Here is a 115343-nt window from a genome sequence, read left to right as displayed (position 1 = left end):
AATAAGTTAACTTTTAGCTCAGACTTATAACAATACTTAGGCTATTTAAAATCACTTATTCAACAATGATTTCAGCTTGCATAAACAGTTTGGCGTAGCCTGAAATTTCAACTCGCTCATTCTCTTTCATCACGCAATGTAATTCACCACCACGCGCTGAAGCTTGGAATGCCACCAACTGATTTTTCCCTAATTTCTCCGCCCAAAGCGGTGCTAAGCCCGTATGTAATGAACCCGTTACTGGGTCTTCATCGATACCAATATGTGGCGCAAAATAACGTGAGACAAAATCATAGTCTGCGGCATTCGCTGTAATCGCAACATCTAAACTTGGCTCACTCTCCTTGATCGTCGCAGCAGTAATCGCGGTGCGTAATAAATCTGGCCCTGCCAAGCTGCGAATCACATCAAAGTTTGGCTGTGCTTCCCTGACATCTGCTTCAGTGGCACAGACCAAAATATATGCCTGTGCATTGAGATAGACCTCAACAATGGGACGATCAATCGCTTGATGAATCAGTTCAGGATATTCAATAAGGCGCTGAGGACGGCGAATTGGAAAATTCATATGAATTTTGCCATCTTCAGCTTGATGAACAATGAATATACCTAAGTCTTTCACATGGAAATTGATGCATTTGGCTGAGGTAAAATCTCGAAATAAGACAAAGGCACTGGCCAAGGTCGCATGTCCGCAGAAAGCCACTTCAACTTCAGGACTAAACCAACGGATTGCATAATTCTGATCATCCATCTTTTTCACAAAAGCCGTTTCAGCCAAATTGTTTTCAGCTGCAATATTTTGCATCAGACTAACATCGAGCCATTGGTCTAACACCAATACCGCTGCAGGGTTGCCTTGAAACAGCACTTTGCTAAAAGCATCAACTTGGTACATCTTCATATTCATCTCCTTGATCATGGCGCTATTGTGCCGAACCCCACTCGGCAAATATAGATACAGATGAAAACAGAAATTGTGTACAGATCGAAAATGCGTTTAAAAATAAATCGAGTTCAATTAAAAACGATCACCAAAAACACCACTGATAACAAGCTAATATAGCCCCATTCATGCCATCGATTAGACAAACGCCCCACCCACGGCATTGCACAGCGCATCCCAATAAAGCCACCCACCACGAGGCACAGCATCGCAGGCAAGTAAAACAAACCTATAAAATGTGTTCCTAAATCAATCGGATTAAATAAATAAACCACCACATAACTGAAGCAACCCGCCACTGCCACAGGCAAACTCAAGGGATTGGCCAGAGCCACCGCACCACGCATATCTAAACCACAACGACGAAATAACGGCACCGTCATCACACTGCCCCCCACCCCAAGGGCTGCAGCGATATTACCTATCAGTAATCCCCCAACCGTTTTTTCAGCACCAGTTAAAGCACGTACTTGGCCTGTAGCAGCACTGTGATGGCGCTGCTGTGCTTTGCGATAAATACATTCCGCAATGGTGATCAATAAATAAATCGCAAAGCACCACTTTAATAGGTCGGCATGACTATAGAGCGCGAGTACTGTTCCAGAAATCGCCCCAAGCGCGATCCAATAAGCCAAAGGAAAAATATAACCCTGTGGAATATTGCCCTTTTTATGCTGTTGATAGCTCGCCATACCTGCGTTAACGATCATCAATAATAATGAAGTTGCGACTGCACTCTTAAATGCCAGTACATAAGCCATTGAATCAATTGAGGTCGAAAAGCGAATGGTGCTATAAACCAACGGGACGATGATAAATCCCCCACCAAAGCCAAACAATAAAGTTAAAATACCGCTGCAAATTCCAACCAATAACATTAATAAATACAGTTCCATTGATACGCCCAAGTAAAATAATGCGTGGAAATAAATGCAGTTTAATCAGCGCTACTGACTTAAAACTTGCTATATTCCGCATTTAGCTACTTCAATCGGACATGCTTATGCAACAGGTATCGATTCACAGCGTTGAGCATCTTGAGCATCGTATTATTGCGATTGAAAATAACTATTCGGCCTATCAAGTCCTTGAAACCCATCAGCATCAACGAGCGCAGCTGCTCTATGGCGCAGAAGGGATTATTCAAATTGAAACACCGCATGGTAATTGGATTATTCCGCCGGAACGTGCGGTCTGGATTCCCCCCAATGTGCCACATAAACTCACGATGTTTAAGGTACGCACCTGTAGCCTTTATATTTGTCCAACACAGCTGCCACGGACGTCAACCCAATGTGAGGTCTTGTCGATTTCAGCATTACTGCGTCAGTTATTGCTTAAAGCACCGCAACTAACTGCGCCATTTTCCATGCATGATCAATTGATTTTTGATTTAATTTTTTGTGAGTTGGCGCAAGCCGAAACCATTCAATTGCATTTGCCCTTACCGCAACAGCCTGCACTCTTGGCGCTTTGTCAGAACTTTCTCGCAGCACCTAACATCCATGTTTCCCCCTTACAACTGGCTGAGCAGCTGCATCTGAGTGAACGTCATTTTAGTCGCTTATTTAAACAAGAGCTTGGCATGCCTTTTTCGACTTGGCGTCAACATGCCTGTGTGCTACTGAGCCTTGAAAAACTCATCAAACAACAGCCGATTCATCATATTGCTTATAGCTTGGGTTTTAAAAACCCCGCAGCCTTCAGCAACATGTTCCAACGAATCTTTGGCATTAGTCCTTCACGTTACTTTTCCAGCACACAAGCCATCGATTCGTCTGTTCACGCCAACAGCAACATTTAACGATGATTCAGCAGCTCTTCACGATCTGACAGTAAAATATCTTTATCTGTCTGCTGCATCCATTGACTGGTCGCCATGCCTGCGGTCATTGAACCGCTGACATTCAACGCGGTACGTCCCATATCAATCAAAGGCTCGATTGAAATCAATAGCGCCACCAAAGTGACTGGCAAGCCCATAATCGGCAAGACAATCAATGCCGCAAAGGTCGCACCACCGCCCACACCAGCAACACCAATCGAACTCAAGGTCACCACAGCCACTAAGGTTGCAATCCACACTGGATCGAATGGGTTAATCCCAACCGTTGGTGCCACCATTACCGCAAGCATGGCTGGATATAAACCTGCGCAACCATTTTGACCAATCGTGGTTCCAAAGGAAGCTGCAAAACTAGCAATTGATTCTGGAATACCCAAACGACGGGTTTGTGCTTCAATGCTGAGTGGAATACTGGCTGCACTTGAACGACTGGTAAATGCAAAGGTTAGTACAGGCATTACTTTTTTAAAGAATCGTAATGGATTAACCCCACTCAATCTAAGCACCAAGGCATGTACTGCGAACATAATTGCAATGCCTAAATAGGATGCAACCAGAAAGCCTGCTAAATTAATGATATCGGTAATATTTGAACTCGCCACCACCTTGGTCATTAAGGCAAATACACCGTATGGTGTTAAGGTCATAACTAACCGCACCAATTTCATTACCCATGCTTGTAAGGTATCAATGGCGAGGATAATCCGCTGTCCTTTTTCGGCATTGTCTTTAATTAATTGAATGCCAGCAATGCCTAAAAATGTCGCAAAAATCACGACACTAATAATCGAGGTCGGATGTGCCCCTGTCAGTTCAGCAAAAGGATTGGTCGGAATAAACGAAAGAAAAATATCTGGAACACTTAGATCGGTTACTTTTCCAATATAATCTGCATTAATTTTATCTAAGCGTGCCGATTCTTGCGTCCCTTGCACCAAGCCTGCTGCACTTAAACCAAATAACTGGGTTACCCCAACACCAACCAAGGCCGCAATTGCCGTGGTCACCAATAAGGTCCCAATGCTAAAAACACTTATTTTTCCAAGAGAAGAAGCATTGTGTAGCTTAATCACCGCACTGAGTATTGATACCAATACTAAAGGCATGACCACCATTTGCAGCAGCTTGACATAACCATTCCCAACAATGTTAAACCATGAAATTGAGTCTTTTAATACTGTTGATGTTTCACCATAGACTGCTTGTAAAATAAAGCCGAACACAACGCCAAGACATAAACCAGCAAAAACTTTTTGTGCGAGACTCCAATGACTTTTACTGCTTTTTTTCAAAAATATAATTAATAATATGAATATGACAATATTCAAAATTAGGCTAATGCTCATCTAGATTCCATGGATAACAACTGGCTAAAGTATAAGGCAAGTAAAACTGATGCAAAAGGCTAGCTTCATCTGAAAAACAGCAATCTAATTCGTTTTTACTTGAAATAGACACGAACGAAGCATCTCTAGATGCTTCGTAGCTCACAACTAATCGTTTGAATTGAGCCTTGGCCCTATTGTTTTAAGCCATTTTGCTTTATCGCCCTACGCTTGCTCAATCTTAATTGCTCAATCTTAATATAGTGACTGAAGCTCATTAGCATCAGAGCTGGCATTGGTTATACGGAAAGATAAATTTTACAGCATGGTAAATACTGTTGATATTAGCCAACCGATTCAGCTTACTGACAAGGAACTAGCAAGTATTCATCCTATGTTCAAAATAAAATTGAAGAGCATAAAACGGAATCTGATATAGTAGCCCCCATATAGTGGGCTTTATTTTTACTCACCCGAACCAAAACGGGTATCTTTACGGGTAACCTACCCAGTCTGAATTTTAAAACTCTTATTTATTAGGTGTTTATCGTGAAAGTTGTTATCCTCAACAAGCCTTTTAATGTGCTCTCTCAATTTCGAGAAGATGAGACGCACTTAACTGTGACTCATTTCATCAATGATCCCAGTCTTAGAATTGCAGGTCGTTTAGATCTTGATTCTGAAGGTTTGATGTTTCTTACTGACCATGGCGGTCTAAATCAATTCATTACCAATCCAGCTAACAAAAAGTTTAAAACATATTTAGTCCAACTTGATGGTGATATTACCGAAGAAGCTTTAGCCAAGTTACGTAGTGGTATAGAACTCAATGATGGCATCACCCTCCCTGCCAAAGCCGACAAAGTTAGTGAACCTGAGTGGTTGTGGGAACGTAACCCTCCAGTCCGTTTTCGTGCAAACATTCCTACCTCTTGGGTTGAAATTCAAATTTGTGAAGGACGTAACCGCCAAGTCCGTCGTATGACGTCTGCTGTAGGTTTCCCAACCTTACGTCTAATCCGGACCAAAATCGGTTCGATTGACTTGGTTCGCCTGAATTTACAACCTGGTGAGCAAACAGAAATTGAACCGTTGCTCTACCCAGACTTCAAAGATGTGCCTGCAGATAAACCATATACAGGTCGTTCATTTGAGAAGAAAAATTCGCCTAAAGCTAAACCACACTTCTCAAGAGCAAAAGATGAAGAGCGTGGTGAAAAACCAGCGAAAAAGAGATCAGGTGGCGGTACACCACGTATTTGGCAAATGGACGATGCAGACAAACCACGTCGTAAAACCAATGGTACAACACGCACCAACACCAAGAGTCGCGGACGTCGCCCAAGATAATTACTCAAAGATCTTGCGTGTCTTTAATTGTTAAAAGCACACTCATCACTTGAAATGATTTAATTTTCACATAGATCCTAACAAAAAACCCGAAGATTCAATCTTCGGGTTTTTAACAGCAGTCAGCAGTATCATTCAACTGATATTAGCAATAACCATCTAAACGCGTCAGTGGTAATTTTTGCCCAATTGCTTTTTCAATTTCAGGCAAATAAAACGCATCATCCTCTGACAGGAAGCTTATGCTCACTCCTTGTGTACCAGCACGACCTGTACGACCAATTCGATGCACATAATCATCTGATTGCTCAGGTAGAGTAAAGTTAATCACGTGTGAAACGCCATCAACATGAATCCCACGTCCTGCCACATCTGTTGCAATCATTAAATTGTGATTACCATTCTTGAATTGATCTAGCATTTTCAAGCGACGGTCTTGTGCAATTTCACCCGAAAGCATGACCACACGATAACCATCTCTTTTTAAATTCTCATAAAGTTTGCGCACTTGATCACGACGATTGGCGAATATCATCACTTTTTCAATCGGCTCATCTTTTAAGATTTCACGCAACAACTTATATTTGTCTTGTTTTGCAACGACATAAACACGTTGTTCTACATCTTCATTGGTTTTCTTTTCTGGCTCAATTTCAACAGTCACTGGCTCACATAACCATTGTTGTGCCAAGTTAAGTACGTCATAGCTAAACGTTGCAGAGAACATCAGCGTTTGGCGCTGCTCTTTTCTTGGTGAATAACGCACAATACGTTTTACTGAAGGAATAAATCCCATATCCAGTAAACGGTCAGCTTCATCAATAACCAGAAATTCAATCTGATCTAACCAAATTTCTTTCTGTTCAGTAAAATCAATTAAACGTCCTGGTGTCGCGACCAAGATATCGACAAAATTTTCATTTAATTGTTTTTTTTGCTTATCAAAATCAACGCCACCCACCAAGGTCACGACATTGAGATTGGTAAATTTAACAAAATCTTTAGCATCATTTTCAATCTGAATTGCCAACTCACGTGTTGGTGCCAAAATTAAGGCACGTGGCTCACCACGATAACGTTGTTCTGTAATCGGATTAAGTAACAAATCATTGATAATACTAATTAAAAATGCAGCAGTTTTACCAGTTCCGGTTTGAGCACGCCCGATTGCATCGTGGCCCGCAAGTGTATATGTAAGCACTTTCTGCTGGATTGGGGTCATTTGTTTAAACCCTAGAGCATCAATCGCTTGCTTTAGTTGCGGATGTAAATTCAGGGTTTGGAAACCAGACATAAATGGACGCTCTACACAGTCAGTCACGTAAAATATACGCTATTATAAACAAAAACGCCCCAATTCATCGAAATTGGAGCGCAACCCTTGTAATTAAACGAGGGAATTAGTCTAGAGGTTGAACTTCTTCAGCCTGAAAACCTTTTTGACCTTGCACAACACTGAATTCAACGCGTTGACCATCACGTAGTGAACGATGGCCATCACCTTGGATCGCACGGAAGTGAACAAATACATCATCACCACCGCTACGTTGAATAAAGCCGAAGCCTTTAGTGTCGTTAAACCATTTCACTACGCCTTGTTCGCGAGCTGTCATAAGTTAATCCTCTGTAATTAAGATAGAAGGACCACCCGGTGTTGCAAACAGCAGAGCAAACAAGTGTTTAAAATATTTATTAATTTCAAAGCTTGTAATCATTCTGTAAAACTATTAACAAAATCCCGGTTACATCCATTAGTAGTAGGGTTTAAAACAATTTTTGTATTATCGTAAAGCCCAAGTACTAGCCGAGCTTATCATGGGTCAATACTAATTAATAGATTTTTTTATAGAATTCTTTCATAAAAATTATTTAGTGATTTTAGTCTTTCAGCCATCCTAATATAATAAGTCGTAAAGTGAAGGAGTTAAGTTAAAATTTAAGCGCAATGGCTGCTTATTTTGACCTAACTCAGCTATACTAAAACCCATTTTTAAACAGGTCGAGTTCTCACTGGTAATGACTCAGCTCATTGATATCAACGCATTAGGTAAACCTTGCCCAATGCCATTGCTCATGTTGAAACGTGAACTTAAAAACGCACAACCTCAGCAACAATTCTTGCTACGCTCGTCTGATCCACATAGTGAGATTGATATTTTGCGCTACTGTCAAATCAATCAGATCAGCTGCCATTTAAGTAAGACTTCAACACACGAATTTCATTACCTCATTGAATCTTAATTATTTCCACTTAAACTAAATACATCCATATTTGTAGATTGTTTTACATTTCTCTACCCTAAATTGCTTACCAATCGCAATTAATCTAATTAAGATGATCTCATTGGTATCAATACAAAGCTCATCCGATAAGGAGAATACATGCGTGACAGCAGCAATCAATTGATGCCCCTGTCCTTATCTGCGCCAGGCGTCAATCTTGGTGCTTATATTAGCACTGTCAATCAAATCCCTATTTTAACGCCCGAGCAAGAGAAAGAATTAGCCGAGCGTTATTTTTATGATCAAGATTTAGATGCGGCAAAGATGCTGGTAATGTCCCATCTCCGATTTGTGGTTCATATTGCGCGTAGTTATGCGGGTTATGGATTACCTCAAGGAGACCTCATTCAGGAAGGCAATCTAGGCTTAATGAAAGCCGTTAAACGCTTTGACCCAAGTATGGGAGTCAGATTGGTCTCATTTGCGGTGCATTGGATTAAAGCTGAAATTCATGAGTACGTCATTCGAAATTGGCGAATCGTTAAAATTGCAACCACCAAAGCACAGCGTAAATTATTTTTTAATTTACGTAGCCTAAAAAAATCGAGTAAAAAACTTACCCTTGCTGAAGCACAACTCATTGCAGATGAATTAAACGTAACAGCAGAGCAAGTACTCGAAATGGAGGGACGCCTGACGGCTTATGATGCTGCATTTGAAGCACAAGGTGAGGACGATGATGATGGTCCAAGTTATGTTGCTCCAGCGCTTTACCTCGAAGACAATCGCTATGACCCTGCGCGATTGGTTGAAAACGAGGATTATGAGACACAAAGCAACACAGCATTACATGAAGCGATGGATCAACTCGATGATCGCTCACGTACGATTTTACAACGTCGCTGGTTAGATGATGATAAATCGACGCTGCACGAACTTGCCGCAGAATATAATGTTTCAGCTGAACGCATCCGTCAGTTAGAAAAAAATGCGATGGAAAAAATTAAAGTCGCCATGTCCTCAAATTAATTTAAAGCTACACCAGGTTGTTATGCATTCGGAATATTTCATCATACATTCGTCTGCATGACGGCCTTTTTATTTTCTCCTTCGATTTCAACATAGCTTAGATTGTTTTTCTTTATTCATCTGAAGAATATATGCTAAAGTTGGGCACAATTTGATGAAGACAATACTTGCTTATGTGGATTGCTATCGCTGCACTCAATTTAACATTTGCTGTAATTTTAGGTGCCTTCGGTGCACATGGATTGAAATCATTTGCCACACCTGAGCAACTTGCATGGTGGCATACAGCAACTGACTACTTTTTCTATCATGCACTTGGGCTACTTGCCTTAGGTATCATGGCCAAAACCCTCCCGCGCCTCCCTATAAAATTCAGTTTTATTTGTCTACAAATTGGAATATTTTTATTCTGCGGCTCGCTCTACTTAATGAGTATAGGCATTCCTCGAATCTTTGGTGCAATTACCCCAATTGGAGGTGCATTTATGATTTTAGGCTGGCTGGTTTTAGCTTGGAATGCATTCCGATACCCTAAATAGTTTTTCGTTGTTAAATAGGTCTGTAATGCAAATTTATTTAAATGGTCTGGTTCAAGACACCTCTTGCACGAACTTACTGCAATTGATTCAAACACTTTCCTTAGATGGCAAACGGTTTGCTGTTGAAGCCAATGAAATGATCATTGCAAAAAGCAAACTTGAGACCACCCCTATTTCTGATCAAGATCGAATTGAAATTATTCAAGCCGTCGGTGGCGGCTAATATGGAGCTTTGCATGGAAGATACACCACTTATTATCGGTAGCCGTCGTTTTAACTCTCGTTTACTGGTCGGTACTGGGAAATATAAGGATTTGACTGAAACTGGTTTGGCAATCCAAGCCAGTGCGGCAGAAATTGTCACAGTCGCCATTCGCAGAGTAAACATCGGTCAGCACCCAGATCAACCTAATTTACTGTCTGTGATTCCCCCAGAAAAATACACCATTCTGCCTAACACGGCAGGCTGTTTTGATGCGAATAGTGCGGTGCGTACTTGCATGTTGGCGCGTGAACTGCTTGATGGTCACAATCTGGTCAAGCTTGAAGTATTGGGTGATGAAAAAACGCTATACCCCAATGTCACCGAAACGCTAAAAGCAGCCAAAGTCTTGGTTGATGATGGCTTTGAAGTGATGGTTTACACCTCAGATGACCCAATCGTGGCACAAGAACTTGAAAGTATGGGCTGTGTTGCAGTTATGCCTTTAGGCAGTCTGATTGGTTCAGGTTTGGGTATTTTAAACCCACATACCTTATCGATTATTAAAGAAAATGCCAAGGTTCCGATCCTGGTTGATGCTGGTGTTGGTACCGCAAGTGATGCTGCGATTGCGATGGAGCTCGGTTGTGATGGCGTGCTCATGAATACTGCGATTGCTGCTGCACAAAACCCAATCTTAATGGCGTCTGCGATGAGAAAAGCAGTTGAAGCAGGCCGCGAAGCCTATTTGGCGGGCCGTATGCCGATCAAACGTATGGCTGCCAATGCAAGCTCACCAGAAACTGGCTATTTCTTTAAATAACATGATTTAAAGAAATAGCGCTAAATAGGCTTGTTCAATAAAAATGAGGCAGATATAAATGCCTCATTTTTATTGAAAATTTAGACTAACTTTAACCGCTTAAGGAATTAAGCCCTCATCGCGCATCGCAATTTGCACAGATTGACGAACTGCCACTTTTTTACGTAATGCCAAAATATTTTTAAATGCAGAAAGGTCATGCTGAACGACTTTCGACCAATTGGTGAGCACAAATAAATAGGCATCTGCAGGGCCAAAATTATCATTTACCAAATAATCGAAATCTGACTCACCCAGATAGTTTTCAATATAGGTTAAGACCTTATCAAGGGTTGCATAGCCACGTTGTTTTTCTTCTTCATTCAGCTGTAACTTCGCAGCAAAAAACACTGCGTAAGCATCATGCAATTCAGAGTTCAAATAACCAAGCCATTCAAGCACTTTGGCACGCCCTAGGCCTGAAGGTGGAATCAAATCTTGCTTAGGATCGTGTTGCGCCAAGAAGGGTAAAATAGCGACATTTTCTGTCAGAATTAGCCCCGGATTGATCTCCAATGCTGGCACATACCCTTTCGCATTAATACTATAAAAGTCTTTTCCTTTTTCTGTGATATGTGTAGATAGATCAACACGCTCCAAATCAAAATCTACGTTAATTTCATTTAAAATAATATGAGAAGCCAAAGAACATGCGCCCGGTGAATAATACAACTTCATAATCAATCCTTTTTTATAGAGCTCATTTAGTTTTAATGGGCTTTCAGCAAACATGCAAGTTTTTCAAATTATAATTTCATAAAAAATGAGTCTCCGTAACAAAAGAAGCATGATTAACCATCTGACCAAGCAATACTGGGTCGGTTTAACCTAAAAACTCCCCCCTCTAAGCCCACCAATTAAGTTGCATAAAAAATGCCCCCATATTGGGAGCAGTTTTTAATCAACAATGGTACTTTTTAAATAGTTTTATTTAAGTCACCCATTTTTCTAATAACACCTTGTTTAAGCAACACGTTTTTGTACCAAAATCGAACCAACCGAATAGCCAGCACCGAATGAACAAAGTACCCCATATTCGCCATCATTGACCTGATCAGCACTACGATGAAGCGCAATAATCACCCCCGCAGAAGACGTATTGGCAAATTCGTCGAGAATAATTGGCACCAATTCTGGATGAGCTTCTGCTGCTGGCTTACCCACAACCAGTTTGAGAATCAATTCATTCATGGTGGCATTGGCTTGATGCAACCAGAAACGTTTAACTTGTGAAGGTAAGATTTGATTCTTTTCTAACTGCGCTGTGATCATTTTAGCGACCAGTGGACAGACCTCTTTAAACACTTTGCGCCCATCTTGACGGAACTGTTTATCATCTTTAACTGCATCTTCACTGCTGTTTAAGAAGCCAAAGTTATTCCGAATATTATTTGAGAACTGGGTAAATAAGTTGGTGTCTAAGATTTCAAAACCTGTCTTGGTTTCTGTATTTTCAATAACCGATGCGGTCGCAACATCACCAAAAATAAAATGACAGTCACGTGAACGATAATCCGTATGCCCAGAGGTAATCTCAACATTAACTAAAAGGACACGACGCGCTCCAGACTGAATCGCATCATAGGCTTGCTTTAAACCAAAAGTGGCCGCAGAACAAGCCACATTCATATCATAAGCATAGCCTTGAATCCCCAAAGCAGTCTGAATCTCAACTGCGACAGCAGGATAAGGACGTTGTAAATTTGAACATGCCAAAATAACCACATCAATATCTTCAGCAGTCACACCCGCATTTTGCATCGCTTGCTTAGCAGCAGTCACCCCCCACTCAGCTTGAATTGAAAGTTCATCATCACTGCGTTCAGTCAAATAAGGACGCAAGCGCTTTGGATCTAAAATACCTGTTTTTTCAATAACATATCGGCATTTCACCCCAGAAGCTTTTTCAATGAACTCTGCGCTTGAGCCACGTAAGGCGGTCTTTTCACCTGCTTCAATTTGGTCAGCATGATCGTGGTTATATTGATCCACATATGCATTTAAACTTGTAACCAACTCTTCATTACTAATGACATGTTCAGGGTGAAATAAACCAGTACCTGTAATACGAATGCCCATGCAATACTCCTTGCCCTATAAAACTTATTCTATATTAACTGATTCCCACATCATCCCATAACTTTTGAAGACGTGTGCTCGAAACTGGCATTTTGGTTTTCATTGGTTGGGAAAATAGTGAAATGCGTAATTCTTCAGTCATGAAATATAAAGCTGTTAAACGTAGATCATGTTTAAACTTAAATAATTTATCCATCCAAGGATCAATATCTTTAATTGCAGCAAGATCACGATTTAAATTATTGGGTAAACGGTCTAATCGAAGAATTAATGCTTTTAAATAACGTGGATATTCCAACCAGATTTCATGCGGTTTGCTATAAATAAAATCAGATAGGCTCATTAAGTCCAATTGATCTTCAATATCATCAATACTCTTGGCAAAAATATCTTGATCTAGCATTAACAACTTGTGTCGAATCGATTGCCATTGAATATAAATCTCCGACATCATTTGTAATGCTGTTTGACCATGACTCAGAAATTCTTTTTTTACCTGCACCAGCAAAGTTTGATAATCCGCTTGCTGCAACGGTAATCTCTGAATCGACATCTGCAATGTCGCATAAATCAGCATTTGTTCTAATTGCGCGCGATCACCTAAAGGTGAATAAGCCAAAGCCAGTTGTTTGGAAATTTGCTTTTTCAATTGGCGAATCAAATCACCCAACTGCATATAAACCAAACCAATAATCCCTTCACGGTGTTGCTGTGTCGCCTCAACAGGATCATTAAATGTTTGAATGACTACAGATGAAATACTCTTTGCACTCAGTAGGTTAAATGGCTTAGATGGCACCAGTGCTTGATATTGCTTGAGTACCACGCCAGTGACCTTTTGGGCACTTTCAAAGATAAAGTTGTCTGGAAAAGTACTGAACTCACCACTAAGTTGTTTGACTGCTCGATGGGTTTCAGTACGACATCTGGCTTTTAACTCACTTAAATCACGACCTTTTTCAATGATTCGCCCTTTTTCATCAATCACCTTAATCAGCGGAATCAAAAAAGGTTCAATACGTTCTAAAGAGAAGTCTTGTGCCGTAATCTGATGACCACGCAATTGAAAAGCCAAATAACGAAATAAATGTTCTGATGGCTGCACAGACTGAATCCCTTGCATCAGCTTTCGTGCAGTATCTGGGATTGGCACCAAATTACGGCGTTTATCCTTAGGTAGCGATTTGAGCAAGGCTTCAATTAAATCTTGTCGCCATCCCGGAATACCCCATGACCAAATATCCTCATCGACCTGTGCCAAAGCTTGCAGCGGAATTCTAACGCTTGCACCATCTTCTTCATGACTTGGGTCAAACAAATAACTCGCTGCCAGTCGCAGCTCACCATTGTGCAAATAATCAGGGAACTGCCCAGTAGTTGGACGATCATTTAGCCAAAGTGCATCATTTTCCACATATAAAAAACGCGGCTGCTCAGCTTCAACCGTCGTACGCCAATCCTCAAAACTACGACGACTGGCAATTTCAGTTGGCACCTTACTCAGATAAAACTGGTAAATCGTTTCTTCATCCACCACCAAATCACGACGACGCAACTTATCTTCAACCCGTTCAACTTCTTCAAGTTTTAATAAGTTATATTTTAAAAATGGTGGCGTAATCCCAAGATTCCCAGTGGTTAAAGCATCTCTTAAGAATATTTCATGTGCTGCAGGCTGATCTATTTTTTCATAATTGGTTGGGCGTTTTGGTTCAATAATCAAACCAAATAAAGAAATTTGATCGTAGCAATTGACCATCCCACTTTTTTTCGACCAATGTGGCTCAAAATAATGATGTTTTAATAAGTCAGGTGCCGCCAATAAAATCCATTCAGGTTCAATCTTGGCCAAACCACGCAAATAAACCTGTGAAGTCTCAACCATTTCAAAAGCCATCACCCAAGCTGTATTACTTTTATGCAAGGTTGACGCTGGAAAAACTCGTGCTTTTTGCTGACGTACCGCCATATACACATTTTTATCATCGGTTTTATTGGCAATAAAAGACAGCAAGCCAGTCAGTAAAGCACGGTGTAAGTTTTCATAATTGGCTGGTTTATCGTTTAAAGTGAACTTTAAAGATTGCGCCAAATCCATTAATTGCTCATGGGTTTTTTTCCACTCACGCAAACGCAACCAACTTAGAAAATGCTGCCTTGCAAACTGCCGACGTTTATTTTCGGTTGAATTTTCAGTGCCAGTGGTCAAAGCTTCCCACAACTTAATATAAAACAAGAAGTCCGAATCAGCTTGTTTGAATAAAGCATGTTTTTGATCCGCTTGGGTTTGCTTGTCTGCTGGGCGCTCTCTTGGGTCTTGTACAGCTAAGGCCGCAACAATAATCAAGATTTCATTCAACACCCCAAAATGTGCCCCAGCCACGATCATGCGTGACAAGCGCGGATCAATTGGCATCCGTGCCATCATTTGACCGATTTTGGTGAGCTCATCTTTTTTCTCGTTATAAGCACTTAATTCAATTAACAGTTTACGCCCATCATTAACCAAACGATGATCGGGTGGCTCAATAAAATCAAAGGACTCAACTGCACCCAAACCCAAACTTTGCATTTGCAAAATAACAGAAGCCAAATTGGTCCGTTTAATTTCAGGTTCGGTAAATTCTGGGCGACCTTGGAAATCATCTTCGCTATACAGTCGAATACACACCCCAGGTGCAATACGGCCACAACGCCCCTTACGTTGATTTGCGGCAGCCTGTGATACTGCTTCAATCGGTAAACGTTGCACCCGAGAACGATAGTTATAACGTGACATTCGTGCAAAACCGCTATCGATGACATAGCGAATATTCGGAACGGTTAACGCTGTTTCTGCGACGTTGGTTGCAATAATAATGCGGCGTCCACCACCAGATGGATTAAAAATCTTTTGCTGTTCACTCAATGCCAAACGCGCATATAGGGTTAAGATTTGTGTGTGTTTCGGGCCGAACTTTTTCAGGGTTTCTTCAAGTTCACGAATCTCTTGCTCGGTACTGGAAAAAATTAGAATATCTGCATGTTCTGGATGGCCTTTTTCCGCAGCATCTTTAAAACATTCTTCAACTGCTTGCACGACAGCCCGTGGTAGATTTTCTTCAAATTGATCAAAGTCATCATCATCACTCCCCACAATACTCAGCTCAGAGATAGGACGATAACGTACTTCCACAGGGAAGCTACGACCTTCGACTTCAAAAATTGGGGCGCCATTAAAATACTGACTGAATCGATTTACATCGAGTGTTGCAGAAGTGATAATCACTTTTAAATCTGGGCGTTTAGCAACAAGTCGCTTTAAATAGCCCATGATGAAATCGATATTCAGTGAACGCTCATGCGCTTCATCAATAATAATGGTGTCGTATTTATTTAAATATCGATCATGTGAAAGCTCTGCTAAAAGAATACCATCCGTCATTAAGCGAAGTATCGACTCTTGCGATCCCTCTTCATTAAAACGAACTTTAAATGCAACGGTCTTGCCAAGCTTTTCACCCAACTCTTCTGCAATACGTTGCGACACACTACGTGCAGCCAAACGTCTTGGCTGAGTATGGCCAATCAGGCCAGTCAACCCACGACCAGCTAACATTGCAATCTGGGGTAACTGTGTCGTTTTACCCGACCCTGTTTCACCCGCTACAATAATAATCTGGTGTTTTTGAATTGCGGCAATCAACTTCTCAGCATATTGTGAAACAGGTAAATCTTGATTGAGCTTAATGGTGGGCAGACGAGATTGTCTTTCACGCACTTTATGATTTGATTGATCAAAAAGTTTTTGATATTGCTCACTATTGGCGTCTTTGCCTTTACGCAATCGATTTAAACGCTGACGGTCACGTACCATGACTAATTGATCGACATTTAAATGACTATGCACAGAGAGCTAACCCTAAAATGATAAAAGAGCTGCGTATTTTACGCTTTAATGAATCGAAACGGTAGTCATACGTTTTCACCCATTAAGATTGGAAGTTTACGCATAAAAATTTGCCACTGGCTTAATTTACAAGCTCTGACACATAGCACCTACAGCGCATGACGACGACATAAATGGTATATTTCGCAAAGGTTTATTCGCTGTTGTTATTTTTTATTTTGCCTATTTTTATAAAGATCATTTTCCTAAAATTCTATTTAAAGTTAATCATCGCCTAATACTTGTAGCGAAAAGATCATATTAAAATAAAAATGAAAGCCGAAACTTTCATTTGATTGCTTTACTGACGATCCATCAATATTTTAGCTTAGATACATTTAAATGTAATTTTGGCTACACCATTTTGCAGGTGTGAGCTTAATTTAGTATCTAAAACTTTCGCATTTTTATCCTGCTCAGCACAAAACTTTGTTGCATTGACTAAGGCATAACCTTCTGCACCGCTTTTACGCCCAGCTCCTGGAGCAGCCTCTACAGCAGCAAGATAATTTCCATCACCTAAATCTTGAATATTTGCACTAAAAGTTAAGCCTACACCTTTCCACTTGGTGTGGTCATTTGTTACCGCACAGCCAGTAAACAATATTGTCGTCATTAAAGATAAAAATAATATTTTATTTTTCATTTAAGCATCCATTAAATTAATTAGCATTATCAATATACCTTGGTTTAATTTTTTTTGAATGTATTAAGTGTGTAATATTTAAAAGGTGTTTATAAAATACTTTTAAGTAAAATCAATTATAACCTTATTATTTGTTCGCAAAGATGGAGTGATTAATGATTTCAAGCATAGCTTTTTAGACCGTTCATTCTATTAAAAAAATCACTTCGTCACGAATGCGGCTTAAAGAGAAAAGGTTATTCACCACTTCACAATAGTTATAATGACTGGGCGCTTTTAAACCATATTTTTAGATAGTATTCCCATTGCACGCTTTAATTAAGCTTTAGAAAAAATTAGCTTTAATCCGCGTATGGCTGCACACATAAAAAAACCCTGCACGGAGCAGGGTCTTTTGTATTGATCGATTACAGGCTGTAATACATATCAAATTCAACAGGATGTGTCGTAGTATTTAAACGACGTACTTCTTCTTGTTTCAATTCAATATATGCATTCAGCATATCTTTAGTGAATACACCACCTTTAAGCAAGAATTCATGATCCACTTCAAGCGCTTCCAAAGCCATTTCTAGGCTGTGTGCAACGGTTGGGATTTTTGCTTCTTCTTCTGGTGGTAAATCATATAAGTTTTTATCTGCTGCTTCACCAGGATGCAGTTTGTTTTGAATACCGTCTAGGCCGGCCATCAACAATGCTGCAAATGACAAGTATGGGTTTGCCATTGGATCTGGGAAACGTGCTTCAATACGCTTGCCTTTAGGGCTAGAAACGTAAGGAATACGAATTGATGCAGAGCGGTTACGCGCAGAATAAGCCAACATAATTGGTGCTTCAAAATGCGGTACTAAACGCTTATACGAGTTAGTCGATGGGTTGGTGATTGCATTCAATGCACGTGCGTGTTTGATCACACCGCCAATGAAATACAATGCCATTTCAGAAAGACCCGCGTATTCATCGCCTGCAAACAAGTTTTTGCCATCTTTAGCAATCGAAATGTGTACATGCATACCAGAACCGTTGTCGCCAACCATTGGTTTAGGCATAAACGTAGCTGTTTTCGCATATTGATGAGCAACGTTCCAAACGGCATATTTGAATTGTTGAACTTCATCTGCTTTACGTACTAAGGTATTGAAACTAACACCAATTTCAAGTTGGCAAGATGCAACTTCATGGTGATGAACTTCAACACGACCAGGCCCCATGATTTCTTCAATTTTGGCACACATTTCTGCACGCATATCTTGTGAAGAATCAACGGGTGGAACTGGGAAGTAACCACCTTTAACACGTGGACGGTGACCTGAGTTACCTGCTTCGTAGTCCTTACCCGTTGACCATGCTGCTTCTTCAGCAATAATAGTCGAACGAGCGCCAGACATATCGATGTCCCATTTCACTTCGTCAAATACAAAAAATTCTGGTTCTGGACCAAAGAAAGCAGTATCACCAATGCCAGTTGATTTTAAATACTCTTCTGCACGGCGTGCGATTGAACGTGGGTCACGCTCATAACCTTGACCTGTAGAAGGCTCGATTACATCACAAGTAACAACGATAGTTGCTTCTGCAAAGAACGGGTCAAGGAAACAGCTTTCAGCATCTGGACGTAAGATCATGTCCGATGCTTCGATACCCTTCCAACCAGCAATTGAAGAACCGTCAAACATTTTACCGTCTTCAAAAGTGTCTTCATCGATAGAGTCAGCAGGATATGTGACGTGCTGCTCTTTACCTTTGGTATCAGTAAAGCGAAAATCGACCCATTTTGCGCCACTTTCTTGTATGAGTTGAAGGACTTTGTTCGCCATGCTCATTTTGCTCCAGTGAATTTATGTGCACTTTTCAAGTGCGTTTGAGTTGTTGGCCGTTATTAAGCAATTCTCATACCAATATATTTAAAAGTGATAGAATTCATAAATCGCTTAGTTGATCATTCTTCGATAACGGTTTCAATATGCGCTATTATACTGAGTGCTACCATAAATGCACCATATTCACCCAACCTAGTTCAGTTTTGATCACAATCTCAGGTTAAGTGTTCTAAAATAGTGCAACAGCGTTATGACTGATTTATGCATGGTTCTCTTACCCATCGATTAAGCATTAAGAAACACACACTCTTCCATTTAAACAGATAATAAATTCACTGATTCAGTTTGGACATCACTCATAATCTTGCCCCGTTCCAGCAGTTGATTAAAGTAGCTTTCAACGACTTGCGCTTGTGCTGCGGTTGATTCGACCTGATACATACGTTGACGAAACTCATTACTGGCATGTAAACCTTTGGTGTACCAAGCAATATGTTTACGCGCAATACGACAGCCCGAATATTCACCATAGAATTGATAAAGCTCACTTAAATGCCCCAGTAAAACCTGTTGCACCTCTGCAATATCGGGTGCAGCCAAGTGAGTACCTGTTTTCAAATAATGTGCGATCTCTCTAAAAATCCACGGTCGCCCCTGTGCCGCACGACCAATCATAATGGCATCAGCACCGGTATAATCCAGCACATACTTCGCTTTCTCTGGACTATCAATGTCACCGTTGGCAATTAGCGGAATATTGATCTCTGCTTTCACTTGTTTTATTAATTCATAACGTGCTGTATTTAAATACATATCCTCACGCGTACGACCGTGCAGAGCCAAGGCCGCAATACCTGATTGTTCTGCTTGTTTTGCAACACGTAAAATATTTTCGGTGCCATTTAAAAAACCTAATCGGGTTTTTAAAGTTATTGGCACATCAACAGCGTCAACCACGGCATCCAAAATACGTGCGACCAAATCTTCATCTTGCAACAAGGCTGAACCTGCAAGTTTATTGCAGACCTTTTTAGCTGGACAGCCCATATTAATATCGACGATTTGCGCACCATTAGCGACTTGATAACGTGCAGCTTCAGCCAAGTCGATAGGATCTGAACCTGCAATCTGTGCCGAAATAGGTGCAATTTCACCATCAAAATTGGCACGATACAAACTCTTTTTAGACATGCGCAGCGTCTGATCTGAGGTCATCATTTCGCTGACTGCATGCCCTGCACCGAAATATTTGCACAACGTTCTAAATGGGCGATCTGTGACACCCGCCATCGGGGCGACCCAAATCTTCCTATCTATTGTTTTATCAAACAATTCAGCAATCACCTTGTTTTGACTCAATTTTCTTAACCTCGTTTAACTTCGTTTAGTTTACTCTTATTGACTTTTTATGCCTATCAGTTGCACCATATTTGCACCTCAGAAAACAAATGGTGCAAATCGATGGGCACAGTCACAAAACGTCAGTTAAAAGACGGCACAATTAAGTATAGAGCTCAGATTCGCGTCCAGCGTACTAACTACCCAGATTTTGCGTTATCTAAAACATTCAGCAAAAAATCTTTGGCTGATGAATGGATCAAGCGTACTGAAGCAGAAATTGAGCGAAATCCTGAAAAAATGCTAAATCCCGAGGTGCAATTAAAACAAAAGACACTTAGGGAATTTATTCTTCAGTATTTAGATGAAGCGGATAATTTTGCAAGGACAAAATCGGGAGCACTAAAACATATCGCTAGTTTAAGTATTTCCGAGAAAAATATCTATTCTTTAACTCGACAAGACTTTTCTGAGCACGCTTTATCACGGCGCAAGGGTGATCCAGTAAAAGGTACTGATGGTGTGTCCCCTTCTACAGTCCTAAAAGATATGAGCCATATAAAAGCAGTCTTGGTCCATGCTGAATTTGTTTGGGGTGAACCACTTGAGCATGTTTTAATTGAGTATGAGAAAGCATTAATCGGTCTGCAGAAATCTCGCATTGTGACGAGATCCAAACAGCGCGACAGATTACCCTCTGCAGAAGAACTCCAAATCCTTACCAATCATTTCTATAAAAGTTGGCGTAGGGTTAAAAACTCAACACCGATGCACTTGATTATGTGGTTTGCCATCTATACTGCCCGCCGTGAAGATGAAATTTGCACCTTGCAGCTAAATGATTACGACGACATAAACACGCAGTGGCTTGTACGTGATGCTAAAAATCCAAAAGGATCTCTAGGTAATCATAAGTATGCCCACATGGAACCAAGGGCTGTTAGTATGATCGATGAATTCATGAAACCAAATATACGCACAAGAATGCTTGATCTTGGTTATGATAAAAACTATCTAATTCCTGTAAATCCCTCGACCGTATCAACCTACTTCACACGTGCATGTGGTGCATGCGGAATTAATGACCTTCGTTTTCATGACCTAAGGCATGAAGCTGCAACTCGCTATGCTGAAGATGGACTCACTATTCCACAGCTACAAACCATAACATTGCATGAGTCATGGAATACGCTCAAACGCTATGTAAATCTTAAAAAACGTGGTGTGCGTTTAGAGTTTGAGGATGCAATGCGTGTTGCTGAGGAAAGTTACGACAACTTCTATAAAGAATGGAGCAAGACTCAGCGCTATATCGCCTCATCGGATCAAAGTGACGCATTCGATAATGATTCTGAGATAGATGTACCTTTCACTTTTATTAAACAACACTTGGACCTATTTATTGAGATCCATCAAAATAATAAGTACTTTAAGCGGATCCATGCGAAAAAATTGCAAAGTAGAAATCCATTTGCCTTCAGTAATGCCGATAGCCGTTTTCATGCTCATGATATTCAATTATCTTGGGAGGACTGGTTTATAGGTAATGCTAAAATTGATTGGTCTGAGCTGCCTGAAGGCACTACGCATTTTGGTATTAAAGATTTGAGCGCCGTGAAGAAATTAAAAACACGCACTTATATTTTTGACACTGATCTGAGTGTTTGGGTTGATAGTTTTGGTAGCTACCATTTTGATGAAGGGAAGCATTTGGTGAAAACGGAGAGATTTGAGAGATAAAATTGATAGCTGGAAACCCTAGGACTGTTGCAAGCTTAATTTATGATTAGCGTGTGATAATTTGATGCCTCAATGCTCCCAATCAAATGCTAAATAATTAATATTCATTTGCTTTAGCCTTTACAATAATAATATTGTACGTAGATAAAGATTATTATGTATTATAGATATTTACATAAACTCCATATTTATAAATATATGTCTAAAACAGATGAGTTTTTAATTACAAACTTGACTAACATGCTCGAGGATCACCTTGAATCATTGGGTACTAAACATAAATTTTGGTATATATCCCAAAAGAAGCGCTATCTGTATAAATCGATCAAAGTAACTCGGAATGGAAGCGATCATTATAGATATGGTGAAGACTGTTCAGAAAAGATCGCTTGTGAAATAGCTAAAATACTTTCCATACCACACCTTCATTATGAACTTGCAATTTTTAATGGGCTTAGAGGTGTTATGTCTGAAAATTTCATTTCTGATGATGGCGGCGAAAGTTTAGTTTTAGGGAATTCATTATTGGAGAGCTTTAACTCCGATGACTCTGAAGTCCAAGTCCATCAAACAATAGATCAAGTTTACGATGTTCTTGAAAATATCATATGTAAGAAGCCATTAGATTTTGACTCTTTGCCAAATATAAAAACAGCAAGCGAGTTTTTTATCGGTTATTTGATGCTTGATGCACTAATATCCAATCAAGATAGGCACAATGAAAACTGGGGAGCAATTCAAAAAATTGATGGAACATTTCATTTAGCTTTAACATTCGATCATGGGGCAAGTTTAGGAAAAAATATTACAGATAAAGAGAAAGAGGAAAGGTTAAATACACATGACCACCAATATTCTGTAAAAGCCTACTCCGCAAAAGCAAGATCATGGTTTTTCCTGAACACTCAAAAAAAGTCGAGATTAAAGGTAATGCAAGCATTGTCTGAAATGGGTAGGTATCACCCTTTAGCATATCGCGAGTGGGTAAAAAGACTTGAATTAGTAGATGATATCCTCTTTTTGGGTGTAATCGAAAGAATACCAGCAAGTCTAATGAGTCAAATCTCAAAAAAATTTGCATTTGAGATGATAAAATCTAACAAGCGTACTATCATAGAGAACTTCTATCAAAATCACTAATTAGATACTTCAAGTTTGGATTACCTTCATGAACACAGTTTTTATTCTTTGGCAAGATAAATCTCATAGCGGAAGAATGTGGCATGCTGTTGCTAAAATTATTTATGATTTATCAAGCGGTTATATTTTAAGCTACACAAAAGGAGCTAGTAATTCGAGATTTCATGGCTTCCCCAATATGGTTGATAAAACTCAATCCTACTCTTCCAGGGAACTATTTAGTTTTCTTAAAAATAGGATTCCACCCTCTAGTAGACCAGAGCACGAAGCTTTATATGAATGGTGCAATCTTGAAACATCAGCCAACTATCTAGAATTATTGGCTGCTTCGGGTGGAGAAAAAGCCACTGATAGTTATCGTGTAATAAGTCTTCCTCAAAATGAAAATGGTAGTTATCTCAACACTTTCTTTGTCAGTGGAATTAGATATCTCGATGAAAGTCAAAAACTTTATATCTCTAGTTTAAAAGCAGGCCATCTAATTGATTATGTGTTTGAAGATAATAATATCAACGACCCTCTTGCAGTGCTATTACTAGATCATGTTCAGAAAACTAATCTCGGGTATTACCCACGCTATCTAACAGATGACTTAAGAAATCTCAATGATTTAAAAGCTAATGTACAGATTCAAGTTGTTAAGGTTAACCAAGATGCACCAGAGCAATTTAGAATGTTGTGTAAGACAACATCTTCTTGGCCTACTGACTTTAAATCATGTGATAACGATGAGTTTAGGGATTACATTGATTAAGTGTGCTTCATAGCTCTTAATCGAGAGTCTTGATAACAGCATCGTGTTTAACTCTGCAATCCTGATACTTTCCAATAAACTCAACAACCCAAAGAGTAATATCTTTACCCTGCCCCGACTCAATTTCTCGAAGTTCTGGGCACGGCGTTTTTAGATTAGCTGGTATTGTTGGTGATGAGGCTATTAATTTTGTACAGCCTTTTGTTATCGTACTATTTTAAAAACATATGAATCTAATGAGTGAGTTTAATTTCTAAAGATATTAGAATTGCGCCTAATTTCAAAAATGTATTTTTACTTAAGAGAACTGGATGTCATTTAGATACGATATTAATGGACTACGCGCAATTGCTGTTCTTGCGGTTGTACTATTCCACTTTAATCCGACATGGCTGCCTGGTGGCTTTGCTGGTGTTGATGTCTTCTTTGTCATTTCCGGTTTCTTAATGACTTCCATTATTTTTAAGGGTGTCGAAAAAAATACGTTTAACTTATTCAAATTTTATAATGCACGTGCCAATCGTATTATTCCCGTATTAGCTGCACTCTCAATTGTTCTTGTAATGTTTGGAATATTTTATCTTCTACCAACCGATCTTGAGCAACTTGGTAAGCAGATTCAAAAAAGTACAACCTTTACATCAAATTTATTGTTTGCAAAAGGAGGTGGTTATTTTGATACCGGTGAAAAAACAAAATGGCTACTACACACATGGTCTCTTTCAGTTGAATGGCAATTCTACATATTCTTTCCCATAATCATTCTACTGCTAAAAAGATTTCTAAATATTGAAAATATTAAGAAGGTTGTCTTAGTATTATGTATCTTAAGTTTTTGTTACTGCGTTTATGCAACATTAAAAGACAGTAAAACTGCCTACTTTCTACTGACCAGTCGTGCATGGGAAATGCTTATTGGTGGTTTGGCATTCTTGTATCCAATTACAATACAGAGCGTTAAAAAGAAAGCCCTGCTACAACTTACAGGGATCTCTTTAATTATGGTTTCCTACATCATTATTTCAGAACATACGCCTTGGCCAGGCTACATGGCATTACTACCTGTATTTGGCACATATCTTATTATTTTATGTAATTTTCAGAATAACCCGATCATCAATAATCCATTTTTCAATCATATTGGTAAATGGTCGTATTCTATCTATGTATGGCATTGGCCTATTGTTGTAGCGGGTGTATATTTTTCAATACAACACTGGTGGCTATGTGGTATTCCGCTCTCCATACTCCTAGGATACTTGAGTTATCAATTCATTGAGAAGATAAAATTCCAAAGCTTTAGCTCATGGAAAGATATATATAAAGTGAAACCACTTTATATGTTTCTATTTATACTTGCTTTGGGGCTTTTTATAAAAAAAACCAATGGCATGGAATTTCTTTACTCAAATAGTATTAAGGAAATTCTTAATGCTGTAGATGATTCTAATCCTTATGAGTGTGATTCGAGACTAAAAAACAATACACTATATGAATGTGTGATCGGTAATCCCGAAAACATTAAAGCAATCATTGTTGGCGACAGTCATGCTGATGCCATCACGACAGCTGTAGCAGCTTCATTTAACTTAAAAAAAGAAGGTATTATTGCAATAGTCACGGCTGGCTGCCCTTTTGTGATTGATGCTAAAATAAACTATCATGATAAGGTGTTTTGTCATGATTTAAATATACAAAGAATGCAATGGCTCGTAGAGAATAAGAATAAATATATCAATACCCCACTTATAGTCTCCGGAAGATGGGTCGCTTATTTAAAAAATGAAAATGACCCTGAAAAAATTGAAAACAACAATCTCCCTCCCCTGTACTTTGGCTCGATTAAATTTAGGTCTCAGAAAGATTTATTTGCATTATTCTCCGATAAGCTAGAAAAAACACTATGCCCTCTAACTTCAAGCTATCAAGTTTATGCACTACTACCTATTCCTGAAATGGGCAAAAATGTCCCTAAAACCCTAGCTAAAAATATTCTAATGAATCAGTCAGACGACTCTTCAATTACCTTATCTGATTATCAGCAGAGATCTAGTGGTGTACATAATATTTTTCAAGAGATAACCAGATCTTGTAACGTGAAGATATTAGATCCAGCAGCCATCTTATGTAAAACAGGCCGATGTATTGCTGAATTCAAAGGAAGGCCCATTTATCGTGATGGTGATCATCTGAGTGAATATGGTAATAAATTACTAACACCAATGTTCAAACAAGCATTGCTGTAATAAAATAACCCTCAATCCGAGGGCCACGCCCCACTCAATCGCTCTTTATCAATTCGCTCTGCATCACACGATTTCGCCATGTTTCGATATTCTGCAACGCAATGCTTGAGTACGTCTGAGCCTGTGTCGATGTACTCAATGATGGTTTTTGTGGAAGCACTGGGCAAATTGCGCTTTGCTTTATCGAGTTGCTTTGACAGGCTGTCAGCAGCAAGATCAGCGGAACGAGCATCAGCATTCGCAGCTTTGATTTTTTCGATAGCATTTTGTTCTGCCTTTAATAAGTTTTCTGAGTATTGCTTTTCAAGTCGAGCCTTTTCGGTTTGAGCTTTCGCAATTGCAGTTTCATAAGGTTTGATTGCTTTGGCTACAGCATTGGTTTGAGCAGTTGCAGCCTTATTGAGTTGCCCTTTCAAGAGATTCGCATAACAAAGGCTGATCAGCAGACATAAAAAAAGCGCAATAATCAGAGATATGCGCTTGTTGAGCAGAATCCAAGTCATTGAGCACCTACACATTTTTGATGACGATCAAGTTGTCGCTGCCACACACCCCAACAATTATTGGAGCGAACTGAGCAATCTTTTTTAGCCACGTATTTCCATTTCAGTAATGCATCACATGCCTGTCGATGTTGCCCTTGCAGCAGTCGTCGACGCATAGATGACTGGTTCCAGTTTGCTTGCCCGAAGTTGTAATTAAAGTCTAAATACACGTCATATTCAGCTTGAGATAATTTCACGCCATCGAGTGACTTTTTAAACGACACTTCATCTTTAGAGATATGGGCTTTTGAAATTTCAATTGCACGCTCTTTGGTGATTGGCTTATCCGTCATTTTGACTTTAGTTTTGTCTTCGTAGACAGTAGAGCCAATACCGATTGTTGGCACCTTGCCGCTATCTAGATATGGCTTTGAGCTAAAGCCCTCATAACCAATTAATGAGCCAAAAAAAAGAGCCGAAGCTCCAAGAAAACCAACAATAACCTTATTTTTTGACATCGCATTGCTCCCGTCGTTTTTTCACTTCAAGTTCATGTATTTCTTGCTCACGACGATTCTTCTTGTGCTGAAAAAATAGATTTACAAAGAAATTGCAAACACTAATAATCAAGCCGATTACAGCAACACATATACTGATTACAGCGATAAAATCTAACTGTGCGAACCAAGCCGCAAAGCCGAAGCTGCTGAAACCCACAGTTGTTTTTGTTGCAGTGCTTGCAGCAGATGCAGTTTCAGCAAGTGCTGCACTTTTTTCAGACATATATTTCCCCAAATTTTTGACGTAAAAAAACCGCTTTCGCGGCTGTGTTTTTAAAAAATTAAACTCCAGACACCCGTGGGCCTTCTCGATATGGGCAGTAAATTACATTCTCGTAGTAGTTGGAGTACGACTTTGCGCTATTACTGCCGTCTACATTATATTGTTGTACAAGCTCCACAACCATTGTTTGTGATCCCTCCATTCTTATACGTGGGTAGAAGTAAGTTTCTCCATAACCCACACCATTAGACCCGATTTTGTACGCTGAGTAAAAAGGCAAGGTTGATCTGTGTGAGATAAATAGATTTTTAGCATCAAGCCCCATAGGGACTGAAAATCTATATGTGGCCGCTGGATTGGCTTTTACATTTACCCCGCCATACATGCTTCCCACAACTTGCATGTAGCCGCGCATCGCATCAAATACAAGCTCACCTGAGGCATTAAATGCTTGCGCACCAAACTTGCATGGAATCATCGGCAAGCTCGTATAAATGCAGTACTCGATTTCCACACTAGGAATATCCGTGCCGCAACTCATATTTAGATAGTAAAGCGGATCACCATCGTATTTCGCATATGAAATACTTGCGAAGTATGGTATTTCAGATGATGTACGAGTAAACAACATTAAGTTGTAAATTACGTAATCTACATTGATTGCGTTAGTGTCGAGATCGAATCCCAGCTCTCTGAGCGTTGTGAAGCTCATTACAGGCCTGAGTTTAGAATACTTAAACGTATTTCCGTCGATCAGATATATGCGTTTGCCAACAGAATCTGTTGTTATGAGTTTACCCCTCATCAGAAACTTGGGTATTGCATACTCATCATCAATAATAACATTGCCGTTTGCGTTCCGTATTTCAACATACTTAGCCACGAAAACCCCCAACAACTACAAACATATCATTTTTCATTAATGGCTCTGTCCATGCGGCATCCGTTGAGTACACTCTACCATTTGAATCCAGGTAATATCTAACCCTACCCCATAGCGTTACCCGCCAGTTGAGTCCACCCAGTGGTGTAAAGTAATAAAAATACCCAGCGTTGGAGGTTTTGCCACTCTCCACCCAAAAGTAAGGATTAACTAAGTCGGAAGGCACAGAGAAGTCAAAACTCGCTTCATAGTTGCTGTTTGAGTTTTGCTGGGGTAAGGCTATTCTGCTGCGAACATAAGTAACTGGAAGGTAGGGGTTAAATACATCCATAACCCCACTTCCGTCAATATCAATTTGCATGCCTGCTCTATCCAAATCAGCCATTACCACAACCCATCTCTGTATCGTAAAACGTTATTGTCGTCATAAACCTCAACAACAAGCCCTTTTTGCACTCGTCTTGCACCAGTCTTATTGTTCGGGTTTTTGTACGTCACAAACTCCCCGAACTCAGCAGTAATCGCATTCAAGTTTTCAGCATAAATCTTACCCGCGTCAATCCGACCAATTGCTGCGCTATCTAAATAAAGACCAGGAGGGACTACAGTGCCATTCGGCAGGGTTTGAGATGTTGACTGATACACAAATGCATATTTTGGCTTAGCATTGGGATTTGTAATATCTGTCGGTGCAGCAATAGCAAAGCGATCAGCATGAATAATAAAGTCTGAGGTTTTGCCATTTGTGCCCAAGCCGTAGCCCGACAAGTATTTACCCGACTGCATTCGCAAATAGTATTGCGCCTCCAAGTCATCAACTTTTTGCTGAATATCAATAAAAGCTTCATTGTCAGAAATATCAGCAATCTTATCTCTCAAGCCTTGGCTTAGCTGGGTTTCAGAGATTTGACCATCGAGTAAATCAAGAACATCTGTTGCGTCAACGACAGTTGTACCAGTTGCCCATTCCGACCAATCACCCTTATTTCCGATGCGATCAATCAGGCGCCCACGATATTTTTGCGTTAAATTTGGCTGCATGCCTTGGATTGTGTTGGTTGTGGTTGGATAAGCAAAAAGCCCTAGTTGGGCAATATTTGATTTACCATCCGGGCTTACTTCGATCTCTGTATAAGCGGTATCAAGCGCCCCGGTTGCTGGAAAGCCCCAATTCAACTGCATGCCGAATAAGATACCAGTAGCTTTAATGAATGCGAGCTTTGGCGGCCTACCCTGTTTGCCTTTGAGCTCGGTTAGTTTTGAATATGTTGGTAAAGATGAAATCTCAAATGCCGAAATAGCAATCACGCGTGCTTCATACTTACCCGCATAAATACCGGATACTTCAGCAGAGTTGCTTCCAGTAATCGGCAATTTAATCCAGTTTCCATCGTCCTTACGCCATTCAACCTGATACTTAGTTGCATTCTTCGCTTGCAACCAACTAATCACCATCGTTTCAACCGCTAGGCCCTGTTGCACCATTTGCTCACTTGAAATCGTAACCGATTCAACTGGCACCTGAATAGTTGGGTTAATGATTGAGATCGGACGATCATCAATAAATGCACCGCGATCAATTGCATCAAACTTAGACTCGTTATATTGCAGCGCTGTGATCGTAAATTGATGTTGTTCGTTCTGCGCAATTGAAATAACACGGAACTTCATGGTTGCAAGGTCTTTCGCATCTACTGCCCATATATTTTGAGCTGCAACAGAATCAAAAGCAGCAACAACAGAGATAGTTCGACCTTTAATGCTAGACACAATTCGTGCTTGAGCTTTACCATCTTCACCATTTACAACCAATCGATCACCAGCACGGCACACCACATCATCGCGATCAAGCGTAATACTTTTACGATCTTTTGATACTGCTGCAATACGACCACCATTAGCACGACCTGCAAGCAAGGGATCTGCTATTTCAATTACTTTACCTGGTAGGGGGATATGACCATCTAAACCAACTTTAAATGTAGCAGTTCGAGTTTCAAGTTGTTCAGACTTTAAGGCCCATTGGCCAGTCCGTTGTGCTTGGCCTTCCGATGTGCAACCCCATGCTTCAAGCTCCAGCATTTTTACTGTTTTATCTTCTGAAATTGCTCTCTCATCACGCACAAATACATATTCAGTTTTATATCGATTTTGTGGGTTATCCCAAGCAACCTTAACTACATTATGCCGATCGCGTGATCGTGTCCCTGTGTAGTCAATCGACTCAGTGCCACCAATAATATTTGCCGATGTGTACGTAAAATAGGTATCTTGCGGTAGATCTGCCTCGCAGACAATCGAGGTGCCATCCCAATAACTAATCGCACGAAAGAGCCCTGCTAGTTTTCCTAAAATATCAAAAGCAGCTTCAGCACTTTGAATATAAACATTACAAGTAAAGCGGGGTTCTTCTCCACCCTTACCATCTGGTACTTTTTGGTCGCAGTACTGAGCAAGTCGATAGAGAGACCACTTATCAACCATTTGCTCGGTTAAGCGATTGCCTAATGCATAGCGTTTGGCAGTACAGAGGTCGTAATAGATCCATGCTGGATTATTAGTATAAGCACGTTTAAATAAGCCATTCCACATCCCGACATAAGTACGAGATACAGGATCATAATTAGTCGGCACCTTGATTTTGATACCTTTTAATTCTACTGCAAGTTTGGCGGTATTTGAGAATAGCTCGGCATCGTATTGCACACCAATTAATGCGGTATTTGGGTAGGCCATTCTCATATAAACGATTTCAGTAATCGCCTGTACATACATCTTGTCACTGACGTATTCGGAGGTTGAGTTTGGTGTTTTACGTGTGACACGAACCAACCAGCTCTTGTTTGCCTTAGGTAATACTATCTCGTGCGTACGCTCGTAATTTGGTGCGGTCTTACCTGACATTTGTGCATCAAGTGCCAGTTCCCAGGCACCTCCATCGGTTTGCACCTCAATTGAGTAGTCAATCTTTACACCCGTCACATCACCATTACTTGGATCCTGTTGTTTGAGTGCCCCAAAACGCACACGCACAATCACCGCATCAAGATTTAGATTCGTGAGGCCTTTCACCCACGGTGTACCACTCTTAAGTTCAACACCGACCGCAGACTCAGACGCAATATTTTCAAAACCTTCCATATAGGTTTGGTCATTGGTACCAGTGCGGAAATTAAGTATAAGGTCTTCGAAATTTCTTGCCCCACTGTCACTTTCAACAGGCGTATCATCGAGATAAACAGACTTAAGACCCTTCGCTAACCCCTCAACCTCACCCTCCCCCATGCCGTATTGCAAACGCGCATACGTTTTTGAGGCAGTAGTATCATTAGCGACCTTAGGCTGTCTTTGACCTTTGCTGCCACCTTTGGCACCCATTACAACTTCATGCATACTTTTCACCACGCATTAAAAAAGGCGCTTATTGCGCCTCGATATTCCCCAATATTATTTCTTTCCACCACCTCCGCCTCCACCGGTATGACCTGCGTCAGCAGAACTAAACGTATCGACAGCATATTGGCCCGCATTGACGATAAAGCCACCAACTTCACGTTGACCATAGAGGATTGGTACTGGGTTACCTTGCGCAATAGTGGTGACTGCACCTCCAAAACCAAAGTTTGATTTATTACCATCTTGGTTTTGATCCTGCTCATTCACTTTGGGCATGAGCATCATTGCCACACCACCTACCAGCATCCCTGCACCTGCAGCCATTACCCCATACCCAGAACCAGGCGCATACACGTTCATCACCGCACCCACAACGACCATCACAACACCAAGAATAGTTTGTAATACCCCATTACCACCCGCGCCAATCACACGCGGTACAATCTTGATAATCTCGGCACCCGTATCAAAATCAATCTGATCTTCACCAATGTTCTTTTCATCCTGAAAGATAGCAAAAGTTAGGCCCTGCTCATGCGCTGTCAGCATGAATTGCTCAAAGCCTAGCACTTGAACCGATAATGCCTTTACAGCCTCACGTGTACTTTCCACAGCAAGTTTAAATTCTTTGCCAAACTTCTTGCCAAGGACGCCGTACAACTTAATTGTTTTGAGCATTTTTATGTCTCACTATTTTAACAATACGTTCTTGCCATTGCTGACCAAAGATTTCACGTACTGATTTACGCCCATAGGGGTGATGTAAAATGAGTGGTCCACCAAAACACGAGGTACTTTCTTCTGACTTCAATTGCCACTGATCGCCGAGCCAGATTACTGCATGATTCGGATGCTCAGTTCGTCCAACATTGCACACCAGCATGTCGCCATACTGTGGTTCATTCACTTCATAAAATCCCGCTGCATTCAAGTTTTCAAGATAAAGTGACTCATGATTCTTATCACTCCACCAATCATCCTGGCGTTCGAAATCCATAAGCTGAATACCCAACTCACGCTGATGGAAATCGCGAACAATCGAATAGCAATCTTGATAACCATGATGATAATCACGGCCAATCAATGGTGCTTGATAGCCGCAAGGCTCATGAATTTGAAACTCCACCTCTGGCCATGCACAAATTACCCATGGCTTTTGATGTAATTCAATTTGCAGCAAATCCAGATCGGAAGCACGTGCAGTCGCATTAGGGTGGGAATGCACAAAGGCCTCAATCTCTCCATGATCTTCCGCCTTCGCTAAATCTTCATGATTAATCTCAAACTGCCCTTGTTCAGCCACGTTTCGACATGCGATGTATTGCCCTAAAATGATGACCCCACAACATTCTGCGGGGTAACACTGTTCGGTATGCGCCAAGATATCTGCTTTAAGTTTCTTTGTAAGTTTCATATTTACACCATGCTTGAGGCCGGAAACCCGCCAAAGTGCACCTCATTGTTACGACAACGGCATCCTGAGGTTCTAAAGCTACAACCCTCTAAAGCAGGGTTGTCTGTGGGTTCATCTTTATTTGTGAACATTGCTGCACCGATATAGCCACATTCTTCACTGCGATATTCCCAACCACAGTAATTAGAGATTTGACGGGTTGGAATTTTTAAGCCCTCAAAGTCAACGGGATTTGATAATTCAAAAGTGACAGCAGTAGCATTTTCGGAAGTCTTTTGCTCAATGAACCAAAGTTGTGTTTTTGACTCATTGGAATTAGCTGAAGCATTGCCACCGCTAAAATTGGCCGCATCCAGATACTTGGCCAAGGTCGCAATGACTTTAAGTTTAGCCCCTGCAAAATCACCAAATCGTAAACAGTAAGCAGATACGGCACCTTGGATACCATTGATATTATTAGCCATGCTTAAAGTGGGCGCAGAGGCTTTGCCATCACTCCGCATTTCAAGACCTGAGACATCTAGCGCCATTGGCTCGAATGTCTGACCTTGCCAAATTATATCTCTGCGCCAATTAACCTTATCTCCGATCTTTAAAACTTTGCCTGAGTAGCTACTCATATCCCCCGACAATCTTTCCGTATTACCTGAGAAATAATAAATACGCTCCCAGTCTTCAAATGAAATATGACTATGAAAACGGAGGATGCCTGCCCCTAATTTACTTGCATCTAGTTCGTAAAGCATTACGAGACCATCAACATACAGCTTTTGAAAATCGCTATTTAATCCCATGCTTCACCTTTTTTTGGGCGTAAAAAAACCGCTAATCGCGGCGCCGTGTGCATTTGTGTTTAGTCTGGAATTGCTAATGCTTGTTCCCATAATTTATTTAACTCGTCATCCGACATGCCTAGCTCTTTCTGCATAAATAAAACTGACGTACCCATGCGTCTGTAACCATTTGCTTTATTGAACTCGATATTAACGATTGCGCGTTGCATCGGATCTTCAATTGCATTGATTGCAGCTTGAATACTATCTTCAAGACTGTTCATTACAAGTGTCATGTGAAATTGACGCCCCGTAAGCATTGGATAGTTTTCTATTTTAATTTGTGCGAGCTTTTCTTGATTAACGGTAATTACACCGCTATCTGAGAGTTCCCAAGCTTCTGTTGGTGCATCGGGAAAAGTGGTGCTATCTACGATGAAATATTTAACATCTTTTGGAATTGCTTGTGCTGCAATTTCTTCAAGTGCCATTGTTTCAAGCGCTTCACTTGATGCAGTTATGATGCAAATAGAGCCATTATTTTTGAATATAATTTTCATTTACTAAATACTCCGAAAGATGCCATATACGGATCACTTGGATTCCACGTATTATTCCAAATATTTACATCGAAACCTGAGCTAGTCATATTTGAAATTGAAAGCGCCCCACCCGCTTTACCTGACGAACTCACATTTAACCCGTGGACTACGCTGTAATCCGAATAAATGGGTGTCAAGAAGCGCACAGTGTATACTCCAGTTGACGCGCGAGATACACTAAGAATATTGCCGTTGGCTCTCATTATCGGTGTTGTGCCACCTTCAAAATTCACCCATGCTCGACAAGCAAACGTTGGTGCTGATCCAGTTGCATTCAATTGATTCTTAACAGCTTCATTCATCTTTTTAGATGTAATTGCTTTTGCGTCATCAATCCCTGCATTCGCTTCCGTTTGCGATGCGAACTGAATGGATAGAGCTTCAGCGGCAATCGATAAGCCAGTACCAACTTTTACACCTCCTTTAGTAGTTGTTGAGGCTGTTGGTAGTGTGTATGTTTGTGGTTTAGGGATTGCTGCAATTGCTTGTGTTAAATCAGTATTACTCGGCACATCAAGATTTGTGCGGGCTTTTTCTGCTGTATCTGCACCTGTACCGCCCTTGTTAATTGGGGTGGTTCCAGTATCAGGCGGCTTTGCATTTGAAATTGCCTGAGTTACCTCTGTCTTACTATAAACATCAAGATTTGTTCGTGCAGATGTAGCGTTAGTCGCTCCAGTCCCCCCTTTATTGATCGGAGTTGTCCCAATATTCCCAATCTGCTGATCTGTATATGATTTTGAGCTGGAGAGCGCACTATTCGCCTTGCCTGATGCATCTTGTGCTGCTGCAGTTTTAGCATTGCTCTCAGCAGTCGAGGCAGCAGTATCTACATACTCTTTTGTGATATCGCTTGTTGGGATTGTAATATTTGCAGAGCCATCAACTTCAACACCGTTGAGCAAAAATGGAGTTTCTAACTTTTTAGCACTTCCAGCCGCTTCGTTTTTTCCTAGCTTGTTTTCATCAAGATATTTAAAATTAGCACTAGCCTTCTCCCACGATACTCGGTCAACATCGCCACCTTCACCCGTTGGCTCGGCACCTAGATTAAATTTTTGAATAGCCATATTTTTCTCACGGATTAAATGATTGAAAGAAGGTGGTTGAAATGCGCCAAACGTCGCCACCTAGGTTAACTTTCTGATATTGAACATCGGTCTTAACCCGAACTTCGCCATCGGTCGGATGGTTCCAAAGAAACGAGTCAGCGCCTTTGTGGTCATCGAAGAATGTTTCGATCGCTTCAATCTCAGCTAAATAGGCTGTGCGTTGATATGCCCATTGGCCCTTTTTGTTGTTGATTCCGACACTGGTATTTTGCTCGTAACCATCACCGAACTTTGAAGTCAGCACGCTAAATTGGTTCGTTGCGCTATTACCCTCTAGGTCGGATTCATAATTAAATAGTCTGTCGCTCATGTGATTAACCTATTTATGGCGTAGTGATCCACCTTGCCTCTGTTCTTGTGCAATGATTCTTTTAACCGCATCACCAATCTCTCTTCCTTTCGATTGACGTTTAAAACCTCGTCCCATCAATAATGAAAGACTCAAGCCAAGCACAAACGCCGTGGCAAAACCCAATTGATATTGATCTTCAATGAGCAGTATCGGAATTAAAAAGGCCACCGCAATTAAAACTGCGATGGCCACGGCGATAAGTTTTGATTTCAATTATTTTCTCCAATAAAAAACCCACTCTGGTGAGTGGGCTTGAATATCATTTAAGGTGTGATTAGTTACTTGGTATCACTACCATTAACCTTTGATCCGTCAGCACTCTCATGCCCAAATGGTTTTTGTAAAAACATTACCACAGCCATTGCAACAATAATCCCTATGCATGAACCAGCAAGAATTATGTGCCCTAGATAGGCAAAGCCAAATGCAGCTAACAGCAAGATCACTGTAATTGTAAAGGCAAACAACTGACCTCGCGCCTTAATATCTATTTCCCTATTTCTTGCGCTATTTAGGGAATCTTGCTCTCTAATATTTGCTGCATCAATGGTTTCACCACGAACAAGACTCCTTTCAGTAAACTCCATTTCTTTACGCTTTATTTCCATCTGAAACTTTTGTTCTTCATGGATTAAATCAAAAATCTCACGGGATGCACCAGGTAAGACCTTGTCATAAGCCTCTAGAAATTCAGGAGGAAGGTATGGAGTTTTTATAGACTGAAAAGAAGCCTGCATCATTTGATACTGAGGGTGGTCGCCTGTATTGACTGAGGTGACTTTAGGATTTGTATTTATTTCTATATCAAGATTTACTTTAGGTGATTTCTTATTGCTGTCTGGCACTTAATGTCGCCTTTTCTTGTGCTGGGTGCTTCGATACATATGAATCTCCAGCTTTCCGCATGTGTGAGCCGACAGAAATCCAAGCACCAGCCACAGTACTCGATACCTCAACATCAACCTGCAAGGTGTTGGCTTGTGTAATAAAATTGGCTTTATGGTTCTTCTGTTTCGGTGCAAAATCAAAAGCTGAGCGCATACCCTCAATAAAAGCACTTGCATAACTCATGAGATATCTCCTTAGACAAAAACACCCTCTGATCTTTTGATAACAGGGTTATCCACACAATATAACCACTAACGACTGTGACGTCAATTTTGATTTATTTGTAAAAGTCAAGAAGTCAACCAATCAAGTGCGCCAATTATTGTCGTGAGAGCTTACTTGCTGTGCAAAACCGCTTCACGGCGCAGACAACAAAAAAGCACCCCAGGGTGCTTTGGTTTAAAATAATGTGATTATTATTTAGCTAATCCTGAAGGCCGTAAAATCATGGCCTACTGATTGCCCTATTAGGTATAAAATAGTTGTGGCTAATAAAAAGAACAACAATAATACGAGTACATCTATAGTTTTATCTATCATGGCTCACTCCTTGAAGTTGCTCTTTTTTTATACAACACTATTAAACATTAAGCAAACACTAAGATACTTGCGGTGACGAAAAATGCTAAAAGGTGCAGGTAATAAAAAACCGCCGTGATGGCGGTTTAGTGTTGCACCCCAGGGTGCTTTTTACTTAAGCTGCCTATATGGCAGTGAACCACCAAAGATTTCCATCTTTCGCCCAAAGGCTTTTCTAAGCTGCCTACGTGGCAGTGAACTCCGCCTAAAGCCTAAAACTATTTTGCTGAATTTTCTAAGCTGCCTACGTGGCAGTAAACATGTTCGCGTTCGCTGCTCTGAAAGGTCTAGTTTTCTAAGCTGCCTACGTGGCAGTAAACAGTAAAATATAAGCAACTATTTTAATGTATTCAACAACGTACCACAACATTATTAAAAATACCCAAGTTTTCACACCAAATAATAATACATTTAAAATCAAACAATTATATTCAATATAAAAACTTGGGGCAAAGCGGAGTTACTAAAAAGCCACCGAGGTGGCTTATCCATCAAGTTTATTTACCAACCTTGACGCCCAGACATCCTAAAGCGTTTTTCAATCTTCTGATCAACCATAGCCTCATTCTGTTTTTGCATTTCAGTCAGAATCACTTTCAACTCATTCCCATCCCATTCACTTTCAGCTTGAACTGGTTGAGAAGTCTGGTTGATGATTGTGATTTTGGGCTGCACAAGAGTTGCGGCACCAATCGCCTGCGCCTGCCGTCTTTCGCGCTGAACTTGTGGCAGTTGCCCCGTCTGATTCATTGCATTGAGATTATCAACACCAATACTTTGGACCGATGAAGCCTTTACAACAAACTCTTTGTCAGAAAGAAAAGTGGGGATTGAATCGCTTGTGCTTGTACCGGGACCACGAACGTAGCCGCCTGTTGCGAAGCCTCGGGGGGTTGCAGCCTGAATCATCGCAATGAATGTGCCTTGGTCGAGCATCGCTTTACCAGCATCAGCCATTCTCCCCCATACAGTTGGACTTAGAGAGTCATTGTATGCCTTGGATGCAGATGACCACATATTCATCCCTGCCTGAGCAAGCGCGAATGCTTGTTGTGTCGCATACATAGCTCGATAAGCGCTAGATGACTCACCCAAAATCCCCTTAAACATCCCAGCAAATGAACCAGTCAACTGCTGCGCTTGAGTCATTTGAAGGTTGATAGAGTCAAGCTGATAGGCGTTTTCAATTTCAATTTGTCGATTAGAAAACCCATCATAAATAGCCTGACGTGTCTCCATGGCAGTCTGAATAATTGCTGTCTTCTGATCTTCAAATTGCTGCTGAGTGATAAGGTCTTGCGATCTTTGTTCTTGAATGCGGTCCATTGCATCCTGTTCACCCATATTCACGCCATTCATTTGTGCGTCAAACACTTGCTGTGATGCATCTGTACGACTAAAGCGGTCTTGTTCGACTTGCGCCCTGCCTGTTGACCCTCCCATTTGAGATTCAATGTTGGCCCATGCGATTGCAGTTGATTGCAGTTGCTTTCTGGCCTCAACCTCTTTTTCAAGCCGATTCATTTGACGCTTAAAGTTGCGCTCTTGAACATCATTTATTTTTCCAAGCTCCAATTCTTCAAGCCTGTAACGCTCTTGCATTGCTTGCGATTCAGTCAAGAATTGTTGACGCATTTGAAATAAGCGCTGTTCTTTCGCTAACTCTAAATAGCCTTTTTCAATCTGCAATTGTGTTTCAAGTAAAGCTACAGCCTCCTTGCGCTCATTAGCATTCAGCTCTAAATCCTGCATTGCATAGACTTTCTTCTGTGCATAGCTTTTTTCAAGCATTTGCATTTCTGTTTTCTGAAAGTCAGAGAAGTCGTCAATTTTGGTTTTTAGAGCAAACTTTGCAAGCTCAATTTCACTGTCGGCTTGAGCTTGGTACTTAGCCCTAAGCGCCTTGGCTTGATCATCACTAAATCCAGCTTTGTCGACTTCTTTTAAGTCTTCAGCGAGTTTCATTTTGATTTTAGTGACCTGATCAGCAACATTCATTTCAAGCTGAACACGGTTTTTAGCAGCTTGTTCGGCTTCGCGCTCTGCGTCTTTTTGGTCTTTGATGTCGGCCTTTTGCTGTTTGAGATAATCAGAGGCGGAGCTACTGCCGCCTTTGCGACCAGTTACGCTGACATGCATGTGCCCGCCAGTTGCATTTTTGGATGGGTTTTTATACTCATCCAAGGTCTTCACTACATAGCCATATTTATCAGCTAAAGCTTTGATTTGTGCATCAACATTGGCGCTATTTGCGCCATTATTTAGGCGCAGATCGAACGCCTGACCTTGGGGGTGCTTACCACCTTTACCTTGGTGGTATTTATCATTAAAGCCAGTGAAGGCACCTATTGAGCTTTTTAACTCCTTGCCAAGAATCTGAGCAAATTCCGCCGTGTAACCACGGACTTTACCACCAGATGTTGACTCACCGCTTTTAATCGGTAAGCCCTTTAAGTGGGAGTTGCTAACCATGCCGTTGCCGAGGCCTTTGGATATTTTGGCTTGCTCTTTGAGTTCTTTGGTTGTGGCTTGGGCTGCTTGAGTGATTTTATCCTGTAGTTTTGCGCGATCTTGAGCAACTAAGAATTCTTTTTGTGCAATTTTAAGCTGACCTTCATCCAAAGCCTTGTCAAGCGGAAGTTTGTTTTTGTCTTTCCATGACTCGATAAAGTTCGCCCATTCGGTAGCATACTTATTGCCTCCTGCTGCCTTGACATTGCGCATCCATAGTTCATTTTTAGCATTCTGTTCCTCGCTAACACCATTTAATGCATCAAGTGCAGCCTTCTTGCGCTTAATTGCCTCAGATTCATTATCGTGGGCTGTTACAGTTTCTTTTGATTTTCCAAGAAAAGCATCTCGAATGTTGATTGCAAGCTGCATGGCTGTGTTGGAGTCAATAGTTGCTGATGCCTGTTTATCAATGCGCTCTTTTAGCTCCTTATTAACCGAACTTAGGTTATTTAGGCTTGTTGCAAACTGCTCTGCACTTATTTCCCCCTTTATGTATTGCTCATAAAGAGACTTGGCTGCTTCTCTATCTTTTAACGTTAAATCTGTGTTGTTCATAACAACACGACCAAGCCCCGTCATTGCAATGACTTGTTTGTCGTATGTTTTCGTTAATCCATCTATCTCATTAATTTGATCGCGGGTAGCTTGCCGTTGAGCCGCTTCGTCCAACTTCACATATTCTTCAGTGAGATCTTTAACTGACTTGTTTTGCTTATCAAGAACAGGGGTTGTTTCTTTTGCTGAGTCTCTAAGCATATACATCGAAGCAACTGTGCCTGCAACACCAACAATCACCCCAACCGGCCCACCAAGAGCCCAATACAGGTTTTTTGCTGCGGTAGCTGCTGTGGTCATTGCGCCAGCTTGTGTCACCATTGCAACAGTATTCCATGCTGCTTTTTGCGCTGAGATTACAAATGCCTGAGCCAGTCGCCCCGCATAAATAGATGCAGCGATACCACCTAAAATAGCAATCTTATCTACATTCTCACCAAGAATACCAAGGCCTGCTGCAAGAGTGTTCGTCCCTTTGGTTGCCATATTTAGTTCGCCAAGAAACTTAGTAACACTATTGGTTAGAGTTGTTAGGCCATCCTTAAAACTATTGTCCATGCTATCAGCAAGGTCTTTGTATTTTCCTTTATTTGCCTCCAGTGCATCAGTCATCAAGCCCACGCTTACTTTGCCTGATATACCCATCTCCCTAACTTTCTGCTCAGTTGCTAAGGCATCTTGTCCACTTTCTTTTAGGTACTTAGAGATATCGGATGCAATGCCTGGAATTGCCTGCATAATGCTAATCCATTGATCATTACCAACTTTACCTTGATCAAGTGATTTGCTGTAAGCATTTAGGGCGCTTTGAGCCTTGTCGGCTGCGGTGGCGTTTGCCGTAAATGCGAATGACATTGCATCAGTTACATCTAGTGCTTGTATTGTGGTCTTCCCCATGAGCTTAATTGATGACTCAATACCTAGATAAACCTCTTGCGCCTCTGCTAGCGATCGATATGTTGTGTTAGCGGTCTCAAATAGTCGCTTTTGTACGAGATTGTATTCTTCTGTACTCGATGTTGCGATACGAATACGTGCAGCCATTTGCGTGTAGCCGTCAGCCATCGCAATACCCTTATCTATTGCAATAAACCCCGCAACAACTTTAGCCATCTCCTTAATAGCATTGGTGTTTTCACTAGCTTTTTTTGCCTGCTCATCAAGCGCCCTTGTTGATGTGCCAACACTTGCAGCCATACCTTGAGCTGAGTTGCCGGCAGACTTGGCGGAAGCCCCAAAATGCTCGGTGGAGCCGCTAGCCTTATTGCCCTCATTGAAAATTTTTGTTAATTCTTCACGCAAAGCTACTGTATTTTTTTCAGCATTCTTTGAGTCAATAACGATGACGAGTCTTGATTCTTGAGTCATTCTAGTTTCCTGTAGACGTAAAAAAGCCCACAGGAAGTGGGCTGAAAATTAAGTAATAAAAAACCCACCGAAGTGGGTCTGGCTAGTTATTTATTAGCACTACGGGGATACTTTTAGTTTGCTTAAGCCGTCTGTATTAAAGGTTGCGCTAGGCATCTCCACCATAAAGAATCCGCCACTAACAGTTAATTTTTTGGACTTTTTCAACATATCGATAAATTGCGGGACCTCAGAATCCAACAACTTTAAAATAACCTGCCTGTTTGGCGATGATGTTGACGCATCAAAAGTATATGTTTGTTCTGTATCATCAAATTTTGCCACAAAAGAGCAGTACTCCTGCTTACACCCAAATTCAGTGTGCTCAGCTATTATTGATACCTTATCTATGCCGCTAGATAGTTTTTGCACAATCAATCTTGCGTATGGAGATTTATATACAGCGCCCTCGTCAATTAAAGCCCAAGTTTGAATAGTCAATCCGCTACTATTGGTTGTTGAGTAGTAGTCCCATGTTTTTCCTTCACGAATTTCTTTTGTCATCGACTGTGTTACCTGTGCTTCCATTTCTTCCATCTCTTTCTCTTTTTGAGACTTACCACACCCAACCAACCCAACCACCAAAGCCATCAAAAGTATTTTTTTCATGTCATCACAATATTTCTTAAGTGACAACATTATGATTTATTGGATATAAAAAAACCACCCTGAGGTGGTTCATCTTATTTACATTGCACATTAAGGCGCTTTGACTACCAATAAAAATTACTTGGCATTCCACCTATTGTTTAGGGCTGTAAGGTGTTCATATAGTGACGGGGACTTGGCCTGCTTCTCTTTAATAATTTGCTCAAAGAAAGTGTAATTTGCACCTATTATTGACTTCATCGTATTCTTCATAAGTTTTTCATCTAAGTCGCCAAAACGTATGCCAACAGAAATAAACTCCAGATAATTTAACAAGTAAAGAATCGCCGCAATCTTTTCACCCGTTAGTTCATTGAATTCAGCGTGACTAATTTGATTTAAATTATTATTTTTATAATTATTATATACTTCTGTCGCGAACCTCACCTGCTCCATGTATTCATTAGATAACCTTGAAGCCATCAAGGTTTGAATGGAGTGACTTCTTGTTGCTGTCAGCACTTGCCCCCTATATGTAAATAACCAACCAAAAACAGCAGCCAATATACCCAATGAAATCAATATTATATTAGAGCCATCGCTCGCGCTCGAACTATTTAGGTCGTATCCAAAAAACTCGTAATTCTTTAATTCAATATTCCAATAAACTGTTTCTATAAAAACTATAGCTAGGCAGATCATAATAATATTTATTTGAATATCAGTTCTCGGTTTTAGAAAAAAAGTATCTCGAACTCTTGAATAGAAAAAACCAAATAAAATCAAAAATGGAATTACCAAAATCAAAGTTCTTAACAATATAATATTATCAATTTCCATAACTTAGACACAAAAAAAGCACCCGTACAGGATGCTTGATTTTATCTAATTTGTAAACTACCCAATACCGTAGCCATCAGCTAAGCATGAAGCCAGTAAGTTGTAATTCATATTCTCTACTCCTAGTCGCTCTATTAATGCAAACTAACATTAATATGGGTTAATGTTTATTAAAATATCACACAAGCGATATTAGTCAACCTATAATTGTTCATAAACAAGAACTAATCTAAATCCTATCTAACTGATTTTAAAAAGGTTACAGCTCCTGAGAATAGTGAAAAATCTCGGTCAATGTTTTAATTATCAATAAGTTAAAACTATCCTATAGGTTTAAAAATCCAGTAAGCTGAATACCTTTAAACCCTTTAAGATACCGTTAAAGGGTTTAAAGGTATTTATAATTTTTTCACTAAACCCTATTCGAATATCAAAAACCGCTTCACGGCGCCTTCTTATAAACCTCATCCAAAAATGCATCATCAATTGCTAGAATTGCTTTCACAAAGATATGCACATCAATCGGAATATCATACATATCGCAGTAAGATTCAATATCAGCAAGACTTAGCGCAAGCGGTGTGCTTTGCTCATAGCGCCTTGATCGAGCAATTGTGTTGTAAGCGGAGAGGATTGCGTTTGCTACGTATGAATATTCAGGTGGCTCAATAAAATCAGGTGGCTTTACACCTGTCCTTTTGTAGATTTCACGCGCTTTTTCAGTGTCCCATTCAGAGCTGTGGTATCTATAGAGGTGGTCGACTTTCCCAGGATATCGGCCTCATGAGTATCGGCTTCTTGTTGAATAGTTTGGGCTTGGGTTTTCACAAATACCCACACAGCTATGCCGATGTCGCCCATGCTCAGAAGTTTTGTTGCGGTTTCTTTGCCACAAGTTGGCTCAATGATTGCGCCATCCTCTTCGAACTCAATGCCTTTCCAGTCAGCGATTAAGTGACATGCCGCTGCTTCAATCAACAACTCATGAAACAGCTTATCATCACCAGCACCAGCAACATCAAAGCCTTTTGCACTAATCTGATTATTCGCACGCTCTAACGCAACACGATACGGTTTATAGCCATCGCCACGAATCTTAAATTCAGCAAGTACATTGCCATCATCATCTTTATATTCACGCCACAATGCGACTTCTTTACTTTTTTGAATTGCTACTTTTAAAGCCATTTTGTTATTCCAAATTTAGAGCCAAGCCCATGCTAATGCAGTGGGCTTATATTTGATTCATTACGGAGTTACAGGTACACGCGTCAATGTTGGTGCCGCATCTTTAACGGTGAAACTAAATTGAGTTGTAAGCAGATCACCACCGCCACCGCTTGGCAATGGGGCTGATAGCAACACTTGAGGTAGTGCCAGCACATATTTATTACCGGCCGAATCAGCCAGTGAGTACGACAGCCCGATCGGAATATTCAAAAACTGCTTTTCATAAAGTTCAGCAGTATTCTTGGACCATGAAATTGTCACACTTCCCGAGCCTTTCATAAGTGTTTCAAGAATTGCACCGATGCCGTTATTGTCTTTTTTACCTAAGCATTTTTGGATCTGCATTGAGTTGTCGATAGTCAAATCAAGCTGCGATACGCACATACCATCCTTTACGGCGCCATCAATTAAGATATCGCCCACAGATACGCTTGTGAATTGAACCGCATCTACTGCCGCCGTGACCGTTCCAGTTGGTACTACTGCTGACGCTTTACGACCCATTCCCATGATTGAGAATTTCGACGTTACGATGCCTGAATCTGGAATCGATAGTGTCCATGTATTGATGTGACAACCAGTGAATAGGTGATAGTTGTCTACGTCAGTAAAGCCACGTACCACAGAAATGGTTTTTCGAGTGGTGCCACCGAAAGCGAGTACATTTGCAGCCCATTTATTAAAGGCCGCACACTCCAATAATTCATCCTGAATGCCGTAAGCGAACTCAGTTTCGATATCACCAGTAACTTCTACACCAGTAACCAGTGTGCCCGCTGCAATTCGGGTATCTTTGATTGTTTGTGATTCGGTTGTTTGTGGTGCAGCATCAAGACTATTTGACGTAAATCCAAGTGTCTGCCATTTTGCTGCTGCCGTTCCAACTGTTGTTTCCACACCATATCGTGTGACCTGCTTTGCTCCAGATGACATAATGTCTCCTTAATTTTTGGCATAAAAAAACACCCGATTGGGTGCTCTGATTTAAATAGCTCTTATCGTAAATTTAGACGTTTTTCTGTGTACTTAAAGCCAAGGTTGATTGCTCTTATTGCCGCATAAATGCATACCAAGCACACAAAGAAATAAACAAAACTTTCAGGACTTAAGTTAATTACACTCATCTTGACTCCTAGCATACTGAATGAAAAACTGGTATCTTTGATCACAGATTACTTTCCTCTTGTTCTTGCACGTTCAACTGGAAATCGAAACCCTGATAGTTGTAGCTATCGGGGTTTTTCTTTGGGTATAAAAAACCGCCCAGTAAGGGCGGTTTGATTGGAGGATAAGTTATTTTGTAATTATGGCTTGTAGTCTAAATCCACACTTACGCCAGTAACAATATTCGTTTTTGCAGAGCCAAGTGAGTGATTCGAAGCAAGTCGAACATTCACATCCTGCACACATAGACAATTCTTTCGTTGCCACTCAGTGAGCTCTCGACTCATCACCTCAGCTAAATGCTGTTCTAATTCTTGTCGTTTAAACTCAATTTCTTCAAGTGTAAGATTAAATGCCATTAGTTCACCCTAAATTCTGCTCTCACTATCTTAGCGTAAAAGTCTTTATCTTCAATGCTTCGCGGTGCATGGACCTTATATATCTCAAGATGGGATACGGTGTATGACTGCAGTAATTCACGCCACTCATCGCACATGGCTGCGACTACAATCGTACCGGTGTTAAGTGGTGCAAAGCACTGGATTGAGATAAACCCATAATCCCGAATATCAGGACTATTACCAATGCTTGCAATCCCACTATCGCCGTAATTCACATGAACTCTACACCATGGTTTATTGCTTGGTGGTTTGAATGGCATACCATCACGGGTTGGCTGATTTTCAATGCGTAAATTATCTTTATCCACGGCGGTAAACTGGCCGATGCGTTTGAATATTTCAAGCTCGGCTTGCTGCTGTTTCATCATTTGAATTTATTCACCGTATTCATATAAGCGATTGAGTAGATGCCGAGAGGTGTCTGTTGTGAGTGCCCATCTTCCAAGGCCACGGCGTACGGCAAATTGTTCTGAAGATAAATTGTGTCGCCAATTTTTGCTTGCAGTATCTTCTGCGCACCATCATCAAATGTTTTCTGATCTAGACTGCCTTTGGGTTTTGTATTTCCAGTACCAGCAATCGCACTATTATCTGGTGCATTAATTGAAATTATATTGTTTGAGCGAAAAGCCCCGTCCATAACAGGACTACCCATAATCACTTGCTGCAGCATTTCCGCAGCTACTTTCCGTAAATGCTCATCGCCATCTTTCAAGACTTGCAACGCAAAATTCGTCGGCGGATTTGTCCAAGACATAATTTTTACTCGTAAAAAAACCCACTGGTGTGGGTTGTGATTAATTTCGTATTTTCAGGCCTGTGCTCAATGAAAATAGCTTTTCCTTGTTCCTGTAAACATCCATAAAACCTTTCATCATCTGATCTTGCATCCCCTGGTAATTTAATTCCATTCGAGATGAGAATTGGCTGTCTAATTCATCAGTGTATTCAAAATTATACTTTTGTGGATTAAATTGTTTTTCCTTAAATCCGCCTAAAATGTCTAGCTCGAAAATTATGTTTCTAATATCCTTAAAGCTCTTTAGAGCCAATTCGGTGAATTCTTTCGTCTTAATATCCCTACTTTGAAGTTGCTCAGTTTTTTGAATTGCCTTTTCAACCCGATCAATTAGTCCAAAGTGCTTTATTTCTCTAGATTCTATTGTGCTTTGGGTAAAAAGCTCATCATTCTCAACACCAAATCTATATTGCTCCCAAGTATCTATTATGGCGATGTACAGTGCGTATATCTCAGAGCTTTCCTGTTCGAGAAGTTTTTCTATATGCTGCTCCCTCCAGTCACTAAACAAAACAAATGCAGCAACAGGAGCAAGAAAAGCTGCTGTAACCAGCAAAGCATCCTTGATTAAACTAAAAGCACACTTGAGCGAGTATGGCTTAGATAGCCAAGCGGTCTCAAATAAGAACCCGATAACAAGATATATAACACAGGCGTAACTCAACCAAAACACAGTATTCTTTATCTTTTCCTCTAAGCTCTTCTTATCCATAAATCCCCCTAAATTTAGAGAAATACTATAACAACCGGTAAAACTTTACACCTTTCTAATCTGACAAATCCAAGTCACATCGGCAGCATCAGCGTCAACATCAATCACCTTAAATTTACCCTTCACCGTGTCCCAAACATCACCAATCTGCGGTACAGCCATAACTTCATTTTGCAACACAATGGCTTTAGCATCCTCCGCCTGATAGTCACTCGGCTTGACCAGTTGCTTTGCAAAGCTACCAAACAGCACACCGCGCCCCTGATATGTTTCTATAGTCGTTACTGGATAAGTCTGTGTCACAAAATCAAAGTCGCCGCTATTGATCGCTTTGGAGCATGTAAAGCTATGCACGGCGTCAGCTAGATCTTCATTAAAGGCTTCTGCAATATCGGCTTGGATTTCATCACGTAAGCCCACTAGATTCTCCTTAACATACGTACAGATGATTTCTTCGTATAAGGCGCAATCAGATCAATGATGTATTGTTCTAATCCACTAATGGCCACAGAGCCTTCTTGAAACTCTTTTTCAGATTCAACCGTATCGGCTTTAACCTTTTTGCGTTTAAGTACTTGGTCTTTATCTGTATACAGCACACCAGCCATAATCCCTTTGATGATTTCATATGAAGCATCTTTGAGTGGCTCAGGTGCATCGTTTGGATCGTCGCAAGGCTTAACCTTACGTGCAATTAAATACGCTTCACTTTTCTTAATATATTGAGCCTTATCACGCTCAGATAAAGCGGTAAAGCCATCGACGTTTTGTTCTGCTTCGGATTGGGTGATAAAGCTCATGAGGTTATTCCTGCGGTTGTTGTTCTGCTGCTTTTGCTTCTTCAGCAGCTTTAGCCGCTTTTAACTCTGCAGCAGTTGGTTTTTTAACAACAGCTTTTTCAAACTCTGTAACTTTGGCTTTCAGTTCAGTGTTTTCAGCTTGCACTACACTTAACTGACCTTCTGTTTCTGTTAGTTTGGCTTGAAACTGATCTTTTGCATCTAAAGCAGCTTTCAGATCAGAGATTAAATCAGCATTTTCAGCCTGAATTTTCTCACATTCAGCTTTTGCTTCATCGAGGACGGCTTGAAGCTCTGGCGTAAGACCTACCGACACAGTGGCAGTTAATGGCTGTGCGCCTAAGAAAGCATAAGCCTGATCAACCAAATCCGCATCGGGGAAATCGTCATCAATTTCAATTGAGGTGGCACCCGAGATAACACCTAAAAAGGAATCGCGATAACAAGCATCTTGTTTACGTACTTCAGGAATATTCGCTGTATATATAATTTTCATATGTATTTACTCCAAACTAAAGCGGCCGTAACCGCTTAGTTTTTTTATTAAGCCCCAGAAATCACTGCTGCGAAAGGCACTAACTTACGGTCGAATTCACGCTTCCAGTTTGCTGAATCTGAAAACTGGGCAATCGTTGGGGTTTTATTGGGATCATCTTCACCAACCCATGAGAAGCCAGCAGGCTGCAAGATGTAAGTCTTACGCTCAACAATGATTTCAGAACCACCACCGTTACCACCCAACAAATCACGCCCTACTTCCACAGGATTGGTTGGATTGCCTTCGCCATAACCAAATGCACCAGAGCCAAAGAACATAGACAAGTATTTACCTGCTCCGTAGGTTAGGCCATCATCCATAAAGATTGGCTTGCCGAGGTAGGTAGTAAGAATCACATTACCTTGCGAGTCCTTGATATATTCAATCAAGTCCTTTTGGACCATCTGCTTCATTACAACAGAGTGCACACCAATCGCAGCGAATTGATCTGCCGCATCGCCTGCAGTAAATGCAGCATCTTGCATCGCCGTGGCTGTCATGGTTGCACCCGCGTCAATTACCATATCGCCACCATTGTTGGTGATATTCGATGCAATAACGCCACGTGCTGCACCAAGTAAATAACGCTGCCATTGGCGTTCCCAGTACTTCCCATAGCGGTTACGGATATGCTGCATTGGCGCACTGTTTGCCAATTCAGTGGTTAAATCCGCGGTTCCATAGGGCTTATTCAGGTAAAGGGTACGTGCACGCATGGTGCCTTGAGTGGCCTTGCCAACTTTGCCTTTTTGATCCGGATCATCAGTTGAAATATTCGCTTCTTCATTGGCATCTAAATCCTGCCAATAAGAAATCGTTGAAGTACCTTGACCATTACTAGCCACACTATCTAAAGCATCATTTTTAGCAATAATGCCTGATTGATACACGGCGGTTTTTTCTGGTGAATTGACTGGCTGTAGCGCCTGGTAGTAATCACCAACGAAAATATCAGCTAAACGGGTTGCTGGCATATTAATTGTCCTTTGTCTTTAATAACTGTTGAAATTGATTTGGGTTTTCACGAGCAATTGCAGCCCGTTCTGATTCTGAATAGTCAGACCATTTTTTAACTGCGGTACCGGAACCAGGTGCACTTGTTCCATTTGCACGCGGGAAGAAATAAGGTTTGTTTTCCTTGAGGTTTTCTACCCACTCTTTCGGACTTAATGGATTGGTTCCATCTTTACCAATGATTGGCTCACCATCGGCACCGATCATGACTGCATTGCCATGCTCATTGATGGCAAATTGAGATAGAGCTAACGCCGTGACATCGTCAGTAGCCTCGGCTAAACCACCAATTCCACTAAATGCTTGGGCAATCTGACCTTTAACAACAGATTGCTTAAACTGATTTGCATAGGCTTCAGCCTTAACCGCTTTTTCAGTTACAGCAGCCATTTGCTTTTCATGATCTTGGCGCATCTTCTCGGTACGCTTCTGAATAACTTCATCAATCTTGCCTTCGGCAATTAATTTGGTTTCTTCGTCTTGACCTGCTTTGCTAAGTAAATCCTTGACCGCATTAAGATCCACACCTTCAAGCTGAGACTTAATCCCCCCCAATTCGGCTTTAAGGTCCTTATTGGCCTGAATAAGCTCATTGTTTTTAGCCTTTAGGCCTTGAACCTGTTCGTCTGCTGCTTTTTGAATGGCTGCCTGTACTTCCGGATTGTTTAAATCAATTTGGTCTGGCATTTTATATTCCTTGAATAACCGCCTAGCGGATTTGGTTGCGCCCTTAGCTTTGCTTCAGGCAATAAAAAAGCACCCGAAGGTGCTTAAGTTGAATTTGGTTCATTTTGATGCTTGGTACATCGCATCTCGCGCATCATCCCACCCTTTATTTGGATCAGATTTCAGCTCTATAAGTTTTAGCTTCAAGGCGTGTGATGCAATCCAAATGTCATTGCGGCACACTGGGCAATTCACCACATATATAGTTTCATTTCGATCACTAGTAACTCGCGCTTCATTCTTTTGAAACTCAAGCACAGAATCGCATTTACCACATGATGCCGTATAGGTTTGTAACTCAGATTGGATACCGCGGCTTATTACTTTCATAATCCTAAATCCTTAAATGTTGCTTCATCCAAAACTCGGAGTTCTTTAAGTGTGAATTTCTCACCACTTAGCGGATCAATAAACTTATCCATTGAATAACCACCACTCTTATAGAGTTCATAGCGTTTATTACCCAACCATTCGCGCTGAAAGCTTTCATTTTGACGACTAAACCACTGTGTATAGGTTTCATTGGCATTGACCTGACCGATCTTGCCTTCGCGTTCATCATTAGGGATATTCTTCACGGCGCGATGATCAGCGACATAAGGGCGTAGACCAAGCATTTCACCATCAGCATCACAACCAACCTGCACGGTTCGACATCGGTAGTGATATGGGACACGCTGATAACCTTCACCCAGTTTTTGTACTCGACCATCACGACTGGCACATAACATTGTGACACGCCCATCCAGTGTGGCCACATCACGAGTGTGTTCAAACCCTAACGCTTTCCAAGTTTCTAGATATGCATCTGAACTTACATGCGCTCTGGCTGTTCTCACCTCAGCATCAATGGTATTGCGCGTCTGATCCAAGAGACCATCTTTATAATTTAACTTCTTGGTTCCTTTAATTCGCCGAATGATTTCCTGATTCGTTTGGCCTTCATCAATACCGCTTCGAATAACTCGTTCAGCTTTCTGCCTTAAGTTTTCCGCAACACTGGGGAAAATATGATTTAGGAGTTGGCCGCCTGCATAGGGCTTTTTCTTCGCCTTATTTAAAAGCGTGGTGCCGCTGACTGCCGGTGCCTTCTTGTTGGCCAGCTTATAAATATATGATGACTCATATGCTGCCAAGGCCACCGATGAATCCAACAGTATTGCGGGCAACTCTGTCGCTATACCTTGTCCCCACGACCTAATTATCTCTCGAACCTCAACTAATTGTGGGGTTGTATAAGTTGCTGCAGCTAATGCTCTTAATTCAGCTTCACTTAGCTCATCCAAAGCATCTCGCAAACTGTTTAACGCCGTGATCGAAAGCTTGTCGAACTTTCGTAAAATCTCATTTACGGATTGAGTTGATAATCGTTGCAAATAACTATTGTGCTGCGTCATTGCATCGAGGATTGATTGCAACAACGCCTGATTATTCATCACCTACACCTTGATACGGGACGTAGTTACCATTAGGTCGGTTATTTGTTTCTTGCTCAATCAGATCCAACTCAGCCTTATAGTCCCGTTCAGGCATCTTGCCAGTGGCCAAGTATTCCCAGTAGGTTTGGAATGAGTTGCGACCCGCTAATGCTCCTTCAAACAGCTGCTTAGCAAGCTCAATGTCATAAGATTTATTTGAGAACTCAGGCTTAACCGTAAATACGCAATCATCGGGATTAAGCCCAAGCCACTGAGCCGCATACTTAAGGGCCTGCTCGATTGCTTCAGCAGCACAGGTCACAATACTATGCAGACTTGCATGCTGATCGTCCTGACGCGCACGGCGGGCTTCACCCGACTCTTGCGAGTTAGTATCAATAACCTTGGCACCCGCTTCTAATGCAGCGTTTTTCTGAGCATCCATCTCACCTTTAGTTTTATCGATGCCCACCCCATTGATCTCAAGATAACCACATGACGAGTCTTTTGGTAATAGCCAGGCTGCCATTGGACCAGTAACACTTAGATCATCTTCATCGTCCATATTGCTAATCCATGGCTGCGGGTGCGCCGTGTGATGCAATGATTGGAAGTAATCTGCCGATAGCTGATAGTACTTTAATGCAGCCTTTGCCATGGTTAGTAATGGGATGGTACCTACATCGGGCGAGTTATCGGTGGCACCAGCAAATACAAACAACGTGAAGTTAAGTTTTTTATCTCCAATGGACGGGGTTTTATCTTCAATATTATTCCCATCGTATAGCTGGACAATCAACTCCCCTTCAACAAGCCTTAATACACGGCGAACTGTTCTTGTGTTGTGCCCAAACTCATCCTCACCATTGTTGTACTGCTCTTCAAGGACCACTAGGTTTAGATCACGACGACCACCTACGCTGTTTTCCTTCCAGTTGATGATTGATAAGGCATCGTAAAGTGCAAAGTAAGGTTTTCCCTCACTATCGACATCAATATAAATCCCACAGCGACCAGATTGAAGTATCTGATCCACCACTCGTATAAGTAGCTGCTTAAGGCCAAAACCATCACTTGTGGCATTCTGCTCTAAATGTGCCAGCAGTGAGCTTTTGATCTGGATATCGGGTGTAAGTTTTGATACTAACCCAATCATCGTACGTAATGAATCTTGCACCCATAACGGATATTGAGCACGCATCAAATAACCATCATATATGCTCCGATTTAAGCCATCTTGCTTCTCAGCTTCTATCATCCCTGCGGACTTAGGTAGATATGTGGTTGTAGCTAATTTAATTGTATCTTCGCCAGCCACAGAACTCGCATCCTGCATCGTTTGCCAGCTTTTCTTTGCCGCAGCATACTGCGGATGTTGATCTGTAACTGCCATATAAATACCCATAAAAAAGCACCCAATTGGGTGCAGTGTTTAAGACATACCTCGAATACGCCGAACTCCAACCATCTTCTTCTCCACTGGGAAGAGGTAAGCAATTGGATATGTACCCGCATCATTCATGTGATCAAAGCCCGCCTTTTTATCGGGCTGTCCATGATCATCATAGATTTGACGCTCTAAGCACTTCGTAAAATTCGGACACGCCGTGACATTCACAAATAATCTGCGCTCATTCACAGTATTGCAGAGCATTCCATTCATTGAGTTAATCCGATCTTTTACTGCTGGGTTTCTAGCGTTCACGTGAACCTTAAAGCCCGCCTTCCTTAGCAAAGCTAAATCCGTTTCACTCGCATTACTTGACTTACGGTTTTCTCCAGAAGCATCTGGGTAAATGCCAATACTGTGATCAGGATACTTTTTCTGTATAGCCTCAATCATGGCTGGTGTATCAAACAGATTAACGAACTCATCTACAGCATGCATGGTCTCACCACGGCGGACATATACCACGGCTGCCATTTTGGTAACGTTAAAGTCCATTCCAATATGCAGCACATCATTAGATTTGACCGTCTCACTTGATGCATTCGTTATTCGATTAAAGCAATAATAAATAACACCTTGATAGCTTTCGAAACCTGCTTCATATTCCTGATTAAACGTCTTAGGATCCATCTTGCGTTTAGCAACTTCGATCTCAGATGCAGGAATATTTCCACCTTGCAATGATGTGTAGGAAAAACTACGACAATCTGGCTCATGCCCAGGCTGCCCATCCATGAACGTGTCATAACAGTGATTAAAGCCTTTAGGCGTTCCTATCCTTAGAACATGACCGCCAACACGGTACACACCATTCACGATGTACTTACATGTAGATAGCATTGGTCTTAAAACTTCTTCCCAAGCTGCCCACTTACAGTCAGCCCACTCATCAATAATCAGAAAAAATAAGCCTGATCCACGTAAGTCATCATAATTATCAAGACCAACAACACGAATAACATGACCACTTTTAAGCGTGATACTACATTCAGTCTCATTGGGCTTACCTGCACGCCAAGACGGTGGAATGGCTTGCTTTAGCCGTTTCCAAAATACCCGCTTAGCTTGCTTAAATGTAGGGGCACCGTACCAAATTTCATCTTCTACCGACACGTTCCACTTCGCAGCTAAACGAGCTGCACGGCGCATCTCTGCTTTAGCTAAAAATGTTTTACCAAAACGCCGACCACAGACCGCATCTCGAAAACGTGCCTCAGGCTGCCAACCCCATAAATAGATATTCGCCTGTTTTGGTGTTAACTCTACTGCGCCGTCTGGAGGATTAAAGAATTGGCTCATTTGGAATTTCCTCGTCAGGTCGCAATACCACCTTATAATCCTCGTCAGGTGGTCGAACCTCTGGGGGATTTACCTCACGCTTGAGTTTTTCTAGTTCGAGCTTTTTAATCTCAAGCTCAATTTCTTCTTTGGCGGATAGCCCGCCTTTCGCTATTGAGCCACTCATTTGAATTAAACTTTGGGCCTGCTTTAAAACCTTGGCTTTCATGACCTTGTTTTTCTCAAAGTCGCTATACATCTGCTGAAGCTCTTTAAAATGAAAAGCCTTGTTAGCAATCGGGATATCTTCAATATTCTCATTGAAATCTTTACGAGTTTTATAAAATAACTCTTTAAGTTTTTTGCTTAAATTCTTTCCAGTTATCTTGGTTGGATCATAAGCGGCAACCTGCTGACGCTCAATTTCTATATTATAGTTTTGTTTTACAGACTCTGCTACTTGTTGGGGGGTATCAAAGCAAGCAAGAGACTGAACTATAAAGACTTTTACAGGCTCTCTTAGTATTGCCATAAACCCACCTTCGTAAAACTACGTAAAACAAAGCAGGCAAAAAAAAGAGCCTATTGGCTCAATTGATTACGCAGTTGCCGCAGCACTTCGCTATATCTAAATCGGGTACAAACGGCGGATTCTGTGCGACTTCAACAAGACGCTTAACGCTTTCGCTTGCTCCCCAACGTTTGACCACACCAATAAATTCTTCAACGTCATGACCGGCCAAATAATGCTTAGGTAGGCCGGTATGATCGCTATAAATAATGTCGCCGTCTTCATCACGCTCAACGCCAATGTGATATAGCTCATGTTCAATCAAAGCGCAGAAGTCACGGTCAGAAGCTTGCTCACAGAATGATGCGTCGATAGTAATTAAATAGATCGGTACGAATCCAAACCAGTCACGCATCTGTTGTTCTTGACGAGCCTTTTTCCATCCACCTTGATTAAACATCACCTTTTCGCACTGGCCTAACACCATGCGTTTTTTGGCCACGGCGGCCGATGATGCCCATGCGAATGCTAAGAATTGCTCACTGTCATGTAGCAGCTCGGCAATATGGTCGTGATCAGGATTATGTAAGGTGCCTTCAAGCGTCAAGAAGTTCTCAACCACCCACTCCTTTAGATCCACGGCGGGCACAAGTCGAATTGCTTCTTCTTCCTCAGCCTGATCAATAAAGTCAGTCGGTGGAAATGGTCTGATCTGCTCCATGAGCCTTCAATCCTCTTAACCAAGCAGTTGCGCGGCCAATATCAATATCAGCAGGCATGAACTGCATAAACCTGTATCCCATTTCTTCAGCCACATCGTAACGATCCATACTCCAAGCCTTGGTAGCAAGTTTTCCACCGCGGCCGCCTGACCATGGACCACCCGCAATTTCGATCAGCATTCGATATTCAACAAGGTGTAAATCAAAACGCCAATGTTTTGTGCTTTTGAAGTGAAAGTATTCTTCATACTTGATTTCCATACGGTCAAGAATTTCCTTGAGTCGTTCAAATGCATCCAGATATTTCTGTGTTGCCTTAGGCAGTGGCCTAGTTCTTGGTTTTGTTTTGATGGGCTTCTTGTTGGTTAGGGCTTTGTATTTTTGAATGTTCATGATTGTCCACGGCGTTTAATTCCGTCGAATTCGGGGGAATTAAAATTTAGGCATTAAAAAACCACCCTAAGGTGGTGGTGTGAAAGTTTACAATCAGCATTGTATTCTTTTCTACTTATGCCTTGCTGACAGTTAGAAATTTATGCTTTTTACACCCCAAATAAAACATCATAAAATACCAATTAATAGATACTAAATGTATGTTTTAATTAGCAAATAATACCAACATGTTTAAAACATAAATTAATGCATAAGTAATGCCTACTAAAGCAGCAGAAATCTGATGATCTATAGACTACTGAACCTTCAGATCAATATCAGGAATAATAGACTGTGGCTTAAATGCAACCTTGTAGTGATAGGCGCTCACACCTTTGCTAGTCAACTGCTCAGAAAAATAAGTAACATTGTCAGAAATACCAAGGGAGTGTTTTTTATATTCAGAACCACTTGTTTTGCAAGTCACATCGACCTTGCGTTCACTCACGGCATCAAATGAACATTTCCCCTCAATCGTTAAAATGTACTCACCAGTAATGCCATTATAAAAAACAATACGGCGATCTAATTCAAAGTTATCTGCTGCATAAGAAAGGTTTTTCGATGCAACTGCTGCGTCACGCGCACACCCTACAACTGACACTGCACAAATCAAGCCGATTGCCAGCATTTTTATTTTCATCATTTTTTCCTTGGGCGTAAAAAAAGACCCTTTTGGGTCGGTAAAAATATTAGGGGTTTTGTCAAGGATTTAAACTTAAAGAAATTAAATCCCTGACTTGTGGCACTACCCAGATCTGATGTTGGTCTGGTTAGTAGGTATTACCATTAATCAGTAATATCCTGTAGACCTAGATCACAAACAGACTGCAGCAATATCTCCGCTCCATCAGAGTGCTTACTCAAGATAATCTGCATAACCTCACGTCTATCTATAGCGCCATCACCATCAGTGATAATGGAAGATTTTACATAGATAGCGCAATTCGTTTTATCTGCTACATAGCCGACAAGGTGTACGTTTTGCTTGCCGGCTCGTGGCATAAGTCTTATTTCATTTTGAAAGCCCATTATGACTCCTTTTATTGATCAGTAGTTGTTCTAGTAATTAAAACACTGACAGCAATAAATGTCAAATTATCGTTATATTACAAGAACTTAAATCAATTATTGATTTTATGTATTTTTATTTCAAATATGGGCGCTTAGCTACCACAGAAGTTCTATGCTGTGGTCCATAGCTACTCCCTACTTTAAAGAACCACTGAATAGGCACAGTATTCTTTATTTTTCGGTTTCGTCATTCAGTTCAATGCGGGGCATCACTCCCAATTCTGGTTGTTGCTTTCCTACACATCCTATTCACACTCGATGAACTGTGTGGGTTGTGCCCTCTTTCGTGGAGCCTAAACGTGTTTGCTTAAACAGTCTTTAGCTAATCAGCAAACTCTAGATACTGGGTTTGTGCATTTCATTTTCCTTCAGGCAAATAAAAACCCCGCCGTGTAGCGAGGTTAAAGGTATCGAATTCGATAAGTTTAAATGCGATGCAAATAAACAAAAAATAGTAAGACTTTATTCATATCAAACTAAATTAATAATTTTTTAATTAGCCTGATTTACACCAACAAGAAATTGACTACAAACTGAATCTTTAGATGCACTGATGATTTGTTTGTTTGATAAATTAAATTTACTTGCTACCGTTTGATGATCAGCCCGAAGACTATTACCTGTTAAAACACCCAACTGCTTAACCTGTTCTATTGTTAACAATTTGTTATCCACTGCCTGATTTACTGTCACACAAGATGCAACGACTGCATCATAACGAGCAAAAATCTGTGAATAGCTAAAGAATCCTATAAGGCTGCCAATAACCACACCAATTAAAACGGATAATCCCATATGTTTTTATTCACCTTGCTTCTCTTTATGCAGGTAAAATATGGATTTCCATTATAATATTAATTCAAGTTGTCATATGCCCAATTAACAAACAAGTCTTTACTAAAAAAATCGGGAGCACCCTCTAGATCTATAACCACAACATTACCGAACTGCCCAGACACCTTATAGGGCCATTCGTATCTAAAAGATGATTTCGTTCCTAAATTTAATTCAGAGAAAAATCTCACCGCATTTAAACGAGAGTCTCTTTTGTTAACATCCTCTTCTGCTAAAATAAATTCATATATTTGCTGTAATATGCAAAGTGTAAATTTTTTATCCATATGCGTGCCATTTAATGTATATATTTAATATTATGTCGTTAAGTTTAATACATATACACATAATTACAATAAAATAATAGCTAGCCCCCCCTAAAAACTCACACACCCAGCAGAACATAAGTTAGCCACTGCATTATTAATGATCATCCAAACCATCTAGAGTATGCGTGTACATTAAAGACAGAAAAAATCTACCATCTATAAAAGTTAAAAAAAATCTAATTCGGCACGCTTAATTGAAATTTAGACATAAAAAAAGCTGCTTTTTCAAGAAAAAGCAGCTGAAACCAATCACCGATTTCCAAGGAATACGCAGCCAACTTATTGCTGATTATAAACGAGATTACATTGAGTTTAGCGACTAAAAACACCAGTTAATTGTAATACGTAAAAAATAACACATAAAAATAAATTTAAGCAAATAATTTCAATATAATAATATTTTCATTGAGGTAACATCCAAAGCACACATCAATTATTTCAAAAAAGTGACAACTAAGGAGGGGGCCGCTCTATCCAACTGAGCTATGGGTGCATAAAAAAAGCCCAACCCCTTTATAAAAGATTGGACTATAAAGTTTGAGTGAACTTCACTCTGGTAGACGTTATGCCTTATCTACCATGTCGAAAATATTACATATTATGTGATGTTCATCAATAACATATATTTACTTATTTAATACAAAACCACTCAATCGATCAATTAACAATCAATATCTTAGATGTTTAATCAAAACTTTATCTGTTGTAATTAATTCTGAAAATTTAAATACTTTACTGTGCAGCGAGCCATGCATAATTTCTTTATTGTTAGAAGACTACCTGGAACAATTGCACACATTAAAAAACCCCGCAAATGCGAGGCTTATCCAGTGAATTACTATAACTTCGTCCACTATAACAGGAATATGCCATACCCCGTATATTCAGTCAAGCGGGCTGAGCATCCTTATCAATACTCTTGGTGAACTTTTCAATCTGAAAATGCGGGTAACGAGATTTGATGAATGCTAAACCGCATTTAATATCCTGTTGTATTTGGGCTATATATGTATCATTACTCTTTGCAATATCACGAATCGATTCACCCATCACATAATGCCACCAGATCGCCCCGATCCACTCCTGAACCACTTCATCATCCACAGACTGCAGATCAATTAGAAGCTTTTGTATTGCACGCGCTTCGTTATTATCTAATTCGCAACATGTTCCCTTACGGCGCACACATAACCGATCTTTCAAATTTTTATCACCTATATACATAGCGAGTAATTTTTCTCTGTGTTTTTGAGTGATTCGTTTTAGTGGCATGATTTTCACAATTCGCACCATTGTTTCATTGTCACCATTGATCCAAGCACCAAGCTGACGACACCACCCCTCAAAGCTATACTTTTTCCAATCTGTTGCCTGCATAATCGTCACTGCCACATTCATCGTTTCTTACCCCAGAAGTCCATTAATCCCATTAACCGCAAACCCACTCTTAACCTGCTCCGTGCTAAACCGCAGCACTCGATAACCCAGCCCTACAGCCGCGTTATATTTCTCCATATCCCCGATATAACCTTTTGCCCGCGTATGCCTCCCACCTGACCAGATCCCACCCTCAACCTCTACAAGTAACTTGTGGCCAACAATATGAAAATCAGCCCGCCATTTACGATCTACGCAAAACTTAAACTCTTGCTCAAAGCTAACGCCATGTGCTTTCAAGTGCTGTGCGAGAGTAGCTTCACCCTCACTCACCACTCGTTCAGCTTTAACCTGCTTAGGCCGTTTAGCTTTAACCTTAGGCTGCGACTTAATTAACTTTTGATACTCAGCAACCGAAATACTGCTCACTCATTTAGACTCACTGTTACAAAGAACATGCTTGTAAGCATCAACAGGAACCCAGCCCGACCAGTTGCCAAAATTGATTAAAATGTACTGCTGCCCATCTTCTGTTTTTACACCCAGAACTGTGCGATACGGCGCATCAGCAACAGAATCGCATTGAACAATATCTCCGATTTTCATAAGTACCCCAATGCGTGATGTACGCCGTACTGTGATGATGCAAACACGGCGAAGATGATGAGCATGATCATGCAGATCAGGAAGTTATTTGGAGTCATGGCGAACATCGCTATAGCAGTAGCAGCCCGTTAGATAGTGACCACACTTTGTGCACTTAACTCGTATAGTTCGAGCAACACCATCAGCCCTATCAACCACAATGCTTTCAGGTTGATTTCCAGAAGTTTGAGCACCACCCAAAACACACTCCCCATCACGCCCACAGAAAGCCATATAGGCCACTTGCGCGGTTAAATTTCGGTACCCAACCCCACCATCGAAATCAAATAAACGGTCGCCGTGAATGTATTTAAGCTGTGAATAAAAATACTGTTGGGTGAACCATGCTTCGAATTTAGATTTCATCTCTCAATCACCACGCAACTCGGACTAATGTGAATCATCTCTAATACCTCCAGCTGTCCGGAAATTCCGGATAGTTCGATTGCGGTGCGGAGGTCATCCAGTGTTTGAAAAGTATCAAATACGGAAACATACGTTTGAAACCAAACTTGCTTATATGGATTCCACATTTCACAATCACCACCAATTACAGCCTTAAAGTAATATTCAGACGGGTTGATGTGCGTAGCCCCATCAGGCGCACCCTCCAAAATCTCTCTAGCCCTTTCAATTCCACCTACTTTTTGAATTAAATTGTTATTTTTCATGCTGCACCACCCACACGCTGATCACCCCAATTGCACTCAACCACAGTCAATCCATCATGCTGAAAGCGAGACCAGAGACGGTCGCCTAAATCCTTTTCGAGATCGGCAATCGTTAGGTTTGAAATCAGCATTGTTGGCTTACCTGCGTCATAGCGTGCATACAAAACCTTGTGAACCAACTCAAGGCGTTTCTCGCGGTCATGCAATCCGTACTCATCAAGAATCAACAGGTCGTATTGCGTGAAATCATAGATCACTGATTCTTCGGACTGATCTTTTGTGTTCTTGTCCCAAGCCGACATGATCCTCTGTGCTAGTTCTTCACTTGTGATATAGCGAACATACATACCCTTGTTGAGCAACGTCCGCGCCGTAGCGCAACTTAAATGGGTTTTACCCACACCAGTTGAACCAACAAGAATCAAGTTTGATCTACTGCCGCTTATGAATGATTTTGTGTATGTCACACACTGATTGAGTGCATTCGCTTGGCCTTGGTTGTTTGGGTTTACCTTGTAGCTTCTAAATCCTGATTCAGCATGACGTGCTGGAAGCATGGCACCTGAAAAATGTTTTTCACGAACGATGCGATCAACTTCCGCTTGACGTTCGTTATTCGTGGTTTCAACATCAGACACGGCGCACTTGGGGCAGATTTGATATATACCGGCTTGAACTTTTGCGACTTGGTGAATAGCGCAATACGCTTCCACTGCTTGAAAACCTTTTTTGATCAGAGTCATTGCGTTCATGCGAAGTCCTCAGGTATTTCAGTGTGTCCAGCCTGTCCACTGAATTGCGGTTGATTGGCCCATGCTGCATTCACGTTGCGATTTTGGCTTGGTCGTTGTTGTGACTGGAGTTGCTGCTTTGGCGCATAAATCCCTGTGTAATTTCCAATGATCGAAGTTTCCAAGGATTGATTTGCTAGTTCGCCATAACCGTTGAGTTTTTTCAGAACAAGATTCACAGCGTTTTCAGTGAGTGGTTTTTTCAAGCCGTTGCGCATATCAACAAAACTGTTCCACAGATCACGATTTACGTTCACAGGTAACTCAACCAACTTGGCGTCGAATGAGTTTTTAACTTCCTGTTTTTCAGGTTCAGAAACACGCTCACTTTTTTTATTTATTTTTTTAAACTTTGTAGAGTTGTTTTTGATAGTGATACTTTGTGTGTAAAGAATTTTTACTAGCAAAGGTAAAATATTTTTACTAGCGTAGTTAAAATTTTTAACTAGCAGTGGTAAAGATTTTTTACTAGCAATTAATTGATTCCCATCTAGTAAAATATTTTTACTAGGAAAATTAACAACCAATCCGATGCTTGATTCTTCACCAAGTTTGTAGGTATTTCCGTGGAACGTACTTGCCATTTCCACCACCAAACCAACCTTAATTAGCTCACGAACACACTTGATTACGGTTGGTCTAGATTTACCCGTAATCGCTTCAAACTGGGTTAAAGAGATTGAATCCATCTCTTTATTCCAGCCACGTGTTTTACGGCATATAACAAGATACAGCTTGCATGATGCATCTGAGATCTTACCTAAGACCTCGTCAACAAAAGCATTCGGAACCTGAAATGAATTAGGTACAAACTTACTCACTCTGTCACCCCTTGCATTTCAGGTGCAGGCAAACGGCGCCGTGCTTTAAGTTCTGCGGTTGTTGCGCTACGAATTTGATCACGACGAACAAGTTGATCCCAAGCAAGCCAGTAGTGATTGTTCGGCTGATATGCTTCGATTGTGTGTAGCGAGTTGATATCGATGCTGTCTGAGTAGACAACAACGTCACCAGGTAAGAATTCAGCTTCAACGGCGATTAAGCAGGTATTGCACTGCTCTTCTTTAAACGCCGTACATTTGCCCTTACATGGGTGTTGTGGTAAATTTGATTTCATATTCATCTGTACTCCATTTGAATTACCGACCGCTTTTCTGTTCACGCAGGAAAGTGGTTTTTTATTTAAATAAAATTCGCATGTACTCAGGCGAGCTGAATGCATTACTTAAATAAACCCTTGTTGCTTCAGCGATTTCGGGTGAACAAAAAACATCACGCTCACTCACCAGCTTCAATCCTAAAGCAGTAGCAAATGCGCTTATAAACTCAACCTGAGTTAAATTATTACTATCTTTTTTATCGGTCTTCATTCGAGATAGTGTGCTCGCATCTATACCTAGCGATTCCGCCACCATTTTTTGATTACTTGAATCAAGTGTGTGCAATATCAGCGCTTCGTTATTGCGTGCGCTTGCAGACAATTCGATTGATACTTTGCTCATGTTGTTACCTGTGTAACTTCGTTATTGGGATTGGCTTTATCTAAAAGCCACTGTGCCGTAAATTTCCCACCGCTATTGTTAGCTAGGGTGTTGGCATAATTGGTTTCGCCTGTGTATTCGGTTCGAGGGAGATGGCCTTTTTTCTCCATTTTACTCATAGCCATATAGGTGCGCCCTAGTAATAGAGCTGCTTTAGAGCGGCCACCAACAGCATCAAAAGCAAATTTAACGGGGTTTGTCATCTTAAACCGTCTTAAACTAAAAACATAATTTAATTAAACCATAGGTATAAGTTATTAACAACCCTAGGTTGATTTGTTTTTAGAGCTTTTTAATAGATAATTTAAACCAAAGGTTTGATAGTGAAATGAAGATGGAACCCGTTGCAGAAAGAATCCAACTAGCCCTAGATCATGCTGGCCTATCTTGGTCTGGAGCCTCTGTAGGAATTGGCTTGAGTGCTCAAGCAGCTTCAAAGTGGAAAAAGGGTCAGATAGGTAGAGAGACCCTACAAAAACTGAGTGCACTTACTGGTGTAAATTCGGGGTGGTTACTCGATGGAACGGGTGAAATGCTTGTAGTAGGCGATAAAACAAAACTTGATAACAATATCGACCTAACTAAGAAAGTTTTTCTTGATGGCAGACCGGTGCCTGTTATCTCCTGGGTTGCGGCAGGATCATTTTCTCCAACTGAAGTAGTCATTAAAGATGCTGAAGTTGAGGAGTGGCTTCCACCAAATAAGAAGTGTGGTTCAAATGGCTACGGTTTAATTGTTACCGGTGTATCGATGTCGCCCAAGTTTGAAATGAATGACAGAATATATGTAAATCCTGACATTCAAACTTTCGACCTACAGACCGATGACCTGGTTATTGTTTCCTGTTCTGGTGATACGGAAGCGACATTTAAGTGTTTGATCATCGAGGGTGGGAACACATACCTAAAACCCCTAAATCCGAATTGGCCTGAGCAAATCATTAAGCTGACGGAGGATTGTCGACTTGTTGGTAAAGTGGTTGGCCTATATAGAGATATCTAAAATAAACAAGAAACCTCAGTTCGACATAAACCAAAATACTGAATTTGAAGGAAGAGCATAATGATCGCAACACTCAATAAGTCTAAAACCGCACTAACGATTAATCGTCAAGACTTTAAATTGGCGTTAGAAAAAATTGGCGCAGGAATTGATAAACAAATAGCCGCGCTTAAAAAAGCCAAACAGAGCTATGACGCTGCGGAAATGGCAAACGAGGTCATTAGTGAAGCAAATATCTTTGAAGCTATTATTGAGGGCTTTAACGAGGCAGAAGAAACCAATCTAAAACTGGCTGACATCACTAATCTTGAAGTAGCACAAGGATGGATAGATGATTTTTTGGAAAAGTATTCTGGGTTATAAGCTGCCCAGACTTTTTTACTGGCTAGATAAATAAACTATGAACCCGATGCAAGACTTTTGGAAGCTTGGGTGTTTTTTGGGGAACCTATGGATATTAATACTTTCTTATCTGAAAATCTGCTTTACGGAAGAGCGCTGGTAGATTTGCGCTCTAGTAGTAAAGGCTCAAACCCACTATGGACTGGCTTTGTCCTTACGAGTAAAGGCGAAATTCCAGCATATATCAAAAAATGTCGAAACCCTGATGGCTTATTTATCGAAATTATTTGTTCGATTATAGGTTTATCCTTAGGATTACCCATCCCCAAGCCAATTATTGTCCTTGTTGAGCCAAATCATCCGCAAATAGCAGTTGCTCAACCGACATTTTTATACGGCTCTCAAATGTATGATATGCCTTCATTTGAAAGATTTTTAGTTGAGAGTCAATTAGGAGAGGAGTGCATACTCGAGTACACAGGGTTGTCTTCGGTGATTGCTTTTGATGAGCTAATTGCAAATCCTGATAGAAATAATAGTAACATTCTATATGATGGTGAAACATATAGATTCATTGATCATGAAAAGGCTTTTCACCCCAAACAAAATCCTCTAAGCCCTATCAGTGAGTCAAATAGAATTGGAAATATCTCAGATATTGTTCAGCACTACAAAGGTGAAAATGAAGTCTATATCTATAAACTAATGTCAAAAATAAAAAAAGTAATTCAAGATGATATATCCACCCTCTCCTTAAATGAACTTCTTGATGCTTCAAAAGCAAAAGATATTTCACAAGAATATAATTTAATAATCGCGCGCATAAATAATTTTTTGATAAGTCGACATTCCGTATTGGCAACACTTATACAAGATGCTATAACCACACCACCAGAATCTGCTCAACTGAACTTGCTTGGAGGTTAATATGTTTAATAATGATAAATTTCCTCCAGCTCCAAATTTTTATGCTGAGTGGAAGTCAATTTATTTTGAACCAATACCCAACAGTGGTGAGAAAATTACCATTCTTATAGTAATTAAGACTAATGATAAAAAAATAAATGTTTTTGATGCACTTCACCCAACTGTGATTGATAGTCTTTATGGCTCAAAGTCTTCATCGTTTCAAGGTTTAATTAAACTAATTAAGTCTAATATTCTCAAAAATGATGGTTATAGTAACATTGATGGGGTTTCTGGGAGTGTATGGCATAGTGCACTATCTGAAAACCTAAACGGTATTATTAGGCAGGCTCTTTATAAGTCAGCCAGTCTTGGTTCAGCGGCCCTAAAAAGTCTGTTTGATGATGAAGATGCTGGTATTGAAAATGAGCAAGTTGATAAAAGATGGTCTAAGCGGATTAAGACTGCTGTGCTTGATCTAGATTCATCATACGAAAATTCATTTGATTTAAAGATTCCAGTGGGTAGGGATATAAGAATTGCGTGTGGCTTCCACACATCAAGATATACAGCAAAATTTAATGTATGCACCTCTCAAACCATCATTAGAATGAAATCAAACCTAGTTGATTTACAAATACTCGACACTAATAACATTTCATCTAGATATGACTTAATACTACAAATGCCTACAGATGAAGACCTTCAGGTTACCCCTAAAGTCCTGGCGAGAATGAAGGAAAATGTCGAGATGTTGAAGCGTGAAATATCATCTAAATCCAATATAAATATTTTTACCTGCAACAATGAAATTGAAGGAGCTGGCAGAATATTTGAAATGCTTAAAGCTTCTTAAGATTCCGTATCTCTTAATCTAACCCGCCCAGTGCGGGTTTTCTTTTGAAAACAATAAATATGTATATTAATACACTTTAAGGGATATAATTTAGCTCTGAAATCAATCAAATCTCAAACCTAAATATGACCCTCCTAACTTCTCTCCTGCTTGTTGATATCTTGGCCATAGTTGCCACAGTTATCCTTATTCACAAGAAATAAATAATCGAAAAGAGCTAACCCGCCGTGTGCGGGTTTTCTTTTGCTTATTATACTTAAAGTTGAAAAAATACCAACCAAAGGTTTAAATAACTATTGCAACCAATTTAAACTAATGGTTTAATGATCTCACCAAATACAGAAAAGCCCCGATAACTTTAGACGGAGATCGAGGCTTTTCAAAACTGCGAGATCATTATGAACGTAAAAACCAATATCTTCAACTATGCAACGGCGACAGCTGTTTCATGCTCGATAGCGGTAGGTGCATTAGCATTTGCTTATCAGCCTGAATTCACTGGATACAACACACCTGCTCCAGTAGTAAACATTGCCCCTGCTGAATTCTCTATTCAGTCACTTGCAATCACTGGTGCATCAACCGGTACAGCAGTTATCAACCTCGACGACTTCATCCTAAATGTGCAATTCACATTCGAAGCGCATCCAGATAGCTACGGCGTACCAGGTTCTGAATACACGGCAGTCGAAATCACAAGCCTTGACGCAATCAACATCACAACAGTTTCAGGGGACGCCTTCTCTGACTTCACTGACGCAAACGATCACTACAGCATTAACCAGTTGATCACGGCGTATATCGAAAAGAATAGCTTGGTTGAGGTGGCGTCATGAAAAATTATAACTGCCCTACCTGTGGAAAGATCATCCCTGTTGATCGCTCGGCTATCAAGGCTGGTGATGAAGTTACCTTCTGTAAAGTAACAAACAATGCACGATCTACCCGCTTCTCTTCAAAAGAAGGTGTTGTTTCGGATCGCACTGGTGATGTTGTGATTGTGACGCATAAAAAACAAAGCATCCCAATGCATATATCAGATGTAACACCATCTGATGCGCCAAGTCCTTTGACTTATGCGTTTTGCGGTACCTGTGAATGTGCAAAGGAGGCTGCGTAATGCCTACAACCAATCAAACTAATACGGTGCACACACCTGAACTAGAAAATAATTTTACGAAATTATCAAAAATCAATGTCAACAAGCATACCGAAAAGAAAGGCCGTTTCACTTATTTGTCATGGACTTTTGCTGTTAGCGAGGCTATGAAGGCCGATCCTTTAGCGGTTTGGGTATTTAGAGACCCTATGGTTTTTGCTGATAAAACAATGATGGTTCATTGCGATGTAACCATGTTCGGTAAAAGCATCTATATGTTCTTGCCAGTCATGAACAATAGTAATAAGGCTATCGCAAATCCAAATGCTTTTGATGTGAATAGCGCGATGATGCGGTGCTTGGTGAAAGGCATCGCTGCACATGGTTTAGGTCTCTATATCTATGCTGGTGAAGATCTACCAGAAGAAGAAAAGCCACAGGCTCAAATTCAACAAAACATGCAACCACAAGCAAATATTAGACAACAGCAAGGTCAGCAGCAAAAACCAATCGAGCAACGCTATCAAGATGCGCTCAAAGCAATTGCTTCAGCCAGTAAGCCAGGAACATTGGATAGAGCAATTGACACCTTTGGGTCAACTAAGTACGCCGAATCCATTCAACGTGCCTGTGATGCTCGCGCAGATCAGATGGGTTGGTCTGCCCCACCACCGAATCACAGTCAAAACCAAAATCAACTCCATAACTGAGGAATAGAAAATGAATACACCACTTTTAACGCCTCAAGATGCATTTAACGCAATGTTGGCCGGCAAGAACATTCTATGCCGTGCCGTGGGTGAATTGATGGATTTTGATGATATCGAGCAGTTCCCCGCTACCATTTTCGCTAAGACCGGTTACGAGTTTTGCATCAAGATCGAAACCATGGCGCTTGCTGGTATTACATTTACAAAGCCGTTGACGCTTGAAGAAATTCAAGACGAGCAAGATGTTTATGTGATTCAGCCTCATGACTCTATTTATCACTATAAATATCGCCGTACCGCTGCGTTAGATACGGCGATCGAGCGCGGATTTGCTCAGCGTGATGTTGAAAATGCAAAACTTCAATTTAAAGCACTTTGTATTGCACTCGGTCGCAACGCTGGTACTGAGTCATTGGTTGTTCCGGTTGGAACAAATCATGAGAAGCCCAAAGCTACTCGCAAGACTAAAGCTCCTGTTGTGGCTAATAAGAATGTCCAAATTGCAGCATCAAATGATGCTGTAGAAAAGACATCTCAAAGCAGTATCCAAATAACTGCAGTCGATAAAACTGTTATTCAAGAAGATAACCTTGTCACTTTTGATGATGCTAAAAATCAGCTTAGTCATGAAAAGTCATTGCGTGACCGTATTACCGCAGCTTTAACAATTGGTGATCTTGAAGCGCTATTGCCTGAGCTTCAACAGCTTCACGGCGAATCTGGGCACTTGATCATGAGCCAGTATGAAAATCACAAAGAATCATTAAGCATTAGTGAATTAAGACGATTGACACTTGAAGTCGAGGCGGATTTGAGTGCACCGGTTGATGAAGAAGAAATTAAGCGCCTCGAAATATTAGATGACCTACTCGCCCGCGCTGCTATTGCAAAAACACCGGTTGAGGCAAATGCGCTTGTCACATACACACGCAGCTGGACCGAAGAACAGCGTAAACCATTATTGGTTGCAATCAATAAACGGCTCATTGAGCTTGCACCGGCTGATGTTGAAGCACCGCCTACGCTGATGGATCGGATTAAGAGTGCTGTCGATTTAACAACATTGGATGTTTTAGAAGTTGATGTGGGTGCACGTAGTCCCGAAATGCAGCCGAAGTTTATGGCTGAGATTGTGAAGCGCCGCCGTGTGCTTGAGGGTGAAGTTGCATGAGTACCCCTATCGATCTAAATGCGGTTCTATTCGCACAGCTTGAGCGATTGAGCAATCCCGATCTGCGTGGTGAAGATCTCGAAGCTGAGCTGCAGCGTACAGATGCAATTGAAAAAGTAAGTGAGCAGGTAATCAAGAACAATAATATGCGCCTAAGTGCCGCAAAACTTGTTGCTGAATATCGTGGGATTAAAAATATTGATGCTGTGGAAATTCCACAAAATCTAATCGGGTGAATCATGGCCAAAGGTGTAGCAATTAAATACACGCCTGAGCAGTTAGCTTTTATTGAAGCTAACTGTACTTTAGAGCGAAAAGCGTTAGCTGAATTAGTTAACTCAAAATTCAATACAGAACTTGCAGTCGATCAAATTAAAGCACTGTGTACACGTAAGAAATGGAAAACAGGTCGCACCGGTCTTTTTGCTAAAGGTGCTACTTCTTGGAATACTGGCACCAAAGGCCGATGTAAGCCAAATAGTGGAAGCTTTAAAAAGAATCAGGATGCATGGAACCACAAACCTATTGGCTTTGAAAGAATCTGCAGCAAGGATGGGTATGTTTTTATCAAAACCGCAGAGCCAAATACTTTTGAGCTGAAGCATCGTGTCGTATGGGTACAGCACAATGGTCCGGTACCAAGTGATCATGTGGTGGCTTTTAAAAATTTAGATAAAACAGACTGCAGTATTGAGAATCTAGTTTTATTAAGTCGATCTGAGTTAGTTCGATACAACCAGACATTTAGACGATTAGCCACACCATTGAATAACGCATCTTGCATTTTATTAGCCAGGCTTAAAAGCAAAAAACATGCACTGCAAAAGGTGATTTCATGAAAAAGGAGCTCGAAGTAATCAAGGTTATTAATCACCTCCCTGCTGATCTGTGTGCCCCATTCATCCAGTGGATGTTGAATGGTGGCCATGAGCCAAATAGCAAGAAAGGTTGTGTGACTCTAAAGCGTGGCCAGAATGTAGCGAAGATATTTCACGGCGAAGATGTAGAACCAAGTTATGAAATGAATGCTTATTGTGTTGAGCGCTTTGAATTGTTTTCTCGGCAGTACTTTAAGGTCGGCAAAAGTCTTATTGATTCACTTAAAAGCCAGGCGGTAATCACGCTTATCGATGCCCGCCGTGAATTTAATATTAGTTATTTGAGGGTGGCGTGATGGATGTTGAAAAGCTAGAAGATCTTGATAGAAAATTCGAACTGTTTAAAGAAAAAATGGGATCTACGAACCATCCGTTCACAAGAGATACGCTTGATTTTCTAGACAAGCATCGCCCAAACAAGGCCTTCCAGTATTGGGCGCTAGTGATGCTTCAGAGAGAATTGGATCGAGCTCATACCGAAGGTTTGGCATCTCAAATTTGGGATTTAGAAGGCCGTATCAATGAGCTTCTTGGTCGCGGTGCTGCGGTGATCAAAGAGCGTGATGAGTTAAGAGCTAAATCGAACGCTGTGCCGGAGGGTTTTGTATTGGTACCAAAGGAATGCTCAGACAACATGGCCGAGATAATTGCAATCACTGCCAAGGTGTGTGGCGGTATTGCTGGTGATGTTTATGATGCTGTTATAAAGCAAGCAATGATTGAAGCGTTGGAGGTGAAGTGATGGGTGTTGTTAGAAAAATCGACGATCCTTTTGACATAGTATGGCTGCTTCAAATGAAGTATCGCAAACCGGTCGTGAGTCTGGAGGAGTTAATCCCGGATTACTTACCCCACCTAACTTTGGTTCAGGCAAACAAGCGGGCTAACAAATGTAACCTACCTTTCCCTGTATTTAAGTCGGATGGTCGCAACTCGCCTTTTTATGCGCATTTAAGCGATGTTGCATTATGGTTGGTGAGTGTTCAAAATACTGCAAAGAAAGACTGGGTTGCTATGAATGCCTAGGATTGAGATTTAATGAATATCAATGGCGGTTGCACCGTATTTACACCTTGCACCGCCAACAAAAAACTAAACCATTGAATTATAATAACTATTATACATTATCGATCCCACCCGCCATCGGGGCGACCCAAATCTTCCTATCGATTGATCTATCGAATAATTCAGCAATCACGTTGTTTTGGCTCAATTTTCTTAACCTCATTTCTCTTGGTTTAATCTCACACGCATGGCATTGGGTATGTTGTGGTTGCACTTGACTTGCACCACAGTTACAAAGGGGTGCAAATGGAAAATATTATTTAAAATTTCATCTTGGTCAGTCTGAGACCTTGAAAGGACCTGGCTAGTTTAGGTATTTCTAAGCAAAATATCTATTCTTTGGTGCAAGCGAGTTCACTCAACACAACTTTAAGCCCTAACGATCAGAGTATGCTTATATGTGAAAAAATTAAGTTTTAAATTTCACTAGATTCATCAGTACTGAAGAAACGGCTTTTATCAACTTCTCAAACATATCCAGCTTTAACAGTGCACAAGTAATGATTGATAAACATAAACAAAGCAATAAACGCATTAAAAATTGATCGGGAAGCGTCAAGTAACGCGCCAAAGCAATCACGACCAAGCCATGCAACAAATAAACAGCCAAGGTATGTTGTCCTAGATTCACACAGGCATCATTCAACTTCCCTTTGAACAACGTCGTAAGTGCGAGTACCGCCAAAATACCAAGGCTTGAAATTAAAAATACAGATAACCGTGTCACCGTACCAGTCAACGGGTCGACACCGAGTTGTTTAAAACTCAGACTGCCATACAGCCACCCGCTTGCCAAGCCACTGAACTGACTGATTAAAGCAATAATGACCAGCACAATGAATCCGTAAATTGCAGCCTGCTTATTGCCTTTGACAAGCTGTACAATTTGCTTACCATAGACACTACCGATGACAAAAAATGGCAAGAATGTGAAGATGCGACCTATTGAGAATACGTAATTATTGATGGGTGACAGTCCAATCAATACCGACAAAATGATTGAAATCAACACTGGAAAGCCGGTTTTTTTCAGGAGTAGCATCATCAGTGTCCATGCAATCATTCCGCATAAATACCACAAAATCCAATAGGGTCTCATCAACCAAGTCGTGGAAAGTTGATTGCCACTAATCAATGAGTCGAAAACAACATATACGATCTGAAAAGGAATCAACAAAGAACAGAAATAAATGATTTTCTTAAAAAGATCAGTACCCTTAAAAAACATCCCTGAAATAAAAATAAAGGCCGGCATATGAACAAAATAAACAGTGCTCACCAACACTCTATTTACATCATCATTCCAACCAATCATGCGCTCTAGAAAATGGCCAAAAACCACCAGAAAAATTAAAACCCCTTTGCATGTATCTAAATAAGTATCACGCATATCGCTGTTTTTCTAAATAAATATAGCTAATTGTAACTTAGATCCGTATTGATATATGCAGAAGTTTTCCAGTCAAATGTACCGCACAGCATGACGAAGAAAGCCGCCATTTCTGACTTTAAGCGAAAATATTTAGATTGTCTCACAGCCCAAATAGAAGTAACTTTAGTTGAATTACACCCACATTTACAAAAGTTTATAACTGGTTCCAGATTGAGATACATATAAAATCGAACAAAATAATAGAAACAAGCTATAATTTGGCCAATATTTGTCTTCTACTTTTGTTGAGCGCTATTTCGTTCATATGAAACTACTTAAATACAATTCTCTGATGCTTCGTCCCATTTATGCCCTCAGCCTATCTCTAAGCTTAACAGCATGTGGAAATGGTTCTTGGTGGTCTACGGATGATCCTCAGCTCAACACCGAACAAATCACCAGTTTGATTCCAAGTCGTGTAAAAGATCGCGCTTCATGGGCCAAAGACATTGATGCAATTAATAAAGAGCTGAAAATCCCAAACAGCAAAGAGAATATCTGCACCATTATTGCTGTCGTGGACCAAGAGTCTAATTTTGTTGCCAATCCAAATGTCGCAGGCTTGGGCCCTAAAGCTGCCAAAGAAGTAAGCACGCGTTTACAAGAGAAATTTGAAGCAAAACTGGGTGAAACGATTGGTGGACCACTTGCAGATTACTTTCAAGATGTATTGCAAAATCAACCAACTCCTGAAGATAACTATTATAAGCGAATTAGCAAAGTCAAAAATGAGCAACAACTCGATGTACTTTATCGTGAAATCTTTGCTTATATGTCCAAGCATTATCATATCAGTGCATTAACAGGTGCTGCAAAACTTGTGGGCCAAGATTTCTCTGAGAAGATGAATCCGATCACCACCTTAGGCTCAATGCAAGTTCATATTAATTATGCACTTGCCAATAAACGCTCCAGTATCAGCACCAACGAACTACGTGACGAGTTGTACACTCAATATGGTGGATTGTATTATGGTATTCATCGCTTAATGATGTATCCAGCTGCTTATGACAAAGCAATTTATCGTTTTGCGGACTTTAACTCAGGCACTTACTCAAGCCGCAATGCTGCAGTGCAGAAAATGGTGAATAAGCTGATGGACAGTGATCTTAGCTTAGATGGTGATTTTCTCTCGTATGATAAAAATGAAAACCCATTACCTATCGTTTCAACCACTGAAAAAACGATTAACAACCTATTCATTCAAAACAATATTTTAATTACACCAAGACAACTACGTAGCGACTTGAAAAAAGAAAAAGATTTAGACTTTGAGAAAACACAAACTTATATCGCAATCAATAAACTGTATAAAGACAAAGTGGGCAAGGCGCACCCTTATGCGATCATGCCAGAGGTCGTTATTTCAGGCCCTAAACTAAGTCGAGATTACAATACCAATTGGTATGCGAGTCGGGTAAATGGACGGTATGACACATGTATGCATCGCGCCAAGCGTATAAAAACTTAGCCTTATTTGATTTTGATGGCACGCTGTGCAAAAAAGATAGCTTTACTGGATTTATATTTTATGCCCTGTCTAAACGACATATTGTTAAGCAAGGCATAAAAATATTGCCATGGATTCAAGCCTATTACTTAAAAATCTATCCTGCACATGCAATGCGCCCAAAGCTTTTTCATGCCATGTTTGCGGGTGCTACGGCAGCTGATATACAAGCATTGGCAGATGAATATGCAGCAGGACTTTTGTCCCAGCTCAATCATCCCCTATATCAGCAACTGCTAAAACATCAGCAACAAGGTGATGATATTGTTATTATTTCCGCCTCATTAGACTTATATCTTACGCGCTTTTGCCAACTCCTCGATATCGATTTAATTTGTACTGAGACTGAGATTATTGAGCATAAACTCACAGGACGATTCTCTACTCCTGACTGTAGTTCAGCACAAAAACAAATTCGACTTAAACGGAAATATCCGTTAGATCATTATGCAAAAGTTTATGCCTATGGTAATAGCAAAGAAGACTTGGAAATGCTGAGTTTGGCCGATCATCGCTATATGGTTGGAGAGGATCAGCAACTCCCACCAATCCTCAGTCACGCAGGAAAACTTGCTTAAAGACAAATCCAAAGCACAAAAAAGCTCGTCGAAACGAGCTTTTAAAAACTTAAATGCTGAATAATGTTATTAATAAATCGCCATATGATTGCGATGAATCATTTCTAAAGAACGCGCTTCACCAAGTACTTGGTGAACTTTGTCTGAAGACAGACCTTTGACCAATTCAGCAGAACGCGAACTAAAATTGACGCGACCCACTGCGATACGCTTACCGATTTGATCAACACACTCAACCACATCACCACGATCAAAATGACCTTCAATCGCTTTCACCCCAACAGGCAAAAGACTGCGATGCTGTGCTTTAATGGCATTGACGGCACCATCATCAATCACTAGACGTCCAGCCGTTTGCAAATGTGCTGCTAACCACTGTTGACGTGCCGTAATCCGATCATTGTCTGTGACAAATAAAGTACCTAGCATTTCGCCCGCCATTAAGCGTGCGAGGACTCGATCACTTTCACCACTGGCAATTAAGGTTGGACAGCCTGATTTTGCTGCAAGGCGTGCTGCGCGCACTTTGGTGAGCATTCCTCCGCTCCCCAATGCACCACTACCGCCTGCCATTTCAAACAGTTGCTCATCTAATGCACGCACCGTAGACAAGAGTTTTGCCTCTGGATTACTACGCGGATCTGCATCAAACATGCCCTGTTGATCGGTCAAAATAATCAACAAATCTGCATGAACTTGACCTGCAACCATCGCTGCCAAAGTATCGTTATCGCCAAAACGGATTTCGTCTGTCGACACTGTGTCATTTTCATTGATGACAGGAACAACCTGCCATTCAATTAGTTGCTGCAATGCATCGCATGAATTTAAATAACGTCGACGATCGCTTAAATCGTCATGGGTTAATAACACTTGCGCTGTTTTGACTTGATGACGATCTAGAACACTCGACCAAGTTTGGATCAAGCCCATTTGGCCAATGGCGGCACAGGCTTGCAAACTGGGTAAATCAGTGGGTCGACTTGGCAACTTCATCCGTACCATACCTTCCGCCACTGCACCCGAGGTCACAAGTATCATCTCGTGACCAGCGCGGTGTAGATCTACAATTTGTTTCGCCCAATGCGAAATGGCTTCGAGATCTAAACCTTGCCCGTTTGCTGTGAGGAGTGCAGATCCGATCTTAACCACGATCCGTTGGCACGCCTTAAGCTGACGTTGCCCATCTACCACTTGTATCATGTTGTTCCTCAGCTCTACTTAACGAACGTAGACAACTTCCACGTCATCTTCTTCGTCGTCTTCAAATTCATCTAAATCATCTAGCAACAAGCCAGCTTCACGCTGCTCTTTGCGCATTAAGCGATATGCTTCTTTCGCTGCAATGGTTTGTTCACGAGTTTCAATTTCAAGTTGTTCACGGAAGGCTCGAACTTCTGCTGCATATTCAGGATCTTCGAGTTCACGCTCACGCTGCTGCTCAATTTGATCCATTAAATAATACACCACAGGTTTTGTGCCTTCTGAAAGCAAACCAGAAGTTTTAAACACCGGACCATCCCATTGCAATTCATCGAGAATATGCTGACACCATTCATCTCTGGTATCTTCAGCCAGTTGATCAAGCTTATTCAAGACCAAGACCACTGGCAATTTCGCCAAGGTTGGTGAGAACTTCGCCAGTTCATTGGTAATGGCTTTGGCATTATAAGCAGGATCAGAACCATCAATTGGTTGCACATCAACGATATGCAATAAAATGCGGGTACGTGCCAAATGTTTTAAGAAACGAATGCCTAAACCAGCGCCTTCTGCTGCACCTTCGATTAAACCTGGAATATCGGCCATTACAAAAGAACGATGGCTATCCGCGTCGACCACACCAAGATTTGGGATCATGGTGGTAAATGGATAGTCAGCCACTTTTGGTTTTGCTGCAGATACGGCACGAATCAGCGTCGATTTACCCGCATTCGGCATACCCAATAGACCAACGTCGGCCAAAACCTTTAACTCTAAGCGAATTTCACGAAACTCGCCTTTAAAACCATGGGTACATTTACGTGGTGAACGGTTAGTCGATGACTTAAAGTGCGTATTGCCTAAGCCGCCATCTCCCCCCGTTGCAACCATTACTTTTTGGCCGCTTGCGACCAAATCGCCAATAATGTCACCAGATTCTGTATCTACAATTGTGGTTCCAATTGGAACAAACAAGGTGACTGATTCACCACCGCGACCAGCACAGTTTGCGCCTGAACCATTTTTACCACGTTCCGCACGGAAACGACGGGTATAACGATAGTCAACTAAAGTACCGGCATTATCATCTGCTTGTATAAAAATGCTACCACCGCGCCCTCCGTCACCACCATCAGGTCCGCCAAAGGGTACAAATTTTTCACGGCGAAAACTGGCTACGCCATTGCCACCGTCGCCAGCCTCTACGGTAATGACTGCTTCATCAACAAAGCGCATGCTGCCAATCCTCTAAATATTTTTAAACCGCCTATTTTGCCATATTTTACAAGATTTCTCGAATAGTATTCTGCATGAATGCATGTTTTTGCATAGCAACAGATTTGACAAGTGACTGGCTTTTATTTAAAGTTTGTGCAAAATACCTGCGCAAGCATAAAAAAACTATACTTAAGTGCTTAATTTAAATCACTTAATAATAAAACCACCCTCAACAATGACCGCGTTAAAACACCAAATTAATTTTAAAATCCAATGGAATAATCGAACCGAATAAATGTTATTTATGCAATTAACTGCTGCTCAAGGCCCAGCAGAATGTGAACAGGCCGTCAAATTTACCTATCAACAGCTTTTAGCCGATGCAAAGCAACAGCAAATCGAGTTAACCCGCATAGAAGAAATCGTAACCCCAGCAGGTTATGCCTCCATTTTACTGCAAGCCAAGGGTGAGCAACTTGAGGCATGGAGCAACACTTGGTGCGGCAGTATCCAGTGGACTTTTCAAAGCCCGTTTCGGCCACAACATAAACGTAAAAATTGGTTTATTGGCATTACAGCGTTTAAAGCTCCCAAACTTTTACCTGCCGATGACAGCATTCGCTTTCAAGCATGTCGTGCTACAGGAAGTGGTGGTCAACACGTTAACACCACCGATTCAGCCGTGCATGCGACCCATATTGCAACTGGCATTAGCGTCAAAGTCATGACCGAACGCAGTCAGCATGCCAATAAACGACGCGCCTGCGAACTGATCGCATTAAAGTTGCAACAATATGCTGACGAAGCGCAAGCCGATCAAAAACTTGCACGACATATACAGCATGGGCAAGTTGAGCGTGGTAATCCGATTCGTCGTTTTAAACGTTAAGCCTATACGTTTTTTTTATTTTCTAAAATTTCTGGCAAACTGCGCTCAATCCACGCAATTAAATAATTTAACTTCTCCGCAGCCTGTGCCCCCAAAATGGTCAGTTGATATTCAACTTTGGGAGGCACTTGTGGGTAGACTGTTCGTAAAATAAAACCATCTCGTTCTAAAATTTTTAAGGTTTGTGCCAACATCTTTTCACTCACCCCTTCAATACGTTTTCTTAACTCACTAAAACGTTGCACCCCCTCACTTAAACAACGTAAAACCAACACTGACCACTTATTAGTGAGATGCTCCAAGATTTCCCGTGAAGGGCAATCATTAGACAAAACTTGACCAATCAAATTACTGTTCGCATAGGCGCTCATTATTTCTCTCCAAAACGAAACTTACTAACTTTTAGGTACGTACTTACATAAAGAAAGCTTTAAGCCTAAGATCATATCACCATGTCTATTATATGAACAACAGGAAGGTATCACATGAATATTGCAATTACGGGTGCAAATGGCCAACTGGGTCAACTTGTCATTCAAGCATTACGTCAACAAGCACCAGAGGTAAATGTGGTTGCCTTGGTTCGAGATCCACAAAAAGCCGAACATCTTCAAGATCTTGGTGTTACTGTACGGCATTTTGACTATGATCAAATTGAAAGCTTAGTTCCGGCTTTACAAGGCATTGATAAATTACTACTGATCTCAGCCAATGAAATTGGTCGTCGCGTTCCTCAACATCGTGCAGTGATTGAAGCAGCCCAAATAGCCGGTGTGCCCTATCTTGCCTACACCAGTTTATATAATGCAACACATAGCCCACTCAGCTTGGCAGGCGAACACCGTGAAACTGAAAAACTCATTCAAAACAGTGGCTTAAAATACAGCTTGCTACGTAACAACTGGTATAGTGAAAACTATTTAGCCAATATCCAACATGTTGTAGCCCAAGGCGTACTTTATGGCGCTGCGCAAGATGCCAAAATCAGTTCAGCATCACGTCACGACTATGCTGAAGCAGCCGCAAAAGTTTTAACGTCAGCTGGTCATGAACATGACATTTATGAGTTAGCAGGCAGTGAAGCCTTTAGTTTGTCAGAGTTGGCTGGCTATATTGGTGAAGCCGCAGCCAAACAAGTGATCTATCAAGATTTAAGTCCCAATGACTATCATCAAGCCTTAATTGGTGCAGGGCTACCGGCTGGACTGGTCGATGTGATTGTTGATGCCGATGTGCAAGCCACGCATGGCGCCATGTACTCAAATGCGACGGATTTGGCACAGCTACTTGGTCGCGCGAGCACACCGATTCAAAGCCAAGTACACGCGCTATTCAAAAACTAAAAAACTTAAAAATCAAGCTTCAAGCCTATTTAGGGATGCAGATTTTTAAGTGGTAAAGTCATTTTCATCTCTAAATTGGCAGTTGTGTCACGGTTAAGGTTATACATCGTGGCATTAAATGAAGCAATTCTATCCATTTGAACAGGGTCATTGATGGCCAGAATAGGCTTAAATTGATGCTTGACGGGAACTTCGAGTATCTCGTTAAAATCAAAATAAACCAAGCCATTAAAGTCGATTTTAATCGGAAGCCGATAACGTCGTTTCAAATGAAATGGCACATTCATTTTAATTGGAATATTAAGTTTTAATGGAAATTTAGGTAATAGAGAGTTTTGATAAACTAAATCTGTTGTGGTTTCTAAGGGCATCACGCTCTCAATTTTAATATTGGTTTGATAATCAATATCCACCGTAATCGGAGTTTCTACAGCAAAATCTAATTCCGCCAAATACCGACCTTTTAAAGGCAATTGTAATGTGCGATCCAAAGCAATAATGGTGTCTAGATTGCCAACAGCATGAGTTTGCAAATGATTACCGACATGAATGGTGGTCGCCAACGACTTAGATAACTGAATGCTGGCGCGTTGTGATGAAATAGAAAGAGATGCTTGCAAATTGAGATAGAGCCAAAATAACAGCGCAACCAACCCAACCAACAATATAAAACTCAGTAGCATATTTCTGAGTGAGCTAAACATAATCATGGTGTTTTGACCGGTTGGGGCGCGATCTGTGTTTGCTTTTGATTCGCCTGAGCCTGCGACACGCTAGGCTTCACAATAGGTATCGCATCAGTGCGCGATAACACCACGCTATTTAATGGAATTTTTAACTGCCCCTGCTGGATTTTAACAGGCAAAGTATTTTTTACATCGACCGTGGCAGCCAAAGCGGTTTTCACTGGCACATTCAAATGCCCTTTAATTGGAATGTTGGTATTGAGCGTAGCATCCAAGGGAAGTCGTAAATTTTGTTTTAATACCGCTTTAACCGGTGCATCAAATTTGAGATGCACAATTTGATTGAGCGGCACCTTGAGATCAATTGGCACATCCAGTTTAATCGGAATATTACCTTTTAAAGGCAAGCTAATATCTTGGCCAAGTACTTTTACCGTAACCTTGGTATCAATTGGCATATTTTGCGCAATTTTCAAAACTTCTTTAACAGGAATAGTGCTCTTAATCGGCACTCGATTATCAAAATATACATGCGGGGTTAAAGTCTGAGTCAGTGGAATATTCAGTTTTTCATGGATCGGTATCACCGCATCGACTTTCCCACTTACATCAACATCCAGCGCATCATGAATTTGCACCTTGGCCTGTAAAGGTGCCTGTAAATCAATATTGACCGCCTGATTTTCAAGCGGAATATAAATATTGAAATGCTTAAAAATCCAAATAGCGATCAACACACCGCATAGTGCAGCAATCACCATAAAACTTAAAGCACCTAACAGTCTTCTTATATTCAATGGACTTTCCTTGGTGTACACAGCTGAATGCTCAGTTTAACCACTTTGCGCTGTGTTCCTTGACCATTCTGTCTGAAATTTTGTTGTAGTATCTAATTGTTTATGTAGAAGAAAAAAGTATTTTGTTGTCGTATTTAAACTTATTTAAATAAAAAAATCACTATAAAGTAGCTGCATTCAACTTTAATTAAATGACATCACCTACCTGCTAATTTCCTGCATTTTTCACAGCTGCCACAGCTGCTTATGGTAAAAAAAAGAGCCTCATAAGAGACTCTTTTTGATCGTGCAGTTATAAATTAAGCATTCGTTTCTGCAGGAATTTTAGCGTATTTCACACCACACATTTGTTCAGCAATACGCAATACTTGGCAGCTATAACCCACTTCATTGTCATACCAAACATAAGCGGTTAAACGTGTACCAGAAGTAATGGTGGCTTGTGCATCAAACACACCAGCAGTACGCGAGCCAATGAAGTCACTTGAAACAACTTCAGTTGAATTGGTATAGCCAATCTGACCTTGTAAACTTGAGCTAATCGAAATTTGACGAATATATTCGTTTAATTCTTCACGATTAACTTCTTTTTCAAGATTTAAGTTCAAAATCGCCAATGAAACGTTTGGTGTTGGTACGCGTACCGAGTTACCTGTCAACTTACCTTTCAGACCAGGAAGTGCTTTCGCCACCGCTTTTGCAGCACCTGTTTCAGTAATGACCATGTTCAATGTTGCAGCACGGCCACGACGATCTGCTTTATGATAGTTATCAATTAAGTTTTGGTCGTTGGTGAAAGAGTGAACTGTTTCAACATGACCATTTAATACTTTGTATTTATCATCAATCACTTTCAATACCGGTGTAATGGCATTGGTGGTGCAGCTTGCAGCAGAGATGATTTTATCTTCATCGAGAATGTCAGCGTTATTCACACCAAACACCACGTTTTTCATCTCACCTTTACTTGGTGCAGTCAAAACAACACGAGCAACACCTGGGCATTCTAAGTGACGGCTTAAGCCTTCAGCATCGCGCCAAATACCAGTATTGTCGATCACAAGTGCATTTTCAATGCCGTATTCGGTGTAATCAACTTCGCTTGGATTTGCTGCGTAGATCACTTTAATGAAGTTACCATTGGCAATGATGGCTTCATTTTCTTCATCGACAGAAATGGTTCCTGCAAATGTACCGTGGATTGAGTCACGACGTAGTAAAGATGCACGTTTAGACAAATCGCCATCTGAAGATTTACGTACCACAATTGCTTTTAAGTTTAGACCGCGGCCCAAACCAGATTGGCTGATGATCAGACGTGCAAGGATACGACCGATACGACCAAAACCATAGAGAACGACATCTTTTAATGTTTCTTCAGTTTTGCCGCCTTCAATACTGCGCACAGCATTGGCAACGAATTCGTTGATGTCGCCGCCTTTTTCTTTAAATTCAACCGCTAACTTACCAATGTCAACTTCAGCAGTACCAATATTTGGCACATTCATTAAAGCTTCTAAAATTGGGAAAGTGCTTACAACTGAAAGTTCAACATCTAACACACGAGTACGACGGTGTGTTTTTAAGATCTGAATCACAGAGCGATTGATTAAAGAACGGCCGTAAACAGCAACAACAATATTTTTTTCACGGTACAGTTGTCCAATTAACGCAATCATACGTTCAGCGATTTCTTCGCGATTGGCCCAACGACCTTGGTGTTCTGCGTGTAAGGCGATGATGGTGTCTTTGCTCACAGATACGTCCTCTATTTAATATCTAATAGGCTACAATTTAAACCACGACAATTGTAAAGGAAATCGCCAGCAGATTGTATCAAAAGCTGAAGTAAGGGCAGCTTATTTGCACTAAATACGACATTAATTTAGAAAATAGTCATAATTCATCAAATGATAATTAAATAAAGCAGATGAAAATGTGCTTATTGCGTCTCATCATTCAGTCGTTGCGCGAGCTTCTCTCGATTTAACGCCAAATTCTTGGTTTTTTGATGTTGCTGATAAAGATGCCATGCACCCTCAACCACCAAAATAAACACTGCCACCCAAATTGGAATATAAGTCCACCATTCATCTGCTTGGATACTTTCGCCCAAGAGAATAGATACAAATGCCAGCAACACGGGTTCAACATAACTGAGTAAGCCAAATAAAATCAGCGGCAAATAACGACTGGCCAAAATATAGCTGCCCAACCCGATTGAGCTTAAAATGCCTAAACCCGCAATCACTAAAAATAAAATTGGAAAATTCAAGAATTTAACGTAGGCGTCTGTACCGGTCTGGGTGAAATAAATTGCGACGGGCAAGCACAGTAGTAAATCCCACCAAAAACCACCTAAGTGATCGGTTTTTAAAGCTTTACGGAGTAAAAAATACAGCGGATAACCAACAGCGACCAACAAGGTCTCCCATGCCACACCCCCCTGTCGCCAAATTTCATGGCTCACGCCAAAGATCGCACAAGCAACGGCAAGCATTTGGAACTTGCTGAGTTTTTCCTTATAAAATACACAGCCAGCCAATACCAACACCAGTGGCAATAGGAAATATCCCAATGAAACTTGCAAGCCGCGACCATTGATCGGGCCCCATAAGAACAACCACAACTGTACCGACGACAAAGCCGAGGTCAGCAGCAAGGCTAAAATTAAATAGGGTTGACGACGTAAGCGTTGAAATACGGTATTCACCAAATTTAATTCACGGGTGTAATACATAAACAAGCTTAAAAATGGCAGGGTTGCAATAATGCGCCAGCCAAAGGTCTGCAGACTATCGAAATCACCGAGCAATTGGCTATAAAAATATAAAACACCAAAAGTAACAGAAGCCAAGATAGACAGGACGATGCCCTTAAACATCTTATACCTCATAAAATTGATGTTAATTCATGCGTGAATCATAGGTGATCTTGCGAAAAAAAACAGCACAATCGAAATTGTACTGTGAACTAAATTTACAAGAACTTTATAATAAATTCAAAGCGGCACCGTGCAACGGTTGTTACATCAGCATTTGCGCTTTTAACCTCACAATTTCATCTCGAATGCTTGCAGCTTGCTCAAACTGCAGTTCTTTGGAAGCCTTCAACATTTCTTTCTCAAGTTTGCCCATATGTTTTGCCAACAGCTTTGGATCGGACAATAAATGATGCTCGTCAGCGGTAATCGCACGAACTTTTGCAGATCCAGATGCCTCGGCATAATCATCCTCAAACACCTCGCCAGTATCAATTTCTTTAATGGCTTGGCGTATGGCACTGCGTGGAATAATACCGTGTTCGGTATTGTATTGAATCTGCTTTTCACGGCGACGTGCGGTTTCATCAATGGCTTTGCGCATCGAATCGGTAATCCGATCGGCATATAAAATCGCCTTACCTTTGATATTTCGTGCAGCACGCCCAATGGTTTGAATTAATGCTCGCTCAGAACGTAAAAAACCCTCTTTATCAGCATCAAGGATCGCTACCAAAGACACTTCTGGCATATCCAACCCTTCACGCAACAAGTTAATCCCGACAATCACATCATAAATTCCTGTGCGCAATTCATGAATAATTTTAACCCGCTCTACTGTATCGATATCCGAGTGTAAATAGGCTACTTTTACATTATATTCTTTTAAGTATGAGGTGAGGTCTTCGGCCATACGTTTGGTTAACGTCGTGATCAATACTCGCTCGTTCAGCACTTTGCGGATATTAATCTCAGACAGGACATCATCAACTTGCGTCAGTACAGGCCGCACTTCAATTTCTGGATCAATCAATCCCGTTGGACGCACCACTTGTTCAACAATATATTCCGATTTTTCTAATTCATATTTGGCCGGTGTTGCACTGACATAAATCGTGGTCGGAATAATCCGCTCCCACTCTTCAAATTGCATTGGGCGATTATCCAACGCACTTGGCAAACGAAAACCATAATTCACCAAATTTTCTTTACGTGAACGGTCACCTTTATACATCGCACCAATTTGTGGAACGGTGGCATGTGACTCATCGATAATCAGTAAGGCATCTTCAGGCAAATAATCAAATAAAGTCGGTGGCGCTTCACCAGATGGACGCCCAGACAAATGTCGTGAGTAGTTTTCAATCCCATTGGTATAACCGAGCTGTTGCATCATTTCCAAGTCATAACGGGTACGCTGTTCAATCCGCTGTGCTTCAAGTAATTTGTCATGCTCACGGAAAAATACCAGACGTTCTTTAAGCTCTTCTTTAATGGTACCGATTGCACGTTGTAAATTATCTTTTGGCGTCACAAAGTGACTTTTAGGATAAATCGTAATCCGTGGCACTTTGCGTACCATTTTGCCATTGATCGGATCAAACCAACGAATCGAGTCCACTTCATCATCAAACAATTCAATTCGAATCGCATGTTGATCGGATTCAGCAGGAAAAATATCAACGATTTCACCGCGAATACGATAAGTACCGCGCAAGAACTCCAGTTCATTACGGCTATACTGCATTTCTACCAAACGTCGAATAATTTCAGCGCGGCTAATCCGATCACCCTGCACCACATGCAGTAACATGCTCATATAGGCATTCGGATCGCCCAAACCATAAATCGCAGAGACTGAGGCGACAATAATAGAATCACGGCGTTCTAATAATGCTCGGGTTGCCGAAAGACGCATCTGGTCGATGTGATCGTTAATTGCTGAGTCTTTTTCAATAAAGGTATCTGAAGAAGGCACATAGGCCTCAGGCTGATAATAATCATAGTAGCTGACAAAATATTCAACCGAATTTTTGGGGAAAAATGCTTTAAATTCGCCATAGAGCTGCGCGGCTAAGGTCTTATTATGCGCCATCACAATAGTTGGACGCTGCAACTGGGCAATCACATTGGCCATGGTGTAGGTTTTACCTGAGCCCGTTACCCCCAGTAAAAGTTGATCATGTGAACCCTGCCGAATTCCTTTGACCAGTTTTTCAATGGCTTGAGGCTGATCGCCTGCAGGTTGAAAGTTAGTAACTAATTCAAAAGGTTGGTTTTCGCTCACAGATTATCTCTCAATATTGAAAAATTCGAAGGAAAAATCTAGCACTCGGCTTAGATTGTCTGAGAACCGTCAGACTGTCGTATTAGATTGGGTACTACCAAAAATATTCAAGCATGATCGCATGATATATCACACTATATTAAACTGATTTAAAACTTGACGCGCTTGCAATTCAATTGCAACATGAGAAATCAACCATTACAGCCTGTAAACTCCATGACCTATCACTATCACGATGAAAGTATTATCAAGACTTTAGCTGAAGATACCATCTTTGTATTTGGTAGCAATATGGCAGGCACACATGCCGGTGGCGCAGCTAAAATTGCTCTACAACATTTTGGTGCAACCAAAGGCGTTGGCCGAGGTTGGGCAGGACAAAGTTTTGCGATTCCAACCATGAATGAGCATTTACAGCAAATGCCACTGTCCCAGATTCAACATTATATTGATGATTTTAAAATTTACGTTAAACATCATCCAAAAATGAAATTCTTCATCACGGCTGTCGGCTGTGGTGTTGCAGGTTATAAAGTCGAAGAAATTGCTCCGATGTTTAAAGGCATTGGGCAAAAAGTTATTTTTCCAGCATCATTTCGCCCATTTGTTGAAAAAACGCTCCCAAAATTAAATCAGAAACTTTTACAGACCTTTATTGATCCTGATGTGATTTTTGCGGTAGAACCTGAACTTGCAGTACAACAACTTGAGCTCTCTGCAGCCGAAAAAAGTCTTGTCGCTATCGTCTTAAACACCCCGATGTCACCCGTTGACAGTAATGGTCGCGATCGCGTCTTTGAAATACAAGATATTCTGCACACCATTAACAGTAAAATTCCTAATTTCAAAACCGAAACTGAAGATTCACTGGTTGTGGGTGGCGTGATTTTGGCATTATTGGAACTGTATAATCTGAACGAACAAGACTTTATTGATGTTTGGCAAGGACGTCGGGAAATCGCACCGCCAAGCCCGGCACATCATGCGAAAAAATAAAACCATGATCAGTTGAAAACTCACACGAATGATCACAAAAGCCCTAAAATCATTGGATCTTAGGGCTTTTATGTTCTTATAAACACTTTTTATAAATTACAATTAACCTTTTATTTCATTTACAAATATTCTAGAATAACGCTTTATTAAAATACGATACCTTCTAAAATTGAATAAAAAGCAAACTAGGTCTACAAGAATGAATATTTCTGATTCATCAGTTTTTGATTTATCACCAATACCACTCTGGGTGGAAGATTATAGTTGCGTAAAAGCACAATTCGATCTTTGGCGTCAACAAGGCATCACCGATCTTCGTCAGTTTTTAGAACAAGATCTACAACGTGTAACGCAGTGCGCACATCAAATAAAAATCGTCAAGGTCAATCAAAAAGCGCTTGATCAATTGGCTGCCCGAGATTTACAACATTTACGCGACAACCTCGATATTATTTTTCAAAAGCAAATGTTCAATACCCATATCACTGAACTGGTTGCGTTATGGGAAGGTCAAACTGAGTTTACCAGTACCACCATTAACTACAGCCTTCATGGTCAAGTACTCGACATTAAACTCAGAGGTGTGGTGCTCCCAGGCCATGAGCAGGATTTAGCCCAAGTGTTAATCAGCACTGAAGATATTAGTGCTTATCAACAAGCACGCCGCTTGGCAGAATCACGATTCACCTATTCACCTTGCGCGCTATTTGTAGAGGATTTTAGTCGTGTCAAAACCAACTTAGATCAATTGCGCGACATCGGTATTGAAGATTTTCGAACCTTTTTAGATGTGCATCCCGAATTTGTTCAGCAATGCATCGATGATATTTTACTGCTTGATGTTAACCAAGCCAGCCTAGAACTGTTTAAAGCACCAGACAAAGCCAGTTTATTTCTCAATTTAAATAAAATATTTGCCTATGAAACCCTACATACCTTTAGGGAGCAGTTAATCGAACTTTGGGATGGTCGGATTCATCATCAACGTGAAGCGATCAACTATGCCCTCGACGGCTCTATTCGTAACGTATTGCTGCAATTTACTGTATTTCCAGGACATGAACATGATTGGAGTCTGGTACAAATCGCATTGACCGATATTACTGCCCGTAAAAAAGCAGAAAACTATTTAGAATATTTAGGCAAGCATGACGTACTGACTAAACTGTTTAATCGTTCATTTTTTACCGAAGAATTAAACCGTCTAGAAAAAAATATAGTACGTCCAGTATCCGCGGTATTCATTGATATGAACGGTTTAAAATATATCAATGATCACTATGGTCATGATAGTGGAGACGCTCTGCTTAGACGCATAGGCAATATTATTAATCGAAGTATTCGAAACACACCATATAATGCTTCGCGTGTTGGGGGAGATGAATTTATTATCTTTATGCCGGGTGCCAATGATAGCGATGTGAGTCACTTAAAACTAAGCATTGAGGAGTTACTTAGCATTGATAATCAATATTACTCCAGTCAACCCATCAGCTTATCAATCGGACATGCCACCACGATTCAAGGTGAAAGTATTGAAGATATGCTTAAACGTGCAGATCAGGTGATGTATCAACAAAAACAGCAATATTATAGTTTAAAAATAAATCAGCAGGTCTGACACAACCACCTAACCTGCTCAAATATAATTTAGCCTTTTGAAATTAACGCTTCCCAAAAGAACGACGTGTACCTCTTGGTGGTGCCCAAGTACGGTCCGCATAGTTTTCAGGTTTAGGGCGAAAATTATTGTGTGTTACATCTTCTTCCGACTGTTCAGCAGCTTGCGGCATTGGGAAAGGAAGTTTTACCAATGGTTTTTTTTGATTCGACATTTTCATTACTCAATTTACTTCTGGCGGAGATTTTAAGTTTTTTTTGATAAAAATGCGAACCTATATCGCCATAGATCTGCAATTTAAGCCAATTTATTGGTTTAGTTTTCTAAAAAAGCTTTTTTTCTGAATTAATTTAAATTTTCAGCCCAAGATCTCGCTTTTTTAAGCTAAAATAATATGCTTTTATTTTTTATCCCTATAAGAAGGAATATACCGTGGACGTACGTCTCTCTGATCGTGTCAATGCCATCAAACCGTCCCCTACGCTTGCTGTCACAAACAAAGCGGCTGAACTTAAAGCTGCTGGTAAAAATGTGATTGGTCTTGGTGCAGGTGAACCTGATTTTGATACCCCACAACACATCAAAGATGCAGCCATTACTGCGATTAATAATGGTTTCACCAAATATACCGCAGTAGACGGTACGCCTGGCTTAAAAAAAGCAATCATTGCTAAATTCAAGCGTGACAACAACCTTGATTATCAAGCCAATCAAATTTTAGTCTCTTGCGGTGGTAAACAATCCTTCTTTAACCTTGCGTTAGCATTGCTTAACAAAGGTGATGAAGTGATTATTCCGGCACCTTACTGGGTAAGCTATCCAGATATGGTGATTATTGCTGAAGGTACGCCTGTTATTGTGAAATGTGGTGAAGACCAACGTTTCAAAATTACACCAGCACAATTAGATGCAGCGATTACTGAAAAAACCCGTCTAGTGGTGTTAAACAGCCCATCAAATCCAACAGGTATGATTTATACCAAAGCAGAATTAGAAGCTTTGGCAGAAGTGCTCCGTAAACATCCACAGGTTTATGTTGCTTCTGATGATATGTATGAACCAATCCGTTGGGGCGATGAATTCTACAACATTGCAACCGTTGCACCTGATCTATATGAGCGTGTAATCGTATTGAATGGTGTATCTAAAGCTTATGCAATGACTGGATGGCGTATTGGTTATGCTGCAGGTCCTGCCAAGCTAATTGGTGCAATGAAAAAAATTCAATCACAATCAACTTCAAACCCAACTTCAATTTCACAAGTTGCTGCTGAAGCTGCATTGAATGGCCCACAAGATGTACTTAAGCCAATGATTGAAGCCTTTAAACGTCGTCATGATTTAGTGATGGATGGCTTAAATGCAATTAACGGTATTAGCTGTTTACCTGCTGATGGTGCATTCTATGCTTATGCCAATATTCGCCCATTGATTCGTGCCAAAGGCCTAAAATCTTGCACCGAGTTCTCTGAATGGTTACTAGAAGAAACAGGCGTTGCCGTTGTTCCAGGTGATGCATTCGGTCTGGGTGGCTTTATGCGTATTTCGTATGCGACTGCAGACGAAGTTTTGGTTGATGCCTTAGCACGTATTAAAGCGGCTGCAGATTCAATCGAAGGCGTTGATGCTGCGATTGCCTCAATTGCTGCTGAACAAAAATAAGATTTACATCAAGCTTTAAAGAAAACCGCATGCATTGACATGCGGTTTTTTATGCCTAGATACCACGCAAATAGCGAAACCTATGCATTGCGATTTAAAATAATTATGCTTATGGTGCTGGATTAAACATTGCCACAATGTCTGCTTCAGTCATGGTTTTACGCTGACCCTCAAAAGCATAAAACGTAGGTTTATTATCGATAAAAATTTCCATGGCTAAACTCAAGTCTTGTGGCTGCTCGTTTAGTGCAAAGGCATTGATATTGGTATAACTGTGATCTTTACTGCGCCAAAACAAATTGGTGCCACACTGCTTACAAAAGCCACGCTCTCCCCAGGCCGAAGAGTCGTAAATCCCCAGATGTTCTTGCTCGACAAAATGCAAACTGCCCGGCTCGACTTCAATGGTCATAATCACACCACTGGTCTGACGACGACAAATAGAACAATGACAACTGTTCACTGCATGATTTTTAAGTGCTAACTCAAATTGGGTTGCCCCACAGACACATTGACCTTTCATGATTTGGCTCTATTTGATTAAATTTCTTTTGATTCTAATCCTAAATATCTAAATGGTAGCCATATATTCAAAATATAAATTCAAAATATAAATTCAACTCGTTGATCCGCAAGCAACAATGCTTCACAACCTCAATAAAGAAAAATGAGTTAAAGCCAATAGTCTTGTTTTTGTACACCTCATCACATTTTGATTAAATATAAAGCAAACAACAGCCAAAACATGCATTCAAGCTCAATTTGGCTTGACCCATCAAAAAAAATCCCTATAATCGCTCTCAGATTCTCCAATAGCTCAGTCGGTAGAGCGACGGACTGTTAATCCGCAGGTCCCTGGTTCGAGCCCAGGTTGGAGAGCCAAATTCTAGAAAGCCCACTACATATAGTGGGCTTTCTTTTTGTCTGGAAGAAAATAATACTTTAAAAAAAAGATGAATTAAAAAGTGACACATGAGATTGCATTAAACGGTCAACCGATTTCAGGACTAGACTATGCAATCTCAGTGTCAGTATCAGGCTTAAATTCCCATGCACATATATTTCAGTTCTTGATAATCTTCGATGCCGTATTTGGAACCTTCACGGCCACAACCGGATTCTTTGATCCCACCAAAAGGCGCGACTTCAGTCGAAATAATCCCTTCATTAATCCCGACCATGCCGTATTCTAAGGCCTCGCCTACACGCCATGCACGACTTAGACTTTCAGTATAAAGGTAAGAAGCCAGACCAAATTCGGTATCGTTGGCCATTTGAATTGCTTCAGCTTCGCTATTAAATTTAAATATCGGTGCCAATGGGCCAAAGGTTTCATCTTTGGCAACCAACATATCTGAGGTGACGTCCACCAATACTGTTGGTTCAAAAAAGGTATGACCCAGTGCATGACGCTGACCCCCTAAAACGATTTTGGCACCTTTGGCAGTGGCATCTGTAATATGTTGCTGAATTTTTTCCACAGCTTTTTCATTGATTAATGGCCCTTGCTCTGCCCCAGCCGTAAAGGCATCAGCAACTTTAAGTTTTGCCACGGCGGTTGCCAGTTTTTCAACAAATGCATCATGCACCTTCGCTTGAACCAAAAAGCGATTGGTACAAACACAAGTTTGACCACTGTTGCGGAATTTTGATGCCAAGGCCCCTTCAACGGCTCGATCAAGATCAGCATCATCAAACACAATAAACGGTGCATTGCCTCCCAATTCCATGCTGACTTTTTTCATGCTGTCTGAGCATTGCTGCATGAGCAATTTGCCAATTTGGGTTGAGCCTGTAAATGACACTTTGCGAACCAAAGGATGTGAGGTCAGTACCCCGCCAATTTCACGGGCATTCCCCGTCACCACATTAACCACACCTTTGGGAATACCCGCAAGTTCTGCCAGCGCAACCAGGGCCAAAGCCGACAATGGGGTTTCAGAGGCTGGTTTAATAATCACGGTACAGCCTGCAGCCAATGCCGGCCCGACTTTACGGGTAATCATGGCATTCGGGAAATTCCACGGGGTGATCGCCGCCACCACACCAACAGGTTGGCGCACCACGACGAGACGACGACCGTGTTTGTCATGTGGAATCACATCGCCATAGCTGCGTTTGGCTTCTTCGGCAAACCATTCAATAAAACTGGCACCATAGGCAATTTCACCACGACTTTCAGTCATGGACTTGCCTTGTTCGGTACTTAAAATAGTGGCGAGATCTTCCTGATTGTCCATAATCAGTTGATACCATTTTTTCAATAGCAGGGAGCGCTCTTTGGCAGTCGTGAGTTTCCAACTTTGCAATGCCGTTGCAGCAGCCTCAACCGCCTGCTCCACTTGTTTCGTACTGACCGATGGTACCTGTGCAATCACCGCACCCGTTGCAGGATTGGTCACAGCAAAGCTTTGGTTTTGATCCGCAGCTTGCCATTCACCATTGATATAGACCTGTTGTTTAAATAAATTCGCATTGTTAAGTTGCATTATTATCTTCCTTTGACTTATGACTGTGACCTTTAACTTTGACAGCTTGATTGGAGCAAGTACTGAGATCGATTGTCTTAGATCAGTTGTTTTGGCCTATAGCCTTGATCTAAGACTTTTCTCATAGACTTAGGTGAGTTACTTTGATCGATCAGCGTGATCATGACGATTGCCTGAGTCTCACTGCCTTGATCTATGGGCTTAATCATTGCTTAGGCTATTTTATTGAACGAATAGCTTTAAATTCTCGCTAATCGGATTGCCTGAACATCTTGCTTGAACATCGCCATTAATAAACGCTGGGGCCTTGTGCTGTCGGTTGTTCAAGCCTTTTAAATTTACCCAATAGCTGGGTCATCGACTTCATCAACAAACTGGTATCTACCCCGACTGCAACAAAAGCAGTACCGAGTTCTAAATAGGTCCGTGCCAAAGCTTCATCTGCCGATAAAATCCCCGCGGCTTTGCCCGCTTGACGAATTTTCGCAATGCTATCAACAATGATTTTTTGTACATCGGGATGCCCCGGATGACCGCGATAGCCCAAGGCCGCTGATAAATCGGCAGGTCCAATAAATACGCCATCAATGCCATCGACCGCCAAAATCGCATCGATGTTTTCCAAACCTTTTTTCGATTCGATTTGCACCAGTACACAAATCTCCTCATCGGCTGTATCAAGATAATTGGGCAAATTATTCCAACGTGATGCGCGTGCCAATGCCGCCCCCACCCCACGAATACCTTCGGGTGGATAACGGGTGGCTTTAACCATCAGCTCTGCCTGTTCAGCCGTTTCAATCATCGGAATCAATAACGTCTGCGCACCAATATCAAGTAACTGCTTAATTAAATGTACATCCCCAGTGACAGGACGCACCACTGCTTGGCTTGGATAGGGTGCAATCGCTTGTAATTGTTCAAGAATACTACGCACATCATTCGGCGCATGCTCACCATCAATCAACAACCAATCAAAGCCGGCATTGGCTGCAATCTCAGCACAATAGCCATTGGCCAAACCCACCCACATGCCAATTTGCTGTTCAGTCTTGAGTTTTTTCTTAAAATAATTCGTGGTATCCAACATCTGCAAACTCCCGATTAAACAAAGCGGAATGAAATCGAACCCAACTGATCATAATCAATATGGAAGGTATCGCCTGCTTGTGCTGCTACAGGTCGTGTAAACGAACCACCCAAAATAATCTGACCGGGCTGTAAGGTAATGCCGTGCGGATGTAATTTATTGGCCAACCATGCCACGCCATTCGCGGGATGATTCAATACCGCAGCAGAAACTCCTGATTCTTCAATGACCCCATTGCGATACAAAATAGCAGGAATACGGCGTAAATCTAGTGCATCTGGTTTGATTGGACGACCACCCAGCACAATTCCGGCATTGGCGGCATTGTCGGAAATGGTGTCAAAGACTTTGCGGGTGATCCCCGTTGCAGGATCGACGTTATGCAAGCGTGCATCAATAATTTCAACCGCTGGCACCACGTAATCGGTAGCATTTAATACATCAAAGATGGTGCAGTTTGGGCCAGATAATGGCTTTGCCAAAATAAAGGCCAACTCTACTTCGACCCGCGGCACGATAAAACGCGACATCGGTAAGTCAGTGCCTTCTTGAAACAGCATGTCATCAAGTAACACCCCATAATCGGGTTCGCTAATATTCGATGACACCTGCATAGCGCGTGAGGTGAGGCCAATCTTATGCCCCACCATTTTACGGCCAGCAGCAATTTTATGCGCCACCCATGCTTTTTGAATCGCATAGGCATCTTCCATACTCATTTCAGGATATTGCAAAGAAAACTGACGCATTTGCTGTCCAGTTTGCTCGGCCTGATCGAGCTGTAAGGCCAAGTCTTGAATTTGTGCTTTATCTAACATAGCGAAGATTCCTGAGCGAAACAGACTTAGTGCTGTCCTTGCAAAAATTGATGAATATTATTGGATTTAAAATTCAGTACTGGATCAAGCTCTATCATTTCAAAAGAAATCGCCAATAAGCGTTGTGCTTTGAGTGGGGCAAAGAAAGCATCAATAATTTCAAACAGTTCAGTCGCGACACGTTGCCGTGTTGCTAAATCTCGCCCTGCACCAACCTTAAGCGTCATGTGTACAAAGGCATAATCATGTTTGGCATCGGCCATTCGATATTGATCCATCCGAATCGCACGGCTGCGAATACCGCCCAAAGGGAACACCCCTGTAGCCCCTAAAAAGGTATTTACTTGCTCAAATAAATCTTGAAAATCAACAGATTGTTCTAAGTTTGCACTGTACTCAGCGATAAAATGTGGCATGCAGCTGCTCCTTGGTATGTCCTTGTTCTGCTTTAAGTCGCTTAGGCGACGATCTAGCCTAGGCTGACTGTCTACTCACCTGTTTAGATAAAGTGCCTATTGTCATAGTGCTTAGGCTAAACGATTCAACCTATTGCTTAGGATCGTATTACTTAGGCTAAATGATCAGGCAGTGGGAATACGGCATTAATTTGTCCTGTGCCCGAACTTGGGAATGCTGGGGTAATCACCTCGACTGCTTTGTCGTATTGATCCCAACCCAGAACGCCAAGCAACATCGCTGTATCATGCATGCCGCCTTCGCCATAACAATATTCGGCATATTCAGGCAGCATTTCCACAAATTCTGCCCACTCACCACGTTCCCACATGCCCACCACATGTTTATCAACTTGGCGATCCCATTCACGGGTATAGGAATCCATGCCACGTGCTGCTTCACGATCCCAGATAAAACGATGCGACAATGAACCACTGGCGAACACCGCGACATTGCCATCGTAGCGCTCAATCGCCTTAACCAAACCTTCACCAAATTTACGGCTGTCTTGTAACTCATGTGAGGTTAAAAATGCAGACACTGACACCACTTTAAAATGTTTGTCTTCATTCATATAACGCATTGGTACCAAAGTACCGTATTCAAGTTCGAGACTTTTGATGTTATGTGCCTGTACTCGAATGCCAGTTTTGGCAATTTCTTGTTGCATGATCTCGCCCAGCGCAGGGTTACCGTCATAGCTGAATTCCATATCTTTAATAAAGTGCGGTAATTCATTACTGGTATAAACACCCTCGAATTTTTCGCCACAGTTAATATGAAATGCACTGTTGACCAGCCAATGGCTATCAAATACCACAATGGTATCAACCCCCAATTCACGGCAACGACGACCAATTTCGATATGCCCATCAATCGCAGCCTGACGGCAACCGTGTTGCGGTCCCGGCAATTCCGATAAATACATGGATGGTACGTGTGTAATTTTTGCAGCTAATACTAATTTACCCATGGTTTTTTCATCCTGAAATTTTTTTATAAATGCTGGTTAGGCCCTCGACCAAGGTTAGGCCCTCTCCCCAACCCTCTCAAGGATTAAGCCCTCTCCCCAACCCTCTCCCAAAGGGAGAGGGAGTTTACAGTTTTTCAATTCCCTCTCCTTTTAAGGACGAGGGGGTTTACCATTTATAGTTCCCTCTCCTTTTAAGGACGAGGGGGTTTACCGTTTATAGTTCCCTCTCCTTTTAAGGACGAGGGAGTTTACCGTTTATAGTTCCCTCTCCTTTTAAGGAGAGGGTTAGGGAGAGGTGGCTTAACCCCACTTTGGAATATGATGTGAACCCATGGAGATACAAACGTTTTTCACTTCTGTGAAGACTTCTAAACTGTATTCCCCACCTTCACGGCCGGTCCCAGAGGCTTTAATACCACCAAAAGGTTGACGTAGATCACGCACGTTTTGGCTATTAATAAACACCATCCCCGCTTCAATGCCTGCGGCTAAACGATGTGCCTTGCCAATGTCTTGCGTCCAAATATAAGACGCCAAACCATATTCAACATCATTGGCCAAACGCAAGGCATCTGCTTCATCTTTAAATTTAATCAAGCACACCACTGGACCAAAAATTTCTTCCTGAGCAATCCGCATGTTGTTGTCAACATCTGCGAAAACAGTGGGTTGAATAAAGTGGCCATGTTTAACGTGATCGGGTAAATGCAACGGGCGTTCTAAACCACCAGCGACCAAGTTGGCGCCTTCTTCAATTCCGATTTTGATGTAGCCGGTGACTTTATCGTAATGCGCACGGGTAATCATCGAACCGACTTGGGTTTTCGGATCTTGTGGATCACCGACAATTAGATTTTTCGCACGGCGGGCAAATTCTTTCACAAACTCATCATAAACCGTTTCTTGGATGAAGATACGACTGCCTGCAGTACAACGCTCGCCATTCAACGAGAAGATGGTAAACAATGCAGCATCCATGGCACGTTCTAAGTCTGCATCATCAAAAATAAGCACTGGCGATTTACCGCCAAGCTCCATTGAATATTTTTTTAGACCCGCAGTTTCCATGATCTTACGACCAGTCAGCGTCCCCCCCGTAAAGGAAATCGCACGGACATCAGGATGTTGTACCAAGGCATTACCTGCGGTGGCACCAAAGCCTTGCACCACGTTAAATACGCCTTCTGGAATACCTGCCTCTAAAGCCAAGCGACCTAATTCATTGGCGGTCAGTGGTGAAATCTCTGACATTTTCAATACCGCAGTATTGCCCAAAGCCAAACAAGGTGCAGTTTTCCAAGTTGCCGTCATAAATGGCACATTCCAAGGAGAAACCAAACCACAAACCCCCACCGGTTGATGAATGGTGTAGTTCAACATCTGATCATCTACGGGATAGGTATGCCCATTTAAACGGGTACACACTTCAGCAAAGAAATTGAAATTGTGTGAAGCACGTGGAATAAGCACATTCTTGGTTTGATGAATCGGCAAACCAGTATCGAGCGTTTCCAGTTCGGCAATGCGATCGACGTTTTGATCAATCAAATCACCTAAACGACGCATTAAACGCGCGCGTTCTTTGGCTGGGGTTTTTGCCCAACCTGGTGCAGCTTTTTTTGCAGCGGCAACGGCTAAATTAATCTCTTCTTGTCCACCACTGGCAACTTCACCAATGGCTTGATTTGTTGCAGGGTTATAGTTGGTAAATGTTTCTTTACTTTCAACTTCCTTGCCATTAATCCAATGCTTAATCATGCTTAAATTCCTTTTGATTTTATTCACTTAAAATCAATTTTTTAACAATAGACTGCTACCAATGCTTAAACGCGATTTCTATTTCTGAAAGAAAGTGCTTTCCGAAACGATAAAGTTACGTAACCGACCAATGCCTTCGACTTCAACAATCACTTCATCGCCCGGCACCACATCAGACAAGCCCTCTGGGGTTCCCGTTGCAATCATGTCACCCGGTTGTAAGGTCATAAATGATGAGATGTATTCAATCAGAAATGGCACATTGAAGATCATATCGGCTGTGGTGCCTTCTTGACGAAGTTCACCATTGACCCAAGTGCGTAGGGTTAGATTATTCGGTTCAGCAATAGACGCAGTATCAATAATATAGGGGCCAACTGGCGTGGTTGAATGACGGTTTTTCACCCGTAGATTGGGACGATAATAATTTTCTAAAAAGTCACGAATCGCATAGTCATTACATAAGGTATAACCCGCAACATAATCGAGTGCATTTTCACGTTTTACATTTTTAGCCGTCTTACCAATCACCGCAACCAATTCGCACTCGTAATGCATATAGTCAACCTGATCTGGGCGCCAGGTATTTTGGTTGTGACCAGTATAGGTATTCGGGGCTTTAATAAAAATCAGTGGTTCTTTCGGTGGTTCAAAAGCCAATTCACGGGCATGGTCAGCATAGTTCAGCCCCAATGCAAACATGGTACCAGTGGCAGGCGGTAACCATTCAACTTGTTGCTCAGTCAGTACTTGACCATCTGGCAGTTTAACCTGTAACGCTTCCGAGTCTGCGACCTCAAATACTTCAACATTAATCACTTCACCATTGTGGCGGATACGTGCAGTTTTCATGATTTACACCCCTTGCTCTTGAATGGTGTTTTCCACCGCACCCAACTGATCCACTTCAATACGAACCACATCGCCATGCTGTAAATCAACACGACCGAGTGGTGTACCGGTTAAAATAATATCACCCGCATTTAAAGGCATATATTCTGAAATTTCTTCGATAATCTGATCAGGTGTACGAATCCAATTGGAAGTATGGCCAGTTTGCTTGAGCGCACCATTGACAAAGACACGTAGCTCCAGCTGATTGATATCGCTGACCTGATCAATCGCAACCGCTTCGCCCAAGGCACAAAAACCATCCTGACATTTGGCACGGATCGCAGGTCGATAGTAACTTTCTTCTGGTAAGCTTAATTCATTGACCACCACATAACCTGCAATATGCGCATAAGCATCACTTTTGGCTACACGACTGGTACTTTTCCCGATCACGATTCCCACTGTCGGGCCAGCCTGTAAAGTGTCTGCCTGTTGCTTGACCACCACTTGCCCTGAAGTATTACGGGTATTGGGTGTCTTAATAAATAACACAGGTTTTATCGGTGCTTTGACATATGGCTTTTGTGTAAATTGCGCTTCAAGCGTTGAATACAAATCCTTATAATTCAAAGCAATACCAAAAATATTTCCCTGTGTATCAAGTTTATTTGAATCCGCCATTTGATACTCTCTTCCGAATAGTCTAGTCTTTTTCACTGGACAGTTTAGGTTTTAGTTAATATATTAACTTTATATTTAATATGTAAACTAATTGCAAGCCTTTTTTCAAATAGATGCATAAAAACAAGACTTATCATGGATGTAAATGTATGAAATCAGCAATGATCCCAAATTTACATATGGGCGATGATTACGATCAACGCTATATGGGCGCAGAGATTCATTATGCAGCGCAAGCCAAACTCGCGGTATTTTTTGGTCAGCATATGCCGCCGCATCGACATGACCGTTATTTTCAACTGCATTTTTTTAGCAAAGGTACGGTGCGGGTATTTTTAGATGATGTGAAATACATCTGCCAAGCCCCTGCTTTTTTTCTGACTCCGCCTTCGGTTGCACATTCTTTTATTACCGATCCCGGTTGTGAAGGGCATGTACTCACCGTGCAACAAAGTACGATTTTGCCATTGTTGCAAGTCGATTTAAAAATCCAACATATTCATCCCATTTGCCTGCATCACCAACAACTCGATGCCCCGCATTTAAAAGATTTATATTTATTAGAAGCCTACTTTAATGAATTAAAACTCGAGTTTGAAACCAATAAACAAGCCAAAAACTTCGCCTTAAAAAGCTTAATCAATTTAATTTTTTTACAGGTGATGCGTCTGGCTGAAGCCGTGCCTTCTCGGGTTAAAAATGGCGGTGATGATCTGGCAATCTTCCGTAAATTTAATGCCTTAATCGAGAGCCATTATGATCAACATTGGTCACTCACACACTATGCCGAACACTTAGCGATTACCGAAACGCGCCTGAATGATATTTGCCGTCGCTTGGCCGATATTTCGTCTAAAAAATTAATTTATGATCGGCAAATGCAAGAAGCCAAACGCTTATTAATTTTTACCGACACAGCGATTAATAACATTTGCTATCAACTTGGCTTTAAAGACCCTGCCTATTTTAGTCGTTTCTTTCAACGGCATGCTGGCATGCGCCCCTCTGAGTTTAGGCAGACTTATTTAAATGAGGAAATGGTGGTGGGCTAATTTTTTGGAAATAGCTAGCAACCCTGTAGCATTTCACCGCTGCACTGTAAAACCAGTTGTAAAGCTTAATTCAAATACTCACAACAGCACTGCCAGCCGTTGCACCACAACAATAGAAGTCATATTTTAAAATTAATTATGCTGTGCTAAAGATATCGGTTCATAAAAAATATAAAAGGACAGACCATGGCTGGTGGTTCACAGATTATTATTTCCGCTGATGGCATAACCATAAAGACAGCAAAAGAATTTAAAGTGTTTGCAGGCCAACACACATTCGAGCATGGTGCGAAGGTCATAAGTACCTTGCCCAATTTACCTATATCGAGTTTTGACGGCTTTAATCATGGATTTCATTTAATCAGTGATGAGCAAATTCAAAACTTGCCTTTTAAGCTGTTTAATTCAAAACATAGCTATCAATTCAATGCGCATTTAAATGAAAAACAACAAACTCAGTGGGTTCAAACAGCAACAGAATCTGAAAAATTAGAACTTAAATATTCAGGTGATGACGACATCAATCATCAATGGAATGACGAGTGATCAAAAAAATTATTTTAACTGAGAAAAAAATCCTCCTGCTGCTGATCTGTTTATTGGTTGGATTAATCATCACCACTAAACTGATTCATTATTGGAAAGATGCCATGAAACCTGCTGTTGTATTTCTCGTTCCTGAAGCATTTATTGGTCCTGTTTTTGTGGTCTTTTCTCAAGCAGATGGGCAAGACTTGAAGCCTGACCCTTTAGGCGTTTCCCTGACAGTCCCCGAAAATGGATTGATTAAGGTGAAAGCTTCAAGAAATGAAGTTTTAACCCAAAGCATGAATTTCACCAAACGAAATGTGTATTGGATAAGCCTAAATAAAGCTGGGCAACGCAGCAATATGCCCTATCAAGGTGGTGGTGGTCGTGATTATGATAAAGAAATTGATTGGACTTGGTATATCGATACACAGAATCAAGCCAAGCAAATGATCTTTGATGAAAAACTGTATCCTAAAACCAATGATGCTGAGTTTTATTTTTTAACCAAAGCGCAAGCCAAATTAAAAACAGTCTATTACTGGGATACTTGTCGTGCTGATATTTGGAGAAATACAGAAGATTTACAGGCGTTTATGGCTGACTATATGAATGAAAATCGAAAAAAAGGAGAACTTCTCAATTGTATAAGTTTTACTGTTCTCTATCCCAATATAGAAAGTAAAAATATCGATGCATCTAGAATTTATGAAATGCAAAGTTTAGAAGAATTAGAACAACTGTTAATTTCACTTATCCCCCTAAAACAACAATATTTGAAAGAATATTTAGAACAACAATAAAAAGGATTAAAAGATGGCAACCATCCATGATCAAAAAAATAAATTTAACTGAGAAAAAAATCCTCCTCCTGCTGACCTGTTTATTGGTTGGGTTAATCATCACCACTAAACTGATTCATTATTGGAAAGATGCCATGAAACCTGCTGTTGTATTTCTCGTTCCTGAAGCATTTATTGGTCCTGTTTTTGTGGTCTTTTCTCAAGCAGATGGGCAAGACTTGAAGCCTGACCCTTTAGGCGTTTCCCTGACAGTCCCCGAAAATGGATTGATTAAGGTGAAAGCTTCAAGAAATGAAGTTTTAACCAAAAGCATGAATTTCACCAACCGGAATGTTTACTGGATAACCATGAACAAAGCTGGACAACGCAGCAATATGCCCTATCAAGGTGGTGGTGGTCGTGATTATGATAAAGAGGTGGATTGGACTTGGTATATCGATACACAGAATCAAGCCAAGCAAATGATCTTTGATGAAAAACTGTATCCTAAAACCAATGACGCTGAGTTTTATTTTTTAACAAAAGCGCAAGTAAAACTAAAAACAGTTTATTCATGGAATACTTGTCGTGCTGATATTTGGACAAGTGTTACAGAGTTAGAGGATTCTAGAAAGAATTGGTATTTTGGAAAAGAAGAAGTTAAACCATCTAGTACTTTTAGCTGCATGCAATTTAATGTTTCTTATCAAAAGATGGATGAAAAAGAACTAACCTATGAGAATTTTTTAGGTGATTATTCAGTACCTGAATTAGAAAATAAACTAAATGAAATAATACCGTTAAGACAAAAATATTTAAAAGAATACTTAGAACAAAATAAAGAGGATTAAAGAGATGGCAACCACCCATGATCAAAAAAATAAATTTAACTGAGAAAAAAATCCTCCTGCTGCTGATCTGTTTATTGGTTGGATTAATCATCACCACTAAACTGATTCATTATTGGAAAGATGCCATGAAACCTGCTGTTGTATTTCTCGTTCCTGAAGCATTTATTGGTCCTGTTTTTGTGGTTTTTTCCCAAGCAGATGGGCAAGACTTAAAACCTGACCCGTTAGGCGTTTCTCTGACAGTCCCTGAAAATGGATTGATTAAGGTGAAAGCTTTAAGAAATGAAGTTTTAACCAAAAGCATGAATTTCACCAACCGGAATGTTTACTGGATAACCATGAACAAAGCTGGGCAACGCAGCAATATGCCCTATCAAGGTGGTGGTGGTCGTGATTATGATAAAGAGGTGGATTGGACTTGGTATATCGATACACAGAATCAAGCCAAGCAAATGATCTTTGATGAAAAACTGTATCCTAAAACCAATGATGCTGAGTTTTATTTTTTAACCAAAGCGCAAGCCAAATTAAAAACAGTCTATTACTGGGATACTTGTCGTGCTGATATTTGGAGAAATACAGAAGATTTACAGGCGTTTATGGCTGACTATATGAATGAAAATCGAAAAAAGGAGAACTTCTCAATTGTATAAGTTTTACTGTTCTCTATCCCAATATAGAAAGTAAAAATATCGATGCATCTAGAATTTATGAAATGCAAAGTTTAGAAGAATTAGAACAACTGTTAATTTCACTTAACCCCCTAAAACAACAATATTTGAAAGAATATTTAGAACAACAATAAAAGGATTAAAGAGATGGCAACCACGCTAGCTTCGGTCATGACCACACCTGCTGATCCCAATAAAAACCGCAAAGATGTCCAGATTAAACTGGTTACGCTTGCCGCCTATCAAATGAATCTACGCTCATTTCACCCGAATAGACAGTTTGAAGCAAAAGGCTTATTTTTTCATGGTGATAATCGTGGGTTTTCTTTGGGAAATAGTTATTATGATTCTAATTCTCCTGACAAAATTCCTGCTGGAAGTGTTACTTCAAGAGTTTGGTCAAGATCAAATATCGACCTACCTATATTAAGCAGCTCTAAAGAACTAAAAACAATTGAGATAGAATCAAATCCGTCAAAGCCTTTAGATATTTTCCCTGCAAATCTACTTGGGCACGATCAAAACTATGCCGATGAAAAATATAAACCGAAAGGCACACTTAACGTTAATGTTCCTGAAATAAAATTTGAAAGTCCACGCAGTTTTATTTTTAAATCCTATTATGGCGGTGAAAACCACGCATTTATTCTGTCTCAAACCGCACAAGATATGACAGGTGCGACTTTTGTCCCCACCTTAGACGTATGGCATGAGTTTATGATTCGGATAGAGCGCATTAATAAATATATGGATATTAGTTCACTGGTCTATGGAGATGGTTTTCCCAATACAGAGGGCTTTATTGAAGATAGCAAAGGCCATAAAGTTTTTATTGGCACACATATCCGTATTGGTTCAGCTGCAACACATTTATTTGGCAAGAATACGCGCTTAATGTGGGCAAATGCGATTCGTATTGGCTTAAATGAAGATGGAACGTTTAATAACACATTATGGGTTTTTGCTCAGGGTTTAGGTGGGCCGAAAGAACATCGAGATGATTATGGTTTAACACCTGAAAAGAAAGGAAAGACGACCATAAGAATAATCGAACCGCTTACCCAACAGCCGACTATATTTTTTTGGAATTTTCAAGAAGCAGATGTCATTATTAAAAAACAATATAAAATTCCGTTTCGATTAAAAATAGACAGTAATTTAGCCATTATAGAAAACAACCTGTTTGAATCCTTTAAAACCCCGCCTATTTTAAAAACCACGGTTCAGGCTTGGAATGCTGCATTTTTACATCAAGACCCGAATGAAGGTCGTGATGAAGCTATTTACCAACTCGATGATGCTCAGTGGAAAAAATGATTTAAATCCCCTTCCACTCTAAAGCATTTTCTTAAAGTCATGGTTAGCCCCCATCTTTAAATTTTCTCAATAAGTTTTAGACAAAAGCTGAACAAAATTATAGAGTAAAACGATTCACTCAAATTTTCAGCAAAATATCACACGCGCCCGACAAGGAAAGCAGCATGAAATATAGAAAGCTCGGCACGACCGAAATCGATGTCAGTTTAATCGCCCTCGGCACGATGACTTGGGGCGAACAAAATACCGAGCAACAAGCACATGCACAACTCGATTATGCAACTGCCCAAGGCATTAATTTTATTGATGCTGCAGAGCTCTACCCCGTCCCACCTAAACCTGAAACCTATGGTTTAACCGAAAGCTATATTGGGACATGGTTAGCAAAGTCAAAGCAACGTGACCAACTGATTTTAGCCAGTAAAGTCGCAGGGCCATCATCAGCCAATGGTGGGACAGATCATATCCGTGCTGGTCAAAGTCGCCACAACAAGGCCAATATTGCACAGGCCCTGCATGACAGCTTAAAGCGCTTACAAACGGATTATATTGATTTATATCAATTGCATTGGCCCGATCGTAGCAGCAATTTTTTTGGAAAATTAGGCTATAACCATATTGAGGATGAAGTCAGCACGCCCATCTTAGAAACCTTAATGGTGTTAGATGATTTGGTTAAAGCCGGTAAAATCCGCCATATTGGATTATCCAATGAAACCCCGTGGGGCATGAGCCAATTCCTAAGACTTGCGGAAAAGTACGATCTCGCACGAATTGTCTCGATCCAAAATCCTTACAATTTACTCAATCGCAGCTTTGAAGTGGGTAATGCAGAAATCGCGATACAAGAACAAGTGGGACTGTTGGCTTATTCGCCTTTGGCCTTTGGACATCTCACTGGAAAATATCTAAATGGTGCATTACCAGAAGGTGCAAGAATTACCAAGTGGGCACGTTTTGGTCGCTATAAAAGTGCAAATGCTGAGAAAGCCACCCAGTTATATGTCGACTTAGCCAAAGCACATGGGCTAGATCCTGCGCAACTGGCCTTGGCTTATGTCAACCAGCAACGCTTTGTGACCAGTAATATTATTGGTGCAACCAACTTAGATCAGCTTAAAACCAATATCGACAGTATTACTCTTAAGCTCTCAGATGAATTACTGGCTGAAATTGAAAAAATCCATCAGCAGTATCCAAACCCAAGCCCATAAAATTTATGGGGTACATGATTTGGCGTTCCAGTATGTGGTGATGGAACGCCATACAATTTATGCTTTAACGCCCCTCACCTAAAAATGAATTAGGCTTACTCTTACAGCATTCTTACAGCATTCTTACAGCATTCTTACAGCATTCTTACAGCACAGCATTCTTACAGCATTCTTACAGCATTCTTACAGCATTCATACAGCATTTTTCTGCAACTTGGTTATGCTGCGCTGGCACTTTTTAGCCTATTTTTTAGATTATTTTGGAAGAAATATTCAGGGACACAGCAAGTAATATAACTCTATTGTGATTATGATCAATTCAGTGAAAGCTATGACACATAATACAGCTCAAAATATTGATCTAAAAAAAAAGAACGGATAGACCACCGTTTTACTTAGTCATTTGACTAACCAAATTATTATTTATACGACCTATTAAAAATAACGATATATTTTTATAGGGAATTAACCGAAAATCGTAGTAATCTATTAAGAATGAATATGTGTAATAAAAAGACACCGTATGAAATTAACACGTTTTAGTTTACTTGCTGTTGTGCTAGTTGTGGTGTCCTCCCCAATTTATGCAGTCAACCAAGAATCGTCTGAATTTAATGTCCGGATCACCATTAAAGAAAGTTGTAATATTTCAACAGCCGACGGTTCAGAGCTTGATTTTGGAACGATTGACCGCGCCTCAAAAGATGCCAATGCCAATAATAATTTAGCCGTCACATGTACCCAAGGGACGCCTTATCGCGTGGCGCTACAAAGTCCACGCCTGATGATCAACACCAAGATCAATAACCTCAGCATTCCCTATATGCTGTATCAAGATGCAAATCAGAGCAAACCCTTTGGCTATGATATTCAAGATGCTTATAGCAATACTGGAACAGGTAATACTCAAAAAATTCCGGTTTGGGGGCAAGTCAAACAAACCGATACCAATGTACCTGCTGGTCAATACAGCGATAAAGTGACGGTTGCAATTAGTTATTAATAGGTCAAAGTGACGGTAATCGTATCTTGATAATCACCCGGTGCAGGTACAATCGCACTTTTCCCGACCTTTCCATAAATATAAATACTTTGGCTCGAATTACTGCCACTTCCTTGTTCAGTTACACTATTGCTCCAAGCTCGGCTATTTTGAGCATCTTTATATAATTCATAAGCAATATAATCTGAACCTTTACGCATACGACGCGTTGTGCCATTGGCATTTACCCCACGATCCAAACTTATCTTCCATGAAGTGTTTAACGGACATGCCAAAGTCACAACACTAGAACTGCTTATATCTTTAGATAAATCATTAATTTGACCGAAGTTTAGATCGGTTGCCGCGATCAAATTACAACTATTTTCGTAATTGGTCGTGACCCTAAGGGCATTGGTCGCCTGATTACCTGTTTGCGTGCTTAGTACATCTTCCATGCTTAATGGTTTATTCTGGCTCAATCCATAAAGTAAGGTCACAGAGATATCATTATTATTTTGATAACTGCCCGCTGCAACAGTCTGCCCAGCATACACAAAACCATAGATCGGCAAATTAAAAACCTTTTGATTTTCCCCCACAGCAATGCTTTGGGAAATACATTTTAAAGTCGAAGCACTGGCTTGCGTATCTATCCGTTGGGTTAAGGCTGGGTCATAAAACAGATCATACGTTAAAAAGGAATGTGGCCAAGCGGCATAAGATACCATCTGGCGTCTGTTGTTAGCCAATCCTAGTCCACCAACAGTCGCAAAAGGACAAAGTGTCACATTTACAGCTTCCGTATGCTTGTAATGATTACAGGTAACCTGCCAATTGGTTGAGCTACTTTTGCCCGCTACAGACACAGCGCCAAAATTTAAAGCAGGGCCGGATAACCAACATGCACCACCAGCCTGTGCTGATGTACTGCTCAGCAATGCCACACCCAATACCAAAGGCAAGCCAAGCAACCAAGTAGCGGATAAAGTAAGCTGTGGAGGTCTAGTATTCTGCTTATTTATAATGTTTGGCACTTTAAGCTCCCCAAATCTAGATAGCCATATTGTGTTGAAAAGTCTGGTAAATCAAGACGACAAAGCTTGCCATCTTGATTGATGAACATCTGAGAGACCGCTGGATTTTCCAGATAGATTACGCCATCTCGCCCAACGATTGTATGCTCAACATCATCCAGATTTGGTGCTGTTTTTTGCACCCAGACCGGACTACCCATTTTCAGCGGTTTATTCTGTTCATCTAAAGCAACGACTTGTATAGATCGTACTTTATAAATGGGAAAATGCAGATAAATACCACTTAAGTACTGCGGCACTGCATCCAGTTGTGTCGATTCAATTTTATACTCCAATGGCAAATCCAATGGATCAATCGTAACCGCATTATGTTGATATGGATTGAGTGAATCGAGAAGCAATAAGCCTTTGGCATTGGTTTTCCCAACCAGACGATTTTCCACACGTACAGGAATATCGGGTACCCCTTGGGTAGACACCACTGCAAATGAGTTAAGCGATTGACGCATCGCAAAAAAATGGCTGTCCATGGCCAATAGACTACCACGTGCTCCAGCAATCAAGGTTCGATAATCTTGACTATTTATGCTGGTATTTTGAAAGCCGAGATCCCATTGCCCTTTCGGCGTTTCACGTTGTAATTGACCTTGAAAGCTATAATTACGCGTATCACTGTAATCAACATTGGCCTGCCATCCCCAATCGGGTTGATCTTGTACAGCCGTCTTACGTATATCTGCGGTGTATCGATTACGATCCTTTTCTTTTCGGGCATTTAGTGAGGCATTGGTTTGGCGATCTAGTGGAATATTCAAAGACATGAAAAACGTATTGCTACGATCATTTAAATCACGACTCATATTCAAACTTAAATAACTTCTAGAAGGAAAATAATAGGACCAGTTTAAGATCAAATATTCACTTTCTCGATCAAGATTTTTTTGGGAAACATAACTGCTCCCGAACTGACCTAAATCCGTATTTAGTCCAACAAAGATATGGTCTGAACGATCACTGTAGCTATAGCCTAGCGCACTGGCCAAATCACCAAAAGTAGCATCACTTTGTTGATGATTCATTGAAAAGTTGAGCCAGCGATTATTCCACTCATATCCCACTGAAAAGGACTGCCCCCCCTGCTGTGCCAATTCACTGTAGCTATAGGAACCATTTAAGATGCCCCAAGCTTTTGGTAAGCGATGTACTACACCAAATCCAGCCAAGGCCACATCCTTTGAATACTCAGTATGACTCTCAACCGTGGTGTCGTTGCTCAAACCATAGCGATAACTGGCATTTATAAGTAGATCATGGCCATAACTAAATGATTTAACCGCATAATTGAGCTTATTTACACCCACGTTCATATCCCAATCGGACAGTCCTTGTTGCAATAACTTTGAGGTACCAAACAAAGAAAAATCGACAATGCGTTGCTGGCCATTCAAATCGGTAATCAGCAACTGCGCAGTGCCTGAACCCGTAATCGACGGTGCAGTCTGAATATTAAACTGTCCTGGTGGCAGTTCACTGCTGCTTTGTTTAATCCCATTAATCAGTAAATCTACGGTTGAGGGTAATAGTACAGAACCTTTAAACGACGCGAGCGGTGAAGTCACTTGATAAGGTTGTAGATTAAAGTTTTTTGCCAGTTTAATCCCTGAAATTCGGGTGGAGCGACTCCAATCTAAAGCCCGAGATTGGCTATCTCCGACGGTTAGAGTCAAAGCCCGATCTGCAAAATCCTTTTGCCAATAACTATCTAGAATGTGACTGTTGAAGTGCTCTGATTGATCCGTTTTACTATAAGCATAATTGGCAGATACGCTTAAAAAACTTCCACGATCAAAGCCAAAGAAACGCAGTTCATTCCAACCACTCAGCGACCATAAGTCCTCTGTGGCCTGACTATAAAAATCATAATTGATCAACATTCCCGGCTTCATTTGCAAGGGATTTACTTTCGCGGCTGCCATCGGTACAAAGCCGGTAACGGTGGTGTTTTGCAGCAAACTTGGTATTACATTCAGTTCGATACTCTGCGCAGACTCATTGTATTTATAATTGAGTCCAGCAATTTGGGAGAGCCGTATAAATCCAGCATGTCCGGCCGCATCGGCAAGATTGACGTTTAGTTGCAATGCCTGCAGTGTGTCACGAGCAATAAATAGGTCATTGGATGTTTGGATGAACTCACCCAATACGGCACTGGGTGCTTGATTAAGCACAATTGCTAAATATAAGGTTTGCTGCTCAACAGCATCAAGATTGGATTTGGCTGGCTCACTGGCCACGGCAGCATGACTTAAGCTATAAGCAAAACAGAGTGCCTGAAAAAATGCGCCATGTTTTTTCATTAAAACTTATTGAATCACTAAAGTCTGAGCCAATCCATCGTTATTGATTCTTGCTTCGAATTTTCCGTTTGGAAGCATTTGCTTTGACTGGGAAATATCCCATTGCATACGTTGACCAACCAACACATACCCAACTAAACCATTGATTAATGAAATCTTCTCACCATTTGGATTGGTATAGGTTAATTCACTTAAGCGAATATGACGTTTACTGTTATTTTCTACGATGAGCTGTTGATTCTTAAAGCTAAAACCAACCTGAGCTAAAGAAGACAGTCCATTACGACGATTTATATTTTCATTGGACTGTAAAAACACAGGAATCGAATATTGTAAAAGTAATTGTAGGCCTGTTTGTGGATTGTCTAAATCTGAACGTGGCAATTCATCGATCAATAGTCGATAGCTTTGTTCTGTTTCAGTATTTGAAGGGGTTAAGCGGATAATACGAACCAGTTGTTTTTCACCGGCTTTAATTTCGGTAATCGAAGGACTTGCAACCAAATCTCGGGTCGGGCTTAGCTGATCTTTTGCATCGACTTGCGACCAAAGAAAAATACGGGTTTGGGCCCGAATGGTTTGGTCACCCGTATTGGTTAGCCAAATTTCTTTGGCTTTCTCTGGTGCAGCAAAGGCAACAGAAATTGGAGCGACTTGCAGACTCGCTGCAAGCCCACTCAGCGAATAGAGTGAAAGTATAAAAGTACAAATGAATTGAGCCAATTTGTTCATATAAACTGCCACGTTATTCCCAAATAAACTAACTAACTAACTAACGAATTAATAAGTTACTGTTGCAACAACCGTATCTACATAATCACCAGCTTCAACGTTAGTATTACCTGCTAATTTTGCATAAACAGGAATAAGCTGATCTTTACCACTACCAGTGCTTGATAATAGGTTTTTTACATCCCATTCAGTGGTATTTGCAGAATCTTGATATAAGGTATATGGCACTTTACTCTGTGAACCAGCTGTCATACTGCTCATTTCGCCATTACCTGCCAAAGCAATTTTATATGGCGTACTTAGAGTACAGGTAATATTTAACTGACCCGTTGCGGTACTGGTCATGTTGGTAGAACGATCTACCGGGCTAAACTGAACATCTTGAGCCGCTGTAAATTTACACGACTCATTTACCGTAATTTTCACTTTAAATTCGGTAGAAGCAGTTCCTGTTGCTGCATGTGTTAAAACAGGTAACGAAGTAAAAACAACAAATGCAGAAACAATGGCTTTTTTCATGGAACACCTTACTAAAATGTGAAAAGATCACACATATGGACTAAATTGGGGCGGATTATAGGCTTTTTTTTAAGCTTGTAAAGCATTGATTGATGTTTTTTTAGACACGAACCCAGCAGATTTTTTTATAAATTTCAGCAATTAAAATAAAAGTATATCTAAAATATATGAATAGTAACGTTTCTAAAAAACCCTTTTCTCATTGATAGAAGTTTGCTCATAAAACCGAGCAAAGTGCGTCCCTATATGGCTATCTGGCAATTCCCTTGATCAGAATAATTGTTGTTTTTTTGTTTAAAATACTTCTTTTTCGATCAAAAAAATGACGATTTTTTTATGTAATACAAGTAACAATTAAGCGAATAATAAATGTCCAATTTCTGAAAAAAAATTTATTAAAAATAATAATAAAAATATTCAATTTTAGGTCTTCAGACCAAAATGATTTTTTAAAGTTGTTTTGAGATGATCTCTGAATGATTAAATACAACTGCAGTGCGACAGTAAAGCTGAGCGTAATGATAATACTCCTAAAAATAAGTCACATCCGAATCATTATTCAACCATCTCATCTATGGTCTATTTTCGAGTCATAAATGCATCAAACAAATTATCGATCTTTATATTATAGAAACCACCATTATCGAGTGCTAAACCCGCACCTTGACATTAGTGAACATATAAACTATATATTTATTCTGAAAGTATCAACCAATAAACTTAGATCACATATACTCGCGCATCTCAACCTTAAACAAGTCATAGGCAAGTCGCTGCGGCGCTAAGAATAAAAATAATAATTTCACTCTGTTGATCTGTTTAATACTTCAATATTTGACTGAACAACCAGCGTGAATTATGCAAAACGTAACGCTGCCTGATATTGTTTAATCTATCGCACTTTGATAACCTCCAATCAGAGTACGATAAAATAGTGTTTAAAATTAAAGCATTAACAACATCAAGATTGATTGTGATGTATCGAGTGTAGTGCACATATGGAAATGGACATGGAACAGACATCATCAAAAAAAAGGATGATCACGACACTCATTTTGTGTTTTATGATTGCAATCATTGAAGGCTTCGACCTTCAATCGATGGGCGTGGCTGCACCACGCATGAAAGCCGAAATGCTACTCAGCATTAGTCAAATGGGATGGGTGTTTAGTGCTGCCGTATTAGGAACCTTACCCGGTGCATTAATTGCAGGTCGATACGCAGATGCGATCGGTCGTAAAAAGGTTTTAATTATCTGTATTGCGATATTTGGTTTGATGTCGTTATTCACTCCATTCGTTCAAGAATATAGTATTTTATTATTGGTTCGTTTTCTCACTGGCATTGGAATGGGCGGTGCTTTACCCATCGTCATCACCATGGTTTCTGAAGCAGTTTCAGAGAAATATAAAGCCACGGCCGTCAGTTCAATGTATTGCGGTATGCCAATTGGCGGCATATTAACCTCAGTGGTTGCATTATCACTGACAGCTGATCATGAATGGCGTTATATCTTTTATTTCGGTGGACTCGCCCCACTCGTCCTTATTCCTGTATTAATTTATTTATTACCTGAGTCCAAAGCCTATTTAAGTACGGACCAAAAAATCATTAAGCAGAAAAAATCACTGATGGATGTACTGTTTAATAAAGATCGCATTGTCGTGACGATTTGTTTATGGCTCAGTTTCTTTGGCACACTCTTGGTTTTAACCTTATTGCAAAACTGGTTACCAACTTTAATTTCAGGCATTGGCTTAAGCAAAGCACAAGGCAGCTATATTCAAATTGGCTTTAACTTGGGTGGGTTTATTGGCGTATTAATGCTGGGGCTAATGTTAGATCGTCTCAACAAAGGCCTCATTGTAAAATGTGTTTATCTCGGTGTTTTAATTTCACTGATCTGCTTAGCCTTTTCAAATAACTTCATGGCTTTTGCAGTTTCAGCAGTTGCCTGTGGTATGTTTATTATTGGCTGTCAGTCAATTCTCTACACTTTATCTGCAAAATACTATCCAACAGAAATGCGTGGCTCTGGTGTAGGTGCTGCGGTCAGTGTTGGTCGTCTCGGTGCCTTTATTGGCCCATTGGTGGCTGGATATTTATTGAGTATTGGTCAAAGTGAAATCTTCGTGATTGCATCAAGTATTCCAATGATTTTATTGGCCGCTATTTCGGCATTAATCCTGTTAAGAAAACCAGAGTATGCGGCACAAACATCAGAGGACTTAACCCACAATCAGGTTAAAAAGGAGCTGGCTTAATATTGCTCGCTAAACTAGCTTAGCTAATCGAATACCACGCAGACAGGAGAATGACTGATTATCTCGCTACAATAAATCGGGATAACCGTCATCTATTCCCATCAGCAAAGATCAGTACAAACTGATGAATACAACTTAGATATACATTACACATCTAAAACCTCAAAAGTAATCATGGCACATGCTTTTGAGGTTTTATTCAATATGCATTCAAAGGTAACAATATGGTTCAGGATCATCAGCAGTTGTTTAATGATTTACAAGGTATAGTGGGCCAACATAGCCTGCTCACGCAAAAATCAAAAATTAATCCTTACTGTAAGGGTTTTAGGACAACTTCTGGTCATGCTTTAGCAGTCGTCATACCAAATAACTTAATCGAATTATGGCAAGTGCTGCAATGCTGTGTCGCTCAAAATATTATTATATTAATGCAGGCATCCAATACCAGTGTCACTGGCGGCTCGACCCCTCACCATAAAGGCTATGATCGTGATGTAATTATTGTGAGTGTAAAGAAAATAACGGCAATTCAACTACTCGATAATGCCCAGCAAGTCATAGCCTTTCCGGGAAACACTTTGACCGAACTTGAAAATGCGCTAAAACCCTTTAACAAAGAACCTCACTCAGTCATTGGCTCCTCCTGTATTGGTGCTTCCGTTGTCGGTGGGATTTGTAATAACTCTGGCGGCTCATTAATCCGTCGTGGTCCTGCATTTACAGAAAAATCTTTATTTGCACAAATAAATGAAGATGGCCAGTTGGTGTTGGTCAACCATTTAGGCATTGATCTTGGTGTTACACCAGAAGAAATACTATCCAATTTGGAAACAGAGTCATATCACTATGGTGATGCGGCAGACTGGGAAGGCAAGTTATGGGCCGATGACTATGCTGATCGATTAAGACAGGTCGATGCAAATGAACCAACTCGTTTTAATGGTGATCCTCAATATCTACATGAGTGTTCGGGCAGCACCGGTAAACTGGCTGTATTTGCCGTGCGATTACCGACCTTCGATGCAATAAAATCAACAGAAGTTTTTTATATTGGAAGCAATGATGAACAATCCTTTGTCGAATTAAGACGCTATTTACTCAAAAATTTATCCCAGCTTCCGATTCAAGCTGAATACATCCATCGTTCTGCTTTTGATTTAACCGTACAATATGCCAAACATATGTATAAGGTGATTGATTATTTAGGCCCAGATAAAATTCCGCAAATCTTAAGCTTAAAAAATAGTGCAGATGAAGTCTTTAAAAAAATTCCATTTTTAC

At 40.8% G+C, this 115343-nt stretch carries 126 protein-coding genes and 1 tRNA gene (1 of these 127 only partly in view); 42 read left to right on the top strand and 85 right to left on the bottom strand.

Annotated features, from left to right (window positions below):
* Positions 1-55: 55 nt before the first annotated feature.
* Positions 56-904 (bottom strand): PhzF family phenazine biosynthesis protein, encoded by an 849-nt coding sequence (locus FD716_RS06385; RefSeq protein WP_139851508.1) that lies wholly within the window; start codon positions 902-904, stop codon positions 56-58.
* Between the two features lie 113 nt (positions 905-1017).
* Positions 1018-1842 carry a sulfite exporter TauE/SafE family protein gene (locus FD716_RS06380; protein ID WP_139851507.1) on the bottom strand — a complete coding sequence of 275 codons (825 nt, stop codon included), beginning with the start codon at positions 1840-1842 and terminating at the stop codon, positions 1018-1020.
* A 107-nt stretch (positions 1843-1949) separates the two neighbouring features.
* On the opposite strand from FD716_RS06380, the gene FD716_RS06375 reads away from it, so the two are divergent.
* Complete coding sequence (locus FD716_RS06375) at positions 1950-2750, top strand: AraC family transcriptional regulator (RefSeq protein ID WP_171476995.1); 801 nt, start codon at positions 1950-1952, stop codon at positions 2748-2750.
* Here the strand turns inward: FD716_RS06375 and FD716_RS06370 are convergent.
* Positions 2747-4138, bottom strand: a complete 1392-nt coding sequence (locus FD716_RS06370) for an L-cystine transporter (RefSeq protein WP_139851505.1) — start codon at positions 4136-4138, stop codon at positions 2747-2749. The genes FD716_RS06375 and FD716_RS06370 overlap by 4 nt on opposite strands.
* Before the next feature lie 528 nt (positions 4139-4666).
* On the opposite strand from FD716_RS06370, the gene FD716_RS06360 reads away from it, so the two are divergent.
* On the top strand, positions 4667-5467 hold the full coding sequence (locus FD716_RS06360; RefSeq protein WP_139851504.1) for a pseudouridine synthase: 801 nt from the start codon (positions 4667-4669) through the stop codon (positions 5465-5467).
* 145 nt (positions 5468-5612) lie between these two features.
* On the opposite strand, the gene rhlB is transcribed toward FD716_RS06360, so the two are convergent.
* Together rhlB and FD716_RS06350 are read right to left on the bottom strand one after the other, a co-directional pair.
* Positions 5613-6761 (bottom strand): ATP-dependent RNA helicase RhlB, encoded by a 1149-nt coding sequence (gene rhlB, locus FD716_RS06355; protein WP_139851503.1) that lies wholly within the window; start codon positions 6759-6761, stop codon positions 5613-5615.
* 106 nt (positions 6762-6867) lie between these two features.
* Entirely contained in the window at positions 6868-7080 is a 213-nt protein-coding gene (locus FD716_RS06350; protein WP_086203340.1) for a cold-shock protein, read from the bottom strand.
* 403 nt (positions 7081-7483) lie between these two features.
* Between FD716_RS06350 and FD716_RS06345 the strand changes: the two genes are divergently transcribed.
* The 5 genes from FD716_RS06345 (at position 7484) to FD716_RS06325 (ending at position 10283) form a co-directional block, all read left to right on the top strand.
* The gene (locus tag FD716_RS06345; protein WP_139851502.1) at positions 7484-7708 is read left to right on the top strand and encodes a sulfurtransferase TusA family protein; all 225 of its coding nucleotides are present in this window, start codon (positions 7484-7486) and stop codon (positions 7706-7708) included.
* A gap of 141 nt (positions 7709-7849) precedes the next feature.
* The gene (gene rpoH / locus FD716_RS06340; RefSeq protein ID WP_139851501.1) at positions 7850-8719 is read left to right on the top strand and encodes an RNA polymerase sigma factor RpoH; all 870 of its coding nucleotides are present in this window, start codon (positions 7850-7852) and stop codon (positions 8717-8719) included.
* A 173-nt stretch (positions 8720-8892) separates the two neighbouring features.
* Complete coding sequence (locus FD716_RS06335; RefSeq protein WP_139851500.1) at positions 8893-9258, top strand: DUF423 domain-containing protein; 366 nt, start codon at positions 8893-8895, stop codon at positions 9256-9258.
* 25 nt (positions 9259-9283) lie between these two features.
* A complete protein-coding gene (gene thiS, locus FD716_RS06330) occupies positions 9284-9481 on the top strand; it encodes a sulfur carrier protein ThiS (RefSeq protein ID WP_139851499.1) in 198 nt (65 codons plus the stop codon).
* A gap of 13 nt (positions 9482-9494) precedes the next feature.
* Complete coding sequence (locus FD716_RS06325; RefSeq protein ID WP_139851498.1) at positions 9495-10283, top strand: thiazole synthase; 789 nt, start codon at positions 9495-9497, stop codon at positions 10281-10283.
* A gap of 99 nt (positions 10284-10382) precedes the next feature.
* Here FD716_RS06325 and FD716_RS06320 read toward each other — a convergent pair whose 3' ends face one another.
* The 6 genes from FD716_RS06320 to dusB form a co-directional block, all read right to left on the bottom strand.
* On the bottom strand, positions 10383-11000 hold the full coding sequence (locus FD716_RS06320) for a glutathione binding-like protein (RefSeq protein ID WP_139851497.1): 618 nt from the start codon (positions 10998-11000) through the stop codon (positions 10383-10385).
* A gap of 285 nt (positions 11001-11285) precedes the next feature.
* Positions 11286-12401 carry a beta-ketoacyl-ACP synthase III gene (locus FD716_RS06315; protein ID WP_139851496.1) on the bottom strand — a complete coding sequence of 372 codons (1116 nt, stop codon included), beginning with the start codon at positions 12399-12401 and terminating at the stop codon, positions 11286-11288.
* 34 nt (positions 12402-12435) lie between these two features.
* Complete coding sequence (gene hrpA / locus FD716_RS06310; RefSeq protein ID WP_407641923.1) at positions 12436-16257, bottom strand: ATP-dependent RNA helicase HrpA; 3822 nt, start codon at positions 16255-16257, stop codon at positions 12436-12438.
* Positions 16258-16657: 400 nt separating this feature from the next.
* Entirely contained in the window at positions 16658-16975 is a 318-nt protein-coding gene (locus tag FD716_RS06305) for a hypothetical protein (RefSeq protein WP_139851494.1), read from the bottom strand.
* A gap of 407 nt (positions 16976-17382) precedes the next feature.
* Complete coding sequence (gene glnA / locus FD716_RS06300; protein WP_171476994.1) at positions 17383-18798, bottom strand: type I glutamate--ammonia ligase; 1416 nt, start codon at positions 18796-18798, stop codon at positions 17383-17385.
* A 312-nt stretch (positions 18799-19110) separates the two neighbouring features.
* Positions 19111-20127, bottom strand: a complete 1017-nt coding sequence (gene dusB, locus FD716_RS06295) for a tRNA dihydrouridine synthase DusB (RefSeq protein WP_267285312.1) — start codon at positions 20125-20127, stop codon at positions 19111-19113.
* A 129-nt stretch (positions 20128-20256) separates the two neighbouring features.
* On the opposite strand from dusB, the gene FD716_RS06290 reads away from it, so the two are divergent.
* From FD716_RS06290 to FD716_RS06270, 4 genes are all read left to right on the top strand, one after another.
* Positions 20257-21873 carry a tyrosine-type recombinase/integrase gene (locus FD716_RS06290; RefSeq protein ID WP_139851491.1) on the top strand — a complete coding sequence of 539 codons (1617 nt, stop codon included), beginning with the start codon at positions 20257-20259 and terminating at the stop codon, positions 21871-21873.
* 198 nt (positions 21874-22071) lie between these two features.
* Positions 22072-23013, top strand: coding sequence for a HipA domain-containing protein (locus FD716_RS06285; protein WP_139851490.1), 942 nt, complete (start codon positions 22072-22074; stop codon positions 23011-23013).
* A gap of 28 nt (positions 23014-23041) precedes the next feature.
* A complete protein-coding gene (locus FD716_RS06280; protein WP_139851489.1) occupies positions 23042-23767 on the top strand; it encodes a hypothetical protein in 726 nt (241 codons plus the stop codon).
* A gap of 311 nt (positions 23768-24078) precedes the next feature.
* Positions 24079-26013 (top strand): acyltransferase family protein, encoded by a 1935-nt coding sequence (locus FD716_RS06270; protein ID WP_139851488.1) that lies wholly within the window; start codon positions 24079-24081, stop codon positions 26011-26013.
* Positions 26014-26024: 11 nt separating this feature from the next.
* Here the strand turns inward: FD716_RS06270 and FD716_RS06265 are convergent, their stop codons facing one another.
* From FD716_RS06265 to FD716_RS06025, 51 genes are all read right to left on the bottom strand, one after another.
* A complete protein-coding gene (locus FD716_RS06265; protein WP_139851487.1) occupies positions 26025-26516 on the bottom strand; it encodes a hypothetical protein in 492 nt (163 codons plus the stop codon).
* On the bottom strand, positions 26513-27016 hold the full coding sequence (locus FD716_RS06260) for a lysozyme (RefSeq protein ID WP_139851486.1): 504 nt from the start codon (positions 27014-27016) through the stop codon (positions 26513-26515). The genes FD716_RS06265 and FD716_RS06260 overlap by 4 nt, the downstream gene beginning before the upstream one ends.
* The gene (locus tag FD716_RS06255; protein WP_139851485.1) at positions 27003-27281 is read right to left on the bottom strand and encodes a holin; all 279 of its coding nucleotides are present in this window, start codon (positions 27279-27281) and stop codon (positions 27003-27005) included. The genes FD716_RS06260 and FD716_RS06255 overlap by 14 nt, the downstream gene beginning before the upstream one ends.
* Positions 27282-27339: 58 nt before the next feature.
* Positions 27340-28164, bottom strand: a complete 825-nt coding sequence (locus tag FD716_RS06250) for a hypothetical protein (RefSeq protein WP_139851484.1) — start codon at positions 28162-28164, stop codon at positions 27340-27342.
* Positions 28157-28549, bottom strand: a complete 393-nt coding sequence (locus tag FD716_RS06245; RefSeq protein WP_139851367.1) for a hypothetical protein — start codon at positions 28547-28549, stop codon at positions 28157-28159. Before FD716_RS06245 ends, FD716_RS06250 begins: the two co-directional genes overlap by 8 nt.
* Positions 28549-31557, bottom strand: a complete 3009-nt coding sequence (locus FD716_RS06240; RefSeq protein ID WP_139851483.1) for a host specificity protein J — start codon at positions 31555-31557, stop codon at positions 28549-28551. Before FD716_RS06240 ends, FD716_RS06245 begins: the two co-directional genes overlap by 1 nt.
* 54 nt (positions 31558-31611) lie before the next feature.
* Positions 31612-32238, bottom strand: coding sequence for a tail assembly protein (locus tag FD716_RS06235; protein ID WP_139851482.1), 627 nt, complete (start codon positions 32236-32238; stop codon positions 31612-31614).
* Positions 32222-32974, bottom strand: coding sequence for a C40 family peptidase (locus FD716_RS06230; RefSeq protein WP_139851481.1), 753 nt, complete (start codon positions 32972-32974; stop codon positions 32222-32224). Before FD716_RS06230 ends, FD716_RS06235 begins: the two co-directional genes overlap by 17 nt.
* A 2-nt stretch (positions 32975-32976) precedes the next feature.
* Entirely contained in the window at positions 32977-33768 is a 792-nt protein-coding gene (locus tag FD716_RS06225) for a phage minor tail protein L (RefSeq protein WP_139851480.1), read from the bottom strand.
* A gap of 59 nt (positions 33769-33827) precedes the next feature.
* Entirely contained in the window at positions 33828-34307 is a 480-nt protein-coding gene (locus FD716_RS06220; protein ID WP_139851479.1) for a hypothetical protein, read from the bottom strand.
* Positions 34304-35419 carry a hypothetical protein gene (locus FD716_RS06215; RefSeq protein WP_139851478.1) on the bottom strand — a complete coding sequence of 372 codons (1116 nt, stop codon included), beginning with the start codon at positions 35417-35419 and terminating at the stop codon, positions 34304-34306. The genes FD716_RS06220 and FD716_RS06215 overlap by 4 nt, the downstream gene beginning before the upstream one ends.
* 7 nt (positions 35420-35426) lie before the next feature.
* Entirely contained in the window at positions 35427-35771 is a 345-nt protein-coding gene (locus FD716_RS06210; protein ID WP_139851477.1) for a phage tail protein, read from the bottom strand.
* 9 nt (positions 35772-35780) lie between these two features.
* The gene (locus FD716_RS06205; RefSeq protein WP_139851476.1) at positions 35781-36026 is read right to left on the bottom strand and encodes a hypothetical protein; all 246 of its coding nucleotides are present in this window, start codon (positions 36024-36026) and stop codon (positions 35781-35783) included.
* A gap of 65 nt (positions 36027-36091) precedes the next feature.
* The gene (locus tag FD716_RS06200; protein ID WP_139851475.1) at positions 36092-36658 is read right to left on the bottom strand and encodes a DUF2335 domain-containing protein; all 567 of its coding nucleotides are present in this window, start codon (positions 36656-36658) and stop codon (positions 36092-36094) included.
* The gene (locus FD716_RS06195; RefSeq protein WP_139851474.1) at positions 36642-36884 is read right to left on the bottom strand and encodes a hypothetical protein; all 243 of its coding nucleotides are present in this window, start codon (positions 36882-36884) and stop codon (positions 36642-36644) included. The genes FD716_RS06200 and FD716_RS06195 overlap by 17 nt, the downstream gene beginning before the upstream one ends.
* Before the next feature lie 897 nt (positions 36885-37781).
* Positions 37782-41717: a tape measure protein gene (locus FD716_RS06190; protein ID WP_139851473.1), complete on the bottom strand. Its 3936-nt coding sequence runs from the start codon at positions 41715-41717 to the stop codon at positions 37782-37784.
* Positions 41718-41816: 99 nt separating this feature from the next.
* Positions 41817-42365: a hypothetical protein gene (locus FD716_RS06185; RefSeq protein WP_139851472.1), complete on the bottom strand. Its 549-nt coding sequence runs from the start codon at positions 42363-42365 to the stop codon at positions 41817-41819.
* Between the two features lie 117 nt (positions 42366-42482).
* Complete coding sequence (locus FD716_RS06180) at positions 42483-43184, bottom strand: DUF4760 domain-containing protein (protein WP_139851471.1); 702 nt, start codon at positions 43182-43184, stop codon at positions 42483-42485.
* A gap of 442 nt (positions 43185-43626) precedes the next feature.
* Positions 43627-43854 carry a hypothetical protein gene (locus tag FD716_RS19490; RefSeq protein WP_456049272.1) on the bottom strand — a complete coding sequence of 76 codons (228 nt, stop codon included), beginning with the start codon at positions 43852-43854 and terminating at the stop codon, positions 43627-43629.
* Between the two features lie 14 nt (positions 43855-43868).
* Positions 43869-44372: a hypothetical protein gene (locus FD716_RS06170; RefSeq protein ID WP_139851470.1), complete on the bottom strand. Its 504-nt coding sequence runs from the start codon at positions 44370-44372 to the stop codon at positions 43869-43871.
* Positions 44373-44432: 60 nt separating this feature from the next.
* Positions 44433-45347, bottom strand: a complete 915-nt coding sequence (locus tag FD716_RS06165; protein WP_139851469.1) for a phage tail tube protein — start codon at positions 45345-45347, stop codon at positions 44433-44435.
* Between the two features lie 371 nt (positions 45348-45718).
* A complete protein-coding gene (locus FD716_RS06160; protein ID WP_139851468.1) occupies positions 45719-45937 on the bottom strand; it encodes a hypothetical protein in 219 nt (72 codons plus the stop codon).
* Positions 45937-46347 (bottom strand): phage tail terminator-like protein, encoded by a 411-nt coding sequence (locus tag FD716_RS06155; RefSeq protein ID WP_139851467.1) that lies wholly within the window; start codon positions 46345-46347, stop codon positions 45937-45939. The genes FD716_RS06160 and FD716_RS06155 overlap by 1 nt, the downstream gene beginning before the upstream one ends.
* Positions 46344-46736: a hypothetical protein gene (locus FD716_RS06150; protein WP_139851466.1), complete on the bottom strand. Its 393-nt coding sequence runs from the start codon at positions 46734-46736 to the stop codon at positions 46344-46346. Before FD716_RS06150 ends, FD716_RS06155 begins: the two co-directional genes overlap by 4 nt.
* Before the next feature lie 40 nt (positions 46737-46776).
* On the bottom strand, positions 46777-47490 hold the full coding sequence (locus tag FD716_RS06145; RefSeq protein ID WP_139851465.1) for a hypothetical protein: 714 nt from the start codon (positions 47488-47490) through the stop codon (positions 46777-46779).
* Positions 47491-47535: 45 nt separating this feature from the next.
* Positions 47536-47910, bottom strand: coding sequence for a glutamate 5-kinase (locus FD716_RS06140; protein ID WP_139851464.1), 375 nt, complete (start codon positions 47908-47910; stop codon positions 47536-47538).
* Positions 47910-48290, bottom strand: coding sequence for a hypothetical protein (locus FD716_RS06135; RefSeq protein ID WP_139851463.1), 381 nt, complete (start codon positions 48288-48290; stop codon positions 47910-47912). Before FD716_RS06135 ends, FD716_RS06140 begins: the two co-directional genes overlap by 1 nt.
* A gap of 4 nt (positions 48291-48294) precedes the next feature.
* On the bottom strand, positions 48295-48786 hold the full coding sequence (locus tag FD716_RS19035; RefSeq protein ID WP_228714919.1) for a hypothetical protein: 492 nt from the start codon (positions 48784-48786) through the stop codon (positions 48295-48297).
* A gap of 47 nt (positions 48787-48833) precedes the next feature.
* Entirely contained in the window at positions 48834-49802 is a 969-nt protein-coding gene (locus FD716_RS06125; RefSeq protein WP_139851462.1) for a phage coat protein, read from the bottom strand.
* 1 nt (position 49803) lies between these two features.
* Entirely contained in the window at positions 49804-50529 is a 726-nt protein-coding gene (locus tag FD716_RS06120; RefSeq protein WP_139851461.1) for a hypothetical protein, read from the bottom strand.
* Positions 50530-50628: 99 nt separating this feature from the next.
* Positions 50629-50898, bottom strand: a complete 270-nt coding sequence (locus FD716_RS06115) for a hypothetical protein (RefSeq protein ID WP_228714918.1) — start codon at positions 50896-50898, stop codon at positions 50629-50631.
* Positions 50895-52004, bottom strand: a complete 1110-nt coding sequence (locus FD716_RS06110) for a structural protein (protein ID WP_139851460.1) — start codon at positions 52002-52004, stop codon at positions 50895-50897. The genes FD716_RS06115 and FD716_RS06110 overlap by 4 nt, the downstream gene beginning before the upstream one ends.
* Positions 51997-53379, bottom strand: coding sequence for a DUF4055 domain-containing protein (locus FD716_RS06105; RefSeq protein ID WP_139853624.1), 1383 nt, complete (start codon positions 53377-53379; stop codon positions 51997-51999). Before FD716_RS06105 ends, FD716_RS06110 begins: the two co-directional genes overlap by 8 nt.
* A 39-nt stretch (positions 53380-53418) precedes the next feature.
* The gene (locus tag FD716_RS06100) at positions 53419-54735 is read right to left on the bottom strand and encodes a phage terminase large subunit family protein (RefSeq protein WP_139851459.1); all 1317 of its coding nucleotides are present in this window, start codon (positions 54733-54735) and stop codon (positions 53419-53421) included.
* Positions 54719-55246: a DUF2280 domain-containing protein gene (locus tag FD716_RS06095; protein ID WP_139851458.1), complete on the bottom strand. Its 528-nt coding sequence runs from the start codon at positions 55244-55246 to the stop codon at positions 54719-54721. Before FD716_RS06095 ends, FD716_RS06100 begins: the two co-directional genes overlap by 17 nt.
* Before the next feature lie 58 nt (positions 55247-55304).
* A complete protein-coding gene (locus FD716_RS06090; protein WP_139851457.1) occupies positions 55305-55946 on the bottom strand; it encodes a putative metallopeptidase in 642 nt (213 codons plus the stop codon).
* Positions 55915-56340 carry a hypothetical protein gene (locus FD716_RS06085; protein WP_139851456.1) on the bottom strand — a complete coding sequence of 142 codons (426 nt, stop codon included), beginning with the start codon at positions 56338-56340 and terminating at the stop codon, positions 55915-55917. The genes FD716_RS06090 and FD716_RS06085 overlap by 32 nt, the downstream gene beginning before the upstream one ends.
* Before the next feature lie 295 nt (positions 56341-56635).
* Complete coding sequence (locus tag FD716_RS06080; RefSeq protein ID WP_139851455.1) at positions 56636-57022, bottom strand: beta-sandwich lipoprotein; 387 nt, start codon at positions 57020-57022, stop codon at positions 56636-56638.
* Positions 57023-57168: 146 nt separating this feature from the next.
* On the bottom strand, positions 57169-57411 hold the full coding sequence (locus FD716_RS06075; RefSeq protein ID WP_139851454.1) for a hypothetical protein: 243 nt from the start codon (positions 57409-57411) through the stop codon (positions 57169-57171).
* 534 nt (positions 57412-57945) lie between these two features.
* A complete protein-coding gene (locus tag FD716_RS06070) occupies positions 57946-58248 on the bottom strand; it encodes a hypothetical protein (RefSeq protein ID WP_139851453.1) in 303 nt (100 codons plus the stop codon).
* Between the two features lie 59 nt (positions 58249-58307).
* Positions 58308-58574, bottom strand: coding sequence for a hypothetical protein (locus FD716_RS06065; RefSeq protein WP_139851452.1), 267 nt, complete (start codon positions 58572-58574; stop codon positions 58308-58310).
* A 930-nt stretch (positions 58575-59504) separates the two neighbouring features.
* A complete protein-coding gene (locus tag FD716_RS06060) occupies positions 59505-60014 on the bottom strand; it encodes a hypothetical protein (RefSeq protein ID WP_139851451.1) in 510 nt (169 codons plus the stop codon).
* 6 nt (positions 60015-60020) lie between these two features.
* Positions 60021-60422: a DUF559 domain-containing protein gene (locus FD716_RS06055; protein WP_139851450.1), complete on the bottom strand. Its 402-nt coding sequence runs from the start codon at positions 60420-60422 to the stop codon at positions 60021-60023.
* Positions 60423-60599, bottom strand: coding sequence for a hypothetical protein (locus tag FD716_RS18835; protein WP_171476993.1), 177 nt, complete (start codon positions 60597-60599; stop codon positions 60423-60425). It abuts the gene before it with no gap.
* Positions 60600-60683: 84 nt separating this feature from the next.
* Positions 60684-61004 (bottom strand): hypothetical protein, encoded by a 321-nt coding sequence (locus FD716_RS06050; RefSeq protein ID WP_139851449.1) that lies wholly within the window; start codon positions 61002-61004, stop codon positions 60684-60686.
* Positions 61001-61309, bottom strand: coding sequence for a hypothetical protein (locus tag FD716_RS06045; protein WP_139851448.1), 309 nt, complete (start codon positions 61307-61309; stop codon positions 61001-61003). Before FD716_RS06045 ends, FD716_RS06050 begins: the two co-directional genes overlap by 4 nt.
* Positions 61306-62061, bottom strand: coding sequence for an ATP-binding protein (locus tag FD716_RS06040; protein ID WP_139851447.1), 756 nt, complete (start codon positions 62059-62061; stop codon positions 61306-61308). The genes FD716_RS06045 and FD716_RS06040 overlap by 4 nt, the downstream gene beginning before the upstream one ends.
* Positions 62058-62921: a replication protein gene (locus FD716_RS06035; protein ID WP_139851446.1), complete on the bottom strand. Its 864-nt coding sequence runs from the start codon at positions 62919-62921 to the stop codon at positions 62058-62060. Before FD716_RS06035 ends, FD716_RS06040 begins: the two co-directional genes overlap by 4 nt.
* Entirely contained in the window at positions 62918-63223 is a 306-nt protein-coding gene (locus FD716_RS18830; RefSeq protein WP_171476963.1) for a hypothetical protein, read from the bottom strand. The genes FD716_RS06035 and FD716_RS18830 overlap by 4 nt, the downstream gene beginning before the upstream one ends.
* Positions 63224-63278: 55 nt before the next feature.
* A complete protein-coding gene (locus FD716_RS06030; RefSeq protein WP_139851445.1) occupies positions 63279-63602 on the bottom strand; it encodes an XRE family transcriptional regulator in 324 nt (107 codons plus the stop codon).
* Entirely contained in the window at positions 63599-63844 is a 246-nt protein-coding gene (locus tag FD716_RS06025; protein WP_139851444.1) for a hypothetical protein, read from the bottom strand. The genes FD716_RS06030 and FD716_RS06025 overlap by 4 nt, the downstream gene beginning before the upstream one ends.
* 131 nt (positions 63845-63975) lie before the next feature.
* Here FD716_RS06025 and FD716_RS06020 point away from each other — a divergent pair, with 131 nt between their 5' ends.
* From FD716_RS06020 to FD716_RS05960, 13 genes are all read left to right on the top strand, one after another.
* Positions 63976-64644: a LexA family protein gene (locus FD716_RS06020; RefSeq protein WP_139851443.1), complete on the top strand. Its 669-nt coding sequence runs from the start codon at positions 63976-63978 to the stop codon at positions 64642-64644.
* Between the two features lie 60 nt (positions 64645-64704).
* Entirely contained in the window at positions 64705-65007 is a 303-nt protein-coding gene (locus FD716_RS06015; protein WP_139851442.1) for a hypothetical protein, read from the top strand.
* A gap of 87 nt (positions 65008-65094) precedes the next feature.
* Entirely contained in the window at positions 65095-65913 is an 819-nt protein-coding gene (locus FD716_RS06010; RefSeq protein ID WP_139851441.1) for a HipA family kinase, read from the top strand.
* Position 65914: 1 nt separating this feature from the next.
* The gene (locus FD716_RS06005) at positions 65915-66748 is read left to right on the top strand and encodes a hypothetical protein (protein WP_139851440.1); all 834 of its coding nucleotides are present in this window, start codon (positions 65915-65917) and stop codon (positions 66746-66748) included.
* 398 nt (positions 66749-67146) lie between these two features.
* A complete protein-coding gene (locus FD716_RS06000) occupies positions 67147-67584 on the top strand; it encodes a hypothetical protein (protein ID WP_139851439.1) in 438 nt (145 codons plus the stop codon).
* The gene (locus tag FD716_RS05995; RefSeq protein ID WP_139851318.1) at positions 67581-67868 is read left to right on the top strand and encodes a hypothetical protein; all 288 of its coding nucleotides are present in this window, start codon (positions 67581-67583) and stop codon (positions 67866-67868) included. The genes FD716_RS06000 and FD716_RS05995 overlap by 4 nt, the downstream gene beginning before the upstream one ends.
* Complete coding sequence (locus FD716_RS05990) at positions 67868-68557, top strand: Sak single strand annealing protein (RefSeq protein WP_228714916.1); 690 nt, start codon at positions 67868-67870, stop codon at positions 68555-68557. Before FD716_RS05995 ends, FD716_RS05990 begins: the two co-directional genes overlap by 1 nt.
* A 10-nt stretch (positions 68558-68567) precedes the next feature.
* A complete protein-coding gene (locus FD716_RS05985; RefSeq protein WP_139851437.1) occupies positions 68568-69728 on the top strand; it encodes a hypothetical protein in 1161 nt (386 codons plus the stop codon).
* Positions 69725-69964: a hypothetical protein gene (locus FD716_RS05980; protein WP_139851436.1), complete on the top strand. Its 240-nt coding sequence runs from the start codon at positions 69725-69727 to the stop codon at positions 69962-69964. The genes FD716_RS05985 and FD716_RS05980 overlap by 4 nt, the downstream gene beginning before the upstream one ends.
* A 3-nt stretch (positions 69965-69967) precedes the next feature.
* Positions 69968-70567: an HNH endonuclease signature motif containing protein gene (locus tag FD716_RS05975; RefSeq protein ID WP_139851435.1), complete on the top strand. Its 600-nt coding sequence runs from the start codon at positions 69968-69970 to the stop codon at positions 70565-70567.
* A complete protein-coding gene (locus tag FD716_RS05970; RefSeq protein ID WP_139851313.1) occupies positions 70564-70902 on the top strand; it encodes a hypothetical protein in 339 nt (112 codons plus the stop codon). Before FD716_RS05975 ends, FD716_RS05970 begins: the two co-directional genes overlap by 4 nt.
* The gene (locus FD716_RS05965) at positions 70902-71348 is read left to right on the top strand and encodes a hypothetical protein (RefSeq protein WP_139851434.1); all 447 of its coding nucleotides are present in this window, start codon (positions 70902-70904) and stop codon (positions 71346-71348) included. The genes FD716_RS05970 and FD716_RS05965 overlap by 1 nt, the downstream gene beginning before the upstream one ends.
* Complete coding sequence (locus tag FD716_RS05960; RefSeq protein WP_139851433.1) at positions 71348-71632, top strand: pyocin activator PrtN family protein; 285 nt, start codon at positions 71348-71350, stop codon at positions 71630-71632. The genes FD716_RS05965 and FD716_RS05960 overlap by 1 nt, the downstream gene beginning before the upstream one ends.
* Positions 71633-72080: 448 nt before the next feature.
* Here FD716_RS05960 and FD716_RS05955 read toward each other — a convergent pair whose 3' ends face one another.
* Complete coding sequence (locus tag FD716_RS05955; RefSeq protein WP_139851432.1) at positions 72081-73061, bottom strand: acyltransferase family protein; 981 nt, start codon at positions 73059-73061, stop codon at positions 72081-72083.
* A 307-nt stretch (positions 73062-73368) separates the two neighbouring features.
* Here FD716_RS05955 and FD716_RS05950 point away from each other — a divergent pair, with 307 nt between their 5' ends.
* Entirely contained in the window at positions 73369-74574 is a 1206-nt protein-coding gene (locus FD716_RS05950; protein WP_139853623.1) for a DUF1615 family protein, read from the top strand.
* Positions 74541-75191 carry an HAD-IB family hydrolase gene (locus tag FD716_RS05945; RefSeq protein ID WP_139851431.1) on the top strand — a complete coding sequence of 217 codons (651 nt, stop codon included), beginning with the start codon at positions 74541-74543 and terminating at the stop codon, positions 75189-75191. The genes FD716_RS05950 and FD716_RS05945 overlap by 34 nt, the downstream gene beginning before the upstream one ends.
* 69 nt (positions 75192-75260) lie before the next feature.
* Here the strand turns inward: FD716_RS05945 and proB are convergent, their stop codons facing one another.
* Both proB and cgtA read right to left on the bottom strand, forming a co-directional pair.
* Positions 75261-76394, bottom strand: a complete 1134-nt coding sequence (gene proB / locus FD716_RS05940; RefSeq protein WP_139851430.1) for a glutamate 5-kinase — start codon at positions 76392-76394, stop codon at positions 75261-75263.
* Between the two features lie 18 nt (positions 76395-76412).
* Positions 76413-77630 carry an Obg family GTPase CgtA gene (gene cgtA, locus FD716_RS05935; protein WP_139851429.1) on the bottom strand — a complete coding sequence of 406 codons (1218 nt, stop codon included), beginning with the start codon at positions 77628-77630 and terminating at the stop codon, positions 76413-76415.
* 277 nt (positions 77631-77907) lie between these two features.
* On the opposite strand from cgtA, the gene prfH reads away from it, so the two are divergent.
* Positions 77908-78501, top strand: a complete 594-nt coding sequence (prfH, locus tag FD716_RS05930) for a peptide chain release factor H (RefSeq protein WP_139851427.1) — start codon at positions 77908-77910, stop codon at positions 78499-78501.
* A 2-nt stretch (positions 78502-78503) separates the two neighbouring features.
* On the opposite strand, the gene FD716_RS05925 is transcribed toward prfH, so the two are convergent.
* Complete coding sequence (locus FD716_RS05925; protein WP_139851426.1) at positions 78504-78872, bottom strand: winged helix-turn-helix transcriptional regulator; 369 nt, start codon at positions 78870-78872, stop codon at positions 78504-78506.
* A 114-nt stretch (positions 78873-78986) separates the two neighbouring features.
* Here FD716_RS05925 and FD716_RS05920 point away from each other — a divergent pair, with 114 nt between their 5' ends.
* Positions 78987-79844 carry an SDR family oxidoreductase gene (locus FD716_RS05920; RefSeq protein WP_139851424.1) on the top strand — a complete coding sequence of 286 codons (858 nt, stop codon included), beginning with the start codon at positions 78987-78989 and terminating at the stop codon, positions 79842-79844.
* 29 nt (positions 79845-79873) lie between these two features.
* On the opposite strand, the gene FD716_RS05915 is transcribed toward FD716_RS05920, so the two are convergent.
* The 5 genes from FD716_RS05915 to uvrB all read right to left on the bottom strand — a co-directional run bounded on the left by FD716_RS05915 (position 79874) and on the right by uvrB (position 86375).
* The gene (locus FD716_RS05915; RefSeq protein ID WP_171477083.1) at positions 79874-80548 is read right to left on the bottom strand and encodes a hypothetical protein; all 675 of its coding nucleotides are present in this window, start codon (positions 80546-80548) and stop codon (positions 79874-79876) included.
* Between the two features lie 2 nt (positions 80549-80550).
* Positions 80551-81291: an MFS transporter gene (locus tag FD716_RS05910; protein WP_407641922.1), complete on the bottom strand. Its 741-nt coding sequence runs from the start codon at positions 81289-81291 to the stop codon at positions 80551-80553.
* A 335-nt stretch (positions 81292-81626) separates the two neighbouring features.
* On the bottom strand, positions 81627-83084 hold the full coding sequence (locus FD716_RS05905) for a glyceraldehyde-3-phosphate dehydrogenase (RefSeq protein ID WP_139851419.1): 1458 nt from the start codon (positions 83082-83084) through the stop codon (positions 81627-81629).
* 185 nt (positions 83085-83269) lie between these two features.
* A complete protein-coding gene (gene rarD, locus FD716_RS05900; RefSeq protein WP_139851417.1) occupies positions 83270-84211 on the bottom strand; it encodes an EamA family transporter RarD in 942 nt (313 codons plus the stop codon).
* Positions 84212-84353: 142 nt separating this feature from the next.
* Entirely contained in the window at positions 84354-86375 is a 2022-nt protein-coding gene (gene uvrB / locus FD716_RS05895) for an excinuclease ABC subunit UvrB (RefSeq protein ID WP_139851416.1), read from the bottom strand.
* A 216-nt stretch (positions 86376-86591) separates the two neighbouring features.
* On the opposite strand from uvrB, the gene FD716_RS05890 reads away from it, so the two are divergent.
* Positions 86592-87371: an A1S_2505 family phage non-structural protein gene (locus tag FD716_RS05890; protein ID WP_139853622.1), complete on the top strand. Its 780-nt coding sequence runs from the start codon at positions 86592-86594 to the stop codon at positions 87369-87371.
* 199 nt (positions 87372-87570) lie between these two features.
* Complete coding sequence (locus FD716_RS05885) at positions 87571-88992, top strand: sensor domain-containing diguanylate cyclase (RefSeq protein WP_139851415.1); 1422 nt, start codon at positions 87571-87573, stop codon at positions 88990-88992.
* A 43-nt stretch (positions 88993-89035) separates the two neighbouring features.
* Here FD716_RS05885 and FD716_RS18825 read toward each other — a convergent pair whose 3' ends face one another.
* A complete protein-coding gene (locus tag FD716_RS18825) occupies positions 89036-89206 on the bottom strand; it encodes a hypothetical protein (RefSeq protein WP_171476992.1) in 171 nt (56 codons plus the stop codon).
* A 218-nt stretch (positions 89207-89424) separates the two neighbouring features.
* On the opposite strand from FD716_RS18825, the gene FD716_RS05880 reads away from it, so the two are divergent.
* Positions 89425-90654 (top strand): pyridoxal phosphate-dependent aminotransferase, encoded by a 1230-nt coding sequence (locus tag FD716_RS05880; RefSeq protein WP_139851413.1) that lies wholly within the window; start codon positions 89425-89427, stop codon positions 90652-90654.
* Positions 90655-90763: 109 nt separating this feature from the next.
* Here the strand turns inward: FD716_RS05880 and FD716_RS05875 are convergent, their stop codons facing one another.
* Positions 90764-91177, bottom strand: a complete 414-nt coding sequence (locus FD716_RS05875) for a GFA family protein (protein ID WP_139851412.1) — start codon at positions 91175-91177, stop codon at positions 90764-90766.
* A gap of 283 nt (positions 91178-91460) precedes the next feature.
* Here FD716_RS05875 and FD716_RS05870 point away from each other — a divergent pair.
* Positions 91461-91536 (top strand) — tRNA-Asn (locus tag FD716_RS05870).
* A gap of 158 nt (positions 91537-91694) precedes the next feature.
* Here the strand turns inward: FD716_RS05870 and FD716_RS05865 are convergent.
* From FD716_RS05865 to FD716_RS05830, 8 genes are all read right to left on the bottom strand, one after another.
* On the bottom strand, positions 91695-93146 hold the full coding sequence (locus FD716_RS05865; protein WP_407641921.1) for an NAD-dependent succinate-semialdehyde dehydrogenase: 1452 nt from the start codon (positions 93144-93146) through the stop codon (positions 91695-91697).
* A gap of 286 nt (positions 93147-93432) precedes the next feature.
* The gene (gene hpaI, locus FD716_RS05860; RefSeq protein WP_139851410.1) at positions 93433-94233 is read right to left on the bottom strand and encodes a 4-hydroxy-2-oxoheptanedioate aldolase; all 801 of its coding nucleotides are present in this window, start codon (positions 94231-94233) and stop codon (positions 93433-93435) included.
* 14 nt (positions 94234-94247) lie between these two features.
* A complete protein-coding gene (gene hpaH, locus FD716_RS05855) occupies positions 94248-95051 on the bottom strand; it encodes a 2-oxo-hept-4-ene-1,7-dioate hydratase (RefSeq protein ID WP_139851409.1) in 804 nt (267 codons plus the stop codon).
* A 26-nt stretch (positions 95052-95077) separates the two neighbouring features.
* A complete protein-coding gene (locus FD716_RS05850; RefSeq protein WP_139851408.1) occupies positions 95078-95467 on the bottom strand; it encodes a 5-carboxymethyl-2-hydroxymuconate Delta-isomerase in 390 nt (129 codons plus the stop codon).
* 152 nt (positions 95468-95619) lie between these two features.
* Complete coding sequence (gene hpaD / locus FD716_RS05845) at positions 95620-96480, bottom strand: 3,4-dihydroxyphenylacetate 2,3-dioxygenase (RefSeq protein WP_139851407.1); 861 nt, start codon at positions 96478-96480, stop codon at positions 95620-95622.
* Positions 96481-96780: 300 nt separating this feature from the next.
* Complete coding sequence (gene hpaE, locus FD716_RS05840) at positions 96781-98238, bottom strand: 5-carboxymethyl-2-hydroxymuconate semialdehyde dehydrogenase (protein WP_139851406.1); 1458 nt, start codon at positions 98236-98238, stop codon at positions 96781-96783.
* A 78-nt stretch (positions 98239-98316) separates the two neighbouring features.
* Complete coding sequence (locus FD716_RS05835) at positions 98317-99090, bottom strand: fumarylacetoacetate hydrolase family protein (protein WP_139851405.1); 774 nt, start codon at positions 99088-99090, stop codon at positions 98317-98319.
* 3 nt (positions 99091-99093) lie between these two features.
* On the bottom strand, positions 99094-99753 hold the full coding sequence (locus tag FD716_RS05830; protein WP_139851404.1) for a fumarylacetoacetate hydrolase family protein: 660 nt from the start codon (positions 99751-99753) through the stop codon (positions 99094-99096).
* A gap of 149 nt (positions 99754-99902) precedes the next feature.
* On the opposite strand from FD716_RS05830, the gene hpaA reads away from it, so the two are divergent.
* From hpaA to FD716_RS05790, 8 genes are all read left to right on the top strand, one after another.
* Complete coding sequence (gene hpaA / locus FD716_RS05825; RefSeq protein ID WP_139851403.1) at positions 99903-100805, top strand: 4-hydroxyphenylacetate catabolism regulatory protein HpaA; 903 nt, start codon at positions 99903-99905, stop codon at positions 100803-100805.
* 186 nt (positions 100806-100991) lie between these two features.
* The gene (locus FD716_RS05820; RefSeq protein WP_139851402.1) at positions 100992-101351 is read left to right on the top strand and encodes a hypothetical protein; all 360 of its coding nucleotides are present in this window, start codon (positions 100992-100994) and stop codon (positions 101349-101351) included.
* On the top strand, positions 101348-102136 hold the full coding sequence (locus FD716_RS05815; RefSeq protein WP_228714915.1) for a hypothetical protein: 789 nt from the start codon (positions 101348-101350) through the stop codon (positions 102134-102136). Before FD716_RS05820 ends, FD716_RS05815 begins: the two co-directional genes overlap by 4 nt.
* 26 nt (positions 102137-102162) lie before the next feature.
* Positions 102163-102966 carry a hypothetical protein gene (locus tag FD716_RS05810; RefSeq protein ID WP_228714914.1) on the top strand — a complete coding sequence of 268 codons (804 nt, stop codon included), beginning with the start codon at positions 102163-102165 and terminating at the stop codon, positions 102964-102966.
* Between the two features lie 17 nt (positions 102967-102983).
* Positions 102984-103619 carry a hypothetical protein gene (locus FD716_RS05805; RefSeq protein ID WP_228714913.1) on the top strand — a complete coding sequence of 212 codons (636 nt, stop codon included), beginning with the start codon at positions 102984-102986 and terminating at the stop codon, positions 103617-103619.
* Positions 103620-103883: 264 nt separating this feature from the next.
* Positions 103884-104954, top strand: coding sequence for a hypothetical protein (locus FD716_RS05800; protein ID WP_228714912.1), 1071 nt, complete (start codon positions 103884-103886; stop codon positions 104952-104954).
* A gap of 164 nt (positions 104955-105118) precedes the next feature.
* A complete protein-coding gene (locus tag FD716_RS05795; RefSeq protein WP_139851400.1) occupies positions 105119-106168 on the top strand; it encodes an NADP(H)-dependent aldo-keto reductase in 1050 nt (349 codons plus the stop codon).
* Positions 106169-106691: 523 nt separating this feature from the next.
* Positions 106692-107171, top strand: coding sequence for a Csu type fimbrial protein (locus FD716_RS05790; RefSeq protein WP_139851399.1), 480 nt, complete (start codon positions 106692-106694; stop codon positions 107169-107171).
* Here the strand turns inward: FD716_RS05790 and FD716_RS05785 are convergent.
* From FD716_RS05785 to FD716_RS05770, 4 genes are read right to left on the bottom strand one after another with little or no spacing between them, the layout of a single operon-like run.
* Positions 107168-108187: a Csu type fimbrial protein gene (locus FD716_RS05785; protein WP_139851398.1), complete on the bottom strand. Its 1020-nt coding sequence runs from the start codon at positions 108185-108187 to the stop codon at positions 107168-107170. The two genes, FD716_RS05790 and FD716_RS05785, sit on opposite strands and share 4 nt — an antisense overlap.
* Positions 108172-110544, bottom strand: a complete 2373-nt coding sequence (locus FD716_RS05780; RefSeq protein ID WP_139851397.1) for a fimbria/pilus outer membrane usher protein — start codon at positions 110542-110544, stop codon at positions 108172-108174. Before FD716_RS05780 ends, FD716_RS05785 begins: the two co-directional genes overlap by 16 nt.
* Before the next feature lie 6 nt (positions 110545-110550).
* A complete protein-coding gene (locus tag FD716_RS05775) occupies positions 110551-111276 on the bottom strand; it encodes a fimbrial biogenesis chaperone (RefSeq protein WP_139851396.1) in 726 nt (241 codons plus the stop codon).
* Between the two features lie 48 nt (positions 111277-111324).
* On the bottom strand, positions 111325-111795 hold the full coding sequence (locus FD716_RS05770; RefSeq protein ID WP_139851395.1) for a Csu type fimbrial protein: 471 nt from the start codon (positions 111793-111795) through the stop codon (positions 111325-111327).
* 1010 nt (positions 111796-112805) lie between these two features.
* Here FD716_RS05770 and mhpT point away from each other — a divergent pair.
* Together mhpT and dld are read left to right on the top strand one after the other, a co-directional pair.
* Positions 112806-114059: a 3-(3-hydroxy-phenyl)propionate transporter MhpT gene (gene mhpT / locus FD716_RS05765; RefSeq protein WP_407641869.1), complete on the top strand. Its 1254-nt coding sequence runs from the start codon at positions 112806-112808 to the stop codon at positions 114057-114059.
* Positions 114060-114283: 224 nt separating this feature from the next.
* A protein-coding gene (gene dld, locus FD716_RS05760; protein WP_139851393.1) for a D-lactate dehydrogenase crosses the window boundary here: on the top strand, positions 114284-115343 show its 5' portion. Its footprint extends 638 nt past the window's final position; only the first 1060 of its 1698 coding nucleotides appear in the window; its start codon is at positions 114284-114286; its stop codon lies beyond the right edge, outside the window.

This window comes from Acinetobacter pullicarnis (assembly GCF_006352475.1).
GTDB classification, from domain to species: domain Bacteria; phylum Pseudomonadota; class Gammaproteobacteria; order Pseudomonadales; family Moraxellaceae; genus Acinetobacter; species Acinetobacter pullicarnis.
This window is presented reverse-complemented; position numbering and strand designations above follow the sequence as displayed.

What these genes read in the sequence shown, in the direction of transcription:
- FD716_RS06385 (WP_139851508.1), bottom strand. Translation starts at nt 904, where the DNA reads ATGAAGATGTACCAAGTTGATGCTTTTAGCAAAGTGCTGTTTCAAGGC.
- FD716_RS06380 (WP_139851507.1), bottom strand. Translation starts at nt 1,842, where the DNA reads ATGGAACTGTATTTATTAATGTTATTGGTTGGAATTTGCAGCGGTATT.
- FD716_RS06375 (WP_171476995.1), top strand. Translation starts at nt 1,950, where the DNA reads ATGCAACAGGTATCGATTCACAGCGTTGAGCATCTTGAGCATCGTATT.
- FD716_RS06370 (WP_139851505.1), bottom strand. Translation starts at nt 4,138, where the DNA reads ATGAGCATTAGCCTAATTTTGAATATTGTCATATTCATATTATTAATT.
- rhlB (WP_139851503.1), bottom strand. Translation starts at nt 6,761, where the DNA reads ATGTCTGGTTTCCAAACCCTGAATTTACATCCGCAACTAAAGCAAGCG.
- FD716_RS06350 (WP_086203340.1), bottom strand. Translation starts at nt 7,080, where the DNA reads ATGACAGCTCGCGAACAAGGCGTAGTGAAATGGTTTAACGACACTAAA.
- FD716_RS06345 (WP_139851502.1), top strand. Translation starts at nt 7,484, where the DNA reads ATGACTCAGCTCATTGATATCAACGCATTAGGTAAACCTTGCCCAATG.
- rpoH (WP_139851501.1), top strand. Translation starts at nt 7,850, where the DNA reads ATGCGTGACAGCAGCAATCAATTGATGCCCCTGTCCTTATCTGCGCCA.
- FD716_RS06335 (WP_139851500.1), top strand. Translation starts at nt 8,893, where the DNA reads ATGTGGATTGCTATCGCTGCACTCAATTTAACATTTGCTGTAATTTTA.
- thiS (WP_139851499.1), top strand. Translation starts at nt 9,284, where the DNA reads ATGCAAATTTATTTAAATGGTCTGGTTCAAGACACCTCTTGCACGAAC.
- FD716_RS06325 (WP_139851498.1), top strand. Translation starts at nt 9,495, where the DNA reads ATGGAAGATACACCACTTATTATCGGTAGCCGTCGTTTTAACTCTCGT.
- FD716_RS06320 (WP_139851497.1), bottom strand. Translation starts at nt 11,000, where the DNA reads ATGAAGTTGTATTATTCACCGGGCGCATGTTCTTTGGCTTCTCATATT.
- FD716_RS06315 (WP_139851496.1), bottom strand. Translation starts at nt 12,401, where the DNA reads ATGGGCATTCGTATTACAGGTACTGGTTTATTTCACCCTGAACATGTC.
- hrpA (WP_407641923.1), bottom strand. Translation starts at nt 16,257, where the DNA reads ATGGTACGTGACCGTCAGCGTTTAAATCGATTGCGTAAAGGCAAAGAC.
- FD716_RS06305 (WP_139851494.1), bottom strand. Translation starts at nt 16,975, where the DNA reads ATGAAAAATAAAATATTATTTTTATCTTTAATGACGACAATATTGTTT.
- glnA (WP_171476994.1), bottom strand. Translation starts at nt 18,798, where the DNA reads ATGAGCATGGCGAACAAAGTCCTTCAACTCATACAAGAAAGTGGCGCA.
- FD716_RS06290 (WP_139851491.1), top strand. Translation starts at nt 20,257, where the DNA reads ATGGGCACAGTCACAAAACGTCAGTTAAAAGACGGCACAATTAAGTAT.
- FD716_RS06285 (WP_139851490.1), top strand. Translation starts at nt 22,072, where the DNA reads ATGTCTAAAACAGATGAGTTTTTAATTACAAACTTGACTAACATGCTC.
- FD716_RS06280 (WP_139851489.1), top strand. Translation starts at nt 23,042, where the DNA reads ATGAACACAGTTTTTATTCTTTGGCAAGATAAATCTCATAGCGGAAGA.
- FD716_RS06270 (WP_139851488.1), top strand. Translation starts at nt 24,079, where the DNA reads ATGTCATTTAGATACGATATTAATGGACTACGCGCAATTGCTGTTCTT.
- FD716_RS06265 (WP_139851487.1), bottom strand. Translation starts at nt 26,516, where the DNA reads ATGACTTGGATTCTGCTCAACAAGCGCATATCTCTGATTATTGCGCTT.
- FD716_RS06260 (WP_139851486.1), bottom strand. Translation starts at nt 27,016, where the DNA reads ATGTCAAAAAATAAGGTTATTGTTGGTTTTCTTGGAGCTTCGGCTCTT.
- FD716_RS06255 (WP_139851485.1), bottom strand. Translation starts at nt 27,281, where the DNA reads ATGTCTGAAAAAAGTGCAGCACTTGCTGAAACTGCATCTGCTGCAAGC.
- FD716_RS06245 (WP_139851367.1), bottom strand. Translation starts at nt 28,549, where the DNA reads ATGGCTGATTTGGATAGAGCAGGCATGCAAATTGATATTGACGGAAGT.
- FD716_RS06240 (WP_139851483.1), bottom strand. Translation starts at nt 31,557, where the DNA reads ATGCATGAAGTTGTAATGGGTGCCAAAGGTGGCAGCAAAGGTCAAAGA.
- FD716_RS06235 (WP_139851482.1), bottom strand. Translation starts at nt 32,238, where the DNA reads ATGCTCAAAACAATTAAGTTGTACGGCGTCCTTGGCAAGAAGTTTGGC.
- FD716_RS06230 (WP_139851481.1), bottom strand. Translation starts at nt 32,974, where the DNA reads ATGAAACTTACAAAGAAACTTAAAGCAGATATCTTGGCGCATACCGAA.
- FD716_RS06225 (WP_139851480.1), bottom strand. Translation starts at nt 33,768, where the DNA reads ATGGGATTAAATAGCGATTTTCAAAAGCTGTATGTTGATGGTCTCGTA.
- FD716_RS06220 (WP_139851479.1), bottom strand. Translation starts at nt 34,307, where the DNA reads ATGAAAATTATATTCAAAAATAATGGCTCTATTTGCATCATAACTGCA.
- FD716_RS06215 (WP_139851478.1), bottom strand. Translation starts at nt 35,419, where the DNA reads ATGGCTATTCAAAAATTTAATCTAGGTGCCGAGCCAACGGGTGAAGGT.
- FD716_RS06210 (WP_139851477.1), bottom strand. Translation starts at nt 35,771, where the DNA reads ATGAGCGACAGACTATTTAATTATGAATCCGACCTAGAGGGTAATAGC.
- FD716_RS06195 (WP_139851474.1), bottom strand. Translation starts at nt 36,884, where the DNA reads ATGAGTTATGCAAGTGCTTTTATTGAGGGTATGCGCTCAGCTTTTGAT.
- FD716_RS06190 (WP_139851473.1), bottom strand. Translation starts at nt 41,717, where the DNA reads ATGACTCAAGAATCAAGACTCGTCATCGTTATTGACTCAAAGAATGCT.
- FD716_RS06185 (WP_139851472.1), bottom strand. Translation starts at nt 42,365, where the DNA reads ATGAAAAAAATACTTTTGATGGCTTTGGTGGTTGGGTTGGTTGGGTGT.
- FD716_RS06180 (WP_139851471.1), bottom strand. Translation starts at nt 43,184, where the DNA reads ATGGAAATTGATAATATTATATTGTTAAGAACTTTGATTTTGGTAATT.
- FD716_RS06170 (WP_139851470.1), bottom strand. Translation starts at nt 44,372, where the DNA reads ATGGCTTTAAAAGTAGCAATTCAAAAAAGTAAAGAAGTCGCATTGTGG.
- FD716_RS06165 (WP_139851469.1), bottom strand. Translation starts at nt 45,347, where the DNA reads ATGTCATCTGGAGCAAAGCAGGTCACACGATATGGTGTGGAAACAACA.
- FD716_RS06160 (WP_139851468.1), bottom strand. Translation starts at nt 45,937, where the DNA reads ATGGCATTTAATCTTACACTTGAAGAAATTGAGTTTAAACGACAAGAA.
- FD716_RS06155 (WP_139851467.1), bottom strand. Translation starts at nt 46,347, where the DNA reads ATGATGAAACAGCAGCAAGCCGAGCTTGAAATATTCAAACGCATCGGC.
- FD716_RS06150 (WP_139851466.1), bottom strand. Translation starts at nt 46,736, where the DNA reads ATGTCTTGGACAAATCCGCCGACGAATTTTGCGTTGCAAGTCTTGAAA.
- FD716_RS06145 (WP_139851465.1), bottom strand. Translation starts at nt 47,490, where the DNA reads ATGGATAAGAAGAGCTTAGAGGAAAAGATAAAGAATACTGTGTTTTGG.
- FD716_RS06135 (WP_139851463.1), bottom strand. Translation starts at nt 48,290, where the DNA reads ATGAGCTTTATCACCCAATCCGAAGCAGAACAAAACGTCGATGGCTTT.
- FD716_RS19035 (WP_228714919.1), bottom strand. Translation starts at nt 48,786, where the DNA reads ATGAAAATTATATATACAGCGAATATTCCTGAAGTACGTAAACAAGAT.
- FD716_RS06125 (WP_139851462.1), bottom strand. Translation starts at nt 49,802, where the DNA reads ATGCCAGCAACCCGTTTAGCTGATATTTTCGTTGGTGATTACTACCAG.
- FD716_RS06120 (WP_139851461.1), bottom strand. Translation starts at nt 50,529, where the DNA reads ATGCCAGACCAAATTGATTTAAACAATCCGGAAGTACAGGCAGCCATT.
- FD716_RS06115 (WP_228714918.1), bottom strand. Translation starts at nt 50,898, where the DNA reads ATGAAAGTAATAAGCCGCGGTATCCAATCTGAGTTACAAACCTATACG.
- FD716_RS06110 (WP_139851460.1), bottom strand. Translation starts at nt 52,004, where the DNA reads ATGAATAATCAGGCGTTGTTGCAATCAATCCTCGATGCAATGACGCAG.
- FD716_RS06105 (WP_139853624.1), bottom strand. Translation starts at nt 53,379, where the DNA reads ATGGCAGTTACAGATCAACATCCGCAGTATGCTGCGGCAAAGAAAAGC.
- FD716_RS06100 (WP_139851459.1), bottom strand. Translation starts at nt 54,735, where the DNA reads ATGAGCCAATTCTTTAATCCTCCAGACGGCGCAGTAGAGTTAACACCA.
- FD716_RS06095 (WP_139851458.1), bottom strand. Translation starts at nt 55,246, where the DNA reads ATGGCAATACTAAGAGAGCCTGTAAAAGTCTTTATAGTTCAGTCTCTT.
- FD716_RS06090 (WP_139851457.1), bottom strand. Translation starts at nt 55,946, where the DNA reads ATGGAGCAGATCAGACCATTTCCACCGACTGACTTTATTGATCAGGCT.
- FD716_RS06085 (WP_139851456.1), bottom strand. Translation starts at nt 56,340, where the DNA reads ATGAACATTCAAAAATACAAAGCCCTAACCAACAAGAAGCCCATCAAA.
- FD716_RS06080 (WP_139851455.1), bottom strand. Translation starts at nt 57,022, where the DNA reads ATGAAAATAAAAATGCTGGCAATCGGCTTGATTTGTGCAGTGTCAGTT.
- FD716_RS06075 (WP_139851454.1), bottom strand. Translation starts at nt 57,411, where the DNA reads ATGGGCTTTCAAAATGAAATAAGACTTATGCCACGAGCCGGCAAGCAA.
- FD716_RS06070 (WP_139851453.1), bottom strand. Translation starts at nt 58,248, where the DNA reads ATGGGATTATCCGTTTTAATTGGTGTGGTTATTGGCAGCCTTATAGGA.
- FD716_RS06065 (WP_139851452.1), bottom strand. Translation starts at nt 58,574, where the DNA reads ATGGATAAAAAATTTACACTTTGCATATTACAGCAAATATATGAATTT.
- FD716_RS06060 (WP_139851451.1), bottom strand. Translation starts at nt 60,014, where the DNA reads ATGAATGTGGCAGTGACGATTATGCAGGCAACAGATTGGAAAAAGTAT.
- FD716_RS18835 (WP_171476993.1), bottom strand. Translation starts at nt 60,599, where the DNA reads ATGAAAATCGGAGATATTGTTCAATGCGATTCTGTTGCTGATGCGCCG.
- FD716_RS06050 (WP_139851449.1), bottom strand. Translation starts at nt 61,004, where the DNA reads ATGAAATCTAAATTCGAAGCATGGTTCACCCAACAGTATTTTTATTCA.
- FD716_RS06045 (WP_139851448.1), bottom strand. Translation starts at nt 61,309, where the DNA reads ATGAAAAATAACAATTTAATTCAAAAAGTAGGTGGAATTGAAAGGGCT.
- FD716_RS06040 (WP_139851447.1), bottom strand. Translation starts at nt 62,061, where the DNA reads ATGAACGCAATGACTCTGATCAAAAAAGGTTTTCAAGCAGTGGAAGCG.
- FD716_RS18830 (WP_171476963.1), bottom strand. Translation starts at nt 63,223, where the DNA reads ATGAATATGAAATCAAATTTACCACAACACCCATGTAAGGGCAAATGT.
- FD716_RS06030 (WP_139851445.1), bottom strand. Translation starts at nt 63,602, where the DNA reads ATGAGCAAAGTATCAATCGAATTGTCTGCAAGCGCACGCAATAACGAA.
- FD716_RS06025 (WP_139851444.1), bottom strand. Translation starts at nt 63,844, where the DNA reads ATGACAAACCCCGTTAAATTTGCTTTTGATGCTGTTGGTGGCCGCTCT.
- FD716_RS06020 (WP_139851443.1), top strand. Translation starts at nt 63,976, where the DNA reads ATGGAACCCGTTGCAGAAAGAATCCAACTAGCCCTAGATCATGCTGGC.
- FD716_RS06015 (WP_139851442.1), top strand. Translation starts at nt 64,705, where the DNA reads ATGATCGCAACACTCAATAAGTCTAAAACCGCACTAACGATTAATCGT.
- FD716_RS06010 (WP_139851441.1), top strand. Translation starts at nt 65,095, where the DNA reads ATGGATATTAATACTTTCTTATCTGAAAATCTGCTTTACGGAAGAGCG.
- FD716_RS06005 (WP_139851440.1), top strand. Translation starts at nt 65,915, where the DNA reads ATGTTTAATAATGATAAATTTCCTCCAGCTCCAAATTTTTATGCTGAG.
- FD716_RS06000 (WP_139851439.1), top strand. Translation starts at nt 67,147, where the DNA reads ATGAACGTAAAAACCAATATCTTCAACTATGCAACGGCGACAGCTGTT.
- FD716_RS05995 (WP_139851318.1), top strand. Translation starts at nt 67,581, where the DNA reads ATGAAAAATTATAACTGCCCTACCTGTGGAAAGATCATCCCTGTTGAT.
- FD716_RS05990 (WP_228714916.1), top strand. Translation starts at nt 67,868, where the DNA reads ATGCCTACAACCAATCAAACTAATACGGTGCACACACCTGAACTAGAA.
- FD716_RS05985 (WP_139851437.1), top strand. Translation starts at nt 68,568, where the DNA reads ATGAATACACCACTTTTAACGCCTCAAGATGCATTTAACGCAATGTTG.
- FD716_RS05980 (WP_139851436.1), top strand. Translation starts at nt 69,725, where the DNA reads ATGAGTACCCCTATCGATCTAAATGCGGTTCTATTCGCACAGCTTGAG.
- FD716_RS05975 (WP_139851435.1), top strand. Translation starts at nt 69,968, where the DNA reads ATGGCCAAAGGTGTAGCAATTAAATACACGCCTGAGCAGTTAGCTTTT.
- FD716_RS05970 (WP_139851313.1), top strand. Translation starts at nt 70,564, where the DNA reads ATGAAAAAGGAGCTCGAAGTAATCAAGGTTATTAATCACCTCCCTGCT.
- FD716_RS05965 (WP_139851434.1), top strand. Translation starts at nt 70,902, where the DNA reads ATGGATGTTGAAAAGCTAGAAGATCTTGATAGAAAATTCGAACTGTTT.
- FD716_RS05960 (WP_139851433.1), top strand. Translation starts at nt 71,348, where the DNA reads ATGGGTGTTGTTAGAAAAATCGACGATCCTTTTGACATAGTATGGCTG.
- FD716_RS05955 (WP_139851432.1), bottom strand. Translation starts at nt 73,061, where the DNA reads ATGCGTGATACTTATTTAGATACATGCAAAGGGGTTTTAATTTTTCTG.
- FD716_RS05950 (WP_139853623.1), top strand. Translation starts at nt 73,369, where the DNA reads ATGAAACTACTTAAATACAATTCTCTGATGCTTCGTCCCATTTATGCC.
- FD716_RS05945 (WP_139851431.1), top strand. Translation starts at nt 74,541, where the DNA reads ATGTATGCATCGCGCCAAGCGTATAAAAACTTAGCCTTATTTGATTTT.
- proB (WP_139851430.1), bottom strand. Translation starts at nt 76,394, where the DNA reads ATGATACAAGTGGTAGATGGGCAACGTCAGCTTAAGGCGTGCCAACGG.
- cgtA (WP_139851429.1), bottom strand. Translation starts at nt 77,630, where the DNA reads ATGCGCTTTGTTGATGAAGCAGTCATTACCGTAGAGGCTGGCGACGGT.
- prfH (WP_139851427.1), top strand. Translation starts at nt 77,908, where the DNA reads ATGTTATTTATGCAATTAACTGCTGCTCAAGGCCCAGCAGAATGTGAA.
- FD716_RS05925 (WP_139851426.1), bottom strand. Translation starts at nt 78,872, where the DNA reads ATGAGCGCCTATGCGAACAGTAATTTGATTGGTCAAGTTTTGTCTAAT.
- FD716_RS05920 (WP_139851424.1), top strand. Translation starts at nt 78,987, where the DNA reads ATGAATATTGCAATTACGGGTGCAAATGGCCAACTGGGTCAACTTGTC.
- FD716_RS05915 (WP_171477083.1), bottom strand. Translation starts at nt 80,548, where the DNA reads ATGTTTAGCTCACTCAGAAATATGCTACTGAGTTTTATATTGTTGGTT.
- FD716_RS05910 (WP_407641922.1), bottom strand. Translation starts at nt 81,291, where the DNA reads ATGGTGATTGCTGCACTATGCGGTGTGTTGATCGCTATTTGGATTTTT.
- rarD (WP_139851417.1), bottom strand. Translation starts at nt 84,211, where the DNA reads ATGTTTAAGGGCATCGTCCTGTCTATCTTGGCTTCTGTTACTTTTGGT.
- FD716_RS05890 (WP_139853622.1), top strand. Translation starts at nt 86,592, where the DNA reads ATGACCTATCACTATCACGATGAAAGTATTATCAAGACTTTAGCTGAA.
- FD716_RS05885 (WP_139851415.1), top strand. Translation starts at nt 87,571, where the DNA reads ATGAATATTTCTGATTCATCAGTTTTTGATTTATCACCAATACCACTC.
- FD716_RS18825 (WP_171476992.1), bottom strand. Translation starts at nt 89,206, where the DNA reads ATGTCGAATCAAAAAAAACCATTGGTAAAACTTCCTTTCCCAATGCCG.
- FD716_RS05875 (WP_139851412.1), bottom strand. Translation starts at nt 91,177, where the DNA reads ATGAAAGGTCAATGTGTCTGTGGGGCAACCCAATTTGAGTTAGCACTT.
- hpaI (WP_139851410.1), bottom strand. Translation starts at nt 94,233, where the DNA reads ATGTTGGATACCACGAATTATTTTAAGAAAAAACTCAAGACTGAACAG.
- hpaH (WP_139851409.1), bottom strand. Translation starts at nt 95,051, where the DNA reads ATGTTAGATAAAGCACAAATTCAAGACTTGGCCTTACAGCTCGATCAG.
- FD716_RS05850 (WP_139851408.1), bottom strand. Translation starts at nt 95,467, where the DNA reads ATGCCACATTTTATCGCTGAGTACAGTGCAAACTTAGAACAATCTGTT.
- hpaD (WP_139851407.1), bottom strand. Translation starts at nt 96,480, where the DNA reads ATGGGTAAATTAGTATTAGCTGCAAAAATTACACACGTACCATCCATG.
- hpaE (WP_139851406.1), bottom strand. Translation starts at nt 98,238, where the DNA reads ATGATTAAGCATTGGATTAATGGCAAGGAAGTTGAAAGTAAAGAAACA.
- FD716_RS05835 (WP_139851405.1), bottom strand. Translation starts at nt 99,090, where the DNA reads ATGAAAACTGCACGTATCCGCCACAATGGTGAAGTGATTAATGTTGAA.
- FD716_RS05830 (WP_139851404.1), bottom strand. Translation starts at nt 99,753, where the DNA reads ATGGCGGATTCAAATAAACTTGATACACAGGGAAATATTTTTGGTATT.
- hpaA (WP_139851403.1), top strand. Translation starts at nt 99,903, where the DNA reads ATGAAATCAGCAATGATCCCAAATTTACATATGGGCGATGATTACGAT.
- FD716_RS05820 (WP_139851402.1), top strand. Translation starts at nt 100,992, where the DNA reads ATGGCTGGTGGTTCACAGATTATTATTTCCGCTGATGGCATAACCATA.
- FD716_RS05810 (WP_228714914.1), top strand. Translation starts at nt 102,163, where the DNA reads ATGATCAAAAAAATAAATTTAACTGAGAAAAAAATCCTCCTCCTGCTG.
- FD716_RS05805 (WP_228714913.1), top strand. Translation starts at nt 102,984, where the DNA reads ATGATCAAAAAAATAAATTTAACTGAGAAAAAAATCCTCCTGCTGCTG.
- FD716_RS05800 (WP_228714912.1), top strand. Translation starts at nt 103,884, where the DNA reads ATGAATCTACGCTCATTTCACCCGAATAGACAGTTTGAAGCAAAAGGC.
- FD716_RS05795 (WP_139851400.1), top strand. Translation starts at nt 105,119, where the DNA reads ATGAAATATAGAAAGCTCGGCACGACCGAAATCGATGTCAGTTTAATC.
- FD716_RS05790 (WP_139851399.1), top strand. Translation starts at nt 106,692, where the DNA reads ATGAAATTAACACGTTTTAGTTTACTTGCTGTTGTGCTAGTTGTGGTG.
- FD716_RS05780 (WP_139851397.1), bottom strand. Translation starts at nt 110,544, where the DNA reads ATGAAAAAACATGGCGCATTTTTTCAGGCACTCTGTTTTGCTTATAGC.
- FD716_RS05775 (WP_139851396.1), bottom strand. Translation starts at nt 111,276, where the DNA reads ATGAACAAATTGGCTCAATTCATTTGTACTTTTATACTTTCACTCTAT.
- FD716_RS05770 (WP_139851395.1), bottom strand. Translation starts at nt 111,795, where the DNA reads ATGAAAAAAGCCATTGTTTCTGCATTTGTTGTTTTTACTTCGTTACCT.
- mhpT (WP_407641869.1), top strand. Translation starts at nt 112,806, where the DNA reads ATGGAACAGACATCATCAAAAAAAAGGATGATCACGACACTCATTTTG.